Genomic DNA, 112202 nt, shown 5'->3' with positions numbered 1-112202 from the left:
CGAGCGTGGCCTACTCCGGCTAAACCTACGTAAACGTGCGAAGCCGCGCCTGGCGGCGCTTGCGCTCCGCTGGGCCTCTCGCGTAAGGCAGATCATATGCACTTCATTCGCTCTGCTTTCGCCGCCGCGTGCTGCGCGCTCGTCACCACCGCTTCCGTTTCCGCTGCGTCCTTCGAGGGCCAGATCGAGATGTCGATGAGCGATGGCGGTCAGACGCATCACGTGAGCTACCAGACCAAGGCCGGTCACATGCGCATCACCATGCCGGTGCCGGGCATGGGCGAAGCCGCCGCCATCGTCGACTTTGAGGAGGGCAAGATTCTCACCCTCATCCCGCAGATGAAGGCCTACATGGAGATCCCGTTTGAGACGACCATGGACGCCGCCGCTGCGAAGACCACCGGCGCGGGCGAGTTGAAGAACACGGGCGAGACGACCCAAATCCTCGGCTACACCTGCACCAAATACATTTACGAAGAGGCGCAGGGGCCGGTGGAAATCTGGGCGACCGACCAGCTCGGCCAATTCATGGCCATGCCCCAGGGCAACCCCATGCAGGGCGGCGGCAAAGCCAAGGCCGGCTGGGAAAGCGCCATCAGCGGCGACTTCTTCCCCATGCGTCTCGTTGCCCTGAACAAACGCGGCAAGGAGCGCATGCGTTGGGAAGTGACCGGCGTAAAGCCCATGTCCTTGCCCGACTCCGCCTTCGCCGCACCGGAAGGCTACAAGCCCTTCAACATGGGCGGCCTCATGCAGGGCCTCGGCGGGTAAGTCGCCCGCTGACACGTTTTAGGTTTAACCACAGATGACACAGAAGAGCACAGATGGCTGACGCACGGAGAATGGTCTCCCCACCAACCTTCGTTCTCTTCGTTACCTTCTGTAAAAGACCGCGCTCACCTCACCACTCCGACGTGGTTTTACACGGAGGAAACGAAGGAGTGAACGAAGGAAAACTGAGCCACTCCAACGCACTGGTTTCACCGCAGATGACGCAGATGAGCGCAGATGGTGGCCGCACTTACCTTCGTTCTCTTCGTTCCCTTCTGTGAAATAACTCCGCTCACTCCACCGGACCGTAGACGCGGAACTCGCCGCTCGCGTGGAGCAGGCCGAACATCATCAGCAATCCGTCATAGTAACGGTGGCTGCGGAGTTCGCCTTCGGCCATGGTGCCGTCGGTGTCACGGCCCACATCGGTCGGCAGCGCCATGTTCCAGAGCCGTTCGACCATCGGTTTGCCGAGCTCTGGATCGGCGGCGAGCGCGGCGGTGGCGGCCATGCCGGTAAGTCCCGGCGCGAGCCCGTTGCGGCGCTCGATGGTGCCGTCGAGCTTCATCTTGTCGGGCCAGTTGTCCGCCGGTTGCGCGGCGAAGAAACGGAGGATGCGGTTGGACTGCTCCACCATCCAGGGATCGTCACCCCACCAGGACCAGTCGACCGCCGGCCAACCCAGCGTGCGCCAGGCATCGGCATCAAAGGCACGCCCCCACCGCTCGAGCGGAGTGCCGTCAAAGTTGGAATAGTTCGGCATGATGCCGGTCTCCGGGTGCGCCGCCCAACGGAAGAGTTGGCGGCTGGTCGCCGCGACTTCGGCGAGGAAGGCGCGGTCGGCCGGATCCTCCGCCCAGCGCGCGAACAACTCCGTGTAGTGGGGCGTGTGATACGAGGGATCGGTGAACTCCGACGCCGGCCCTTCCGGCACGAAACGGATCTGTTTGTGCTCCGGATGAAACATGGACTTCACCCCGCCACGATCGGAGGCCTCGTCCTTGTGAATCATCATCTTCAAGAGGTCCTGCGCCTCGCGGTTGTAGTTGAAGATGCCCTCGCCATCGCCCCAGCGGTGCGAGGCGAAGAACAACGCCATCACCATCCAGTTTTCGCCATCGGGCGCGGGACCGGCGCCGCGGATCTGCGAGCCATCCGAACGGGTCATGTCGCCGTCGTAGTCGCGGTGCCAGGCAAAGTAGCCTCTGAGCGGACCCTCGGTGTAGAACATGTGGGTCTTCGCCCACTTCCACAGCGCGTTGAACTCCTGCTGCCGGTCCATCTGCACCGTGATCATCAGGCCGTAGGAAATGCCCTCGGAACGCACATCGCGACTGCCGACGTCCGCCAGATAGGCGGTGTCCGGACCGTCGGTGTAATAGATCCGCTCGGTGAAGGGATCGCCATAGAAGAGCTGGTCGAACGCGCCCTCCAGCTTGGCTTGGATCTCAGCATCGGTCTTGCCGAGGTAGGTCTTGAACAAGTTCGGATATTCGCCCGTGCGGGCCACGCCCCCGGGAGGCGGAGCAGCAACCGCGAATGACGCCCAAAGCAGGAGTGGCAGGATTCTCTTCATGGCCTTCTTTTTAACCACAGATGGACACGGATAAAAACTGATGAGGGACCGACTGCGCAGATCAGTCCGCTGATCGTTAGCTATCCGCGTTTATCCGAGTTCATTCGTGGTTAAGCAGCTCGCTCAGTAATCCCCCGGGTGGCCGGGGAAGAAGCGGCGGTTCACGTCGATGTAGTGCTGGAGGTCATACGCCGGCGGCTCGACGCCTTCGGGCAGCGGCCGCTGCGAGAACTGTTGGAAATAGAGCAGGCAGGCGTCGCGCCACTCGATCGCGTCCTTCTCCTGCAGGGCGAGGCGCTGGCGCACCGCGTCCCAACGTTCGTGATCGATCTTGTCCTCGAGGCCGGCCCACGTTTCGCGCATGGCCCGCACCTCGTCCACACCCTGTTGGTAGCGCAGCGCGAGTTCGTTCCAGAGCGTGCGACCGCTGCGCATTTCGTAGTCCCACGGCACGTGATGGAACCAGAGGAGAAACTTGTCCGGCACGTTCTCGAGCTTGCCCCACTGCTCCTGCAGCTCGGGCGCGTATTGCTCGATGGCGTTGCTGCCAGAGGCAACGCGATCGGCGCCGATGCCGTTTTCGTCGGCCTGGTGGTAATACGGCGAGGTCCAGTCGGCGCGGCCGCCCGTCACCCACGGACCCGGGCCATAGTGGTGGCCGCGCTCCATGATGTGATGCAGGCCGAGCGGCATGGAGTAGTTCACCACCGTTTCGCGGGAACCCATCAGCAGCTCGACGATCTTCGAGGAGGCTTCCTCGTCGGCATCGAAGGTGAGTTTGGTCCACTCCTGCGCGATGTCGCGGGAATCCAGCTCGTGATCCCAGGCCAAACGGCCATACGCGTAAAAGTTGGCCTGCGCCAGGGGGTGACCGGTCCAGTTGCGGTCGTCACCGGTGTTGGCCACGCCGGCAATGGCGGACACCGGATGGTCGAAGAGGCTGCCATCGACGACCTTGCCGACCGTCGAGCCGGGACCTTTCACATAGGTGTCCTGATCGAGCACCTCCTCCCACATCGGGGCGAGGTAAGCGAGCTGGATGGAGGCGCCGAGGTATTCCTGCGCGATCTGCAGCTCGACCATCTGGTTGGTCTGGGGCGCCGCGCCAAAAAGCGGGCTGAAGGGCTCGCGCGGCATGAAGTCGAGCGGACCGTTCTTGATCTGCACGATCACATTGTCCGCGAACTTGCCATCGAGCGGAATGAACTGATTCGACGCCTGCTTCACCCGGTCGGTCGTGTCCTCGAAGGCGTAGACGAACGCCCGCCACATCACGATGCCATCGCGCCCCGCGGCCGCGAGCGGCTTGGCCAGGAGGTTGGCCCCATCGGCATGGTCGCGACCGTATTCCCACGGACCGGGCTGGCCCTCGGAGTTGGCCTTCACGAGGAAGCCACCGAAGTCGGGAATGTAGGAGTAGATCTCCGCCACCTTGGCCTCCCACCAGGCCTGCACCGCGGGGTCGAGCGGATCGGCAGTCTTGAGTCCGCCAATCTCCATCGGCGCGCTGAAACGGGCCGTAAGGTAAAGCCGGATACCGTAGGCGCGGAACACATCGGCCAGCGCCTTGACCTTCTCGAGGTAGACCGGCGTGAGGATGAGGGCGTTGGAGTTGACGTTGTTGATGACCGTGCCGTTGAGGCCGATCGAGGCCAGGGCCCGGGCATAGTCGGTGTAACGCGGTGAAAGCACGTCGGGCAGATAGGCCCACTCCCACAGCGAGAAACCGGCGTAGCCGCGCTCCACAAAACGGTTGAGGTCGTCCCAGTGGTTGAGCAGGCGGCGGTCGATCTTCGGCACCGAAACCTCATCGAGGTCGGCGAGGGATTCGCCGATCTGCACCTTGCGCAGGAGAGCGAAGGCACCGTAGAGCGCGCCGGCGTCGGAGTTGGCGGTGATGCGCACCGCTCCCTTGCCGTCGACAGTCACGCTGCTGAGGGCGTAGCCATCGGCACCGAGGTCTTCACGTATCTCGCCCGCGGTGAGGTGCACCGTGGGGTCGCGACCGATGAGGCCTTTCAGGCCCCGCGACATCTCGGCCCGCAGCGAGGCGACCACCGCGGAGTCCGCGCCGGACGGAGTCTGCACCACAATCGCTTCGAGCGCGTCACGGTAGGCCGAACGCGCGTCGCGGCCATCGACTTGATCATAACGCAGCCAGAGACGGTAGCCGTCCTCGGCCGTGGCCGTGGCGACACCGACACCGGCCAGCAGGGCTGCCAGCAGGTAACGTTTCATAAAGCGAATCCTCGGGAGGGTTACGGAGCTTACGAGGTCGATGCGCTCTGCGCGAGACGGCGCTGCTCCAGCGCGTCGCTCATCTCCTGCGCCACCTTCTTGGTGATCGGGTAGAAGAACATGCAGATCACGCCCATGAAGAAGAAGCCGCCGGAGTAGAAACCGATCATCTTGCGGATGCCGAGCAGCACCTCGGGGTTGGTCGCGGTCTCGGCGCTGTAGCCATACATGGCCAACAGCCAACCGGTGATCGCGCCGCCGATGCCGAGGCCGCCCTTGAGGGCGAACACGATGCCGGCGAAAACGAAGCCGGTCGCGCGGCGATCGTTCTTCCACTCACCCCAGTCGGCGCAATCGGCGATCATCGCCCAAAGCAGCGGAATGGTCGGACCGTAGCAGAGGCTGGTCATGAAGGTGAGGAGGAACATCGTCGAGACCGAGGAGGCATCGAGGAAGTAGAAGCAGCCCTGGAAGAAGGCCGCGCCGGCGAGGCCGACCATGAACACCAACTTCTTGCCGAAGCGATCGGCGAGCGGCTTGGCCATGAGCACGCCGATCACGTTCACCAGACTGCCGGTCATGTTGAAGAGCGAGAAACCGACGGCGGTCGGGCTGTCGCCTTCCTTCACAATGAGACCGAAGAGGTCGAGCACCCGCCCGCCGAAGGACAGGCTTTCGGCGGTGGCGGCCGAGGCGAAGAGGCCGGCCTTGTCGACGAACGCCGTGAGGGACGCGCTGTCGACGTAGTAGTTGAAATAGTAATACTGGGAGCCACCGCGCAGCGCGAGGGTGATGAAGACGAAGAGCGTCATGGCGAACATGGCGATCCACGGCACGTTCTTGCCGATGTCCTTGAAGTCCTGCTTGAGGTCGGGCTTCTGGCCGGGAGGCGGGAGCACGCGCTCCTTGGCGCTGAAGAAGGTGATGACGAAGAAGACGATGGCGATGACCGCGAAGATGGAGATGGTGATCATCCAGCCGTGCGGGTTCTTGGTCGGATCCTCCGTGCTGCCGTCGCTAAACTTGGCCACGAACGGGAGGGTGAGACCCTGCACCACGAAGGCGGCGACCATGGCGGAGAAGAAGCGATACTGCGACAGGCTGGTGCGCTCGCTGCTGTTGGAGGTCATCACGCCGTTGAGCGCCGAATACGGCGCGTTGTTCATGGTGTAGGCCATCATGAGCACCGTGTAGGTGATGACCGAATACCAGAGGCGGCCGCTGTCGCTCATGCCTTCCGGCACGGTGTAGGCGGCGACAAAGAGCAGCGCGAAGGGGATGGCGGACCAGACCAGCCACGGGCGGAACTTGCCCCACTTGGTGTTCGTCCGGTCGGCGATCGCGCCCATGATCGGATCGGTGATGGCGTCGGAGAAACGCACCAGCAGCAGCATCCAGCCAACGGCCGCCGCGCCCAGACCCATGACGTCCGTGTAGAACGCGGTCTGGAAGACGATCATCATCTGGAAGACGAAATTGGCTCCGGCGTCGCCGAGGGAGTATCCGAATTTTTCCCGGAAGGAGAGTTTGACGTTGGTGTGGTCGGTCATGGGGCGGAATCGGGTGGGGGTAGAGCGGGGGTGGGGTTTGGCCTATTGACGCAGGCCTGCGTTCGGAAAGGCAAAAGGGGCGCCCTGTTCCGGGCGCCCCTCGAAAACTGGCCGGCGTGTTAGCCGTGCAGGTAGGAGTTCACGAGATTCTCGAGATACTCCTGACGGCCGGACTTGAGCTTCGGCTCGCCGAGCTTGAAGGCGATCTTCTCGAGATCCTTGAAGCCGACCTTCTTCTTCTCGATGTCCTTGCCAAAGCCCTTGTCGAAGCTGCTGTAGCGCTCCTTGACGAAGGCATCGAGCTTGCCGTCGGCGAGGATCTTGCGGGCCGTCTTGAAGGCCAGCGCGTAGGCGTCCATGCCGCCGATGTGGGCGTAGAAGAGGTCCTCCTTGTCGATGGACGGACGGCGGACTTTGGCGTCGAAGTTGAAACCGCCGCTGCCGAGGCCGCCGGCGCGCAGGATCGAAACCATGGCGAGGGTGAGGCCCTTGACGTCGGTGGAGAACTGGTCGGTGTCCCAGCCGAGCAGGGTGTCACCGGTGTTCGCATCGATGGAGCCGAGCATGCCGGCCGACGCGGCGACTTCGATTTCGTGCTCGAAGGTGTGGCCGGCGAGGGTGGCGTGGTTGGTCTCGATGTTGAACTTGAAGATCTTGTCCAACTTGTAGGTGCGCAGGAAGGCGATGCCGCTGGCGACGTCGAAGTCGTATTGGTGTTTGGTGGGTTCGCGGGGCTTCGGCTCGATGAGGAACTGGCCCTTGAAACCGATCTCCTTGGCGTAGTCGGCCGCCATGTGCATGAAGGCCGCCAGGTGGTCCTGCTCGCGCTTGAGGTTGGTGTTGAGCAGGGTCTCGTAACCCTCGCGACCGCCCCAGAACACGTAGTTCTCACCGCCGAGCTCGAGGGTGGCCTCGAGCGCCTTCTTCACCTGCGCGGCGGCGTAGGCGAAGACGTGGGCGTCGGGGTTGGTGGCCGCACCACACATGAAGCGCGGGTTGCTGAACAGGTTGGCCGTGCCCCAGAGGAGCTTCACACCGGTCTGCTTCTGGAGCTTCTTGGCGTGGGCGACGATCTGGTCGAGATACTTGTTGGACTGCTTCAGCGAGCTGCCTTCCGGCGCGATGTCGCGGTCATGCCAGCACCAGTAAGGGGCGCGGATCTTCTGGAAAAACTCGAAGGCCGCATCCATGCGCTTCTTGGCGACGGAGACGGGGTCCTTGCCGGACTCCCAGGGACGCACAATGGTGCCCGGGCCGAAGGGGTCGCTGCCGACGCCGCGGAAGGTGTGCCAGTAGGCGATCGAAAAGCGCATGTGCTCCTCGAGCGTTTTGCCGTCGAACACTTCTTCGGGATTGTAGTGACGGAAGGCCAACGCGTTGTCCGTGCCGGGACCTTCGTAGGAGATTTGCGGGATGCCCGCAAAGTGACGTGACTTCATGGTAGGTGGATCGAGAGGGGTTTGCTCGGGGCCGGAGCAGAAAGTTGATGAACCGGCGCGGGAGAGGGGCTCTCAACGCACCGACTATACTAACATTTGACTCCGGAACAAATCGCACTGTGGTCCAGTGAACCCCACTCGGTCAACCCCGAGCCGATCCCGCCTCGCGTTCTCGTCCCGTTTTCCATGTCCGCCCCCCGCCGCGTCACCCTTTCCGATATCGCCAAGCAGGCCGAAGTGCACGTCACCACCGTGTCCCTCGCCTTGCGCAACCACCCGCGCCTCCCGGAACGCACCCGCAAGCGCATCCAGAAGATCGCCGAGGAACTGGGTTACCAGCCCGACCCCGTCCTCCAGGCTCTCGTTGCTTACCGCGGCAAGGTCATGGCGCGCCGCAATCCCCCCACCCTCGCCTACCTCACCAACTGGAGCACCCGCCTCGGCTGGCAGCAGGTCACCGCCCACCCGGAGTTTTACGCCGGCGCCCAGGCCAAGTCCAAGGAGCTCGGCTTCAACCTCGAACACTTCTGGATGGGCGAGCCCGGCCTCACCCACACCCGCATGAGCAAGATCCTGCAGACCCGCGGGATCAACGGCCTCATCATCGCCTCCCACCGCCGCGAGGCCGACGTCGCCCTGCACTTCGATTGGTCGGCCTTCTCTGCCGTCAAAATCGACTACTTCCCCCACCAGCCCGAGCTGCACAACGTCACCAACGACCAGTGCAACATCATCCGCCTCGCCATGCGCCACGCCCGCGAGCTCGGTTACCAACGCATCGGCTGCGTCATGCACCGCGGCTGGGACCACAGCGTCGACCACCTCTGGACGGCCGGCTTCCTCGCCGAACAATCCCTCTACGCCGAGTCCGACCGCGTGCCCATGTTCATCTTCCCCGACGCCGAACCCGTCGAGGCCTGGATGTCCGAGAGCAAGGCCCATGTCGAAGCCCCCGCCAAATCCCTCCAGACCTGGATCAAAAAGCACAAACCCGACGTCATCCTCAGCAAACGCTCCTTCATCGACCCCTGCATCGAAAGCCTCGGGCTGAAGATTCCCCAGGACGTCGCCTTCGTGGACCTGTTCCTCGACCAATTCGACGGCGCCACCGCCGGCGTGCGCCAGAACCACGCCGTCGTCGGCCAACTCGCCGTGGAAATCCTCGCCGGCCAGCTCCACTACAACAAATACGGCGTGCCCGAAATCCCCACCACCACCTACGTCGAAGGCACCTGGTTCGACGGCGCCACCTGCCCGCACAAAAAGGCCGCCAAAACCCGCGCCAAAACCGCTGTCGCCACGACGTAACGCCCGCGCTCATTAAAAAAATCGACGTCGGCGAAAAAAAATTTCATACCCCCCTTGATTCGCCGCCGGGCCCGTCCGTAAACCCCGGCGACACCACTTAAACTTCCCACCCAACCCTTCCTCTTCCGCACCTTCATGACCTACGCCTCTGACATTACCAACATGTCCGCGCTGCCGACGGTCGCAATGTGCCCGATGACCAAGGGTAAAACCGTGACCGGCTTTGGTTGGACCCAGCGAGATCTCTGCGCCCGTCGCAACCGACTCGTATCTGCCTCCAAGCACGGCCGCAACAACCCGGGAAGTGGTGTAACTTAACCCAAGCGAATAACTTACTCGCCGATCACACCGCCCACTTCCCGACCGGAAGTGGGTTTATTTTTGCCCGCGAAACCCACCTCCGGACGAGACCACCCCAGCACCAAGTGGACCTCGTGAAACCCTCCGGCGGGCGTTTCGCACCATGATCACACCAAGCACCCTCTGCCCCGCGCCCCCCGAAGAACCTCCCATACGGCCTGACCCGGTCGCATTGTTGGACCTCGTCGACCGGGCGCTCTCCGGCCTCGCTCCCCGCCTCCCCGCCCACGTCGACCGCGATGACCTCGCCTCGGCCGGCCGGGAAGCCCTCGTCCGGGCCGCCGGCCGCTTCAGCGGCACCCACGAAGACGCTCGCGCCTTCTGCTTCGTCCGCGTTCGCGGCGCCATGCTCGACGAACTCCGCCGCCTCGATCCCCTCGCTCGGCGGCGGCGGGAACGCGCCCGCGCCGTCTCGCGGGTCGAACACGAGCTCACCCACGAATTGGGCCGCTCGCCTTCGACCTTCGAGATCGCCGAAGCCCTCGACTTCTCCCTCCCCGAAGTCGAGGCCGCCCTCGCCGACCTCGCCGCCGAAGAAGCCGGCGCTCCCATCCTCGATGAAAACTTCGCCGACCCGGCCTCGCCCTGCCCGGTCGTTCACGCCGAACAAGGCGACCTCATGGACCGGTTGACCGACGCCCTCGACCGCCTGCCGCCCAAGCAGGCTTACGCGGTGCGTCGCTACCACCTCGAGGACGCCACGCTCGACGTCATCGGCGGCGAACTCGGGGTCTCCCGCGAACGCGCCCGCCAGCTCCGCGAAGCCGGCGAAAAGCGCCTCCGCGCTGACCTCGAAGTCCTCGTCCTCTGGGATGCCCTCATCGCCTAAGCCAAACCAAAATTGTCACCTATTGGGTGACAATCTTACCTAACCTTCTTTTTGATATATGCTTAAGATTCAACTCTGGCGACGCTCGCTGCGCTGGCTGGATCGCCTGCTCGAGGCCTTTGTGGCTCCCGAGTTTGTGTCCCGCCACGACGCCGCACCGCCCACCACTCCCGCCTCTCACCACATCCCGCGCGTGAGCTGAGGCGAACCCGAGGTCGGACGCGAAACCCGACTCTCCTCCCCCAACCCGTGCCGTTCTCGCCCCGCGAGGCGGCACGGTTTTCTTTTTCCCGCCGGGACACGGCGGACCGCAGCCTCCGGACGTGGTGAAGCCCGCCCGCACCCAACGTCCGAATAACAACAAGGTGGACGCGGACGTCCTCGACCGCGTGTTTCACCCTGTTATGCCGGATATGGGCAAGCCCCTCAGATCGACGGCGGCGCTTTCGGGGGCGGGGCCAACGGCGCGGTTTTCCAGTTGAAAACAATCGTCGCGATGCGGAACGCAAAGGTGAGCACGATCACCACCAGGGCCGACCAGGTCGGGGTCATGCCGACCTCGACCGTCAACACCACGAAGAGCACCGATGCGCCCAAGGCCACCAAGGCGTAAAACTGCCCGGGGCGAAACACCAAGGGCTCCTCATTGGTGATCACATCGCGCAACAGCCCACCGCCCACCGCCGTGACCACGCCCACCAGGATCGCCGCAGCCACCGGCAGCCCGGCACCCAGCGCCTTTTGCACGCCAAAGGCCGCATACGCCCCCAGCGCCAGTGCGTCGACGCCCGCGATGATGCGCCGGAAGCGCTCCACCCGGTCGCCCAGCAACGCGCCCACCGCCGCGCCGAGCAGGGCGCCCTGGATATAGAGCGGATTGGTCACCACGCCCGGTGGACCTTGTTGGATGAAAATGCCGTCGCGAATGAGACCGCCACCCAGTCCGACCAGGAGGGCCAGCGCCGCCACACCGACGACGTCGTAACCGCGCTTCATCGCCACGATGCCGCCGGTGAGCGACATCAAGCTCACGGCGCCCAGTTCAAACCAGATGGGCAGGTAAAAAGGATTAAGCACGGACGCGTGAGTCATGGGGGCGACGAGTATCAGCGCAATGAACCGCGAGGCCGCCGCTGGCAATGCCGACCGCCGATCGCCATCAGGCGGCCGAGGCGCCCACGGCCGCCTCCTCGTCCTTCATCACCGGCAGGTAGAGCATGAAGCGCGCGCCCACGCCCACCTCCGACTCGAGCGCCACCCAGCCATCGTGTTGCTGCATCGTGCGCATCACGGACGACAAGCCCAGGCCCGTGCCGGCATCCGGCCCCTTGGTGGTGAAAAACGGTTCGAAGACCCGCACCGTCTGTTCCGGCGGAATCCCAGGTCCGTTGTCGGACACCGTGATCCGCACAAAATCCCCCGAGCGCGGGCGCCCGCTGAACACCGACATGTGGTCCTTCAATTCGCAACGTTCCGCCTCGATGTGCACCTGCGATCCCGAGCGCTCGGCGAGCGCATCGCGCGCGTTGACCACCAGGTTGAGCAATACCTGCTCCAGCGCCGTGGCGTGCACGCGCACCGAACCCAGGTCCTCGGCCACCGCACAGGTGAAACGTAAGTGCTTCGAGGCCGCCTGCCGCAGCAGCGGTTCGTAGCTGCGCAGCAGGATGGTCGCGTCCGCTTCGGTCGATTCCTCCGCGCTGCCCCGCACAAACAGCGAGAGCCGCCGGACCAGATCGCTGGCCCGCACGATGGCGCCTTCGATTTCTTCGAGCCGTGCGGCGCTGAGGGGCTGCCCGCTCATGTGGTCGAGCTTGGCCAACTCGGTCATTCCCCGCACCACCATGAGCATATTATTGAGATCGTGCGCCGTCGTCGCCGCGAAGCTGCCCACCACCTCCAGCTTCTCCGACACCGCCAGCATCGACTCCATCTGCTTGAAGCGGGCCTCCGCCTGCAGCAGCCGCACGACGACGAAATAAATCAACCCCGTCATCAGCAGGACAAAAAACAGCCCTTTGGCGGTTTGCGCAGCCTGGAGCCACGCGGTATCGCCGCGGGCCAACCAGGCGAAGAAACGATCGGACAACAGAATCCACAGCGCCGCCACCAAGAGGTAGAGCGCCGCGACTTGGGCCGCGGTTACTGCACGGGATTGGGCTTTCATTATCGGCGAAGGGTCGAGTCACCGGTGCCAGGACAGCAGCACGAACCCTAACTTTCGCAAATATGCGACGTTTTCAAAACCTTTTGGGCCACGCCCTGACCGCTCACGCTGCGCGCATGTCGCTCTCTTCGCCCAACATGGGATCCTGCGACATCACGAACCGCATCCCGAATCGATAGCGCCACAGCCAGCAGGCGCCGTCACGACGGTCGTGGATGAGCACGAAGTCCGGCTCGTCCGCCCCCTTGGTCATGACGTCGAACTGCCCTTGCGTGAGCATGTCGAGCGAGTCCGGCACATTGATCAGCGGCGGCACCGGATCGAGCAGCACCGTCCACGGCCCCGCCACCGCGACCGGATCGCCGTCCTTGAAATAGTAGCCAAAAAAGCGCGGCGGATCAAAAACCTGCCCCGAACCCATCCGCATCAGGTGCTCCTGCACCAGCGCCACAAACTCGGTCCGCCAGGGAAGATCGGGCGGCAACATGAGACCGGGCAGCGGCACAAGGACGTTGTCTGTAGTCGGCATGGTGGGATGGAGACCCTTCTCTCATCGGCCACCAGGGCCCCGAACTTAAACTTCAACCTTTCCCTTTCACCGGCGGACCGGTCCGCCCACGCCGCTCAACCCTTGCCCGCCGCCATCACCAGCACCCGGGCGAGGTCGTGTTTCTCAAACTCCGCCCAATAAACGTCCTCGATCTCCTTGAGCCGCGCGTCGGCGTTGATCGGCGGACCCTCTTTGCCGGCCAGCGCCGCCATGGTCTGCTCGACGCCGAGGTCCCGGTCGGCGAGCCGCGCGACCAGTTCGTGCCAGAAAATGTCGTTGTCGGACTCGCCCAGCATTTTGCGCAGGCGCTCGTCTTCATCCATCTTCGCCGCCGGCACCAGTTGCCCGTTGCCGCCCACATCGACCAGGTCGCTGCAGCCAAACACCTCGGCCAGTCCCAGGATCTTCTGCTCGATGGCCGCGTAGCGCTCGAAGTGTGGCGACTCGCCGCCCTGCCGGCCCATGACCGTGCGCATGCCGAGGTGAACCAGCTCCATCAGCCGGGCGTATTCCTTCTGGGTGAACGAGACTTTCATGGCGACAACCCGCCCCATCCGAGGCGAACGCGCACCCTCGCCCGTCCCGGCCCGCCGCGCAATCGCGGATTTGCCCGGCCCCCCCTTCAGCTGCGGTCCGACCGCGCGGCCGCCCAACGCAGGGCCTGCCCGCAACCCATCGCAAACAGCGCCAGGGCCACGATCGCCACGCGCCCGCTCCACGCATTGGGCACCAGCAGGAAGGCCAGCAACAGCCCCCCGGTCACCAACACCAGGTTGCCGGTGATGCGCGCCTGCGCGCTGTCCATTTTGCCGCCCACTTCTTGTTCAAAATCCACCGGCGTCGCCGCTCGCTCCCAGAACGCCGCCTCGCGCTGCCGATCGCGCTCCGAACGCCGCGAGCGCAGGGGCCACGCCAGCACCAGCGCCACCAGCGCGCCGAACACCACCGCCAGCCCGCGTTCCTGCACCGACCACGCCACGCCGTTGAACTTTTCGTCCAACAGCGACCAGATCGACGGAATCAAGCCGCCGGCCACCATCACAAAATAATGCCAACCCGGCAGTCGCTTGACAAAAATACCCACCACCAGCGGCAGGGTCAGCGGCACCGCGATCACCGATCCGATCACCAAAAAGATGTCGAACAGCACGATGCGCGTCTGCTTCGCCAGCAGCACCGCCAGCCCCATGATCACCACGCCCAGCACGATGGTCACCGTGCGGCAAAGGCGCAGCTGCACCGCGTCGGCCAGCTCCGTCTTCCCGCGCCACCGCCGCAAGGGCAGCCAAAAGTTGTTCACGATGATGCCGGTCGTCGTGTTCAGCCCCCAGTCCATGCTGCTCATCGTCGCCGAAAACATCGCCGCGATCATCACCCCCAGCAGCCCGTTCGGCAGCACATTGGCCGCCGCCACCGCATAGGCTGTCGTCGCCGGATCATCCAAGGGCGAGGCCAGCACCTGATCGGCGTAAAGAAAGCGCGCCACCATCGGCGGGATGAACCACACCACCGCCCCCAGTGCCATGAGGCCCATGCAAAACCAACTCGCCCGTGAGGCTTCCCGACCGTCCTTGGCCGCGAGGTATTTGTTCCCCGCACTCAGGTTGATCTGCGATACGATCTGGATCAGGAAAATCGCCACCAACCACATCGCGCTGTATTTATCCTGGGCAAAGGCCCCGCTCGGTTTGATGAAGGCGAAACTGCCCTCCGCGCGCAGGGCCTCGAAGTGCGTCAGAAAGCCGCCGATACCGCCCACCTCCATCACGCACAACACCGCCAGCAGGATGGTCATCCCGTAAAGGATCACCCCCTGCACCACATCGGTCGCCATCACCCCCCACATGCCACCCGAGGTCGAGTAGGCCAGCACGATGGCGCCGATCAGCACGATCATGAAGGTCACCGGGAGGCCGAACACCGCGCTCACAAACACCGCCAGCGCCCACAACTGCACCGCCGCCTGCAGCGGATTGAGCACCATGCCGGTCAACACGATCGACTGCTCCGCCCCGCGGCCGAATCGCGCCCGAATCAGGTCCGCCGACGTGAAACCCCGGCTCTGCCGCAACCACCGCGCCAGAAACAGGCCGCCGATGATAAAGCCGGTCACGTTGGCCGCGTAGATGATCAAGGCCGAAGGCCCGGCCGCGAACACCGCCGACCCGTTGCCGGTAAACGTGAAGGCGCTGATGCCCGCCATCAACATGCTCGTCCCCACCATCCACCATGTCCCCCGCGCCCCGCCGCGCACGAAGTCACTCAGGTTGCGATTGAACCGTGCGAACACGGAGCCAATCACGATCAACAACACAAAATAGGCGGCCAGGGTGAGGTATTCCAGGTGCATGGGCAGACGAAAAAGCAAACCCACCGCGAACGGTGGAGGCGCTCTCCTTGACCCGCGAAATGCAGTTCCTCAACACAATTATTATCAGCAGCTTCCAACATTTTATCGCCGATTTTGCGGATGAAATTTCACCCCCCGAAACCCCGCTTTGCTTACTCCCGCCCCATCACCAACTAACGCACCTCATCCCCAACCCAATCCCCTCCCGGTGAGGCAGCGGTTTCTTACCACGGATGCACACGGATGGCTTCGCCTACCGGCTACGCACTGCAGTTGGATCCGTGTTTATCTGTGTCCATCCGTGGTTGAACACCTCCTGCCCCTCCGCCCATCGGTGGTTTCTCCCGATTCATCCTGCCGGATTTAGGATTTGAGCGGCGTGTGTCCGTATCTCTATGTCCTGTCCTCTTATGTCCACGTCCGCCGAGTCCTCCGCCAACTCCATGGAAGCCATTGTGTCGCTCGCCAAGCGCAAGGGCTTCGTCTTCCAGTCGTCCGAGATCTACGGCGGCTACAATGGCTTCTTCGACTTCGGCCCGCTCGGCATCGAGCTCAAGAAGAACATCCGCGACTGCTGGTGGAACGACATGGTGCGCCGCCGCGACGACGTCGTCGGCATCGAGACCTCCATCATCATGCACCCCAAGGTCTGGCAGGCCTCGGGCCACGTCGACGGCTTCACCGACCCGCTCGTGGACTGCAAAGTCAGCAAACAACGCTACCGCGCCGACCAACTCTTCTTCGCCGCCGTCACCATCGACGGTGAGGTGAAGGGCTACGTCTCCGCCCTCGAATCCGAAGACACCACCGGCGACCTCCAGGCCGCCGCCGAAACCTTTAAGCGCAAGAAGGCCCTCCAAGGCACCCTCGCTCCCGTCACCGCCGTCGAGTTCACCGAGGCCACCCCCGAGCAGATCCCGCTCATCCCTTCGCCCGCCACCGGCGAGCCCGGCAGCCTCACCCCGCCGCGCGCCTTCAACATGATGTTTGAGACCAACGTCGGCGCGCTGCGCGACGGCTCGTCCCTCTCCTACCTGCGCCCCGAGACCGCCCAGGGCATGTTCGTCGACTTCAAGAACGTCGTCGACACCGGCCGCGTGAAACTGCCCTTCGGCATCGCCCAGATCGGCAAGTCGTTCCGCAACGAGATTACCCCGCGCAACTTCATCTTCCGCTCCCGCGAGTTCGAGCAGATGGAGATGGAATATTTTATCCACGAGGACGCCGACTGGGAAAAGGCCCACAAGGACTGGATCCAGTGGTGCTGGGACTGGCTCGTCTCCATCGGCCTGCCCGAGTCCATGCTCTCGCTCTACGACCACGAAAAGGCCAAGCTCGCCTTCTACTCCCGCGGCACGACGGACATCATGTTCAAGTATCCCTTTGGCGTGCAGGAGCTCTGGGGCATCGCCGCCCGCGGCAACTACGACCTCACCCAACACGCCAACGCCTCCGGCAAGCCGCAGGAGATCTTCGACGAGGAAACGAAAAAGAAGTTCGTCCCGCACGTCATCGAACCGGCCGTCGGCGTCGACCGCATCTTCCTCGCCGTGCTCTGCGCCGCCTACGCCGAAGAGGACGTGACCGACGAAAAGGGTAAGACCGAAAAACGCACCGTGCTGCGCCTCAGCCCGCGGATCGCCCCGGTCAAGGTGGCCGTGCTCCCGCTGCTCAAGAACAAGGAAGCCCTCACCGACCGCGCCAAGGCCCTCTACCAAAAGCTGCAACGCCGCTACGCCGTCTTCTATGACGAAGCCGGCGCCATCGGCCGCCGTTACCGCCGCCAGGACGAGATCGGCACGCCGTATTGCGTCACCATCGACTTCGACACCATCGAGAAGGAAGGCGACACCTTCACCCTCCGCGAACGCGACTCGATGGCTCAACGCCGCATCAACGAACAAGAGCTGTTCCAGCTCTTGGACGAGCACGTCTACTGAGCCGCCCCGTCCGCCGAAGTCCCACCCCTGCGGGACAAAGGCGGAAGCTCTTCGCCCTGCTCGACGAGCAGGTCTACTGAGCAAACGCTTCATTCGCCACACACTGTAGCTGGGGTCGCCGACCCCGGCTTTTTAACGCCCGCCGCCCTCACCCCCGCCGGGCCGCCTCGATCGCGGCGACGTCGATCTTGCCCATCGTCATCATCGCCGCGAAGGCGCGCTGCGCTTCCGCGCCGCCCGCAGCCATGGCCTCGGTCAGCGATCGCGGGATGATCTGCCAGGACAGGCCCCAGCGGTCCCGACACCAACCGCATTGGCTTGCTTCACCGCCGTTGCCCACGATCGCATTCCAGTAGCGGTCGGTTTCCGCCTGGTCCTCCGTCGCCACTTGAAACGAAAACGCCTCGCAGTGCTTAAAGGCCGGGCCACCGTTGAGCCCGAGGCAGGGAATGCCCAGCACGGTGAACTCGACCGTGAGCACGTCGCCGGCCTGGCCACTCGGATAGTCGCCGGGCGCCGTTCGCACCGCGGTCACTTCGCTGTCCGGAAAGGTCGCCGCATAAAAGCGGGCGGCCGCTTCGGCGTCTTGGTCATACCAGAGGCAAATCGTGTTCTTGTGATTCATGGGAGAACTCGGAGGGGAAAAGGTGATAAAAGCACGAGCCAACGAGGCTTGCTGGAAGCTCAACGTTTCAAAGGCCCGCCACCGGACAACCTTCCCCTCCGCGCCACCGTTTCAGGTCCGCCGGTCGCCGAGCACGACCTCTCCGTGCGGCTCGGTCGCCTTGGCCATCCCGACGTCTTCCGCGGTGACGAAGAAACTGAGCTGCGCCGGCTTGGCCTCCCGTGGCGCGGGGACCGCAAACGAGTAGAGCCCGCTCGTCGCCGGCGTCGCCGGCAGGACGCCCGCCCGGGTGACCCGGCCGGTCGCCGTATCGACAATCCACAGGCAATGCAGCCGCCCCGGCCCCGGACTCGGCAGATGGCGAATCGCGATGAAACCTTGGTTGCTCATGGGCTCGAAGAGCGCGTAGCCACTGGCCGCCGGCGCGGCCGCCGGCGACGCAAACGGGATCTCCGCCGGGTTGTTCCACAGGTCTTCCGCCAGCGCGGCGAGTTGGATGAAGGCTCCGTCGCCAGCGTGGGCGGACTCCGGCAAGGGCATCTCGGTGACCACGCTGCCCTGGGCATCGAGGCCAACGATCAACACCATCGGTTGCACCCCCTCGCCGGCGGAGCGCCGCAGCGACTGCACGGCGAGCGTGCCCAAGCTGAGGGCAATCACCGCCGCGATGCCCCAACGCGCCAACGCGAGCCACGGCGCCCGCGATGTCGGTGCCGGTGCCGGCGCCGTCTCACCATCGAGCCGCGATTCGATGCGCGCGAACAAATCGGCGGGCGGTGGATGTTGCGGGAGGGAACGGACCTCGTGCTCGAGCGCGGCCTCCAGTTCGCGCACAAGGTCGACAAGTTCAGGGGACTGGCGCAGCTGCGTCTCGAAGGCCGCGCGTTCGGTGTCATCGAGGCGATCGAGCACGTAGAGGCTCGCGAGTTCTTCTTGGTGCGGGTTCATGGTTGGGTGTCCGAGAGGGTGGCGCGCAGGTCCAGGAGTCCGCGGCGAATCCAGGATTTGACGGTGCCGATCGGTTGCGCGAGCCGGTCCGCGATTTCGTTGTGAGTGAGGTCGGAGAACAGAGCGAGCTCGAGCGCGCGTTGCCGGTCTCCGCCGAGTCGGCCGAGCGCCTGTTCAACGCGCTGGGCGTTTTCGTGGGCCTCGGCCGTGCCGCGGGCTGTTTCGGCCGTGGCGAGGTCGGCGGCGTTCGCGACTTCGTCGGGCAGGAGCGCGAAGGTCGGCGCGGCCCGACTGGATCGCAGATGGTCGATGCAGGTGCGCCGGAGAATCGTCACGGACCAGGTAAACGGTCGCGATTTGTCCGGATCGTAGCTGCGGGCATAGCGCCAGATTTTGACGAAGGCATCCTGCAGCAATTCCTCCGCGGTGGCGCGATCACCGACGAGCCGCAGGGCAAACGAGAACAGCGGCGCGCTGTAGCGGGCGTAGAGATCACCAAACGCCGCCCGGTCGCCCGCCCCGATACGGGCGAGCAGGAAGGCCTCGGCGGCGACACTGTCAGCGTCCGGCGTCACGCGTGGGTTTCCGTTCAGGCTCGGGGACTCGTCGGGAAGAGGATGCGCTCGATCTTTTTGGCCGCCGCTTCCGCGGCGCCGCGAAAGAGTTTGTCGAGGAAGTCATTCATGTCCTCCCGGTAGCGCAATTGCTCCCGGTGAGTGATGAGGCCAAGGTCGTGTTTGGTGCCATCGACCGTGAGCGCCATCCAGGCGCGAAACACATAGGTCTGGGACGGATCACGACGGAGCGGCTGCAGAAAGATCCGGAGTTCGCGGGCATGTGCCGAGGCGACGCCGGAGAAACGCTCCGCGTTGACCTCGATCGGCCACTGGTGGCGTCGGGCCACGTCGCGAAAGGCGAGGTCCAGTCGATCGAAGTCGGCATCGGCGGTGCCATCGCCGACCGTGTCCTGCGCCAGCGGGGTGACGACCACGAGGGAAAGCGCCCCGGGAGCGGAGGGTTCAGCGGCGGCGGCAACACCAGCGCTGGCGGCCAGGCCGAGCAAAAAAAGCAGACGGGAAAGCAGAGGGGCGTTCATGGCGTGAAGGTTGTGAATACCTCATTCTACGAGGATTCCGCCACGCTGGATGCAGCAATTGAACGATTTCTCAGGGCCCTGCGTCCCGCCACCGCCACTTCAACATTGCCGCCGGACCCCATCCCAGAGTGCCATGGCGCATGGGCATCAAGTATCACTACGAGGTGAAGGACCATAAACTCGCGCAGCGCTTTCAGAACTTGAACGCCAAAAACAACCCGGCGGACACCACCAAACCCGGCCAACGCGCGCCGAAAAAACTCACCAAAAAGGAAGCCGCCCGCCTCGCCGCCAAACAGGCCGAGGAAAAGGCCTAATCGGCCGCGCCCTGCGGATCGTTCTTGTCGAGTCGCTCCCGCAGCTCGCCGATGAGTTCGCGAATGTCGTGCGCAAGATCCATCAGCTCGACCAACAACGGGCCGGTGAGGCGCGGTTCGAGCAGCTTCTCTTCGTGACAGGATTCGACGGCCGTGAGCGCGTCGTCGAGGTATTCATGCGCCCGCTTCAAGCGCACGATGACCAGGGCGCACGCACCCAGCGGAGGCGGCCAACGCCCACTGTTGAGCGCTCCCGCGAGTTTGGGGCCGACGCACATGATCGCGGTGAGTAACTCGCGCACCGGGTGTTCCGCCTGCGCGTTTTCCGGAAACCATTCCTCGGCCTTCGCTGTCTGGCGCAGACTCCGAAACAGATCCACCGCGCGCTCGACGAGCGGGTGGTCGTCATCGAGCCCGGCGGAATCGTTGGCCTCTTCCTTGGCCAGCTCGGCCTCCGCTTCTTCGAAAAGCGCGTCCATGTCCACGTAGCCCTCTTCCCACTCCTGCGGCGGCTCGGGCTCGCCGCGCTCGACGCGCATCCGCTCGATTTCCTCTTCCAAGATCGACTCATAGTCCGCGTCCTCCCCTTCGCGCTCCAGCCGTGCTTGGATGCGGTCCAGCAACAAATCCTGCCGCGCCTGAAAGGCGTCCGCCTCCGCCTCCGTCATCGGCCGTTCATCCACCTCTTCACGTTCCTCGAAGTCCTCCTCGGTTGGCGCCACCAGCCGCTCCATGAAGGTCGTCAGCGCGCGCCCATTGGCGGCCCGTTGTTCCTCCTCCTCCGCCGCGGTCATGTCCCAGTGCACGTCATGCACCACGTGCAGATCGTAGTCGACCGTCTCGATCACCACGCGCCCATTGGCCTCGCTGAACCATTCCAAGTAGAGCGCGTTGCCCCAGTGCCAGGGCCAAGGCTTCTTCGCCGCGTAATACTCGCCAATCTGCTCCAGCGGGATGTCCGGCACCTTCACTTTGCGTGAGGCGGTGATGTCACCCACCACGCCGACCTGCTTCGTCGCCAGCTTGTCCAGGTCGAGCGGCCGCGGGGTGCGATTGACGAAATGCAACACCCGTCCCGCGAGGTCGCGCCACGCGTTGCCCTCCAGCTCAAGCTCCACCGGCTCGCTTCGCCCGACGAACCAGATGCGCCCCCGCACGCGACCGCGCTCCCGGTTGTCGAGCTCCCCGCGAACCACCGCGGCATCGATGCGCCATGCCATGCCGATCGGTTTAAGGTGCTGTGGGCACCCGACGCGAGCCGAACACGGGGTGGACGCGGTGTTTCCGCCGACCGCCTGTTCAACCCAACCGCTGCTTCACCATCTTCGCAAAGGCCACGATCGGCACGAGGGTGAGCACCGAAATCAGCGCGAGGAGCACGAGGGTGGTTTGTTCGGTGTGGAGATTCGCGAGGATCTCGTAGGCGGCCGTGTTGTTGGCGTGGGGGGCCACCGCGATCGTGCCGGCGGCCGCGTCGCCCGCGACCGCGAAACCACCGCTCTGTGCCGTGCTCACGCCGAGCGCCGACAACCAGGCAAAGGTATGCCAGCCGATCACCGCGCAACCCAGCGCCAGCCCGCCCAGCGCGAAGGTGCCGAGGGAGATCACGCCGAGGCTGATGTTGCCGATCGCCAGCACGCCCACCGCCGCCACCCCCACACTCACCGGCGCCACCGCCAGCCCGCCCCACGCAAAGATCAACCCATAAGCGCGGTCGCCGCCGGCAAACCAGCCAAACACCGGTTTGTCGCCCACTTCGGGATGCGCCAGACGCACATGCACCAGCGGCACGCCCAACAAGGTCAGACGACTGCGATAGATGCCGGCGGCGGAACCAGCCTGGTCACGCTTCGCCGCATAGAGCTCAGGATGCCGCAGCCGCTCGGCCGTGCGAAATTCACGCATCTCGCGCATCGCCCGGATCATGCCCGCAAACACCATCGCACCCGACGCCACCGCCACGCCCTGGGCGACCCAGATCCAAAAGGCCTGCTGCGCCGGCCAGCTGAGCGCCGCCAGCTTCACCCCGTAGAGCACGCCCAACAGCGCAAAGATCACGCCGATCGCACCGAGCGTCACGCGGACCACGGCCTTCTTTTCCGCTGGCGAACGCGCCCGGTCGAGGCCCGCCCGCATGCCGAGGAAGGCACTGAACAATCCCGAGAACGAGGCCAGCATCGTCGCCGCTACCGTGGTCTTGGCCAGCGCCCCACCCTTCGCCGCCGTGGCCGCGCTCGAGCTCGCCGCGGCGGCTACGGTCGCGGCCTTGGCCGGGGTGGCGAGATTCGGCAGCGCGGCCAGCACGGTGAGGGTAAAGATCTTGCTCGGCGCGCTGCGCGCCAGCGCTCCCTCGACAAAGCTCAGCATGCGCTCCTGCAGGAGCTTGCGGCCGCGCGAGAGGCGTTGTTTGACCGCGTCCTCGCTCAGCTCCAGCGCCACCGCGACATGTTCAATCGACTGATGCTCGCGGTAAAACAGCACGAGAGGTTCGCGGTAGGTTTCCGGGATGCGTTCCAACGCGCTCCACAACAATTCCTGTTCCTCGGCCCGCACCGCCTGGTCGGCCACGGCCTCGTCGGCCGACTCCACCAGCTCCTCGATTTCGTCGAGCGGCGCGGCGCCGTGCGTGGGTTGGCGGGCGTTGGAGCGATGCAGCCGGCTGACCTTGCGGCGCAGGATGGTGCACAACCAGGGCCGCAGCTTCTCCGGTTCGCGGAGTTGCGGCAGTTGGTTCCAGGCCTCGACAAAGGCGTCCTGCGCGAGCTCCTCGCTGAGGCTCAGGCGGCCGGTGGCGGAATAGGCCAGCGAGCAGAGGAGGCGTTGGTAGCGCTCTACGATCTTGGCAAAGGCTTCGGGATCACCCGCCAGCGTGGCGGCGACGAGGTGCTCGTCCGGAATGAAAGGAAAGGCGGTGGAGGTGTCGGTGGGTGGCATCGGAATAGTGGCTTCAGCCATAGGGGCCACGGACCGCCGCTTAGGTGACAGAAAATTTTTAACCACCTCAAGCGTTGCCGCCCCTCGCCGCCCGACCGAGACTCCGCTCCCCTCCCGCCACCGCGCCCGTGACCCCCTTTGCTGAAGCCACCGTCGCCGCCAAATTCGACGCCTACCCGGAGCCGCTGCGAACACGCCTGCTCGAGCTGCGCGAGCTAATCTTCGCGACCGCCGCCGCCGACGCCACCATCGGTCCGTTGACCGAAACACTCAAATGGAACCAGCCCGCCTACCGGCCCGTCCACCCCAATCGCGGCACCACGATCCGGCTCGACGCGCTACCCGATCGGCCCGACCACGTCGGCCTGTTCGTTCATTGCCAGACCCGGCTGATCGCAACCTTTCGCGCTCAGCTGACCGGCTCGCTGCACTACGAAGGCAACCGCGCCATCCACGTGGCCGTGCAGAAGCCCCTGCCCGAAACCGCCCTGCGCACCTGCATCGCCATGGCGTTCTCCTACCACCTCCGCAAACACCCCGCCGCCTCCCGCCCGATCGGCGAACGCATCAGACGCGGACGATAACCCGCCGCGCGCGAACCGTTTCGGTCATCCTCGGTCAGCACCTCCCTCCGACGCACGCCACCCGCCCGCGCCGCATGGCCTGCCGCTTGCTCCGCTTTCAACTCACTTCATGCCCGGTTCCCATCACGCCCTCCTCACCTTGGCGCTCGCGCTGTCCGTGGGGCTCATCCTCATCGTCGTCTCGCGCCGGCTCAAACTGCCCACCCTCGTTTTTCTGCTGGCGGGCGGCATCCTTTGTGGACCCGAGGGCTGGGGCATCCTGCAACCCGCGGCGCTCGGCGAGTTTCTTCCGGTCATCGTATCCCTCGCCGTCGGCATCATCCTCTTTGAGGGCGGCCTCACGCTCGACATCAAGGGCTACCTCACTGGCTCGACCGTCATCAAGCGCCTGCTCAGCATCGGCGTGATCGTCACCTGGCTCGGCGTCGCCGCCATCGTGAAGCTGTTTTTCCCGGTCGACTGGTCCACCGCCTTGCTCGCCGGCAGTCTCGTCATCGTGACGGGCCCGACCGTCATCGCGCCGCTCCTCAAACGTATCCGCATCCAGCCGCGCCTGCATCACATCCTGCAATGGGAGGGTGTGCTCATCGACGCGATCGGGGTGTTCATCGCCCTGCTCTGTTTCGAGTGGGTGACCGCGCAGAGCGGTGAGGGCGGCGAAGCCTTTGTGAACTTCGGCGTGCGGGCGGTCACCGGCCTCGTCTTTGGCGTGATCGGCGGCTGGGTCATTTATCTCGCGCTGAAATGGCGGCTGGCGCCCGACAACATGTCCAACAGCCTCGCGCTCGCCCTGGCCGTGCTCGTCTTTGGCCTCAGCGAAACCGTCCAGGCCGAGGCCGGTTTGCTTGCGGTGACCGTGGCTGGCCTCGTGGTCGGCTGGCGGCGTCCGGTCGACCTGCGCAAGATCCGCGAGTTCAAGGGCGAGCTCACCGAGCTGCTCATTGGTCTGCTCTTCATGTTGCTCTCGGCCCGCCTCGACCTCGACCGCTTCGTCGAGTTCGGCCACGGTGGCATCCTCGCGCTCTCCGTCATGCTGCTCACGGTGCGGCCGCTTTCGATCGTGTTGTGCACCTGGGGCTCCGGACTCAATTGGCGCGAAAAGGTCTTTCTCGGCTGGGTCGCGCCGCGCGGCATCGTCGCCGCCTCCATGGCTTCGCTCTTCGCGCTCGCGCTTGCCGACCGCGCTTCACCGACCTTTGACCCCAACTTTGTTGAGACCTTCACCTACAGTGTGATCGTCACCACCGTCGTGCTGCAGGGTTTCACGGCGGGGGGGCTCGCCTGGGCCCTGCGCCTCCGTCAACCCGTCCCCAAAGGTTGGATACTGCTGGGCGCGCATGGTCTCGCCCGCCCCATCGCCAGCTTCCTCAGTGAGAGGACGGGCGTGCCCACCGTGCTCATCGATCGCAACCCCCGCAGCTCGGTCGGAAGCAGCCAGCAGGATTTCGCCGTCATCCAGGGCGACGCGCTCGAGCCCGACGTCCTGACTGCCCGCCACGATCTGGTGCAGGCCGGCCAGCTGCTCGCCCTCACCGGCAACTCCGACCTCAACGAACTCGCCTGCCACCGCTGGGCGGAGTTTCTGCCGCGCGACAACCTGTTCCGCTGGAGCGTGGATGGGGCGGCCCGCCAGCAGCACGGCGCCCATGGCACCACGATTTGGACCGCCCTGCCGCGCCCCAGCCTCATCGCCACCGAACTCGAAACCGGCGAGGCCGAGCTCAGTGAGTTCACCGTCAAGGAGCCGGGCCCGCTGCCTGCCGATACCATGCCCCTGCTGCTCGCCCGCGACGGCCAGGTGCGGCCGGTCAATTCGACCAAGCCCGATTTCAGGAAAGGCGACCACCTCCTGCTCCTGCGCCGGTCCGGCAGCTTTCTCGCCTCGGCGCTCGCCGCTGGCGGCTTGGTGGACTTGCCCAACAGCGAGATGCAGCCACCCTACACCAAACTCATCGAGGCACTGCGGAAGAGCTATCCGAAGCTCGACGTCGAGAAACTCACCGCCGACCTCCAACGCCGCTCCGAGTCGTTTCCTTTCGGCATCGGCCACGGCGTCGCCGTCCCGCATGGGTATGCGCCGCAGTTGCCCGGCCGGGTTTGCCTGCTCGGTCGCGATCGCAGCTTCGGCTCCCTCAATTTCCTCGTGCTCAGCCCTCATGCCGATGCCGATGGCCATCTTGCCACCCTCGGCGAAATCGCCCGCCTCTGCTCCATCGCGGAAAAACGGCAGGCCCTCCTCGCCAGCAACGACCTCAGCTCCGTGGTCGCCATTGCCCGCGAATTCGGTCACGGTTGACCCATCGCCATGTCCACGCCCGCCACGACTCGTTTCATCAGCGAAGCCATCAAACCTGTCGCGGCGACGGTGGACACGCGTGCCATGGCGATCGGCGCACCCGGCCTGCCGCAGCAGTTCACCTGGCGCGGCGAGACGCTGGCCATCGCGAGCGTCGATGCCAACTGGCGCGAATCCGGCCCCTGCCGCCATGGCAGCGGCGAGACCTACGCCAAGAAGCATTGGTTCGAGGTGACCACCACCAGCGGTGCCATCGCCAAACTGTATTTCGAGCGGTCCCTCCGCGGCGCCAAGCGCCTGGAACGTTGGTGGCTCTACTCGCTCGCCGAGTAACCCGACAAAACGCCGCAGAAATCGCGGCCGGCTCGGACAACTCCCGGTGCCCGGAACTGACCGCGAAATCTGCGGAGACAGCACGGTCCAACTTCGGCCCCGGGCCGTGCAAACGCCGATTGACCACCGGCGGCCCCGGCCTGACCAACGGCAACCCGGCGTAACCCGCTAAACGGCCGTCGCCTCGATGACCTCGACCTGCCCGTCGCCGGTGGCGCGCCAACGCAAGTTCCAGCCCGCCAGCGTCATCCCGTAGACCCGCGCCGCGTTGTCATCATTCTTCTGATACGCCGGTTGCACATCCAGCGTGAGCACCTGCTTCGCCAACGCCGCCACTTCGGCCGGCAACATCGCGGCCACCTCTTCCGCCAGCAACACCGCAGTCGCGTCGCGCACGGTCGGCTTCGATCCGGCCCAATCGGCCCGCGCATCCGGCTTCGCCTCGCACCACGGCAGATACGGTTTGATGTCGAAGACCGGGGTGCCATCCACGCAATCGATCCCGCCGACACGCAGCGCGCCCGGTTCGATCGCGAGCAATTCCACCAGTGAGAGCCCCAGGCCATTGGGCCGCAACGGCGCGCGCGAAGCGAACACCCCCACGCGCTCATTGCCCCCCAACCGCGGCGGTCGCACCGTGGCTGCGCCGTCCCATGCCGCATTCTTATGGAAACCGGTGATCAGCCACACGTGCGAAAAGGCCTCCAGCCCTCGCACAAATTCCGGTGCCGCAAACGCCGGCAGAAACTCCACCCGCCCCTCCGCCGCCGCGATGATCCCCGACTGCCGCGGCACCCCGAACTTTTCGGCGAAGGGCGTGCGAAGGACGGCGACGGGCGACAGTAAACTCACCCCTCCACCGCACGCGCTCCCCGGCCGCGGTGCAAGCTCCCGCGCGCCGCGATTTCGTCAGGCGGCTTGCGTCGCCGCCTCGCCCCATGCCAACGTGGTCGGCCCCCAATCCCGCCATGCTCCGCCTTCTCCTTACCCTCACCCTGGCGGCCTCGGTGTCGGCTGCCGCCGACCCGAAACCGCCCAACATCGTCATCATCTACACCGACGACCTCGGCTACGGCGACCTGGGGTGTTTCGGCGCCGACGACATCAAGACGCCGGCCATCGATCGCATCGCCCGCGACGGCATCCGGTTCACCGACTTCTACAGCGCCGCCCATGTTTGCACCCCGTCGCGGGCCGCGCTGCTCACCGGCCGTCTGCCCCAACGCATGGGGATTGCCGGCGTGTTTTTCCCCGAGTCCTTCACCGGCATGCCGGTCGAGGAGGTCACCATGGCGCAAATGCTCCGCGCGCGCGGTTACGCCACCGGCATGGTCGGCAAATGGCACCTCGGCCACCACCACCGGTTCCTGCCCCTGCAGCGCGGCTTCGACGAATACTTCGGCATCCCCTACTCCAACGACATGGCGAGCGCCGTGTATTTGGAAGGCAACGACGTCGCCGACTTTGCGCCCGACCAACACTACACCACGCGCACCTATACCGAACGCGCCGTCGACTACATCGAGCGCCACCACGACACGCCCTTTTTCCTCTACCTCGCGCACAACATGCCGCACGTGCCGATCTACGCCTCACCGGAGTTTGAGGGCACGTCGGAACGCGGCCTCTATGGCGATGTGATCCAGGAAATTGATTGGAGCGTCGGCCAGGTGATCGCCGCCCTCGAAGCCCACGACCTGCTCGACAACACCCTCATCGTGTTCACCAGCGACAATGGTCCCTGGCATGTCATGCGCGATCATGGCGGCTCAGCCGGCGACCTGCGCGAGGGCAAGATGTTCACCTTCGACGGCGGCATGCGCGTGCCCACCGTCGCAATGTGGCCGGCCGGCATCCAAGCCGGCCAGGTCTACTCCGACGTCGCCGTCATGACCGACTGGATGATCACCATCGCCGCCCTCACCGGCGCCGAGTTGCCCGCCGACCGCGCTTACGACGGGCAGGACCTGCGCGCGGTCTTTGCCGGCACCGGACCCCGCCCCGGCCAGAACCATTTCCTCTACTACGACGGCCTGCGCCTCGAGGGTTTCCGCGAGGGCGATTGGAAACTCAAGCTGCCCTACGATGGCTTCCGCGGCGCCCGCTGGAAACACCGCGTCGACGCGCACCCCACGTTGCTCATCAACCTCCGCGCAGATCCCGGCGAACAGCACAACCTTGCCGAAGCCATGCCGGAAAAAGTGGAGGCCATGCGCACCGCCATGGAGGCTGCCCACGCCGCGCTCGGCCCCTTCCCGCCCCCGATTCCGATCCGCGGTCCCGCCGACGAGAGTCACTACGAACACCTGCTGGAAAAATACGGCGACCACTTCTGGGAGTTTTGAGAACCAGGAAGGGAACGCTCATCCACGCTGCTTTGCGCCCATCGAGTTAAGCGAAGATCAGCGCCTATTAGCGTTCTCCGCATCCGGGCGGATTCAGGATGAGTCTTGAACGCATACCACGCCCTCACTTGACCCACCATGCGGGGCGCATCCCCTTGGCGGCATGAACCCGCCGACCACCCCACCCCGCAAGACCGCCGCCGACTTCGACCAGGAGCTGCTCGACCTCTACGACTACTACGTCCACGGCCACCTCGACCGGCGCGAGTTCATGGACCGCGCGGCCAAGTTTGCGGTCGGCGGCCTCACCGTCGCCGGCCTCATGGGCCTGCTGAATCCGCAATACGCCCTCGCCGTGCAGGTGCCGCCCGACGACGAGCGCATCCACACCGAGCGCCTCGACTACGATTCACCGGAAGGCCACGGCAAGATGCAGGGCCTGCTCGCCCATCCGGCCAACCCGAGTGGCCCGCTGCCCACCGTGCTGGTGGTCCACGAGAACCGGGGCCTCAATCCCTATGTCGAGGACGTCGTGCGCCGCCTCGCCGTGGCCGGTTTCCTCGCCTTCGGCCCCGACGCCCTGTATCCACTCGGCGGTTACCCCGGCAACGACGACGAAGGCCGCACCATGCAGCGCCAGCTCGACCGCGCTCAGATCGTGGCGGACTTTGCCGCCGCCGCCCGCCTGCTCGACGGGCACGCGCTCGGCAACGGCAAGGTGGGCGTCGTCGGTTTCTGTTTCGGTGGCTACGTGAGCAATACTCTCGCCTGGATGCTGCCCGATGTGATCGACGCCGCCGTGCCCTACTACGGCGGCCAGCCCAGCGCCGAGGAGACCGCGCACATCAAGTGTCCGATGCTCATCCAATACGGTGAACTCGACCAACGCGTGAACGCCGGTTGGCCCGCTTACGAGGAAGCGCTCAAGGCCAACGGGGTCAGCTACACCATGCACATGTATCCGGGCGTGAACCACGGCTTCCACAACGACACCACGCCGCGCTACGACGAGACCGCCGCCGAACTCTCCTGGTCGCGCACCCTCGCCTTCTTCAACGAGCACCTGCGCGGGTAGGCGCGTTCCGAGCGAGAACAGCGCGACCGGCGCGCAGGCGCCGGGTGCGGCCGGGAATCGACCGTCCCTTTTCGGGACCTCGGTCTTTTCTGCATCCGGCCCCCCACGGTTCTACGTAGAAGGGAACATCGCACCCTGTTCCCGCTATGAAAGTCACCGTCCTTTCCCGTCTCCTGCTGCTCGTGGCATCGATCTCACCCGCGCTCCACGCTCAGTCCCCCGCGAGCGACGCGGCGAAGACACACCGGTTCTTTGTGGGCACGGACCTGAAGGTCCAGTGGGAGGACGACATCGTCGACGTCGCCCGATTCGACGGCGCGAAGGTGGCGGTGCGCGACGCCGACGGCCGGTTGGTGCTGTTGCCGCAGACCACAAACCTGCGGTGGGAACGGCGCCCGAAGATCAGTCGTGCTCCGGTGACCATCACCAATCTGGACCACCACCGAATGTATTCCGTGGGGCGGGATCCGGCCACGCATTGGCACAACATCCAGACCACTTTGAACGACCAACAGTCGGTGCGCCAGGACATCACCACGACGCAGTATAACCAACTCGTTTCCGACCCCAATGCCGGCCCCAACACCGAGACCATGAAGCGGCTCTACGGCGTGGATGGGGGACGGTGGGCCGACATGCAGGTTCCGGATCACGGCCAATATGCGCAGGACCTCAGGGGCGGGAAGTTCCAGACAGGCGACCCGCTACTGGGTAACATCGACAACATGGGCAAGGTGAAGGAGGCCGCCCTCGACGTGATGCTCGATACGAATGACCAGGCGCTGAACGTGCCGTCCGGGGACTTCTTCCAAGACCGGATCGCTGACGACAAACGGGACCAGTCCTACGATAGCTTTGAACTCCAGTTCGATGTCTCGTCCCGCGAACCCATCGCCGATGCCTACGCCGTCATCTGGGCGCGGATACTCACGCCGGACGACCCGGAGGGATCCTCGACGGTCTTCCATCAGCGCCTCGGCAAACTGGACGCAAGTCCGCGCCGGATTCGCGTGCGCAAGGCGGGCCTGCCCGCCGGTTTTAAGCTGACCGACATCACCGTGGAGGTCTGCTCACACGGAATCGAGCTGGGCACCAATCTATCCGAGCGCAGCCAATCCCTCACCGCTGGCGAGGCCCGCGGATTCCTGCTGCTCGCTCACTTGGCGGATCACAAGGGTGAAACGATTCCCGCTCAACCCGTGTGGGACCTGGCTCCGGCCGAACTGTGGGCCGCGGCGGACGGACAGGCCTTTGATTACCCGGTCTTCGTGACCCTCGACGAACACGGACAGGTCTTGGGCGTGCATCGCACCGAGAAAGAAGCCCGTGACTCCCTTGCCGCGGTGGATGTGAGCCAACTCCGCACCAAAGCGACCGCCACCACGCTCCCCGCAATGGAGAATCTGATCGCGGCAAATGCGGCGAAATCCGCGGACGAGCTGAGCCAAACGGACAGGCTGCCGAATCAGATCGTATCACTGGTTGGCCGCACCGTCTTCATGCCGGCCTTGGACAACGGAGCCCCCATTCCGAGCTACCTCACGGTGAACCTCGCGGACTTTTTCCGTTAGGATTGGCTGGCGGCCAAGCGCGTCATTCGCGGCACCAACCCAATCGCCAGCACGCCCATCACGGCCGAACCGAGCAACCACAGCACGTGCGTGCCTGCGCCAAGTTCCGGCATCAGGAACCCGATCGCCACGCTGGTGCCGTTGAGGCTGATGTGCGCCAGCACGCCGATGAGCACGCTGCCTCTGCCGCGCAGGTGCAACCACGTGAAGATGAAACTCGAGGCCGTCACCGACGCCAAATACGCGGCGATGTTGAGCAAGGTCACCGGCTGACCGCTGATGCTGGTGCCCGCCGCCGCCCACATGAGCGGCGTGTGCCAGAAGGTCCAGATCGCCCCCAGCACCAGACTGGCCCGCGCCGGACCCATACGCCGCAACAGCGCCGGCAACACCACGCCGCGCCAGCCCAGCTCCTCGCCCAGCGGGCCAAAAATCGAAACGGCCAGAAACATCACCGGCACCCACAGCAAGGCCGGCCAGTGAATGTAGCCCAACTCACCACCCGCCAGCACGAATACGCCCAGCGCCGCCGTCATCACCAGGGGGTTCCACGCCAGCGCCAACAGCACGGTCGACTTCGGCGCGCCGCGCAATCTGTAGCGAGCGAGCAGCGTCTTCAATCCGCTCCAGCCGTCTGTCAGTTGCGCCAGCAACACCGCCGCGATCGTCGGGCCCCAACCACCCAGCAACAAGCGCAGGATCACGTCCGGATCGGACTTGAAGGGGTTGCCCTGAATGCGATCCAGGATCGGCCACCAGCACAGCCAGGAAAAGCCGTAGGCGAGGACAACAAAGGCGAGCAGCGAATGGCGACGAAGGAAGGCAGACACGATGATGGAGTGCGGGATGAAGCAGAACGAAGGGGCGATGGGTTCGCCCGTGGACGCCTACAAGGGCCCCGCAGCGCCCGCCATTGTTGCAAAAAAGTCCACCGGCTTCGTGGCCTCAGGTGCCGCAGAACGTCACGTAAGGTCCGGCTTCCTTTGTCGGCGGCTCGCGAAATTCCGCCGGCACCGCTGCCCGGTCAAAGGGCTGCACGACCACCTTGAGCAAGGTTTCCAAAGGCGCCAGATCGCCGTCACCGGCCGCGTTGAGCGCGGCCTCGACGCGATGGTTGCGCGGGATCACCATCGGGTTGCTGGCCGCACGCAGCTCCGCCGATTCGGTTGCGGACTGCGGCTGGCGAGTCAGCCGCTCGCGCCAACGCTGCCACCAAGAAGCCAAGGTCTCGTCGGGCACAGGCGCATCCGGATCGAGTTCGGCAAAGGTGTGGGTGAAGTCCGCCTTGGTCTCGTGCATCCACTTCAACAGATCCTGCGCGAGCGCCTCGTCGTCTCCCTCCTCATTGAACAATCCCAACTTCTCCCGCATGCGCGCCAACCATTGCTGGTCGTAGCTCGGCCCGTAGGTGTTGAGCACCTCCGTCGCGAGGGCGACCGCAGCCTTCTCCTCCGGATGGATCACCGGCAGCAGCGTCTCGGCAAATCGCGTGAGGTTCCACAGCCCGATGCTGGGCTGGTTGCCGTAGGCGTAACGCCCGTGGCGATCGATGGAGGAGAACACCGTCGCCGGATCATAGGTGTCGAGAAAGGCGCACGGCCCGTAGTCGATGGTCTCGCCGGAAAGCGCCATGTTGTCGGTGTTCATCACCCCATGCACAAAACCCACGCTCATCCACTGCGCGATGAGCGCGGCCTGCCGCTCCACCACCACGCGCAACAGCGCCAGCGCATTGTCCGCCGGCAACGCGCCCCGCAGCTCCGGGTAGTGCCGCCGCAGGGTAAAATCGATCAGCGCCTCGGTGAGCGCCGGATCCCGCTGCGCCGCGACGAACTCAAAGGTCCCCACCCGCACATGACTCGCCGCCACCCGCGTGAGCACCGCCCCGGGTAACGCGCCCGCCTCGCGCCAAATCTCCTCACCGGTCGTCACCACCGCCAGACTGCGCGTGGTGGGAATGCCGAGGGCGTGCATCGCCTCGCTGATGACATACTCCCGCAACATCGGCTCCAGCGCCGCCCGACCGTCTCCACGCCGTGAATACGGGGTCGGTCCGGAGCCCTTGAGTTGGATGTCCACCAACTCACCGGCGGGCGTGCGGTGTTCGCCGAGCAACACCGCCCGCCCGTCGCCCAGCATGACCGGGTGGCCAAACTGATGCCCGGCGTAGGCCTGGGCCAAAGGTTCCGCGCCCGCCGGCACGGTGTTGCCGGCGAAGACCCCCAGTCCCTTGCCGTCGACCAGACCCTCGACGCGCAAACCGAGCGTCGTGGCCAACGCCTCGTTCAACACCACCATGCGCGGCGCCCTCACGGGCGTCGGTTCCACGCGGGTAAACAAGCGCTCCGGCAGCGCGGCATAGGTGCACGCCCATCGCCAGCCAATCAACGGTGGTTCAGAAGGCGGCGAAGCGTTGGGATCGGGCATGCCCACAAACTCGGCGCGGTCACCGTCCTTGTCCAGTGGGGGGCGCGATTGCCGGTGGTTCACCCCCGCCCGCGGCGCGCAGTTCCGCCACGCGCAAACGAATGTAGCTCGCCTGACACCGGACGACATCACCACCACACTCGGCCTGCGCTCGCGCCCACAAACCCGGCTGCAACTGCCCGGCCTCCATCTCGATCGCAACCTGCGCGTAGCGACCTCGGTCGCGTTCACCCAGCCGGACCGGATTGGCCGCCAGCGCCGCCGCCACCAGCGAGCCGCGACTGCGATAGTAGAGCGCGAGGCCGCCCTGATAGAGCACGGTGACCACGATCACCACACTGTAGAACCCATAGAACGTGAGCCGAACCAGCGGCAGCAACTCCGCCGGATCCATGCCCGCCTCGCGCAAGGCGGTCGCCATTTCCGGTGTCAGATTCCCCATGGCGGTGTCGGCGTCGAAACTCGCGAGCCGCGACACGGCGTAGACCAAAATCACGCCCAGCAAAAACACCTGCGAACGCACCAGCCAGCGCATGCCCTCGGCATCACGCCGACTCAAACGCCGCTGCCCGTGCACCTCCATCAGTCCGCAAACCGTGGCCAACAACCCGACTCCCTGCCCCACCAAATCACCCAGCATCATCGCCACCAGCATCGCCAGTCCGGCGACGATCGTGACGCTCCAGCCATTGAGCCGCGAAAAGCGCCGCACCTTGCGCAGGGCGTGCTCGGGTGAAGGCGGTTTGGCGCGGGACTGCGTCATCGTTGCTCTCGATGTTTCGGTTCGAATTCGGCCGCGAGCCGTCCGAGTTCGCCGCGTGCTTCGTCCGAAATCGGATAATCGAGGTCCGACAAGATTTCCCGAACCAGGTAATACTCCTCCTCGTTGCGCACCCGGCCGCGCTGGACGATCTTCTCGTGCTTGCGGCGGAGCATGGCCAGCAGCAGCTCCAGCTGGGGCAGCCCTGCCGCGGCCAGTCGACGTTGCACGGCCAAGCGTTGCGCCGCCTCAAAGTGCGACGCCATCGAGAGCGTGTCGTTCAACGCCATCTTAAAGCCGGATTTGTTGCCGCCCTTGCGGCCACTTTGCTGCGCCATCTCCACCAACCAGACCTGCCGGTGCTGGGCCTCCTCTTCCTCAATCTTCCGGCGATCGATCCGATCCACGACCTGCTGGTTGAACTGCCGCACGTGTGGATTCATCGCCGCGATCTCGGCCGCGGTCTTTTCCGTCTCAGCCCGCACGACCGCGAGGTGGGCCTCTTGCTCCTCCACTGAGAGCTCCCACCATGGCCGGGGCGTCGTTCCCTCCCACGCCGCGCAGGACAGGCCCCGTTGGATGGCAAAGCAGGCCAGCCGCATCTGCTCGACGGAAAGATTCATCAGAATCGCAGCATGGCCGGCGCGGATCACCCGGCGAAGTCAAACTTCACCTCGCCGCCCACAATCTTGAGCTTCGCGTCGAAGCTCTTGCCGGCCTTCGACGTGAATCCGGTCAGCGTCTCCGTCTCGCCGCTCGCAAGCAACTGCTGCGCGATCTCCGGGGTGATCTCCTTTTGCGCGATGGTTTTCCAAACCACGAAGCGGCAGCCGTTCTTCCAGTTGCTGCAGCCCCACGCTTTCTTGCCTTCCACGATGTCACCCGCGCACACGGGGCATTGGCCAAAGGCCGTCGTCGCCGCGTCGCTCTTGGTGACTTCGGCGAGGTCGTAGGCGGGCTCGCCCTTCTTGTTGAAACGCAGGGTGGCAAACTTTGCCTTGCCGTTCACCACGAGGCGATGCGGCGTCAGGCTCTTGCCGTGGATGAGGATCTCGCGCGCCAACACCGGCGGGATCTCCAGCTCCCACAAGGTGCCCGGCAACACGAACTCACAGCCTTCGCGCCAGCGCGTGCAGCCGTAGCCCGTGCGCCCGCGCATGACCGGCGCCGCACAACGCGGACACGGGCCGAGGTTCTTCAAGTCGATCGTCGCCTCGGCCTTGTTGGCCAGGATCTCGCGCGTGTAGTCGCACACCTCGCGCATGAAGGTCGCCGCATCGTAAGCGCCGCGCTCGATCTGCTTGAGGCGGTATTCCCACTCGCCGGTGAGCTCGGGTGACTTGAGCCGGTCGTCCTGCACCAACGAAATGAGCGCGCGGCCCGACTGCGTGCTGATGAGCGCCTTGCGTTTGCGCTCCACGTAACCGCGCGAGATGAGCACTTCGATAATCGATGCGCGCGTCGCCGGCGTGCCGACGCCTTTTTCCTTCAAGGCTTCCTTCAGGGTTTCGTCGGTCACGATCTTGCCCGCGGTCTCCATCAGCGCGAGCAGGCTGGCTTCGTTGAACCGTTTCGGCGCCGAGGTCTTGCCCGTGCTGAGCGCCGGTTCATGTGGATTCGATTCACCTTCGGCAAAATCGGGCAGCACCTGTTTGCTGTCCTCCTCATCGTCACCGTCACCGGTCCCGGACTTCTTCTTGCCCTTACCCTTCTTCGGCTCGTCGTCATCTCCGTCGCCCAGGTCCGGCGCGTTGGCGTAGAGCACCTCCCAGCCCGGATCGACGATGACCGTGCCGCGCGCGCGAAACGCTTCCTCGGCCGCCACCGCGTCGACCGTGGTGACAGCGCGCACGGCCGACGGATAAAACACCGCGATGAGCCGCGTGACCACCGCGTCGTAGAGCAGGGCCTCGTCCCCACTCAGCCGGTCGCCCAGCACCGTCGTCGGAATGATGGCGTGGTGATCGGCCACCTTGCTGTCGTCGACGATGCGCTTGGTGAAGTTGAGCGCTGCCGTATCCAGTTTCTGGATCTCGTCCGGCTTCAGTGCCCGCAAACGCTCCAGCAGTGGCGCGATCGTCGGCTGCAGATCCGCCGTGAGGTAACAACTGTCGGTGCGCGGATAAGTCAGGTGCTTCGACTCATAAAGGCTCTGCGCGAGCTTGAGGGTGTGATCGGCCGTGAAGCCGTGACGCTTGTTCATCTCCCGCTGCAGGCTGGTGAGATCAAAGAGCAGCGGCGGATGCGCCAGCGCGTTCTTCTTGGCCACGCCGGTGATCACGAGCTCCTGCCCCGTGATCTTTTCGATGATCGCCTGCGCCTTGGCCTCGGCGTCGAACTTGCCGCCGGTGTGCTTGAAGGTCGCCCCGCGACTGACGGTCTTCACTTCCCAAAACGTTTCCGGCATGAAGCGTTCGACCTCGAGGTCGCGCCCCACGATGAGCGCCAGAATCGGCGTCTGCACCCGACCGAGGCTCAGCAACAGGTTGCGCTTGCCGTATTCGATGGTGAAGAAGCGGGTGGCGTTCATGCCGACGATCCAGTCGGCCTCGCTGCGGCAGCGCGCCGCCGCGTAGAGCGGGTCGTAGGCGGTGGCCGGCTTGAGTTCGGCGAAGCCTTTGGAGATCGCTTCGTCGGTAAGAGAACTGATCCACAGGCGCTGCGCCGGTTTCTCCGTGCAGCCCGTCCAGGTGAGAATGTAGCGAAAGATCAACTCGCCCTCCCGCCCGGCGTCGGTCGCGCAGATGATCTCCTCCGCCTCTTCAAAGAAGCGCTTGATGGTCGCCAGCTGCTCCGCCGCCGAGCCATCGGAGCGCGGCCGCAGCTTGAACTCCTCCGGGATGATCGGCAGCGCGGAGAGCCGCCATGGTTTCCAATCGAGGGTGTAGTCCTCCGGTTCGCAGAGCTCGATGAGATGTCCGAAGGCCCAGGTCACCACCCAGCCGTTGCCTTCCAAAAAACCATGGCCGCGCGTGGTCGCACCGAGGTGCTTGGCGAGGTCGCGCGCGACGGAGGGTTTTTCGGCAATGACGACTTTCATCTACGGGGCAAAAGACGGAGCCGCACCCCCGCCATCGGGTCAACCGTCCATCCACCCCCACACCGCAATCCCGCCAAACGCCTCGCTCGCAATGTTCGTAATACGAACATTGCGTTCCAAGCGATTCATGGAAGCCGATTTAGGTGCTCATCGCGTTCGCCAGGTCCACACCTGCGTGACGTGGCCGTCGTCGTTGGGGCGGGTGTGATCCAAGCGGAAGCCGGCCTTGGCGAGGACGCGTTGTGAGGCGGAATGCTCCGCGTCGACGGTGCTGATCACATGCGCCAGATTCAGTTCGTCACGGGCGTAGTTCATCATGCCGCGGGCCAGCTCGGTGGCGTAACCCCGGCCCCAATACGCGCGGAGCAGGGTGTATTTCAACTCCGGCTCCGGTTGACCACCCGGATGCACCAACCCGATGAACCCCGTCACCTCGTCGGTGGCGACAAGCTCGGCCACGCTCATGCCGTAGCCGTGGGTGCGGTAGCGTTCCAAGATCACCCCGACCCAGCGCTCACAGTCGGCGCGGGAAATCGGCAGCCCGTCGTCCACAAAGCGCATCGCCTCCGGGTCGCGGTAGGCCGCAAACATGACCTCGAAGTCGGCCGGGGTCAGCCGCCGCACCCGCAGGCGCGGGGTGGTGAAAATCAAATCAACGGGTCCCTTCGTCATTTTCGGAGAGAGCAGTCACCGGACAACAAGCGCGACGAATTTCATTTCAATGTGGCGCGTTCTGGGTCGATTTCCCGCAAGACGTTTGATGCACCCGCCCTTGCCAGCCAGCCGCTCCTCGCTGTCGCCCGAGGTCGCGACGGAGAGACCGCCGCCGCTTCCACCGGCACGCGGGCGCGACTTGTGGAAGCATCGCGTCCACAACAGCTGGCATTGTCTCCTGGCCCGGATCAGCACACGGCCTCGCGCCCACGTTCTTTTGCTGGGCTGGACCGGAATCGAAACCGCCATTCTGCGCAGCGCCCGTCATTGCTCCTATCGCTTCACCCACCAAGCCGAACCGACAACTGCCGGTCTGGAGGAAAGTGACGTGGTCGTGCCGCTCTCATTGGAGGCCATGGAGAGTCTCCGCCGATATCCCGCGGCATGCGCCCGCAACCCGCTCCCCCTGCCCGCCGCCACCGCGGTGGCACTCTGCGACGACAAGGGCCGCTTCGACGAACGGATGCGGGAGGCGGGCCTGTCTCAGTTCGTTCCCGAAGAACCGCGCCTCGGCGCTTACCCCTACATCCTCAAACGACGCCACGACAGCGATGCCCGCCATGCTTTTCGCATCGCCTCGTATGCCGATGAAATGCGTTTCGCCACCCAACTTCGTTCGCCCGACTACCATCGACAGGCATGGATCGAGGGTTCGCGGGAATATGCCGCCCATGTGCTCTACTACGGCGGCCGTATCCGCCACATGGTGACGGTCGCCTATGACATGCAGCGGGACGCGGCGATCCGGGGCCAACACGCGATCACGAGCCGCGCGCTGACCGCGAACCGTTTCGGAACCGTGTTCGGCCGCATGCTGGACGCGGCGGGCTACGAGGGGCTGTGCTGCGTGAACTACAAGGTCCGCGACGGGATTCCGATCGTGATGGAGATCAATCCGCGGATGGGAGTCAGTGCGACGGCCTACCTGTTTTCCTTTGTCCGGCACTTCGACTGGCGCCGCCACCCTGCGCGTTGACCCGAAGATCGCCCCCGGAGCGATCTCACAACTCGCTCAGCGACTCGAAGGCGTGTTGATCGGCCTGCGCTTGGGCGCGCCAGAGTTTGGCGTAGGCGCCGTCCTGCGCGATGAGCTCGTCGTGGGTGCCTTTTTCCAGGATGCGGCCGTGGGCCAGCACCACGATCTGGTCGGCGCGGCGCACGGTGCTCAGGCGGTGAGCGATCACGAGGGTCGTGCGCTCCTGCACCAGCGTGGCGAGCGCCTGCTGGATCGCGGCTTCGGTCACAGTGTCGACACTCGCCGTCGCCTCATCCAGCACGACCAAAGGCGGGTTGCGCAGGATAACACGGGCAATGGTGAGGCGTTGCTTTTCGCCCTGCGAGAGCCGCACGCCGCGCTCACCGATTTCGGTCTCAATGCCGTCGGGCAGCTTGCTCACAAACTCCCAAGCAGCAGCAGCCTTGAGGGCGGCCTCCACCTCTGGGTCGGCCGCCTCAGGCCGGGCCAGGCGCAGGTTGTCGGCGACCGTGCCGTTGAAAAGAAAAGGTTCCTGCGCCACCAGACCGACGTGCTGGCGCAGCCCGCCGAGGTCGAGCTGACGCACGTCGACGCCGCCGAGCGAAACCGCCCCCGCCGTCACGTCGTAATAGCGCAACAACAGGTTCGCGATGGTGGTCTTGCCCGCGCCGGTGTGACCGACCAGGGCCGTCACTTTGCCTGCCGGCAAGGTGAGCGAAAAGTCCTTCAGGATCGGCGGCCGCTCCGGGTAACCGTAGCTCACGTTTTCATAGCGCACCTCCGGCACCCCGTGGGGAAATGCGGTCGGCTCGGGCGGCGACTCGATTTCCAGCGGATGATCCAGGATCTCGAACACGCGGTCGCTCGAGGCACGGGCGGCGGCGAGCATCTGGTTGAGCTGATTCAGCCGACTCACCGGTTCGTAAACCAGGCTGCAGTAAGCGAAGAAGCTAATGAAATCACCGAGGCTGAAGTCGCCGCCGGTCGCGTTGCTGCGCATGAGCAGCGCGCCGCCCACCCCCATCACCGCCACGGCGCCGAGGCTGCTCAGGAAGTTCGTGCCCGGCCCATGCAGCGACCAGCGAAACATGGCCTTGAGCGTGGTGTCGCGCAGGGTGTGCGAAGCATCGCGAAACCGGCCACGCTCACGCTCGCCCAGCGCGAAGGAACTGATGAGGCGGTGTCCCGAGATGTTCTCCATCAACAGACCGTTGAGCGCACCTGCCGCTTCCCGCGTGTCCTTCCACAGCACGCGGCCCGCCTTGAAGTGCATGCGCCCCAACCACACCACCAGCGGCAGCGGGGCGAGCACCAGCGCGGCCAGCAGGGGCTGTTGCAGGAACAGGATACCCGCGATCCCCAGCAGGGTCATCATCGCCACGATGCCCTGCTCCGTGCCGTCGAGCAGCGCCCGTTCGACGTTCTGCACATCCTCGATCACGCGGGACGCGATCTCGCCGGTCTGGCGCTTGTCGTAATACCCCACCGGCAGATCGAGCAGCCGCGAGTGCAGGTCGCCGCGCAGATCAACCAGCACCTTTTGCTCCAGCGTATTGTTGACGCGAATACGCAGCGAGTTGAAGGCGTCGCGCAGGAAGTAGCAGCCGGTGAGCGCACCCACGCCCCACAGCAGCAGGTCGCGGCGATTGGTCGCGATCACGTCGTCGACGATCCATTTGATGACCTGCGGGATCGACACGAGGAAGAGCGTGCTGCCCACCGCCAGCGCGATCGTGAGCACAAAGAGGCTCCGGTAGCGCAAGAGGTATCCGGCAACCCGGCGAAAAGGATTAGGCGTCCGTTTCAAGCCCACCACCGTGCTCCCGGTCCAACCCCCAAGCAACTCTCCACGTTTCGCATGCGGTAAATACCCTATTATCAGCCATTTGCTTGAACAATGCCTCCTTGGGGGTGATCTGAGCTTTTGTTGTCGATGTCCCCCTTCGCCGTTTCGTGAAGCTCTCCGCCGCAAAGTCCTACGGTTTGTTTGGCGCCCTCTTCGGGCTCGGCTTTCCGGTCGTCGGCTCCCTGCTGCAGTGCCACCTGCAATTTCAGCGGATTGATCTGGCCGGCATCCTCGTGGTGCAGACGGGCAATCCGCTGATCTGGATCATCGATACAGCGCCGCTTTTCCTGGGGCTTTTCGCGTATTTCGCCGGCCGCCGCCAGGACCAGATCACCGCCATCAACCTTCGTTTGGAGGAAGATATCCGCACGCAAACCGAAGACCTGCTCACCGCCAACGCCGCCCTGCGCCACGAGGTCGAGGTGCGGGCCGCCCGCGAAGGGGAACTCGTCGAAGCCTACGAACAAGCCTCCGCGGGCACGCGGGCCAAAGACAAATTCGTTTCCAGCATCAGCCACGAACTGCGCACCCCCCTCAATGGCATCATCGGCATGACCGACGAGTTGTTGCACAGCAACCTCACGCCCGCCCAGCGCGAGCTGCTGTCCATTCTGCGCTACTCGGCGAACAACCTGCTCGTCATCATCAACGACGTGCTCGACCTGGCCAAGGCCGCCGCAAACAAACTCGAGCTGCAGCTCCAGGACTTCTCCCCGCAGGAGCTCCTGCAATCGGTGCAGGCCGCCGTTCGCACCAAGGTCGCCGCGAAAAACATCAGCTTCAAAACGATTCTGGTCGATCCACTGCCGGAGGTTTTGCGCGGCGATCCCGTGCGGCTCTACCAGATCCTGCTCAACCTGATCGGCAACGCCGTGAAGTTCACCGACGAGGGCGGCGTCATCCTCGAAATTCGCACCCCGGAACGCACGGCCCAAACCTGCACCCTCGCCGTGTCGATCAACGACACCGGCATCGGCATCTCCCCCGAGCACCAACAACGGATTTTCGAAGACTTCACGCAGGCCCACGCCGACATCGCCGGCAAATATGGCGGCACCGGTCTCGGCCTCGCCATCACCCGCAAACTCGTCGAGTTGCACGGCGGCACCCTCGATTTCAGCAGCAGCACCGGGCACGGCACCAGTTTCCGCTTCGCCATCACCCTGCCGGTCGGCACCGCCCTCCCGACCACCGATTCCGCCGATCCGCACGGTTTGAACTCCCCTCCGCCGGTCAGCACCGGTTCCGCTTCGTCCGGCACCGGCGACAAGGATCAGATGCAAGTCGACATGCGGGTGCTGCTGGTCGAGGACCACCCCGTCAATCAGGTCGTCGCCACCGCCTTCCTCAAACGCTACGGCCTGCCCTTCGACTTGGCGGAAAACGGCCGCCAAGCGGTCGAGATGGCCGAGGCCCGACCCTACGATTTTATCCTCATGGACATCCATCTGCCGGAGATGGACGGCCTGGAAGCGACGCGGCGCATTCGGTCTTCGCGCGTCGAACACACCCGCCGAACCCGCATCATCGCCCTCACCGCCTCGGCCCTGGAGGAGGAAGCACAAGCCTGCCTCGACGCCGGGATGGACGCCTTCATCGCGAAACCCTTCAAACCGAAGGACCTTTACCGCACCATCGTGGAGGTCATGCGCAAACCGCCCGCCGCCACCGCCGCGGGTGAATGACGCACCACGGGGAGCCGCCCCGCCAACCGTGAAACCCAAGTCCTGCTGACATAGGGCTGACACGGCAGTCTGGCAGAGTGCGCCCTGCCCAATGACGGGCATCAATATCAACCCATCATTCCCTCCCTCCCCATGAGTCAGATCAACGCTATCAACTGGTTCGACATCTACGTCGCCGACTTCGACCGCGCCCGCGCCTTCTACACCGCCATCCTCGGCCAGGAACTCGAACTCAGTTCGATGGAAGGCTCCCAGATGGCCATCCTGCCCTGCGACCCGCAATCGGGGGTCGGCGGCGCCCTCACCAAGATGGAAGGCTGCGCTCCCGGTCCCGGCGGCACCCTCGTCTACCTCAACGTCGACGGCCAGCTCGACGCGGTCATCGAGCGCATCCCTGCCGCCGGCGGACAGATCGTGCGCCCCAAGTTCCCCATCCCCCCGCACGGCTACATTGCCATCTTCAGCGACACCGAGGGCAACCTCGTGGGCCTGCACAGCATGAGCTGAGCGGCGGACGACCACTCCACTGCCGCGGCGGCGCACGTTTAGACGTTACGTGCGCCGCTTTTTTGTGCCCACTGCCCGGCTGCCATGAGTGATGACACCGCCTCCACGCCTCCCGCCTGTCCCGTTTGCACCGTCGACGACGTGCTTCCGCACGCCGACCATTGGGAATGTGTCACCTGCGGCCACGAATGGCCGCGGGAGGCCCCCGCCCCCGCCGCCCGCGTGTGGCGCGACGCCAACGGCACCGAGCTGCACGACGGCGACGACGTCATCCTCATCAAAGACCTCAAACTCCGCGGCTCCAGTCAGGTCCTCAAAGGCGGCGCCAAAGGCAAAAACATCCGCCTCGTCGACGCCGACCACGACATTGATTGCAAGGTCGACGGCATCGCCATGGCCCTGAAGTCCTGCTTCGTCAAAAAGGCCTGAGGCCGCCGCACTGTCGCGGCCCTCGGTCTGCGCCACTGTGCTGCTCGCGCGCCCGCCGCGTCTTGGCGGCCGGCACAATTTGGCCGTTCATTCCTTACAGCGGTATGAACCACCTCGGCCTTTTTCTCACGTCGGTCTTCATCTGGGGCTCCACGTGGCTGGCCATCACGTTTCAACTCGGCCACGTGCCGCCCGCGGTTTCGGTGGCCTACCGCTTCGGTCTCGCCGCCCTGCTGCTCTTCGGCTGGTGCCTGCACCGGCGCCTGCCGCTGCGCTACGACGCGGCCGCGCACTTCGGCTTCGCCGCGCAGGGCGCACTGCTTTTCGGCCTCAACTACGTGCTCGTATATCTGGCTGAGCAGGAGATCAGCTCGGGCCTGGTGGCCCTGATCTTCTCCACCATGGTGTTCCTCAACATCGGTGCGACCCGGGTGTTTTTCGCCACGCCGATTCGGCGCGCGACGATCGTGGGAGCGGTGTTCGGGTTCGGCGGTGTCGTGCTCGTGTTGCTGCCCGAACTGCGTTCCACCGCCAACCGCGGTGACGTCTTGCTCGGCGCATCGCTCGCGGGCGTTTCCACCCTATCGGCATCGCTCGGCAACATCGTCGCGGCCCGCAATCAACAGCGCGGCCGACCCATCATACAGGCCAACGCCTTCGGCATGCTCTACGGCGCGGCGCTGGTGGCGCTCTACGCGCTGGCGCGCGGGCAACCCTTCACCTTCGAGTTCACCACGCCCTACGTCGCCTCGCTGCTCTACCTTGCCCTCTTCGGCTCCATCGTGGCCTTCGGCGCCTACCTGACCTTGGTCGGCCGCATCGGTGCCGACCGCGCCGGCTACACCGCGGCGGCCGTGCCCATCGTCGCCATCCTGCTCTCCACCTTTTTCGAAGGTCTGCAGTGGCACCCCAGCACCCTCGCCGGCGTCACCCTCACCATCGCCGGCACCCTCCTCGTCCTCCGCCGCCCCACCCCCACCGCACCCGCAAAAAGTGTCACCTAATAAGTGACAAATTCACCCCCCCAGGCACGGACCAATTTCTCGCAAACTATTTTATATGATATATTTAAATGCTATTATTACTGACTGACCTCCCCATTCCACTTGTAACCTAATAGGTTACAAGTGGACCGGGTTGCGATGGCTCGGTGAGGTGCAGCGGGGGCTGGACGAGGCGGCCGGCTTGCGTGTTACTCGACGGACCGCGCGCTTGGCGGTTGCTTTGAGATGACACCCCACCCCACCCCCTTACGCATCCTGTTTGTTTGCATGGGCAACATCTGTCGCTCGCCGGCTGGCGAGGGTGTGCTCACAAAACTGGTCGCCGAAGCCGGCCTCACCGACCGCATCACCATCGACTCCGCCGGCACCATCGGCATGCACACCGGCAATCGCGCCGACGCTCGCATGCGCCGCGCCGCGAGCGCGCGCGGCTACGATCTCACCAGTCGCGCCCGCCAGGTGAAGTCGGCCGACCTCGACGCCTTCGACCTCGTGCTCGCCATGGATGAGGACAACCGCCGCGACCTGCTCGCCCTCGCCCGCAACCCGGAGCAACGCGCCCATATCCGCGCCTTTTGTTCGTTCTGCACCCAAAACGCCGACACTGAGGTCCCCGATCCCTACTACGGCGGTCCGCAGGGCTTCGAACACGTGCTCGATCTACTCGAGGACGGCTGCACCGGCGTGCTCGAGTGGGCGCAGGAACGCCTCGGCTGAGCCAGAGGGTTTAAACCGCAGAAAACGGGGCGGGCGCCGATGCCCATCCAACGCCAGCGGGCGCTCCGTTGTCTCTCAGCCATCTGCGCTCTGTGCGAGATCTGCGGATTCCCCGGTTCTCACCACCGTCCGCCGCGAGCCCGCGCTTTCGCTTTTTGATTCCAAACCCAAGGCCGCGCCCTCATCGCGAGACCATGTCGTTTTCCGCCCTCGGGGTCTCTCCGCCACTGCTGCGCGCCCTCGCCGAGCGTCGCTACGCTGCGCCCACTTCGGTGCAGTCCGCCGCGATTCCGGCGGTCCTGCGCGGGCGTGATGTCTGGGCCCAGGCCCAGACCGGGTCCGGCAAAACCGCCGCCTTCGCGCTGCCCTTGTTGCAGGACATCGCCGAACGACCCCGCGGTTCCCGGCGCGGGGTCGCCCACCTGGTGCTCGTGCCCACCCGCGAACTCGCCGCGCAGGTCGCCCAGTCCTTTCACGCCTACGCCCAACACCTGCACCCGCGGCCCAAGGTTGTCGTCGCGGTCGGCGGCGTGTCGATCAACCCGCAGATGCTCGCTCTCCGCGGCGGCGCTGATGTTGTCGTCGCCACGCCCGGTCGTGCGCTCGATTTGGTCGACCGCAACGCCCTGCGCCTCGATCGCGTCAGCACGCTCGTGCTCGACGAGGCCGATCGTCTCTTTGCCCTCGGGTTCGCCGACGAACTCGGCCGCCTGCTCGCCCTGCTCCCGGCCCAGCGCCAGAACCTGCTCTTCTCCGCCACCTTCCCGGCCGAGGTCACCGCCCTCGCCGAGCGGTTGCTCAGCGATCCGGAGAAAATCGTGGTCGAGGCGACGCCGCTCACCCGCCCCGCCATCACCGAGTCTGCCATCGAAGTCGACGCGCCGCGCCGCACCCAGTTGTTGCATCATCTCATCACCACCCACGGTTGGAGCCGCGTGCTGGTCTTTGTCGCGACCAAATACAGCACCGGCCACGTCGCCGAAAAACTGCGCCGCCTCGACCTCACCGCCGGCTCACTGCACGGCGAACTCTCGCAAGGCGCCCGCACCCGCATCCTCAACGAATTCAACACCGGCCAACTCCAGGTGCTCGTCGCCACCGACCTCGCCGCCCGCGGCCTCGACTTCACCGAGCTGCCCGTCGTCATCAACTACGACCTGCCGCGCTCGACCATCATCTACACCCACCGCATCGGTCGCACCGCCCGCGCCGGCGCCACCGGAGAGGCGGTGAGCTTTGTGAGCGCCGCCACCGCCGCGCATTTTAACCTGATCGAAAAGCGACACACCGGCCCGATCCCGCGCCACCAGGTGCCGGGTTTCGAACCGCGCATGACCGCGCCGCCACCACCCACCCCCGCGCCCGACGACGCGCCGCGCACCGGCGGCATCAAAGGCAAACGCAAGAGCAAGAAGGACAAGCTGCGCGAAGCCGCCGGCCTCGCCCCCGGCGAACCGTTGTCGAAGGCCGCGGCCACTTCGGCCCAAGCCAATCTCGCCGCCCGACCCCAGCCGGAGAAACCCCAGGCCAAACCGCCGAAGCCGCAACCCGCTCCCCGGCCCCCGCGTCCGCCCCGAGAACGCACCTCGCAAGCCGATCGCCCGGACCGCCGTGACGGTCAGGAGCCGTTGGAGGAAAGCCGCAACCACCTGCGCCTGCCGCGCACGAACCGGCCTGGCCGCTGGCGACTCTAGATCCGCCCTGGTTCCGCATCGGCCCCCAAAACCAGCCGACTCAAAACACAGCAACCTGCCTCACCCAATGTTCGTAATACGAACATTGTGACCTGAACGCGGCGGACCGGGGGAAAGGTTCAGCAAAGCGGAGGCCTTGGAGGAGTCGCGCGGCTGGCGGGCGGAGACCTTGGCGTTCGCTCCTACCGTCGCCGCAACGCCGCGTGGAGCGGACAACGCGTCACGTCGATCGGCGCACCTTCACGGTAGCGGGCGAGCAGCTGTTTGGAACGATGCGCCAACTCGCGGCGCACCGCGCGACGTTCGCCTTTGATGCGGGCGATCGACATCGAATCGTAGCCGGTCGTCTGGTGTCGCATCCACGCGATGGTCGCGGCTTCGGCGCGCTGGTCGATCGGGATGCGTTGCGTGCGCGCCACCGTGCCGCTGCCCACCGGAGTCGCATGCGCCGCGATGCGCTCGGCCAATTCGCGAGCCACGAGCTGGTAGCGCGGATGAAAGTCCAGGTAAGCCAACACCGCGCCACGAAAGTCCTCCTGGTAATTCGCTTCCGCCACGGCTCGGCGCGCGCGACCGGCCTCAAGTTTGCGCGCATAGGCGGGATCGGCCCGCTCCGCTGCGAGGGCCGAGCGCAGTGACTCGATCCGGTCGGCCGGCGCCCAAATGCCGTGCGAAAAACGTTTGCGGCCTTTCAATTCGATCACGGTCCACGACGGGCCGTCGGCTTTGATCCGCCGACTCAGCGCCGCGTCACCCGGCAACAGCAGCGCCCAACCGTCCGGCACATCCAGCACCGCCCCGGCGGCGGACAGCACCTTGCGCGGTTGCTTAAGTGGACGGACTTCGAGGGTTTCAGCGGCGACGGACGACATGTAGGACCGCGAGGCAAATCCACGTGACCGCCGTCGCCAAGCCGAGAGCGAACGCCATCTGCGATTGCCTGCGCAGGGCACGTCTTCAGCATGCCGCGGCATGGCGTCGTCCCAGTTGGTTTTGCAGTCGGTCGAGTTTGCCCATGCGGGCATGACGGCGCCGCTGTTCACCGATCTCACGGTGCAGTTTCCGGCTCGCTGGACCGGCATCGTCGGACCCAACGGCGCCGGCAAAACGACCCTGCTCAAAGTCGCCACCGGCGCGCTCGAAGCCCAGACCGGCTCGGTGCAACGGCGTGGTCTCGCGCTCTACGTCGCGCAACGCACCGACGACCCGCCGGAGATGCTCGAAGACTTCGTGTGGGCACCCGACGCCACCGCGCTCAAGGCCCGCCTGCGCGTGAGCGAGGATTGGCCCGAGCGCTGGTCGACGCTCAGTCACGGCGAACGCAAACGCGCCCAGATCGCCGTCGCCCTGTGGCGCGAACCGGCCGTGCTCGCGCTCGATGAGCCGACCAACCACATCGACGCCGATGCCCGTCGCCTGCTGGTGCGCGTGCTGACCGAGTTCACCGGCATCGGCCTGCTGGTGAGCCACGATCGACGCCTGCTCGATGAACTTTGCGCGCAATGCCTGCTCATCGACCCACCGTCCGCCGTGCTCCGCCCTGGCGGGGTGACCGCCGCGCTGGCCGAGCAGGACAAGGAGGAGATCGCCGCGCAATCCGCCAACGACGCCCTGCGCCAGACCGAGCGCCGACTCAAGGCCGAGGCCCAGCGCCGCCGCGTGGTCGCTGACCAAAAGGCCGCCGCCATGCGGGGCTCCCAACAGAAGCACAAGATCAACCCCATGCACGATCACGACGGCCGCGCCGCGCGCGGGCTCGCGCGCGTGACCGGCAAGGACGCCTACGCCGGCCGCATGGTGGCGCAAATGAATCAGCGTGTATCCAAAGTATCCGCACAGCGCGCCGACCTCACCGTCAGGAAACGCTACGAGACCGGCATCTGGGTCGACGGCGCCTCGTTCATGCCGCGCGATTTCCTGCTCCGCCTACCCGCCGGCGAACTGCCGCTGGGCGACGACGGTCGCGTCCTGCGCTTCCCCGAGCTGGCGATCAGCGGCACCAGCCGCATCGCGCTCACCGGCCCCAACGGTTTCGGCAAGAGCACCCTCATTCGCCACGCGCTCGCCCATGTGCAGGTGCCGCCCGACAAACTCGTGAGCGTGCCGCAGGAAGTTTCGGCGGAGGCCTCGCAGGCATTGTTGGAAGAGGTCAAACGCCTGCCCAATGCCGAACAGGGGCGCGTCATGACCACGATCAGCCGGCTCGGCTCGCGCCCCGGTCGCCTCTTGGAAAGCGCCCTGCCCAGCCCCGGCGAAGTCCGCAAACTCCTGCTCGCGCTCGGCATCGTGCGCGGTCCGCATCTCATCGTCATGGACGAGCCCACCAATCACATGGACCTGCCCAGCATCCTTTGTCTGGAGGAGGCCCTGGCCGACTGCCCCTGCGCGCTGCTGCTGGTGAGTCACGACGAGGCGTTTCTGGACCAAATCACCACGACGCGCTGGCATCTCGCGTCCGACGAGCACGGTCAGGCCGGCGACACCCGGCTGGAGAGTAGCGGCTGATTCGCCACGCGGGGAATTGCAGGGTTGCCCCACCGCGAAGGCTGACCGAGTCTCACCGCCACGCGAAAACCGCGTATTCGCCTTACCTTTCAGCCCTTCAACATATTCTCCCGGTCCGATTTCTTGCCTGCTGAACAGGGCGCATGCCCAACCGTCAGCAACCTACGACGAGGCGGTGTTCAACACTGACCCCGAGGATTCCGGGAACCCAGGCGAACAAGCAAAACCGGCGGACCTCCGTCTCCCTGCACCGGGCCCCCGCGCGGAGCCGGCGCTTCGGATCGGATTGTATCCGGTTCCTACATACAAATGAGAACTTTCCGTCATCTCACGCTGTTTTCCTGCCTGCTGCTCACCGTCCTGGGGTCGCCGCTGCCGGCCCAGAACGCACCGGCGGCCGAGCTCACCGCGCTCGAGGCCGAGGTCGCCCGCCTGCAGGAGGAATTGCGCGCCGCCCAGGCCGAGCTCGCCGCCCGCCGCGCTGCGGAAGACCAGATTGCGCCGGCTCCCGCGGCGACAACCGCGCCGGCGGAACCGGATACCACTCCGCTCTTTCCCCTGCTCGATGGACTGAGCATCGGCGGCGCCGTGCGGGTGAACTATTATTTCGGCGACTACGCCGACAACAGCCCGGCCACCGTGGCCGACGCCGCCGGCAACGGCACGGTTGCCCTCGACATCTTTCGCCTCAACGCCGACTTCGCCCGCGGTCCCTGGCGCGCCAAGGCCGAATACCGCTTCCTCGAGGGCTACTACGGCAACGACAGCTACCACTTCCTGCACACCGGCTGGGTCGGCTACGCGTTCGAGGGCGGCGACACGCTGCAGGTCGGGGTCAACCGCGTGCCCTTCGGTCCCGGGCCCTACGGCCTGTCGCAGAGTTGGTTCTTCGACCAGCACTACTACGTGGGCCTGGCCGATGACATGGACTTGGGCGTCAAATACAGCGGCTCGCGCGGCGAGTGGGACTTCGACCTCGCCTACTACCTGTCCGACGAAGGCTCCTGGTCGGGCTCCACCCGCGACAGCGCGCGCTACTCCTACGACGTGGTCAACGAATCCGGTCAGGGATACGCCGAGCGCAACCAGATCAACGCCCGCGCCATCCGGCATTTCACCGTCGGCGAGGTGAGCTTCGACGTCGGTGTCTCCGCCCAGTTTGGCCAACTGCACAGCTATGGCCCGCAGAGCGACGGCCACCACACCGCCTTCTCGGTCCACCCCACCGCGCATTGGGACAACTGGACGCTGGCCACCCAGTTGACCACCTATCGCTACGACGTCGACGCCGCCCAGCCGCTGGGCACCGACGAGCTGGTGCAGTTCGGCGCCTACGATTTCCCCTCCACCATGGCCGCCGAAGCCTGGCTCGGCGCGGTCTCGCTCAGCTACCACCTCGATACGCCCGCGATCGCCTGGCTCGATTACGTCGTCCCCTATTTCGAATACAGCTCGATCCGGAAGCGCGCGGCCGGCTTCCACGACAGCGATCTCCTCACCCTCGGCGCCGCCTGGGCCCGCGGCGGCTGGTATATCTACACCGAGATGGCCCGCTCCAACGGCAACGACTTCGTGGGCAACCTCGGCGGCTTCAACAGCCGCTTCGGCGCCAACCCCAATGCCCGCTGGCTCGTCCGCTACAACTTCAACCTCGGCTACTACTTCTGAAGTCGCCCGGTCCCGGCCCGGCCGTCGCCCCCCACCGTATCCAAAAAACCAGCACACTTTATGAAATCACCGCCCAAGACTGAGAAAACCAAGCGCACCCTGGCCGAAAAACTCCGCCACGCGGAGAAGGTGGCCCGGGAAAAGGCCATCCAGGAACGGGAGCAATTCCGCGGTCTGCAGATCCGTCCCACCGCCACCCTGCTCGACGGCAAGCCCGCCCGCGAACCCGGCGCCGGCAACTGGAACCGCTTCGGCTTCGACATCCATCCCGAGGTAACCGTGACCTCCGTCTTTCTGTTGGCCGTCTTCATCACCCTGTCGCTGATGTTCCACGAACGGGCCGCCGAGCTCGCCAGCGGCTTCCTGGCCTGGATCTCCGCCACCTTCGGCTGGTTCTTCATTCTCGCCGCGAACGTCTTCATCGCCGCCTGCGCCTTTTTCGCCTTCAGCAAACTCGGGCGCATCCGCATCGGCGGCAAGGAGGCCCGTCCCGAGTTCAGCACCCAGGCCTGGTATGCCATGCTGCTGAGTGCCGGCATGGGCATCGGCCTGATGTTCTGGAGCGTGGGTGAACCCATGTTTCACTTCGCCGCTCCATCACCAATGTTCGGCGGCATCGAGGGCGGCACCCCCGAAGCCGCCCAGGCCGCGATGGGCACGACCTTTTTCCACTGGGGCCTGCACCCCTGGGCGATCTACGCCATCGTCGCGCTCGGGCTCGCGTTCTTTTCCTACAATCGCGGCCTGCCCCTCACCATCCGCTCGATCTTCCACCCGCTCCTCGGCGACCGCATCTACGGGTTCTGGGGCAACGTGATCGATATCCTTTCCGTGCTCGCCACCCTCATGGGCCTGGCCACCTCGCTCGGCCTTGGTGTCGCCCAGGTCAACGCCGGCCTCAACCACCTCTTCGGCATCACCATCAGCCCCGGGGTGCAGATCGGACTCATCGCCGGCATCACCGCCCTGGCCACGATGTCCGTGGTCACCGGCCTCGACAAGGGCGTGAAGTTCCTCTCCGAGCTCAACATGGGCCTGGCCGCCCTGCTCATGCTCTTCGTGCTCATCGTCGGCCCGACCATCTTCATCCTCAGTGGCTTCACCCAGAGCCTCGGTTTCTACCTCGAAAACTTCGCCCAGATGAGCCTCTGGACCGAAACCTTCCGCGACACCAACTGGCAGGGCAGCTGGACCGTCTTCTACTGGGCCTGGTGGATTTCTTGGTCGCCCTTCGTCGGCATGTTCATCGCCCGCATTTCCAAAGGCCGCACCGTGCGGGAGTTCATCCTCGGCGTGATGATCGTGCCCAGCCTGCTGTCCTTCATCTGGATGTCGGTCTTCGGCGGATCGGCCATCTCGCTGCAAATGTCCGGCGCCGCCGACATCCTCAGCTCCGTCAACGAGAACGTCGCCACCGCGCTCTTCGCCATGTTTGAGCACTTCCCGATCAGTTGGGTGCTGAGCCTGGCCGGCATCATCCTGGTGACGGTGTTCTTCGTCACGTCCTCCGACTCCGGTTCGCTGGTCGTCGACCACCTCACCTCCGGCGGCAAGCTGGACTCCCCGGTCCCGCAGCGCGTCTTCTGGGCCGTGATGGAGGGCGTCGTCGCCGCGGTGCTCCTCATGGGCGGCGGCCTCACCATCCTGCAAACGGCCGCGGTGACCACCGGACTGCCCTTTGCCTTCGTCCTCCTCCTGATCGTGCTGTCGCTCTACATCGGCCTCTCGCACGAGTCCTATGTCGAGGAGGCCGTGAGTGCCCGGCTCCGTGACGTGCGCCACGACCACAAGATTGGCGAAGCCGTGGAGTCCGTGACCGCCGAACTGAAGCAAACCGCCAACGACGAATCCCCACCCAAAGCTTAGCCGGAGAAACCCGCCCGTTCATCCGGCGCGATCCGCGGCCAAACCCACCCCTGCCACGGGCTCCGTAGCCCGGCGGCGGCTCCCTCCGCGGTTTGCCGATCGTTCCCGCTTGCCCGCATCGGACGTTCAGCGGCGGGAGTCTCGTCGTCGCCCCCATTGACCGCTTGGCTGGCCTCCTCATGAGCTTCCTGTCCCCGACTCGCCTTCGCTGCCCCTCCCTGGCGCTGGTCCCTGCCATCCTCGCCTTCAGCCTGGCCCTAGTGTCGGCCGCTCCCGCCGCCCAGCCCGACTACGACATCATCACCGACGCGGCGCGCGACCGTCTCGACACCACGCTCGCCCGTTACGTTGCCGAAGGCAAAGTCGCCGGCATCTCGGCGCTCGTCTTCGAGGACGGCGAAGAGGTCTATTACCAACAATACGGCTACCGCGACCGCGAGGCCGGCGTGCGCTTCAGCCGCGACAGCATCGTGCGCATCTTCTCCATGACCAAACCGGTCGTGGGCGTCGCCCTCATGACCCTCTGGGAACAAGGCGCCTTTGAGCTCGATGATCCGGTCGAGAAATACGCGCCGGAGTTCGCCGACATGCAGGTCTACGTCGGCTACGACGAAGCGACGGGCCAGGTGCAAACCGAGCCGCAGCGGCGCAAGTTCACCATCCGCGACCTCACGCGCTACACCGCCGGGTTTGAGGGCAACATGGAAGGCGTGCCGCCGCTGCGCGGCGAGAACGCGCCGGGCCGCCGGACCAACACCCTGCAGCAGATGGCCGCCGAGCTGGGTCAGCGGCCACTCGCCTTTCAACCCGGCACCCGCTGGGCCTACGGCATCTCGTGCGACATTCAGGCGTTTTTGATCGAGCGCATTTCCGGCCAGCCCTTTGCCGACTACCTGCAGGAGCACGTGCTCGGTCCGCTCGGCATGCACGACACCGGCTACTACGTGCCCGAGGAAAAGCGCGACCGTTTCGCCGTCGCCTACCGCTACGATCGCGACAGCGGTGAGCTCACGCGCACCGACGACGAGCGGGCTCAGTCGATGAACTTCAACCACTGGCCCATGACCCCGGGCTCATTCGGCCTGACCTCCACCATCGACGACTACCAACGCTTTGCCCGCATGCTGGGCAACGGCGGCGAACTCGACGGCGTGCGTATCCTAAAACCGGAGACAGTGAAGCTCATGGGCACCAACCAGCTCGACGGCCACATCACCGAACGCATGTGGCTGCCTTCACGCGGCCAGATGGGCTTCGGCGTCAACATGGGCGTGCGCACCGGCACCCCCGTGGACGAAAACGAAAACAACGGCGTGGTCGGCGAGTTCTTTTGGGACGGCGCCTTCAGCACCCTCTTCTGGATCGACCCGGTCAACGACCTCACCGCCGTCATGTTCGTGCAGCTCACGCCCTACGATCAGATCAAGCTCCACAACAGCTTCCGCGACGCGGTTTATGGCAACTACGTGCCCGAGGACCCCGCGACCCACGTGCGCGGCAACTGAGCGGACCGCGCAGATTCCTCCCAATAGAACGTGGGGGGTCCCGGTGTAGGGTTTATTCCTTTGAGAAGAAAATGGCCGCCGCTCGCGGTGTGCCCTTGGCTGCGTATCTGCTCATGTTGCAGCGCCTTGCCCACCTCACCCGCTGGATCGACCTCATCTATCAGGAGCAGAGTGCGTTTGCCCGACTGCGGGCGAAGCTGCTCTTCGCCGCCGATCTGGGGGTGTTGCTCTTCATCCCCCTCAACATCGCCAAGATCTTGTGGCTGCAACTGCCGCAGACCCCCGGGCGAATCCTGTTCAACCTAACCCTCGGCATCGGCGCGGTCGCCTCCCTGCAGGCCTTGCGTCGCGGGAAACTCGTGCTGGCCGGCGACCTGGTCGCGCTGCTCGGGGTGTTCATGCTGCACCTCTTCACCTTCGCCGCTCCGGTCACCACCGAACCGGTCGGGCTCGTTTTCCAAGTCTTCATCGTCGACCTGGTCTTCCTGCTGATGACCTTGGTTTTCGCCTCGCGCCGCACCGCCTACCTTGTGCTCGCGGTGATTATCGTGGGGCACCTGAGTCTGCACTACGTTGTCCTCGGCAAAGGCCTTGACCCGGGCATGCATGAAGTCGCCGACACCATCCTGCGCGACGGTTTGGCTGCGATCATCGTCATTTTCCTGCTCGGTCTGGCGGTCACCTCACTCATCGCCGCCGCCAATCGCCGCAGTGAAGAGGCGCTCGCCGAAACCCGCTCTCTGAACGCCCAGCTCGAGGAACTCGTCGCCCAACGCACCCGCGATCTCGCCGCGGCGACCGACCAGGCCCACGCCGCGTCCCGCGCGAAAAGTGAGTTTCTGGCCAACATGAGTCACGAGATCCGCACGCCGCTGAATGGCGTGATCGCCACCGCCGAGCTCCTGCAACGCGACGAATCGCTGTCGCCCGAAGCCGCCGAACGCGTGCGCCTCGTCGCCCATTCCGGCGACCTCCTGCTGCGCCTGCTCGGTGACATCCTCGATCTTTCCAAAATCGAAGCCGGCCAACTCACCCTGGAAGACCATCCCTTCGACCTGCGCCAACTGGTCACCGACAACCTCGCCCTTTTCGCGTCCCGCGCGGCGGAGAACAACATTCGCTTCGACATCGAGCTGGCCGACGACCTGCCGACCTACGTCGAGGCCGACTCGCACCGCCTCCGCCAGGTGCTCAGCAACCTCGCCTCCAACGCGCTCAAGTTCACCTCCGCCGGCGGTCAGATTCGCGTCCGCGTCGTGCCGGAAACGCCCGGCACCGCCGACGCCCCGACCCGCGTGCGCTTCGAGATCCACGACACCGGCATCGGCATGGATGAGCTCACCCTGGCCAAGGTCTTTGAACGCTTCACCCAGGCCGATTCGTCCACCACCCGCCGTTACGGCGGCACCGGGCTGGGTCTGGCCATCTGCATCCGCTTGGTCGAACTCCTCGGCGGCAAACTGGAAGCGGAGAGCGAACCGGAGCGCGGTTCGGTTTTTCGCTTCACCCTGCCGCTGCGCCCGGCGGCGACCCCGACGGCGCGGGAAACGGGTCCCACCGAGAAACTCGCGCCGCTCGGGTTGCACATCCTGCTCGTGGAGGACAACCGCGTGAACCGCACCATCCTCGCCGCCCAGCTCCGCGAACTCGGCTGCACCTGCACCCTCGCGATCGACGGCGAACAGGCCCTCGAGGCGCTGCGCCACGCGACTCCGTTGCCCGATCTGGTGCTGATGGATTGCCACATGCCGATCCTCGACGGTTGGGAGGCCACCCGCCAACTGCGGGCCTGGGGCGCGTCCGTTTCTGCTACCGAACCTCACCACGCCGCCGCGAGTCTCCCGGTGATCGCCCTCACCGCCGCCGCCTTGCCCGAGGAACGGGAACGTTGCCGTCTCGCCGGCATGGACGGGTTCATCGCCAAGCCGGTCAAACTCGCCGAGCTCCGCCAGACCCTGGCCCAGCACGCGCAACGCGCCTGAGATCATGCACCGGGAAACCGTTTCATTCACCTCGCCGCTCATCCTTCGTCGCTCCGCTTGGTAACGTTTGCGGACCGCCCGAGTTATTCCGCCTGACGCGGTGGATCGGTTGCGCTTTGCTGCCCTCCGACGCACCACCCCGCACCACCCCGATTCATGAACGCCACCTCTGCCCGCGAGTCCTGGTTCGGCGCCGCCGCCAGCGGCCTGCGCTCCGACCTCCGCCATGCCTTTCGCCTGCTCGGCAAAACCAAGGGCATGTCCGCCATCACCCTGCTCACGCTCGCGCTGTGCATCGGCGCCACCACCGCGATCTTCTCGACGGTGTATGCGCTCATGCTCAAGCCGCTGCCGTTCCCCGAGCCGGACCGCATCGTCGAGCTCTACACCTCCGCCGCCAAGGCCGGTCTGCACCACATGCCGGCGAACGTGCCGTTCTACCTCGACTACTCGGAGAACGCCACGTCCTACGAGACGCTCGCCCTTTGGCAGTTCGGCCACCGCCTGTTCGGCGACGAGGGCGCGATCGTGCGCCAGCCTGGCGCCGTCGCCACCGCCGAGATTTTTTCCCTGCTGCGCGTGCAACCGCTCATCGGCGCGTTCTTCACCAAGGAAAACAACGTCGAGGGCGCCGATCGGGTGGTCGTCATCACGCAGTCGTTTTGGGAATCCGCGTTCGCCGAAGACCCCGCCGTGCTGGGTCGCGAGCTGCGGATCGACGGCGAGACCTACACCATCATCGGCGTGGCGCCGCGGGGGTTCGAGGCCTTCGACGCGCGCGTGAAATTTGTCGTCCCGCTGTCCTGGAACGACGACCAAGCCAACCCCGGCCGCCGCTACGGCGTGGGGATCTCGCTTTACGGCCGACTCCGACCCGGCGTCTCGATCGGTCAGGCCGACGCCGAGGCCAAACTGCTGGAGCAACGCTACGTCGCCGGCCAGCCGCCCGGCGTGCAGCAGTTTGTCGAGCGTTCCGGCATGGTCATGAATGTCGGCGGCGTGCAGGAACAGCGCGTCAATCCGGTGCGCCCGACGCTGCTCATCGTGCAGGGCATCGTGGCCTTCGTGCTGTTCATCGGCTGCCTCAACGTCGCCAACCTGCTGTTGGTGCGCTCCAACGCCCGCCAGTCCGAACTCGCCATCCGCTCCGCCCTCGGCGCCGGGCGCGGGTCCATCGCCCGCCAGCTCATCGTCGAAAGCCTGCTGCTCACCACGCTTGGCGCGGCGCTCGGCATCGGCCTTGCGTGGGCCGCACTGAAGGCCACCAACTTCTACCTCGCCCGCATGTTGCCCCAATCGATGCCGGCCACGCTGGACGTCCGCGTGCTGGGCTTCGCCATCGGGCTCTCGGTCCTGATCGGTGTATTGATCGGTCTGATACCGGTGTGGCACGTGCTGCGCACCAACCTCGCCACCATCATCGCCAGCGGTTCGCGCGGCTCGTCGTCCGGTCGCGGCGTGCGCCTCCTCAGCAGCACGTTGGTCGTCGCCCAGGTGGCGGTCGCGCTCGTGTTGCTGACCGGCGCCGGTCTGCTCATTCACAGCTTCGCCAAGGCACTCCAGGTCGACCCCGGCCTGCAGGCGGACGGCGTGGTCACCGGTCGCGTCGCCCTGCCCGGCAACTACCGCGCCAGCGACGAGGCCGCCCAAGGCATTCGCGACCGGCTGCTGCAGGCCATGCGCGAAATACCCGGCGTCGACTCCGCCGCGCTGGGTCTGGCCACCCCCTTTCAAGGCGGGCTGCCCATCGGCGCCTTCAGTCTGTTCGAGGACAACCTGCCCCCGGGCGCGCCCCAGCCCGGTGCCTTCCGCGTCGCCGGCACGCCCGACTACGCGAAAACGCTGGGACTGAAACTGGTGGAAGGGCGCTTTTTGGAGGAAGCCGACACCGCTCCGGACCGCCGCGCGGTCGTGGTCGACCAAAGTTTTGCCGAAACCTACTTTCCGGGGCGTTCCGCCCTCGGAGGACGCTTCTCCTTCGAAGGCCGGCCCGAAAACGAGGCCGATTGGCTCAGCATCGTCGGCGTGGTGCGCAACGTGCCGCACAACGGGGTCGAGGAAGACAGTGGCAATCCCTTCATCTATCAGGTGCTGCAAGGGTGGCGCCCCAGCGGCCTCACGCTCTTCCTGCGCACCTCGCGTCCGACCGCCGACATCGTAACCGCCCTGCGCGCCAAGTTGCGGACAATCGATCCCTCCATTCCGCTTTTCGACACTGGCTCACTGGCCGACGCCGTCGGTTCGTCATTCGACAACCGCCGCGCGGTCATGCTGCTGACGGCGGCCTTTGCCGGCCTGGCCCTGTTCCTCTCCGCCCTCGGCATCTACGGCGTGCTCGCTTACGACGTCTCGCAGCGCACCCGGGAGATTGGCATCCGCAGTGCCGTCGGCGCCTCGCGCGAACAGGTGCTCGGACTGATCCTCAAACAAGGCCTGATCAAATCGAGCCTCGGCGTCGCCATCGGTCTGGTCGGCGCGTTTCTACTCAGCCGCACCATGACCAGTCTGCTCTTCGGCGTGGAGCCCTCCGACCCGCTCGTCTACGGCGCGGTCAGCCTGGTCCTCATCGCGGTCGCGTTGCTCGCCAGTTACCTCCCCGCCCGCCGCGCCGCCCGCATCGACCCACTGGTGGCGTTGCGGAACGAATGAAGCTCAAGCCGGGTTCAGGAATTGCCCCCTGACCGTGGAGGCATTCGTAGAGGTAACCTGAATCGATTCCGACTCGTGTCCTATTTGGGAGCGTTGCTCAGCAGCTGGTAATACTCCTCTCGAAGCTTCGCCTTCTCCTCCTCCGTCTTTCCCCAAGCGTCAGCCTGCTCGATGGCGTCCGCCACGTCGTTCATCCCGCGGGCAAACTGCTCGCGTGCCTCGGCTTCCGCAGCGCGGCGTTTCTTTGAGCCGAAAATATTGAAGCGGTTCAGCACGAGCCGATCGAAGGCCGTCAGGTGCTTCTCCACCAATTTCTCCGCCTTGCCCTCATCCGACAGAAACTCGTCGATCACCACGTCGTTCTTCGGCGCGGCCACGGGCACGCGCGGCAGTGGGGTCGAGGGCAATCGCGTCGTTTCCACCGTCACCTCCGGCAACCGCACCACGTCGTCCGCCTCGTCCGCCGCAGCGGTTTCCTCCACATTCGAATCCGGCCGCGAACGCGGCGGCGGAATCGAACGTAATCGTGGCCGCTGAGCCTGGCCGGGGATGCTCACGGGACTCGTTTCCGCGGTTGGACGCTCCGCGTGGTTCGGGTCGAAGCGAGGCAACTGGTCCCGCATACGGTCGCGAACCGAACCCCCTTCCTGGGCCGCCAGGTTAAGCAACAGAACCACCGAGATGACTGCCAAACCAACCCCGCGTCGCAACGGTCGACAACCGGCCGGCACCGTTGAAGCGAAGGTGCCCAAACGCCCGTTCGGTCTTTGCGGCGGGATTGGGTTCACATGGGGAAAGACGCCAGCTTGGTCCCCGCGTTCAAAGATCACTCGGTCCGTCGCGTGGAGACCGACCCGTTCAGACAAAGCCCGGCAGAGCGAAGGTCCCTTGGTCCGGAAGCTGGAGACACCGCGGTTGTTGGAGGCGAAGACGTCGATGCGATCGTCACAACGCAAGCCGCCGCAGGTATTCAATCGCTGGCGACGTCGGTCAGGACTCGCTGGGCGGGGTTTTCTTTTCCCACTTGGCGTAGCCCTCGGCTTCGAGCACGACGCGGTCCTCGACCGCGAGATCGTTGATCGTCCACGACTCGCCGGCGGCGAGTTCGTGCGGCCCGAGCTTGAGGGTCTGGGCGCGGTTATGGGACTGCACGCTCCAGATGATGAGTCCTTCCAGCATCAGTGTATGATCCGAGGTATTGACCACGGTCAGAGCATACGGCCCACCATTTTCGCCGGGCGTGCCTTTGCCAAAGGAGGCCGAAAGCGGGAGCGCGGGCAGTTCGGTGGCAGGCGCCGCATCATCGGCGGCGAGGGTTGGGGTGTGGGCCATAAGGCCAACCAGCACGGCGGCCACGAGAGCCACGGCGCGACGCGGGAGGGTAAGCGAAACATTCATCATCGGGATTGGGTTGCCATTGCGGTCAAAGACCGGCCGGCAGCCTAGTCCGCGAACCGCTCCGGCGCTCAGTGCTTTCTGGCCAACAGACGGCATTTGTTGCCATTCCCCAGCATAGTGGTGTGCCTTCTGCGCCATGGCTTCCAACGACCCGCTCCACGGCATCACGCTGCAGCATATCGTCACCACGCTCGTGGATGAGCTGGGTTGGGAGGAACTGGGCACGCGGATTCCGATCCGCTGCTTCACCCACAATCCGAGTGTGAAATCCAGCCTCACCTTCCTGCGCAAAACGCCCTGGGCGCGCGAGCGAGTCGAAGGCCTCTACCTCCACACGCGGCCCGATGGTTCCCGCTGATTCTCTGGTAACGCAGTTTGCCACAGAGCAGTGGTGTTACCCGACAAGGGCAAATTGGGGGTCTGCGAGGAGTTTGTTTAGGACGACGAGCATCTTGCGCATGACAGCAACCAGAGCAGTCATCTAGATTTTCCGTTGGCGAGCAGACGTTGATAAAAGGAGGCGAGGATCGGGTTGAAGCGCACCGCAGCCACGGCCGCCATGTAGAGGACCGCGCGCACGGTGCTACGACCTCCACGCACATGGCGGCATCGCCTGGTGTTGCCGCTGTCTCGGGCGAAGGGTGCCACGCCGACTAGAGCGGCGAGTTTGCGCGAGTCGAGTTGCCCCAACTCCGGCAGGTGGGCGAGCAGGACCGCGGCGAGGATAGGACCGACGCCCTTGAGTTGCTGGAGGCGTGCGGCCTTTGTGCGCAGTGCCTTTTCGCGAGCCATGTGCTCACTGATGAGTCGATTGGCTTCGGCCAGTTCCTGCCGCAGGAACTCAAGCTGACGCTTGAGGAGCTCGCGCAGGGTGTGGCCGGCCAGCTCAAGGCGACTCTGCACCGCGACGCGTTGCGCAGTGATCTGGCTGCGGTAGTCGAGCAGCTCGCGCAGAGCCAGGGCGGCTTCGTCCATGGGCGCATGCAGGCGTGGTTGCATCTTTTCGCCGAAGCGCTTGAGCAGCAGGGCGTCGAGTTTATCGGTTTTGGCCAGCAGTCCTTCGGCGTTGGCGAAGGCGCGCACGCGGCCCGGGTTGACGACACAGACCTCGATGTCCTCGCGCAGTAGGGCGGTGACCAAGGCGCGTTCGTATCCACCGGTCGCTTCGCAGATCACGCGAGGGTGAGGCACTCGGCGCAGCCTGCCAACGAGGCTGCGCAAGCCGTCGGCATGGTTGGGCACATGGCTGACGCGTCGGCCATCGAGGGTGTAATCGAGGCGATCTTTGGCGACGTCGAGACCGACGTAGGTGGTGGCTTGAGTAACAGGGGTGGTTGTCTCCATCTTGTATACGAGCTCGAGGCTCCATCAGTGGTTCGAGTTCAACCAGGACGGCGACCGGGACCCGTGGCTCTGTGTCGAGGTCGAAAGCCTCTGGTCACAAAACGGTCTCACGGTCGCCGAGCCGTGCGGGCGGCCGGCCCGCACGGCAACCTGGGAGGCACCATCCAAACGGTGAACGTCGACGGTGCAATCGCGCCGAACCCGGCTTCGCCTCTTAACGGTTCACACTGCCTCATGGTCACGGGGCGGAACATACAAGATCACGGAGGTGGTCACAGAGGGCACGGAGCAAAACCCGATCCTTTCCCTCTGTGGCCTCGGTGTTTCCTCCTCGGTGAACTCTGTGTAAAAACGGACTCGCGGTGACCGCTCCGTCGTTCACTCGCCGCGGTTCCAGAAGATGAAGGTGCCGCGGTTGTTGGAGGTGATGAGGTCGATGCGGCCGTCGCCGTTGAGGTCACGGGCTTCGATCTGCGAGCCGACGCCGGAGCGGTTGTGGATCAACTCGGGCACGAGGCGGGCACCGCCCGGCGCGCTCGCGTCGCGCACGGTGCGATACCAATACAGCACGGGCGGACCATAGGCGTCGGGATCGTAGAGGTTGGGGCAGCCGCCATCGGCTACCTAATCAAACACCTCGCCCATCATACCTTCCAACGCGCGTTTCATGAACAATTCGTGCGATCCGAGGCGTGGAATGAGCCTAAGACATCACATTTGGGATTCTGTCGTCAGTGCCTTCCAAGCTCCGGGGAGTGGAAGACACTGGATCACTTTGCTAGCTGCAAGGGCGCAACGGTCGCGGGATAGACGTTCTTATGAAGATCGATTACCACCACTCCGGCATCAACCAGTCTCCGTAAAGCCGCCGAATCATTCTGCACCAAGAGACTTTGCCACATTTCCGGCGCGAGACGTTGTAGGCGCCACGTATCTTGCACTTTTTCATACATCCGAATAGTCACCGCTGGATCATCCGACCACTGGTGCTGGGTTCCCTCGGATAGGGCCGCCACTTGAATAACCGCAAACACGTAGTCACGGTCCCCGTCCTTAATATAAACTTCGGAGATCAGGCGTTGATTTCCCATGACCTGGTGGCTTCGCTCGGCACCTTGCAACATGCGATCAAACTTCTCCGGGCTGAAGCTCAAGTGTTCAACATATTCTGGAGTGAAGAACTCTTTGACTTCTTCGTAAGCATAATCCGCGTAGTTATACACCTTGGCAAAAATCGATCCCCAGTCGACCGGCGGATTTTCAACAACATTTCCTTGCACCACCAAGTCCACTGGGGCCGAATGAATTTTTAGATCAACATCAACTTTATGTTCAATATACACATGAACTTCATCGGCGGAGGCCACCAGAGCCGATAAGACAATCAAGAGATAAATATTCCTCATGACTCAAAGGTGTAAACTGTGTATGTTTCGTCAAGTTCGTAGGACCCACCAAACGTATGCTGCCCTTGGAACAACGTGCACTCGATACCAACATCGATGTAGGCTCGCACGGTAGCGGTGAATTGACCCGCGTCACCTTCCATGCGGATTTTAATGTTCTCATTAGGCGTGCTGCCGGGTCCAGACACTTTCAGTTTCAAGGTGGAGCCGCCAAGGATCTCAATGCTACACACTGCGCCGGCCGTGATAACGACTCCGCCACTTATGCCCTGCTCGGCTTCTCCGAAGAATGAATAGGCACCTGTTGAAGCCTTTGAGTGATCCAGCGTGCCATTTGCGCCGTAGGACAACTTTGCCGCATTGAAAGACGCCTTGGGTTTGACGGTCACACCTGCCCAGACGGGGAACGGTGGTCCCTCGGCGCTGAAGGCGGCGAGCTGCCATTCAGCGGTTCCGGTAGCATTTACGTAAACGCCGGATTGACTGACAGAATTGTATTTATCCACCCGTTTGTAGACTAGATCGAACTCGCCGCTATACGTAACCGATGTGGTCGTCCCTGTAACAGTTCCAAGAATGACATTAATCTTATTCTTAATTTCATTAACGTAGTTGGAGGAGGCACCTAGATTAATGTGTAGGGGCACATTGCTGCCTACCCCTTGAGATTTTGTCCAAACCTTGAGAACTTTGAAGTCCCCGGGACCAATCTCGACCTTTTGATTGCTGGGTTCCGTCAGGGTCCAACTGCCATTATAGGTTGCATACAACGATCCATCCGCCCCACTGATGCCGTGACCGGACCACTTCGGGTAGCCTGTCTCAAACTCATCACACCCCAACAAACGAAGGGTGCCCACCCGGGAGGAACCTTGATTGGCCACCAACACCATTCGGGAGGCAGTGCCTTTCCGTGTTCCGGCGGATCCGCTGGTGTCCTCGTATTCGACACTGACCTCAGAAGACGTGCAAGTGCAGGTGGAGTCGGTCGTCATCGCCGAGTGAATATTGTAGGCAATACCACTGCCGGTTTGGTCGATCGATCCCGGATAATAGACGGGGTGGCCCACCGAGGCCGTGGCCATGATGTGTTGCTCGTCCGTCACTTGCCCGTATTGCCAAGTGATTTGGCAGATGGGAACGGTGATGACCGTGCATGGGTCGTTGTTGGTGACATAGACGGTCTGGGCCGCGATCGGCGCTCCGAAGGCCAGGAGGACGGTAAGATAAAGACTCTTTTGGATCATGATCTTTGGGGGTCAGAGGCTCGTCGCGTCGGGAGCGATGGAGTTGAGTTCCACCAGAATCGGATTCTGGGTTCGGTAGGTATACCAAGCCTCCGTTAATGCCTCGGCATAGTCGGAGCCGGTCGGCTCGGCCGACTCCGGCATTCCGCGGTAGCTCTGCTCAAAATCGTCGGGTATGTCGTCGCCGTTCTCATCCTCGAACACGGGATGCATGTCTGACAGAACGGCATCTAGGAGCCAGGTGCCGCCGACTCCGCCACTCACCTTGAGCTGCCGCGAACCGACCGCCGAGCCGGGGAGCGCTTGATTGGAGACCAGCGCGGATCCATCGACGGCCAGCAACGACCACGTTCGATCGCGACGGTCGATCTTCAGCGTATGGGACAGCAGAGCTGCCATCGGCACCCCTTGGTAGGTCATGATCGGGAGAGTCAGAATCTCTTCGGCCGGTTCGGAACCCACCTCCGCCAGCATCGTCATGCCCGTGCCTGCGGAATTCGCCGTGAAGGAGAGGGAGATCGGCCCGAACTGCACCTCGGTGTCCTTCGTGCCATGAATCGAGAAGGTCAGATACATGCTCCTCCGCCCGGGCGGAAAGGAGTCACTTCGCCAACTCTGTCCGCGAGCGATCTCCAAAAAGGTAACCGAGCCGAGTCGACGAACCGCAGGATCAGCGGCAGACACCCGTCGATACGAACCCAAACGAAGTGCATTCTCATGGAGCTTTCGACCATCAGGCACCGGTCGCTGCTTCGCTGCGGACAACCCTTCAGGTTTGCGCAAGTCAAACAACTGCAGGGCACTGTTGCCGTTCTTTACGATCCGACTGTCACCAATACTATATTCCAAATGAGTGTCTGCTACACACGGGCAAACCAACAACACAGAAATGATCAGGGGTATTTTTGTCATCTTCATATCAGAAAACTTTCATTATAAAATAGTGGCTATGCCCGTCGGCACCGTGGATGCGAATAACCTCCGTTAGGCCAGCTTCCGCAGTTCCCGTCGGCCGGACCTCCACGCGTTCCCCCTGCCCCGTTTCTCCGACAAGTAGGACCACGTCAAAGATCGCATCAGCTGCCGAGGAGGCCCTTATATGCTCCGCTTTATTGCATCGGGCAATAAATGCGGTCCTCGCCTCGCGATCATGATAGGCCTCGGCCGACCACACCAGAGTTTCCGCTCGCAGCTGGACATGCGCCTCGTCGCGTAGCACGGCGCTCAGTTCATTTTCTGCTGAATGCCAAGTCAGCGTGGAGGATAGAGTCGGTGGAATTGGTCGATCGGCAAACTTGGGGTATAGTCGAAGTCGAAGAGACTGACCGGGCTCAATCGTCACTGGCTCGAACGTGCTGCCCACACAGTGGCATGACGGTTCCAGAGAGAGGAGGCGCGCTGCGACGTTGGTGCGATTTGCAACCTCAAATTCCCATTCAATTTCAGCGAATCCCCCGTTTTGGCCCAACACCAAATACGGCCCCGTCACGTCAAGATTGGCGGAGACACGACTGACTACTGCCAGGAAAATACAAAACACGAATCCGATCAATCTAAACCCGTCCCACCGCACCGGCCCCTCAAACCTAGCTTTATTATCAATCCTATTTGTCTCGTAGGAAGAGCCAGCCACGATTCCGGCCGACAGTGAGAATGGTTGTAAAGGTGGAACTACAGTCATAGCAACGAGCAGATGCTCAGGTGTTATGCGCTGAAGGCCAGATCAGCACGGGGCGGGTGGGGCTGCCGCAATATTTATTGTGCATATCCATCGTGCCGCCGCAACGGATTACGGGTCAATAGATTTTTCTTAAAACAAAATTAAATGAGGTGATGCCCCCATGGTAAAATAAATATAAGGTATTATATCTTACCTATTTTAAGGTAGTTTCTATGTATACAAGAACCGGACGATATCCACTCAATACAAGTTTAAGGTCTCCCCGAAGACCGGACGACAGCAACAGCCCCTCGGTCGGGTTTAGCTTGAAATGCGCCACCCACTCGGGGCGCGCCAGCAGCCTCCACCTCCGGCGCTTACTCGCCGCGGTTCCAGAAGATGAAGGTGCCGCGGTTCCAGAAGATGAAGGTGCCGCGGTTGTTGGAGGTGAAGAGGTCGATGCGGCCGTCGCCGTTGAGGTCGCGGGCTTCGATCTGCGAGCCGACGCCCGAACGGTTGTGGATCAACTCCGGCACGAGGCGCGCGCCGCCGGGGGCATCCGGGTCGCGCACGGTGCGATACCAATACAAGACCGGCGGACCGTAGGCGTCGGGATCGTAGAGGTTGTCGAGGTGGGTGAAGGCGCGCTTGCCGATGATGGTGTCAGTCACGCCATCGCCATCAATGTCCGCAAAGGTCGCGGCGTGCGCCTGGGAGAAGGTCACGCCATCGGCGGACGGACGGGAATAGTCGTCGTTGATCATGTGGCGCACGAAGCTGATCGCGCCGTCGGCGTCACGTTTTTGTTCATACCAGGCGAAGCCGAAGCCGTGCGCATTGAGGCTGGTGACGACGTCGGCGAGGCCATCGCCGTTGGCGTCGAACACGCCCATGTTGGCGCCGCCGATCGCCGGGGCACGCTGACCGTAACGGCCGAAGGCGACCGGGTGATAGGGCCACGTCCGCGCCGGATCGAGGGTCGCCGGCTGCTCCCACCAACCGGTCGCGCCCACCACGTCGAGGCGACCGTCGCCGTTGAGGTCACCGAGACCGATGCCGTGCGACATGGCGTAGCCGACTTCGGAGATATTGACCTCTGTCCAGGCCTCCGAGGCATCGGGTTTGGCGTAGCGGAACTGACCGCCGGACGCATAGATGAGCTCGGGTTCGCCGTCACCGTCGAGGTCTTCGAAAAGCGTGGTCTCGCTCTGCGTGCGCGGGATCGGGTGGTAGGTCTCCCAGCGGCGCGACTGACCCTGGGGGTTGAGGAAGACCGCCGGGTTGGTCCAACCGCTGATGACATCCGGCCAACCGTCGCCGTTCACGTCGTGGGTAAACTGATGATTGAAGGCGGTGAACTCCTGCGATGGCCCCTTCGCCACCGCGACGGTGATCTCACGAAAGTGAGTGAAATCGGGGCCGTAGTAAATGTAGGGCCCCGCCACGAGATCGACGTGACCGTCGCGGTTGAAATCATCCGCGGCCGCGCCCCACGAGTAGTAGAACTCACTCACGCGTTGCACCTCAAAACGCGCCGACGTCTGCTCTGTAGGGGTGTGACGGATACCGACGTCCTTGAGCGCGAGATCCCGATAACGCACCTCGCCGGGCCCGCTCACGTAGAGCGCGATCGGACCGTAGCCGGTGAGCGCATGGTCGCCGTCGATGGCGCCGCCGATCTCACGGCCATTGTTGAGAAAACTGCGGATGACGTTGGTCTCGAGAAAGGTTTCAATCTGGTTCCAGGCGCCAGGGCGAAAACTCGTGTCGGGCGCGACCACGGGCAGGTCGGCGGGCGGCTCCGGGCGTTTGAAGTTAAAGCGGCGCTGCTGGGTATCGGGCGGCGGCGCCATGCGATACATGATGCCGCCGGCAGGCCGCAGCTCCGCGCGTTGGGTGACGCGGCCATCGGCATCGAAGGTCGCCTCGTAGGCCTGGGCGCCGTTGGCGCCATCGCCCAGCATCAGCAGCACGCCCCGAAAACCACCGTCCGGCTGCGCCTCCATCCGCAACACCAACCCGGCCTGCGCCTGACCCAGCACCTTGAACTCCGCCCGCAGGCCGATGTCCTGCAGACTCTCGTGCCAGATGAGACAGCCCTCCTCGCCGGAATCGACCCGCGCCATGAGCGCACCGTCGGACGCCTGCCAGGTGGCTTCGCCGAGCGCGTGCCAGCCGTCGAGGCTCGTGGCCTCCAGCGTGGTGTCGGGCTGGAAGGTGAGACCGAAATCAGACCATGGCGTCGCGGACTGCGCCAGCGACGAGGGTGAACTCAACAAGGTGCCGGCCGAAAACAGGAAAGCGGAAACAAAGGACTTCATGACGCAGGGAGGGAGCGAAAGGCTGGGAGAAAACAAACAGCTCCCCTGCTAGCGCGCGACGCCCGCGCGGTCAACCGGCCCTCCACCGCACGGAGGCGCACTCTCACGTTGCCGTTGACTGGAACCTTATTGCGAGGGGCCGCCTTCCCATCGCTCAGCGCGTCAGGATTTGTAAACCAACGAAAAGGAGGTGGCACCCGCCGCCCGGCAACGGTCCATCACGTCCTTCTTCACTTTCTTGCTGGTGCCGATTGGCAGATACATGCGGATGCGAATGCGATCCGGGCCCTTCACTCGTTCCTTGATGGTTTCGGTAAGCTTTTCCATCGGGACCTCGACGCGCTCCACGCGCACCCGATCAAACGTCAGCACATCCACCCGGATCAGCTGGTAGAGTTCAGCTCGCGCCAAGCCCGCGGTCAGACCGAGCAGCAACACAAAGAGAGTTCGTTTGAGGGCGGTGGACACACCTGTTTCCAACGCGGTTTTGCCACGCGGTCCAATCCCTAATTTGCCCGCACTGGTTTCGCCTGACGAAGATCATGTGTGTTTACTGGCACCTATTCTTGGCTAGAACGCACCCCATTGGACAACGCCTGCCTCTTTTCCCCCGATCGCGTTCACCGCTATTCGCTCATCCACCGCTTCGATCCGCTCTTCGGCGGCGAACGTTTCCTGCTGTGGATCGGACTCAATCCCAGCACGGCCGACGAACGCCAACTCGACCCCACCCTCACCCGCATCGCCGGCTTTTGTCGACGCGAGGGCATGGACGGATTTCACATGGGCAACCTCTTCGGCCTGCGCACGCCCTACCCCAAGGAGATGATGGCTGCGCCCGATCCGGTCGGCCCGGGCAACGACGCCGCTCTGCTCGCCGCCGCCGCCAAATGTGAAAAGGTCGTCGCCGCCTGGGGCACGATCGGCGCCTTTCAAGACCGCGCCGCCACGGTGGTGAAGTTGCTTTCCGGATACGATCTGTGGTGCGTTGGCACCACCAAGGACGGCCACCCGCGCCACCCGCTCTACGTGAAGGCCGATGCCCCGCTCGTGCGGTGGACGCCGAACGTCGGCTAGGGTGTGTCTGGAAAAGACAAGGGGTCGCGACGCTCGCCTCGCAGCACCTTTCCTTCAAACTCCCGGTCGTTGATGTCCGTTGATGAACCCAGCTCCGACCTGCCCAGCGCAGAGGCTCCGGATCCGCGCGTCGTTGTCGGGCGTTATGCCCATCACCAGGCGGCCCGCGAACGAAGTCTGGTGCCGCTGGCCATGGGCGTCACCTGTTGGCTGGAGCCGGATCCGGCCGAGGACGCCCGCCCCGGCAGTGAGGTGCTGCTGGTCGAACCCGCGACCGCGCCGGCCGTGCGCGAACAACTCGCGCGCTTCGAACGGGAGTCGACCTATTGGCCGCCGCGGGCGCCGATCGAACCGGCCCCGAGCGATCCACATCGAGGGCTGTTTCCGCCGCTGCTGTGGGCGCTCTTGCTCGTGGCCGTGTTTCGCGGCCAGCAGGTGTCGCCCGCGCTCACCGAAGGCGGCTTGCTCGACGCGCGCGCGATCGTGAGCGGCGGCGAGATCTGGCGGGCCTTCACCGCGCTGTGGCTGCACGCCGATGTCGGCCATCTGCTGTCCAACCTCGTCTCCGGCTGGTTCGTGCTGCGCACCTGGTTCTGTCTCGTGCCGCTCGGCCGCGGCTGGGCGCAACTGCTCGGCGCCGCCACCCTCGCCAACCTCTTGCTCGCCATCGCGGCGCAGGCCGGGGGTCATCGCTCGCTCGGGGCCTCGACCCTGGTGTTTGCCGGCATCGGTCTGCTCACCGGCCGGGCGCTGCGTCGCCGCGGCCAACCCGGACGCTGGCGGCCCCTGCTCATCCCCGCCGCCGCCGGTTTTGCCGTGCTCGGCCTCTACGGCGCCGGCGACGCCAACACCGACGTGCTGGCCCATGTGGCAGGCTTCCTCTGCGGCGTGGCAACCGCCGTGTGTTCACCAATACCTTTTCAATCCAAACGAGCGTAACTGGTCCCGGTCTTACAGAAGGGAACGGAGGGAAACAGAGGCTGAGGGTCGGTGAAGACCTGTGATATGAACGATCAACGTCCTGATGGCTCTGTTCTCTCGGTTATTTCCTTCGTTCTCTTCGTGTAAAACCGCCCTGCCTCACGGCACCGATCGCCCGCATCACCTACAGCGATACGAGATTCGCCAGCAGCCGATAAGCACCGGGCACGCCGGCGGGCAGTTCGCGGAAGAAGGACAGGCCGGTGTAGACGAACCAACCTTCGCCGTGCGGCGCCACCAGGAGGCTGCCTTGCGTGGGCTCCTCACCCGGATCGCCCATGCTCAGCAGCGGCGTGTAGGCGGCGTCCCATTGGTTCGGAAAATACAATCCGCGCTCCTGCACCCAGCCCTCAAAGTCGGCGGCGGTAATCTGGTTGGTTCCGACCAGAGCCGGATGCTCCGGGGCGAGCAGCGTCACCACGGCGTTTTCATCGGTCACGCGGTCACGGCTCAGCGAGAGCGGATACGGTCCCACCGCCGCCCCATCGAGGCCGCCGTTGGTGTTGTATTGCACGATGACGTTGCCGCCCGCGGCGACGAAGTCCCACAACGCGCCGGAGCGGTCCTTCAACTCCGGCATCGTATTAAAAGCGCGGATACCCACCACCACCGCGTCGAGGCCGCTCAGGCCGGCCGGCGTCAGATCCGCCGGCGTAAGCGTGCGCACGTCGTAGCCCATGAGGGTCAGTGCTTCGGCCGTGGAGTCGCCGGCACCCGGCAGGTAACCCACCCGCTCGCCGCGGGTTTGCAGGTCGAAGCTCATCGCCGTCAGCGTGGCCGGGGGCTGCAGCACCTGCACCGGGATGTGATCGTAGGCCACAACCTGCGGCGTGCGATTGAAGGAGCGGTCTTCCACCGTCGCCGCGATCTGCAGTTTCACCGCTTCGGTCCGTGGCGGGGCGGTGACACGAAAGGTGGCCGCGGCGCTGTCGCCACTCTCCGCCAAGGTAAATGCCCGCGCGGCCGGCGTAACGCTCCATCCCGCCGGCACCGTCACGGCCAGCGAACCCGCGAGGTTCCCGCGCGCGGCCGTGACCTCGACCACGACGTCGCGCGTCTCACCCGGCGCAAAGTGTTCGAGGGCCGTGGCAAACTGCACCGAGACCGGCGCGATCACCTGCAGGTGGTCGCGCAGTTCACCGCGCACGCGGTCCTGCGTCACCTGTTCCGGCGCGACGGGCACGAGCAGCGTCTCGCCATCAACGGAAAACTCAAAAACGAGCTCATAGGCCGGCGCATTCTCGGGCAGGCCGATGAGATCATGATCCGCCACCTGCGCCATGCCGGCCGTGCTGGGCAACTCCAGCCAATACGGGTGCGTCAGCGCGGTGTCGGCCGGCAGCGTGCGCGTCGTCTCGACGGTTTCGTTGCGGTTGGGACTGAGCACCCGATCGATCGCGACGGTTTCGCCATCGGCGGTGTAGTGAATGCGCTTCCAGGTCACGGACACCGGTGCGTCGCTGCGGCGGACCACGGTTTGCTTGAGCGCCAGTTCCTCCCCCGGCACCACCCGCGCGCTGGCCACGGTCGCCTCGGCGTAAAGCCCCAGCGCGGCGGCGAGGATGCCATCGAGCTGCGCGCGCTTTTCGCGCACGATCGCATCGCTGTCAGGCAGGCCCGCCAGCGCACGCTTCACCGCGAGCAGCTCGGGCACGATCGCGCCCGGCGCCCGCGGATCAAAATCCTGCAGGATCACATCGAGTTGCGCCGCGATGGCCGCGCCGCCGTCAACCTGTGCCCACTTGTCGGATACACCATCCAGCAGGTCGGTGGTCATCGGCTCACCCACAAGCAGGACAAACTGCTCCTCGGCCTCACCGCGCGAACCCACCGCGCCGAAACCCTGACTCTTATGCTGGGAGCGGGACCGGGCGGCGATCTCGCCGTAGGATTCGCCGCGGATGGGATCATAACCGCCCACGTCGAGTTTGAGCGCGCCTTCCCACTGCCGGCCGCCCCAGCTCCACGCGTTCCAGACGACGCGCTTCGGCTGCCATGGCGGCAGGTGGCCCAGCTCTTCGGCGAAGGCCTCGGGGTCTGCCGCCAGAGCGAAGGCCTCCCGGGCCATCACGGCCGAGGCGGTGTGGTGGCCGTGGGTGCCGCCCATGTCGGGGGAGAAGCGCGTCACGATCACATCGGGTCGGAATTGCCGAATCACCCGCACGGTGTCGGCGAGCACCTCGTCGCGGTCCCAGACGGTCAGCGCCTCGTCGGCGCTCTTGGAATAGCCAAAGTCGTTGGCGCGCGAAAAGAACTGCCGCCCGCCATCCACCCGGCGCGCGGCGAGCAGTTCCTGGGTGCGGATGACGCCCAACGCATCACGCAACTCGGGACCGATGAGGTTCTGACCGCCATCGCCGCGCGTAAGCGACAGGTAGGCGGTGGCGACGTGGCGCTCATTGGCGAGGTAGGCGATGAGCCGTGTGTTCTCGTCATCGGGATGGGCCGCGACGTAGAGCACGCGGCCGGTCTCGCGCAGCCGCTGCAGCTCCCGCAGAATCGACCCGGCACTCGGCGGCGCCAACTCGGCGTGAAGGAACAAGGAGGAGGCGAGGCCGAACACGGCGGCGGCGATAGGAAGACGTTTCACAGGCGGGCAATCAAGGGGGCGGAGAGGCAGGGTGGTTCTACACAGAGGCAACGAAGGGAAGAAACGAAGGTAACAGAGGGATCAATGCAGTGACGGAGCTCCGTTGACCTCCGTTTCCGCCGGCAAGGACAACTGCTGAAGGCCTTCTTTTCCTTCGTTGCCTTCTGTAAAAACAAACACGTCGGACGGAACCGTTGCTTACATCGCAGCCTTCAGGCGGGCGATGAGGGCTTCGTTGAGACGGGTGTATTCCTCTTTGATTTCGCCCTGCTGGGTCTGGGCGACGGCGAGAGACTTCTCGGCGGCGGCGAGGGCACCGGCTTTGTCGCCCGCCGCCTCCAGCACGAGACCCTGACGGTAGGACAGCCAAAACGCGTTGGGCTGAGCCTCGGCCGCTTTGGTGATCCACTCGGCCGCCTGCTGGAGTTTCACGCCCTTGGAGTAGAGATACATCGCGGCTTGGAAGTAGGGCTTTTGCTCGGCGTCGCTGGCCATCGCGGCTTCGATCTGCGGAATGAGCACGGCTTGGGTATCGGCAACGATGGACACCGGCACGCGGACGTTTTCCCAGGCGAGGTTGAGCGTGGCGGCGTCGTCGACGACATCGTCAATCGAAAGGGTGAAGGACTCGACGGGGGTGTTGAGTTTAACCGGCTTCGCGGTCACGCGGGCGGCTTCCTGATCGGCCACATACCCGTAGGACCCCCAGAGTTCGGTGTTGCGCGAGAGGATGACCTCCCACTGCTCCTGGCCCGGCACCGAGTAGAGCGCGTAAGTGCCGGCGGGAACCTCGGTGCCGCCAAACACGACCGGACCGCCAAAGGTGATCTTGGTCGAGGAGTTGGCGCCGGTGCGCCAGACCTCGCCCCAGGGCGCCAGATTGCCAAAGGCCTGCCGGCCGCGCAGGGCGGGCCGGGAGTAAACGATGTCGATGTCGGTGAGGCCGACGGTCTGCGAGACCTTCGCCGTCGGGCTGGGCGCCGGGAAGTTGAGCGGAGCCTGGGCAACGGCCATGGTCGCCCAGAGCGACAGGCCGACGGATGCGAGGGTAAGGGAACGGAGCAGGGCAGTGGGTTTCATGAGTGGAGGGGGTGATCTTTCGCGTAGTTTCCGCGCGGACACAAATCGCCCGCGATGAAAGGCGTCAAAACCATGATAGGCGTTAAGCCTGCCAAATATTCCCCCCAGTTTACACTCACGGAGTAAGCGCCGTCGCGTTTCTCAAGGCCACTCTCGCCCGCGATTTGAACATGACGGGCCTTCGTGGGTCCAACGCCGCGAACCGACCGGCCTCATGCGATTGTTCCCCACCCCCACCCCGTGCCCGGCTGTCGCCGCGGCGGTCCTGCTGAGCCTGGGCCTGACCGAACGGGTGGTTGCGGAAAACATGAAGGAGAAAATCAGCGGAGCCTTGGCCGAGGACTTTCAGTTCGATCCCGAAGCGCCCCGAGGTGAGGTGTTGGACGAGGATGGTGTCGTGCTCATGGCGCCGGTGCTCGTCCAGGAAGATGCCCTGCCGAGTGGATTGGCAGCGGGCGTAGCCGAGGAGCGCCTCAAGCTCACGCCCCAGTTCAGCCTCAAGGATGGCGGTGAACTCATCAAAGACGCGTTTGGCCGCATGACCATCGAGGCCAAGCCGCACCAGGATCTCATCAAGACCGACATCGGCTCCGCCAACCCCGTGCCGCGCTGGAGCATCCTCCGCATCAAGTGGTGACGTGCCCACGCCGGGATCGGGGCTGGACCCCGTCCGCGGAGCGACCGTTGTTGATGCGGGCAACCTCTTGCTCCCATCACCCATGGACCCTTCGCCAACCAACCTCAGCTACCGCACCGACTGCATCTTTCATCGCCAGGATGGTTTCGTGGAAACACGGGAAGACTACTGGGTGATCCGGACTCCCTCCAATCCGACCTACTGGTTCGGCAACCTGCTGATCTTTCGCGACGCGCCCCGCGCCGGCGATGAGGAACGTTGGCTCGCACGCCATGCCGCGGAGTTTGGCGATACGCTGAACCATACCACGATCGCGTGGGATGAACCTTCGCCTGGCGACCACCGGGGCTTTCTCGACCGCGGTTTCCGGCTGGATTCCGGCGCCGCCCTGAGCCTGGAGCGCTACGACACGCCCCCGCCCACCAATCCGGCCCTCATCGTGCGCCCGGTGGTCGACGATCACGGCTGGCGCGAGGTCGTGCGGGTGCAGACTCGCTGCGACGACGAGGATCCGCATTTCACTCCGGACGGGGGTGTCTTCCGCACCGCTCAGGCGTTGGCCGCGCGACGCTTCGCCGAGGCCGGGCGCGGCCAATGGTGGGGCGCCTACGACGGCGACACCCTGCTCGGCAGCCTCGGCCTGTTCTTCGATGAGACGGGCGAACTCGGCCGCTTTCAATACGTGACCACCGATCCGGCGCACCGTCGCCGCAAGGCCTGCAGCACCCTGCTCGACCATGCTATTCGCCATGCCTTCGACACCGTCGGCGCGAAGCGCTTGGTGATCTGCACCGAAGGGATCGAAACCAACCCTGCCATGACCGTCTACCAGCGCTGCGGCTTCCGCCCCGCCGACACCAGCTACGCGGTCACGCGACTCAACGCGCCGGTCACGGCTTGACCCGCCGCAGTGTGTAAGTCTCCTCATGCCCGCCGCCGCTCAGCGTGATGGCGAGCCCGTCGTCTCCATGAACCTGATACACGAAGGTCTGGGGGAAATCGTTGTCCGCGTTGTGAAACTCCACCCGCCGCGCCGCGGCATCGAAGGCAACCAGCGGAAAAGCATGCGGGCTGCGCTGGCCGTTGGGGTGTGGCAGGAGCACCACCCCCTGGTCCCGATCGACAAAGACCACCAAGTCGAAGAACACACAGCGTCCCTCCGCAAACTCCCGCGCCGTCGCCAGCAGCACCCCGCCGCGCGGCTCGGAGATCAGTTCCTCCGCTTCGAGCCCGGTCGACGCCTCCCCGCGCCACGTGCCAGCGAGGAACGCGAGGTCGGCCACGGTGTGCGAAGGCGATTCAGGTTCGGCGCCCGCGAGCCGCACCACTCCAGCCACCAGCACAAACCACACGATCACGCGAGATAGGTTGGAGTTCATTTTCGAGAACTCCTCGCCCGGAGCGCCACAAAGAGCAATACCGCAAGGCCGGCAGTCGTCGATGCCGCGAAGATCGCAAAATTCCTGATCCGTTCAGTTCTTTCCCAAAACTGACGTTCGTAGTCGTTTGACGGACGTTGATCAAGCGGGAGCGGAGGCGGTGGTGGATTGTAAACAGGCCCCGCCAGATCCCCGGCCTCGCCCAACTCGACAGCCTCAATCCATTGCCGTAACACCTCCAGATTCGGGTTTTCCGCCCAATCCAGATTTCCAACAGCGAAATCCCTCCAATCCTCCCGCGCCGGGTCGGCATGAATCACGACCACCCCCCGTCCCTCTTCGGCGGTCTCCAGAAAAGAAATCTGCAGCACGACCCAACGGTCCGGCAATTCCCACCCCAACACTCCGTTGGTTGGGCTCATGCCCATACCCACAAATCGTGGAGATCCAAACCGTTTCAGCCCCTCGCGGAGCCAATCGCTGCCCCGGCCATCCTTGATACGGGCAACGGCCACCAGCCGATCGGGAGCGAATATAAAACTTGCCTGCACCGCCTCAGTTTCCTGCCGCAGGCAGACGGTCAGAGCCCCGTTTGAAATAACACGGTCCGGTTCGAGCGTCGGCCGTTCCGCATCACTCGGAAATTTTTCCAACGTGGTGCCAAACCTGACGGTCGGTGCCTCGAACAGATCCAACGCAGTGACCTCGCACAACCCGAGTGAAACAGCTGCGAAACATATGCTGGCGAAGCGATCCACGGGGAGGATTGAACACGGCCGACGGGGGCGGTGGAAACAAAGAACCTTCAGGTTCTTTCATTCAAGGCGCTCCAAATAATCGAGCCCCTCGCCGCCGCCGACTGGTCACAAAGCTCAGCTCTTCGCTTGGAAGAGGTGCACGTCGCGCTGCGGGAACGGAATCGTGACGCCCTCCTCGTCGAAGCGGGTTTTGATGCGCTCCTGCAGCTCGAAGAACAGGTCCCAATAGTCCTCGACCTTGACCCACGGCCGGAAGGCGAAGTTGAGGCTGCTGTCGGCCATTTCCATCAGACCGATGGTGGGTTTCGGTTCGGCGAGAATGCGCGGCTCGTTGGCCAGGATGTCGTGCAGGATCTGCTTCACCTTCACGATATCGTCGCCGTAGCTCACGCCCGCGACCAGATCGAGACGCCGCGTGCCCTCTTTGGAGAAGTTTTCAATCATGCCGCCGGTGGCCGCCGAGTTCGGGATAATCTGAGTGCGGTTGTCGAGCGTGAGCACCGTGGTGGTGAAGATTCCGATGTCCTTTACCACGCCCTCGCCACCGCCCGCCTTCACGTAGTCGCCGATCTTGTAGGGTTTGAAGATGAGGATGAGCACGCCCGCCGCGAAGTTGGACAACGAGCCCTGCAGGGCCAAGCCGATGGCCAAACCGGCGGCACCGACCACGGCGACAAACGAGGTCGTCTGCACACCGAGCTGACCGAGCGCGGCGATGATCACGAAGGTGAGCAGCAGCGTGTAGGCGAGGTTGGCCGTGAAGCCGACCAGCGACTGCTCGACCTTGCTGCGCTCCATGGCCCGACGCAGACCGTTGGAAATCAAACGGGCCACCAGGCGACCGATCAAAAAGATGACCAAGGCCGCGAGCACCTTGAGTCCGTAAACGCTGACCAGTTCCGTCACACGCGTGACGATCTCATCGATATTAATGTTCATGGGATGGAAGGTTGGAGGGGATAACAGGAACCGGCGAAGCCACCGGCCCACCGAGAATGCAAAGAGTTTGAGGAATTAATTATAGGGTGAAAACCCTATATTTATCAGCAATTCCACGGATCCGCGCCACGGATCGTTCCCGAGGTGTCGGGGTGGAACCTGTGACCCAGTCGAAATCCTCAAGCCGTTCAGCGCCAGCGTCTTTTGACCGCGAGGAAGCCCGGATCCGAAGGTTGGTGACGACGCCACTCCGACGCTCTGGCCCCTTGACCACAGGGCTCAGATCATAAATATGCTTTTATGCGCACGACGCTCGACCTACCCGATCCGCTTTTTCGCGAGCTCAAGGCGCAATCGGCCCTGCGCGGAGTGAAACTCAAAGACTTTGTCGCCGAACTGCTCCAAGCGGGGCTGTCGCAACACGTGCCGCGACGAGACGCGCGGCAGCGCAGCCCCTTGCCGGTGATCCGGCCGGCAACCGGTCGCGTCCATCGGGCGTATTCCAACCGCGAAATCGAAGCGGAGTTTGCGGCCGAGGATGCCCATGCCCGCGATTGACCTGCCCGACCTCAACCTGTGGTTGGCCCTGATCGATCCCGATCACGTCCACCACTCCCGGGCCCGCCGCTACTGGGAACAGGAGGCGCGCGATGACATCGCGTTCTGTCGTGTGACCATGCTCGGCCTGCTGCGCCTGCTGACGAATGCGAATGTCATGCATGGCGCGCCCTTTACGCCTCGCGAAGCGTGGAGCGCCTATCACACCTTTGCCGCCCTGCCGGAGGTTTGTTTCATCGAAGACTCCGTCGCGGCCGAACAGCAATTCGAGCATTGGAGTCGCCGACCGGAGTTCCCGGCCCACGGCTGGACGGACGCCTGGATCGCCGCCGTCGCTCAGTCTGCCAAGGCACGCGTCGTTTCCTTTGATGCGGACTTTGCAGGCTTCGCGGGGCTCGAATTTCTCCATCTTCAATCCGACGCGCTGTAGCCGGGGTCGTCCCTGCCCGCCGAAGCCTTCGCGCAGGAGGGTGACCCCGGATCGCTGCCTCGCCCCACCGCCCTTCGGCACGCGGGGTCACCGACCCCGGCTACAGTTTGGCAAGTTTCGTGTCCTTTCGTATCTTTCGTGGGCCCACAAACCTACTTCGTTCACGCCGGCTTCACGCGGACCAACAGGTCCTTGGCTTCGACGGTTTCGCCGACCTTCACGTTGACCTCGGCGATGGTGCCGTCGCAGGGGGCGTAAACCGTGGTCTGCATCTTCATCGCTTCCATCAGGAGAAGTTTCTCGCCCTTCTTGACCTTGGCGCCGACCGAGGCCGAGAGCGCGGCCACGAGGCCCGGAATCGGCGCGGCGACCTGGTTGGGGTCGCTGAGATCAGCCTTGGGTTTCGCCTGCGTTTTCGGAGCAATGCTCTTGTCCACGATGACCGCGTCGCGGGCCATGCCGTTGAGTTCGTAGTTCACGATGCGGCGGCCGTCGGCGTCGGGTTCGCCGATGCTCACGAGGCGAATGATGAGAACCTTGCCTTCCTCGATCTCGACCGAGATTTCCTCGCCCACCTGCAGGCCGTAGAAGAAGGCCGGGGTCGGCAGCACACTCACGTCACCGTATTGCTTGCGGTGCTTCACGAAGGTGTCGTGAACCTGCGGATACATGAGGTAGGAGAACAACTCGTCGTCGCTCGGCTCGTGCTTAAGGTGCGTGGCCACGCCGGCGCGGGTTTCGGCGAGGCCGTCCGCCAGCTTCTTTTCGCGGGCCTTCTTGGAGAGTTTGGGCGCCTTCAGGCCCTGCTTGGCCGCGGCCCGGTAGCGGGCCTGGGCGGCCTTGTGCTTCTGCGGGCCGAGCACGGCCTTGGACACATCGGCCGGGAAACCGCCGTCGGGCCAGCCGAGGCCGCCGCTGAGCATGTCGATCACACTCTCCGGGAAGGGCGTGGCGCCGGGCTCGAGGTTGATCACATCGGCTGGTTTGATGCCACGCGAGAAAAGGAAGAGCGCCATGTCGCCGACGACCTTCGAGGACGGCGTGACCTTCACGATGTCGCCGAAGAGTTGGTTCACTTCGGCATAAGTGCGGGCGATTTCCGGCCAGCGATGCGACACGCCCATCGATTCGGCCTGCGCCTTGAGGTTGGTGTATTGGCCACCCGGCATTTCGTGCAGGTAAACCTCGGCCGAGCCGCTCTTCGGCGCGGTGTCGAAGGGCGCGTAATACGGCCGCACGTTTTCCCAGTAGTCGGAGAAGCGATCCAGCGTCGCGCGGTCGAGCTGGGTGTCGCGCGACGTGCCCTCGAGGGCAGCGACGACCGAGTTGAGGTTCGGCTGCGAGGTGCTGCCACTCATCGAGGAGAGCGCGAGATCGACCACATCGACGCCCGCATCGGCGGCACGCATCACCGAGCTGGCGTTGATGCCGCTGGTGTCGTGGGTGTGGAAGTGGATCGGCACGCCGACCTCGCCGCGCAGGACTTTGACGAGCTTTTGCGCCGCGTAGGGACGGCAGAGTCCGGCCATGTCCTTGATCGCGATCATGTGCGCGCCCATGCGCTCCAGTTCCTTGGCGAGGCGCACGTAGTATTTGAGGTCAAACTTGTCGCGCTTGGGGTCGAGGATGTCGCCGGTGTAGCAAAGCGTGCCTTCGCAGATGGCGTGCGTGTCCTGCACGGCCTCCATGGCGACGCGCAGGTTGGGCAGGTAGTTGAGCGAGTCGAAGATGCGGAAGATGTCCATGCCACTCGCGGCGGCGTGGCGCACGAAGCCGGCGACGACATGGTCCGGGTAGTTGGTGTAGCCCACCGCATTGGCGCCGCGGAAAAGCATCTGGAAACAGATGTTGGGCACCTTGGCGCGCAGCTGGCGGAGGCGCTCCCACGGGTCCTCGTTGAGGAAGCGCATGGCGGTGTCGAAGGTCGCCCCACCCCACATCTCAAGCGAGAAGAGCTGCGGCGCCTCGCGGGACAGCGCGCTGGCACAGGCCAACATGTCGAAGCTGCGCACGCGTGTCGCCATGAGCGACTGGTGGGCATCGCGGAAGGTTGTATCCGTGATCAGGAGACGTTTCTGCTTGCGGGTCCATTCGGCGAATTTGTCCGGGCCGAGTTCGAGCAGCTTCTGCCGCGTGCCGGCGGGCGGCTCGACGCTGTGGTCGTAGGCCGGAGGCTCGACGGCGGCGAGCGGGGTGGCCGGCTTGTAACCCTTGGCGTGCGGGTTGCCGTTCACGACCACGTCGCCGATGAAGTTGAGCAACTTGGTCGCGCGGTCGCGGCGCGGCTTGAAACGGAAGAGCTCCGGCGTGGTGTCGATGAGCGTCGTGGTCGCCTGGCCGGTGCGGAAGGTCGGGTGAGCGACGACGTTTTCCAGGAAGGGGATGTTGGTCTTCACCCCGCGGATGCGAAACTCGCTCAGGCAGCGGTGCATGCGGTGCATGGCCAGCTCGTAGCTGCGACCGCTGGCGATGAGCTTCACCAGCATGGAGTCGTAGAAGGGCGTGATGACTGCGCCGGCGAAACCCATGCCGCCGTCGAGACGCACGCCGAGACCGCCCGGCGAGCGGTAGGCCTGGATGCGGCCGTAGTCGGGCACAAACTTGTTCTCCGGATCCTCGGTGGTGATGCGGCACTGCAGCGCGTAACCATTGCGCGGAACGTCGGCCTGCACCGGCATGCCAACCTCGGGCGAGTGCAGCGCATGTCCTTGGGCGATGAGGATCTGCGCCCGCACGAGATCGAGGCCGGTGATGATCTCTGTCACCGTATGCTCAACCTGGATACGCGGGTTCATCTCGATGAAGAACCAGTCGTGGCGATCGAGGTCGTAGAGAAACTCCACCGTGCCGGCGTTGTCGTAGCCGATCGCCTGGGCCATGCGCGCGGCGGACTCGCAGAGCTCGGCCACCACCGCCTCCGGCAGGCCGTAGGACGGGGCGACCTCAATGACCTTCTGGTGACGGCGCTGCACCGAGCAGTCGCGCTCGTGCAGGTGGATGACGTTGCCGTGTTTGTCGCCGAGGATCTGCACCTCAATGTGCTTCGCGTTGGCGATGTATTTTTCGAGAAATACGGCCGGGTTGCCGAAGGCGCGCTCGGCCTCGCCCTGGGCCTCGTCGAGCAAGGACTCGAGATCCTCGGCCTTCTTCACGATGCGCATGCCGCGCCCGCCACCACCGAAGGCGGCTTTGATGATGAGCGGGAAGCCGATCGACTTGGCGACTTTCATCGCCTCCTTGCGATTCGTCACCGGTTCCTCCGTGCCCGGGAGCACCGGCACGTCAATGCGCTTGGCGAGGGCGCGCGCGGCGGTCTTGTCGCCCATCATTTCGAGCAGGTCGGGTTTGGGTCCGACCCACACGATGCCGGCCTTTTCACAGGCGCGGGCGAAGTCGGCGTTCTCGGAAAGGAATCCATAGCCCGGGTGGATGGCGTCGACACCCTTCTCTTTCGCGATGCCGATGATGCTGTCGATGTCGAGGTAGGCCGCGACGGGACCTTTGCCCGCGCCGACCTGGTAGGACTCGTCGGCCTTGTAGCGATGGATGGAGAAGCGGTCCTCCTCGGCGAAGACGGCGACGGTGCGCAGGTCGAGTTCGGTGCCGGCGCGGAAAATGCGCACGGCGATTTCGGAACGGTTGGCTGCCATCAGTTTGGCAACGGGACGGATGGCGGGAGCGGCGGAGGCGGAGCGTGACATGGGCAAGGAGGACCGCGCGGGCGCGCCGGTCGATCGGGGTTGAGGGGGACCGAAAGCGGTAACCACGAGCAGAACCCGAGCAAGGAGATCCGCCCGATATGCAGGCCCGAAGCGTCAGATTCTTCGCTCCGCCCCGGCAACGCCCCGGGTTTTACCCTCGACCATCAAGAGATAAGGCCATTGTTTCTCTCAACCATCGAGAGAATCATGGGAAAGAAGAAGAACAGCCTCCTGCAAGGCACGGTCGACCTGCTTATCCTCAGCTCCCTGCGCACCGAGGACCGTCACGCCTGGGGCATCCAGCAACGCGTCGAGCGGCTCGAAAGCCACGTGCTCAGCCTCAAACAAGGTTCACTCTACCCCGCCCTCACGCGTCTGGGCGACGAGGGATTGATTCGCCCGGAGTGGCGCATGACCGAAAACGGGCGCCGCGCGAAATACTACGGTCTCACGTCCGCCGGCCGCGAACGTCTCGCCGCAGAGATCGCCCAATGGCGCGCCTTCTCGTCCGACCTCAATCTGCTCATCGAAAGCGCCTGAGTCTGCCCTGCGGGAGTTGGCCAACCGAAGCCGGTCGCACCGCGGAGGTTACCTGTATCAGCAAGTTGGCGACAGATCGCGCAGCCTTGGTTCAGCATCACCACGGCAGCCGCGGCCTGCCCGGCGAGCGGGGGAACAAAGTGGCAACGGATTCACGCGGGACTCGCCCCGGAGCCCACCGGCCGACAAGGTCGTGCCCATGACGTCCCGACTATTGCGGTTATTCGGTTTGCTCACCCTGATCTGCCTCCCGGTCGGAGCCACGGCGTGGAAACCCACCACCTGGCAGGGCGAACGGGCGGTGAGCGCCAGATCCGCCAGCGGTCAATGGGTCGCCATCGTATCGCTCGAACGCGGTCGTTTGGTGCACCTGGGGGCCACTGCCGCGCCGGCGGACAACCTCATTTTTGCCACCAGCAGCAAAGACGACCGCCTCGGCTGGAGCGGCCATCGCGCCTGGCTGGGACCCCAGACCCAATGGCCCGCCTTTTGGCCGCCACCCGCCGCTTGGGAGAAATCGGCCGCCAAACCGAAGTTGATGAACCAAGGCAACGCGCTCGTGCTCACGCCACCTCCGACCGCCGCCGGCGACTGGCCCGACCTCAGTCGTGGTTACCAGTGGCGGGATGACACCTTGCTCTGTTTTGTTGCCGCCACCGGAACGTCCCGGCGCGACGTGCAGATCGTGCAGATCGTGCAGATCCCGCCCGACGCGACCATCGAAGTGGAAGTCGAGCCGACTGCCGAGGCTCCACGGGGCTACGTGCAGTTGCCGAGTTACTTCCGACCCGAGCTCCGCACCGAGTTTGAACCGCCGGCGCACGTCGGTCCCGCCCGCGATTTTGCGGCACGCGCGTTCACCTTCGTTGCGGATGAACCGGAGAAGTTCGGTTTCACCGACCGGCCCATCGTGGTCCGCCGCAACGGGGTCAGCCTCACCATGCGCCGCGGCGAGATCGCCGGTGCTCGGGTGGTCGGCCAGCCCGACCAAGGCTACAACACCCAACTCTTCTTCGGGGGTCACGAGGGGTTCATCGAGATCGAACAACTCAGTCCCCTGCTACGCCGCACCGGGCGTTCATTCCGCAGTTTCAGCATCGAACTTACGCCACGCCCCGAGCGCTAAGTCGAGGAATCGCGAGAAACCGCAGCAAGAGTAGACTCGCAGACCAGGCTCTGGCATCCACGCGCACGGCAGGCCGCGGGCTCGCTGACACTCACATCTGTGTCCCCCGGCCCGACAGTGCGTAGCCGGTAGGCGAAGCCATCCGTGTTCATCCGTGGTTGAAAAAACTCCCTGCCCTTCCGCCACGTAGCCACTGCACCTCAAATCACACATCGACCCTTGCTCTGATCAGGTCCGCGGGCGCAAGGTGGCAGACGTGTTCCACCCTCGTTTGCTCACTCCCACCCCCGCCGCATGAATCGGGCGTATTGGGAAGACCTCGCGGGCAGCTACGACGAGCAGATTTTCAGCGTGTTGCGCCACGATCGGGACGGCTTGTTGGCCCAGCTGATCGCCCGACACGGTTCGGCCCACAAGACCGCCGCCGACCTCGGTTGCGGACCCGGTCAGATCACGCCGCTGCTCGCGCAGAAGTTCGGCGAGGTGCACGCCTGTGACTTGTCCGAATCCTTGCTCGAGCATGCGAAGGTCAACTGCGGCGAGCAGAGCCACGTGCACTTTCATCGCTTCGATCTCACGAGCACGGGCGCCGCGCCCTTTGCGCCGGCCGACTTCGTGTTGTGTGTGAATGTCATTCTCTCGGCCGACCTCGAAAAGCGCGAAGGACTGTGGGAAAACATCACTCGTTTAGTGGCCGCCGGCGGCACCCTGGTGCTCGTGTTGCCGTCCCACGAGTCAGCCCTCTACACCAACTTTCGCCGACTCGACTGGCACGTGCGCGCCGGGCTGGAGGCCGATGACGCCATTCGCCATAGCCTCGCCCGCGACGGCAACGTGCCCCAACTCGAGCACGGCGTGCGCGGCATCGAAGGCGTTAAAACCAAACACTACCTGCGCGAGGAAATCATCGTGCAATTGCAGGACCGCAGCCTGCAGGTCGAGTCGGTCGAGAAGTTGCTCTACGGCTGGGAAGTCGAGTTCGCCGATCCGCCCGAGTGGCTCGGCTCACCGCATCCGTGGAACTGGCTGGTGGTGGCACGGCGAACCTGACGCGCGCGATCGGGGCTCAATCGTTGAGCGCCGCGTCGACCCAATACTTGGTGCCCTGCAAGGTCGCCTGCAGCGCGAGGCCATTCTTGGTGAATTGATAAACCTCGACGCCCTCGGCGATGTTGCCGGCCATCGCGGCCTGACCGCCCTTGTCGTCGGACTTGGCGGCCGCGTCGGCTTGAGCAGAGAAGTCCCAGCCTTTCTCGATGAAATCGCGCAGCGGCTTCTTTTTGTAGAAAATGAAGACCGCGCGGAAGTCCTTCACGCCAAGACCCAGACCGAGGCCGGCCGATCCCATTTTCATGAACGTCTCACGACCGTCGTCATCGACGACGATGCCTTTGCCGCCGGCGAAGGAGGCGAAGATGACGTTGAGGCCGACATTGGAAAACACCGCATAGCCCTCGGCCTTGCGGATGCGGGCCTTGGTTTCCGGCTTCGCCTTGTAGAGTTCGGCGAGCACTTCGTCGCGCATCTCGCGCACCTCATCGCGCTGTTCCTCGATCGTCGGCTTGGCCGCGGCGAAATTGGCGAAAAAACACGCCGCGAGCGCGGCCACGGCGGAGAGTCGGAGGAACGGTTTCATACGCGCAAGCAAATGGCAAAGCGCGCCGAGCTCAAATCCTCGCGGGTAAAATTCGCCTCAAATTGCGGCCCCGCAACGCTCCGCCAAGGCCCGTTTGCGCACCCACTCCGCCTCGCAATTTGGCGACCCGCGATCGAGGTCGCGGCAAGTTTGCGGGCGCTGTGCGTAGATCGCGCAAACGAAGCGCGCGACGGTGCCGGTGCGGGTGTCGGCCGGCTCGATCACCAACGCGGCACAGTGACCATCCACCATGCGCATGAAGGCGCGGTGGTCGCGAAACTCGGCCCAATGCTCGACCTCAACGCCCAACCGCGACCAGTCCGCGCCCGTCACCCGCACGTAGGCCTCACCGCCAAAACAACAGGCACCGCACTCAAGACAGGCTGGCGGCGAAAAGGACGCGGCTTTGTCATTCATGGGTTTCGGCACCGCCGGAGGCTCGGGACTTAGCCCGCTGCGCCCCACGCCGCGCGAGTTCGCCGGCCGCCGTCTCCTGCTGGATCAGCCACGTGAGCACCCGCAGCATGCGCTCGCCGTCGGGAATGCGCGTGCGGGCGACGAAGTAGTCGTGAATCCGCTGCCGCGGCACATCGAGCTCCCGCGCCAGCACGGCCTTGGTGCCCCACTTCGTCAAATGCGGCTGGATACGGTCCACGAAGGTATTCCACAACGGCGTATCCGGTCCCGGGTGCAGCACCCGACCGATGCCGGTGCGCCGATCGCGCATAGCTTGGCGCGTGCGCGCAGCCTCCGCTGCCTTCTCCACCGACATCCACACCAAGTCAGCCACGGCATCCAGCATCCAAGCGCTGGAGTGCAACGAACCACCAGAAGACAAGTGAGCACTCATACCCCAAAGCCTGCCACCCTCGGTAAATTTGTCACCCAATAGGTGACACTTTCTCGGCCTCTTTTCGCCCCGGTAGCTCTGGGTGTCGGCAAATTTGTCACCTATTAGGTGACAAATTATTTCCGCGCGAGTGGCGCAGCATGAGCGGGGCACAAGCACGGCACGAGCGGAGGGAGCGGGCGCGGGGTTTTGGGCAAGGGATGCGGGGTGGCGGGACGCACGGGGGTGATATGCTGCGCGGATGGTTGATCCGGTAGCCATATTTCAAACGTGGTTGGAGGAGGCGCGGGTGGCGCAGGTGCGGGAGCCGACGGCAATGGCCTTGGCCACGGTCGACGAGCACGGCGCCCCCGCGGTGCGGATGGTGCTGCTCAAACACGCCGATGAACGCGGCTTCGTGTTCTACACCAATCTCGAGAGCGACAAGGGCCGGCAACTGGCCGCCGACGGCCGCGCCGAACTGTGCTTTCACTGGGCGGCGCTGGAGAAGCAGGTGCGCGTCCACGGTCAGGTTGAGCCGGTGAGCGCGGAGGAGGCCGATGCCTACTTCGCGAGCCGGGCGCACAAGAGCAAACTGGGGGCCTGGGCCTCGCAGCAGTCGCGACCGCTCGACAGTCAGGCCACCTTGCTGAAAGCCGTGGCGGCGGTGGCGTTGAAACACCCGCTCAAGGTGCCGCGGCCGCCGCATTGGAGCGGGTTTCGGGTGGTGCCCGACTGGGTCGAACTGTGGTCGGCGGGCGAGTTCCGCCTGCACGACCGCGTGCGCTATCGACGCGAGTTGGCCGGCGGCGGCGGTTGGCGGGCGGAGCGACTGTATCCGTGAAATGGTGACACGGTCCCCGTCGCCCAAACACCGCGTCCGGAGACCGCGGTGCACCGGGCTGCGGGTCCCTATTTGTTGATGTCGAGGCGGAGGGCCTGGAGGGAGAGGTTGAGGTCGCGCAGGAAGGCGATGACGGCACCGATGAGGGCGAGCTGGCCGGCGCAAAAGATGATGATCACGAGCAGACCGGCCTCAAACTGCAGCAGCTCGGCGAGAAAGAGGAGCAGGATGAGCAGGGCGGCAGACAGCACGGTGATGCCGAGCATGAAGCAGGAGGCGCGCAGGATGCCGGCCCGGCGGTTGAGGATGGAGATCTGCAGGTGCAGCTTGCTGGAGAGCGCGTTGTTGGTGGTCGCGACCTGTTCGCGAGCGAGGTGCCGGGCACGGTCGACCGCGCGGCCCAGGCGATTGGTGATGGTGAGCATCAGCAGGCCGACGCCTGAGATGAGGATCACGGGGCCGATGGCCATTTGCAGAACAGGCAGGAGGTCTTTGAACGGGAGGGACGGCATGAAGACGGAGGGTGCGTTGGGCGGGCAGTGAAACAAGCGCAGCAGGATTCGTCCCGACTGAAATGGCGGCCGCGGCGAATTCTGCCCCGGGCTTGCGACGCGGGCGGCGAAGCGCACCCTTGGCCTTGTCATGACACCGTCCTCCGCTGGCTTTCGTTCGCTCCGGCTCCTGCCGTGGGCCGGGCTCACCCTGATGCTCTTTTCGGGCTGTGCTTCCGTGTATTACGGGGCGCTGGAAAAGGTTGGGGTCGCCAAACGCGAGCTACTGGCCGACCGAGTGGAGGAAACGCAGGAGGCGCAGGAAGAGGCCAAGGAACAATTTGCGACCGCGCTGGAGCAGTTGATGGAGTTGACCGGCGACACCGGCGGTTCGCTCAAAGAACACTACGATCGTCTGGCCGACGCGCTGGAGGAGAGCGAGGATCGCGCCGATCGCGTGCATAGCCGCATCAAGAGTGTGCGCAGCGTCGCCGAAGCTCTGTTCGACGAGTGGCAGGAGGAACTCAACCAATACACGAGCCAGTCGCTGCGGCAGCGCAGCGAGCGCCAGTTGCGCGAGACTCAGCGCCGCTACGACCGCTTGGTGCTGTTGATGCAACGGGCGGCGGACCGGATGGACCCGGTGCTCGCGACGCTGCGCGATCAGGTGTTGTTCCTGAAGCACAACCTGAATGCCCAGGCCGTCGCCGGATTGGACACGACGGCGCGCGAACTGCAGGACGACGTGGAGGCCTTGATCGCCGACATGGAGACGTCGATCGCGGAGGCGGAGGCGTTTCTGGCGAGCTGGGAGACCTGAGCGGACCGCTCGCTCACGCTCGCGGGCACCTCAGTCCGGCCCGACGCCGGGCTTACACCGGCCGGACGAGCAGGAGGGTCGTGTCGTCGTGGCGGGGGGCGTGCACGCAGAAGTTGCGGGTGTAGCGGTCGACGGTGCGCACGATTTCGGCCAACGGGTGGTCGATGTTGCGTTCCAGGGTCTGAGCGAGGCGGTCGCGGCCGAACTCGTCTCCCTCCGGGCTGCAAACCTCGGTGATGCCGTCGGTGTAGAGCGCGAGCACGTCGCCGGCACCGAGCTGCACTTGGTGTTCTTCCAACATTTCGTCGAAGAGCGGACCGTCATCGAGACCGATGGCGAGACCTTCGCCGGGCAACAGCTTCATCTCGCCGGAGGCGCGCACGAGAATCGGCGGCTCATGACCGGCGCGGCAGAAGCGCAGGACCTTTGTATCCAAATCCAGAATACCGTAGAACAGGGCGACGAACATGCCGGGGCGCATGTCGGGCTGGAGGTGGCGGTTGACGCGCTTGAGGGCGGCGGCGGGGCTCGGTTCGCCCTCGGCGCAGAGGCGCATGGTGGCGCGGCACTCGGTCATGACGAGGGCGGCGGCGGCGCCCTTGCCGGAGACGTCGGCAATGACGAAACCCCAGCGACGGTCGTCGACCTTCACGACATCGTAGTAGTCGCCCCCGATGTGGAGTGACGGGTGCGAGAGGGCTTCGATCTCGACGTCGGAGATGTCGGGAAACTCACGCGGGCGCAGGTGGGTCTGGATGGCCGCGGCGGTGCGCAGGTCGCGTTCGCGCAACTCACGTTCACGCTCCTCGGCTTCCTTGCGTTCGGTGATGTCGGTGATGAGGCCTTCGTGGTGCGTGACGGTGCCGTCGGCATCACGGCGCACGACGGTGTGGTCGGCCACCCAGCGCACGCCGCCATCGGCGCACACGATGCGGTATTCCTGATTGTATTCGTCGTGACCGGATTTGGCGTGGGCCTCCACTTCGGCGGTCACGCGCTCCGAGTCATCCGGGTGGGTGATGGCGATGAAACCCTGGTTGGCCTGGGTGAAATATTCCGGAGTGTAGCCGTATTGGGAGACGCTTTGGGAGACGAACTCGACCGGCCAGTTTTCGGCGGCGCGCCAGAGCACGACGACGGACGGGGAGCGGTTGACGATGCGTTCCATTTCCTCGCGGCGAGCGAGGGCTTCGCGCAGCTGGTTCTGCGCCTCGAGCCGCAGGGTGATGTCGCGGCCCACGCCCAGAAAGGCGGTGCGGCCATGGCGGTCGGAGTAAACCGCCGAACTCATGGCGTGCCAGATCCAGCGACCATCGGCGTGGCGGATGCGGTATTCGATCGAGGCGCTGCTGGCGCCGTTGCGCAGCGTGTTCTCGAAAAACTCCGTCCAAGCCTCCACGTGATCGGGGTGGAGGTAGTCGACGAAGCGTTTGCCTTCGCCGTCCTTTTTGGTGTGGCCGAGCTTGGTGGTCCAGGCGGACGAGACGAACTTGATGAAACCCTCCGGCGTGATGGCGTAGAGGATCTCACTCGCGGTCTCCAGGTAGGTGCGCCAACGCGATTCGCGGCTCTGCAGGATCTGCGTGGCGGTGCGCTGTTTGGTGATGTCGGCCAACATGCCGAAGTGGTGCGTCACGCGACCGCTCGCATCGCGCAGCACGACGAGGGTGAGCTGACACCATACGGTCTTGGTGCGGGTCTGGAGGTCGCCGACGATCTCGCGCGGCAGGGCCTCGTTGCCGTGGGCGTCAAAGTCGCTTGATCCGTCCGGATTATCCGCCGAGAGGGCGGCAAGTTCCTCCGGTGAGAGCGGCACGAAGTAGCGCTTTTCGAGGGTGAACTGGTCGATCTCGCCGTCGTAGAGCTGCTGGGTGAGAGCGTGTTGTTTGGCGAGGTCGTCCGGGTGGGTGATGGCGTAGACGTTGTTGACGTCCGCTGCCTGCTCGGGCGTGAGCCGGATGATTTTACAGAAGGTCGCGTTGACGTGGTTGATGGCCGGCTGGCCATCGGCGTTGAACTCGCGCCACGAGATGCCGATGGGGGCGTGATCGTAGAAGGCGGTGAGCTGGCTCTGGGTGGCGCGGAGGAGCTCGACCTGATCGATGAGTTCGGCCTGTTGGGAGCGCAGTTTGGCTTCGGTCTCTTTCAGGCGCGTGACATCGGTGCGCAGGGCGAGGTGGAAGCGGGGTTTCCCATCGTCGCCCAGCAGCGGCATGATGGTGCTCGAGACCCAGTAGTGGTTGCCGTCTTTGGCCCGGTTGCAGATGGTGCCGCGCCACGGTTTGCCGGCGTTGATGGTCTGCCAGAGATTCGCGAAAAAATCCGGCGGGTGGTAACCGGATTTGATGATGCGATGGGGCTGGCCGATGAGCTCCTCGCGGGTGTAGCCGGACACCCGGCAGAACTGCTCGTTGACGTGCAGGATGATCCCGTCGGCGTCGGTCACCGCCATGATGGAATGGGTGTCAGCCGCGGAAAGGATCCACGCGAACAGTTCGCTCTCCGTCAGGGGCAAGTCACCAAACGATTCGGCCAGAGAAGTCATCGGGAAGAGCGATGTTGCACCCCGGCGCGAGCGGGGCGAGTCGGAACGATCCACGAAGACATAGAACCGTTAGAACTTTCCTGCGCCGGGACTCGTGTTCGGGGGCAAAGCGATCACAGTGCAAGGTATGACAACCGTGGCAGCATGTGCAGAAATCGCGGAGGCGCAGATGATTCGGTCGGTATTGGAGGGACACGGCATCGAGGCGGTGATCCCCAACGAGCAAACCGCCGAGATCGCCCCGCCCTACCTGTGGGCCTCCGGCGGGGTAAAGGTGCAGGTCGCCGACGAGGACGCCGCGACCGCGCGGGAAGTGCTGGCCACCTTGAGCCGCGGTGAGCCGCCGCCGCTCGATCCGGAAGCCTGATGTCGACCGCACCGGACTCCGCCGCCGCACCGGCGTCGCGCTCGCCGTGGGCCTGGGTGCCCACGCTCTATTTCGCGCAGGGTCTGCCCTACGTCGCGGTCAACCTGCTCTCGATCACGCTCTACAAAAACCTCGGGGTCTCGAATGCCGACATCGCGTTCTACACGAGTTGGCTCAACCTGCCCTGGGTGATCAAACCGCTTTGGTCACCGGTTGTGGACCTGTGGCGCACCAAGCGCTGGTGGACCACCATCCTGCAATGGGTGATGGCGGTGAGTTTCGGCCTCGTCGCGCTCAGCGTGCCGGCACCGTTCTATTTTCAGGCCACGCTGCTGGTATTTTGGCTGATGGCTTTTGCGTCGGCGACGCATGACATCGCGGCCGACGGCTTCTACATGCTGGCCTTGGACAAACCGCGACAAGCCGCCTTCGTCGGCGTGCGCAGCACCGCGTATCGTCTGGCGATGATCAGCGGCCAAGGCGGTTTGGTTTACCTCGCCGGCCACTGGTATGGCACGACCGGCGATTATGCGCGGGCTTGGATGATGGTGTTTGGCGTGCTCGGCGTCGTGTTTTTGATGGCCGCGCTTTATCACCAACGTCGCCTGCCGCGACCGGTCGGTGACGGCGCCCCTGTCGCGACGGAGAGCGCGGAGTCCAAGCGGGATGTGCTGACGGAATGGTGGCGCGTCATGGCGACCTTTTTCACCAAGCCAGGCATCACGCCGATCCTGAGTTTTCTGCTGCTCTATCGCTTCGCCGAGGCGCAGCTGTTGAAGCTGGTGACACCCTTCCTGCTCGATGAACGAGCGGTGGGCGGACTCGGGCTGAGCAACGAGCAGATCGGCGTCTACTACGGCACGTGGGGCGTGATCGCACTCACGGTGGGCGGGCTCATCGGCGGCTGGCTGGTGTCGCGCTATGGGCTGCGCCGCATGCTGTGGCCATTGGTCGCGGCGCTGCACGTGCCCAACGCGGTGTTTTGGGTCATGGCGGTGCATCAGCCGGAAAGCGCCTGGCTGATCGCGGGCGGGCTCGTGCTCGAACAGCTCGGTTACGGCCTCGGATTCACCGCCTACCTGGTCTTCATGATGATGGTGGCGGACGGTCCGCACAAAACCGCGCACTACGCGCTTTGCACGGGATTCATGGCGCTGGGCGTGATGTTGCCCGGGATGTTTGCCGGCAAGATTCAGGAGGCCTTGGACTACCCGCAGTTTTTCCTGTGGGTGCTGATTTGCGCGGTGCCGTCGCTGGCAGCCGTGGCCTGGGCCAAGGGCCAAATCAAGGACGGCTTCGGGCGGAAGTGAAAAGGTAGGGTCGGACCGCCGGGCCGACCGCGCAGTCACGGCGGGCCCAGCGGTCCCGCCCTACCCCTGTTCACATTGCGACCGGAAAACCGGCCTTGTTCAAGGCGCGCCGGAGCGCGCGCAAATGGGCGGCGTCGCGCGTCTCCACCGTGCACACCGCCTGCACCGCGCTCACATCGGCGCCGCTGAAAGCGCGATCATGGGCAATGTCGCGCACACTCGCGCCGGCTTCGGCGATCACCCGCGTGAGGGCGGCGAGGCCGCCCGGACGATCGCTGATGGTGACCGTGAGCCGACCGAGGCGGCCATCGGTCACCAGACCGCGTTCGATGACCCGCGAAAGCGTGGTTGGATCGATGTTGCCCCCGCACACCGCGAGCACGACCCGCTTGCCGCGCAACTCGGGCAGCTGACCGGCGAGCATGGCGCCGAGTGGCGCGGCAGCGGCGCCTTCCACGACGATTTTTTCGCGCTCCAAGTAACGCAGGATGGCGAGCGCGATCCATTCTTCGGATACGGCGACCACGCGATCGAGCAGTGGTCGGGCGAGCTCGAAGGCGTTGGCGCCGACCCGCAGCACGGCCAAGCCATCGGCCAGCGTGGAGCGGCGCGGGATCGTCACGGGACCGCCTTTCTTAAGCGCGGCGGAAAAGCTCGCAGTGGCCTTGGACTCCACACCGATCACCTGAACGTCCGGCTTGAGCGCCTTGGCGGCGACAGCGAGTCCAGCGATGAGTCCGGCTCCGCCGACAGGCGCCACGATGGCGTCGACGTCGGGCACCTGGCGCAGGATTTCAAGGGCCATGGTGCCCTGCCCCGCGATGATGTCGGGATCGTCGAAGCCGTGGACATAGGCCAAGCCCTCGCGTGCCACGTAGTCATCCGCCACGGCGCGGGCCGCGGCAAAATCCGTCCCCTGCACGACCACGCGGGCGCCGAGGTTTTCGCAGGTCGCGACTTTGATGAGCGGCGCATAGTCGGGCATCACGACGGTGACCGGGATGCCGAGCAGTTGGCCATGGTAGGCGAGCCCGAGCGCATGGTTGCCCGCCGAGGCCGCCACGACGCCGCGTTGACGCTGCGCCGGGGAAAGCCGCAACAAGGCGTTGCGGGCGCCGCGCTCTTTGAACGAGCCGGTGCGTTGCAGGTTGTCGAGTTTGCAGAAGACACGCGCGCCAGTGAGTTCAGACAGCGGAATCGATTCCGGACAGGGTGTGACCTGAATTCCGCCGGCGATGCGGCGCGCAGCGCTTCGAATGGCAGCGAGCGTGACAGACATGGTGGCAGCATGGGCGAAGCACCGACGCGGGAAACTGAATTTCCGCCACTTGGCGGACCAAAATGCAGGGTTGACACCCGTCTTTAATTTCAAAAATTACTGAAAATATGGAAATCACACCGGTCATGCGCACCTTCATCCTCCACTGGGGCGAAATGGGCACGAAGTGGGGCATCAGTCGCTCGGTCGCCCAGGTGCATGCCCTGCTCTACCTCGCGGGCGAGCCCCTGCCGGCGGACGAGATCGTGACCCACCTGGAGATTGCCCGGTCGAATGTGAGCATGAGCCTGAAGGAGCTGCAGGCTTGGGGACTCATTCGCACGGTGCACCGCACCGGTGACCGCCGCGATTTCTACGAGACCCACTATGACGTCTGGGAATTGTTCAAAATCATCATGATAGAGCGCCAGCGGCGCGAAATCGACCCGACGGTGAAACTACTCGATGCCTGCGTCGAAGAGAGCGCGGCCAATGAAGCCGCAGCGAACCCCGAGCGTCATCAACGTTTGGTCGCAATGCAGGAGTTTTTGACCCTCTCCGCTTCCTGGGGCCGACGCACTTCCCAGCTCTCCGCCCAGAAGATGAAGAAGTTGGCTCAGCTGGGAGACACGATTTTCCGACTCATTGAATGAGTTGTTTTTAATTCTAAATTTCAAAACTTTCTGAATTACCGAAATAATATGAATACAACCATCCTCGGCTACCTGCTCTATCTGATTCTGGCGATCGGCCTCACGGTCTGGGTCGCACGCACGCTGCACGCCAATGGCCGCGTGTTTTTGATCGAGGCCTTCCACGGTCGCACCGACATGGCCGACGCAGTCAACCACCTGCTCGTGGTGGGCTTTTATCTGGTGAACCTCGGCTTCGTCACCCTCGCCCTCCGCAGCGGCACGCCCCCCGCCACGATGCCGGACGTGATCCTCTACGTAAGCACCAAGGTCGGTCTCGCGATGCTGGTGCTGGGCGCGATGCACTTCTTCAACCTCTTCAACTTCGACAAAATGCGTCGCAAGGCGAAGCGCAGCGAGGCCGCCAAAGCTTGAGGATCGACCGATGAAACACCTGTGGTGGCGCACGTTGTTAGCGATGGTCGGCGGCATCGCGCTTTTCGCACTCGGTTTCGCAATCGTCTTGGGAACCACGGAACGTGGCGCGGCTTGGTTCGACCTTATCAGTCTCGCGGCTTACGTCGCTCTTGTCACGGCGTGCTTTGCGCTGCCGGCATGGTTCATCTCGGTGTTGCCACTGACCCTGTCAGGCTTCGGTCGGCGCGCCCTCACCCATCGGGTTTGGATGGAGTGCAGCTGGGCAATCATCGGCCCGCTGTCCTTTGCCGTCATTATGGCGATAGGCCAAGCGTTTCCCCCACCCGCCATGTTTGTGATGCCGACGCTGGTCGGCGCTTTGGCAGGACTCTCGATGCGGGCGGTCCTGGCCCGCAGGCCCTTGCCGCGAAAGGAAACCGTATGAAAACCGTGATCGCGAGCGGCAGTCCGCTCAACCACACCGTATTGGAAAAATCGCTACGCAAGGCCTACTCGGCCGAGAAGGCCGCTTCGCTCGCCTACATCGGCCACGCCCGTTCGCTGCGGGACGCGACCGAGGTGGCCCGGATCAAGCGGATCGAAGCCGACGAGTGGGCGCACCGGCGTGAGGTGGGGAAGATCATGGCCCGCCACGGGATCAAGCCATCGTGGCGGCTCGAGATCAGCTATACGGTCATCGGCACGCTGATTGGTTGGAGTTGCTCCGTGATCGGTCGCTTCATGCCCTACTTCTTCGCGGGCAAACTCGAGAGCGGCAACGTGTGTGAATACTTTGTGATGATTCGGCATTTTCACGCGCTCGGCATCAACGACTACGACGAGGTGCTCCACGAAATGGGGATGAAGGAGAAGGGGCACGAAGTGTATTTCCTCGAACTCATCGCAAACGAGCCGTGGCTGCCGTGGTTCGAACGCCTCTTCGCCTGGGGAAAGTCGAAGTCGGCCAACGACGTCGACCTGTCGGCGCCGCCGGCGGCGGGGAACGCTCACAGCATTTGCCAGCGAACGGAGTAGGAAGAGTCGAGCGTTCCGGGACTGGGGCAGGTAAACACGCGGGCGGTCTCCGACCGCGTCGACCATGGGTCGACAAAAAAGCCGCGAACGGGAGACGTTCGCGGCCGGTGATTTGGACAATGAAACTAGGCGGCGCCTTAGGGCTGCTGGTTTTGTTTCCAACGCGGGCGTTCGCCGTCGGGGCCGCGGCCCTGGCCCGGACCGGCAGCGTGGCGGGCGATGAGGCGTTGGCGGGCGGCGGACCACTCGGCGTCGCTCACCTGGCCGTCTCCGTCGGTGTCGACGCGGGCCATCAGACGCGGGCGGTTGGGTAATTCGGCGCGCAGGCGGGCTTCGGCGGCGGCGCGCTCCGCGGCGCTGATCTGGCCATCACCGTCCGTATCGAGGCGTTCGCGCATGCGCTGACCGCGTTCACCATCGGGACCGCGGCCGAAGCGTTCCCCGTTTTGGCGGCGTTCCATCATGGCGGTGTGCGCAGCGGCGCGTTCATCGGCGTTGAGTTGACCGTCACCGTCGAGGTCGAAGCGTTCGAGCACCCGAGGCGGCGGTTGGCCACCCGGACCACGGCCGGGAGGCGGAGTCGGGGCGGCGGTATCGTCGGATTGAGCGAGCAGCAGGGAGCCGCTGAAGGTGGTGGCGGCAACGAGGAGGGAAGCGATGAGTTTGCGATTCATGATTTTTAAGGGATTGAGCTTCGCTGGTTGCTGGGACAAGACGACCGCCAGTGCGCCGGGTTACATTTCCGGATTCGGTGCCCAACCTTTTCGCGCGCCGATGTTTCAAGTCACCTTTGCCGAGCAGGCCATGCAGGAGCTGAACAAGCTCGATAAACTCACGCAGCTCACCGCGATCGAGCCGCTGAGTTCGCTGCGTGCCATTGACCTCGAGCGACCGCGCGAGCCGCTCGGCAAATTCGCGCGCGGTGGCCGTGACCTGTATCGTTTGCGCAGTGGTGAACTGCGGTTTTACTTCGAGGTCCGCGAAGAAGAGACCCTCCACGTGCTTTACATCCTGCACGAACACTCGCTGGAGGATTTCCTGCTGCGCAACAAGTTACCCGTGTCGGAACAGCAGCTCGTCGAGCAACACTCGAAGTTCTGGAAATACCTCGAATCGATCACCAAGCGCTGAGGCCCCCCGCCCCGGTTTGCCCGTTCCCGCCCCCCCTTTTTCATGACGCCCGAAACGCCACCGTCGCCGGAGCGCGAGGATCCGTTCTCCCCGGAGAATGCGAGCCGCATCTATTTCCTGCCGAACCTGATGACGGCGGGCAACCTGTTCTGTGGTTTTGTCGCGTGCATCAAGTGCATCCAGGCGCACTACCTGATGCGGGGGTCGGCCGTGATCACGCCCGACGCAAGTGACCTGTTTGCCGAGGCGGTGTGGCTGATCTTCGGCGCGATGGCGTTTGATGTGCTTGATGGGCGCCTGGCGCGCATGGGCGGCAAGGAGTCCTTGTTTGGCGGCGAGTTCGATTCATTGGCCGACGTGATCTCCTTTGGTCTCACACCGGCGTTGATGATGTTCTTCCTCATCCTGTCGCCGACGCAGGGTTATCCAATTTTTCAGAAGATCGGGTGGTTCTTCGGGTTCGTTTATTTGCTGTGCGCGGCGATCCGCCTCGCCCGCTTCAACGTGATCACCCATCCGCTGATCATCAAAACCAGGAAATCGGGCACGAAGGACTTCATCGGGCTGCCCGTGCCCGCAGCCGCTGGCACGGTGGCGGCCTTGGTGTTGTTTCTCCTGAACCTGGCGAAGCACGACCGCGAACTGCAGTATTGGGCGCTCGCCCTGCCACCGCTGCTGTTGCTGATCGCCGTCCTGATGGTGAGCACCATCCGTTACCCGAGCGGCAAGCAGATCGATATGCAGACCAAGACGCCCCTGGTTTCCCTCGTGCTCGTGGTGTGCGCGGCCGGCGCGATCATGGCATTCAAGGAGGTCGGCATGCTGCTGGTGATGCTCGGCTACATCTTCTTCGGCCTCTTCCGGGCTTGGCGCGAACGCGGCACCACCAAGCCCGCTGAACCGACTGGGGAAAGCGCGTGAATAAGTTGGGGGTCGCCGACCAACAACTTTCGCCTTGGGAAAAACCGGCCGTTTGTTCGCAGTTTCTCGAGACTTGTTCACAGCTCGCGCCGGCCCCGGTTTTCAGAGGAGAACGGGCGGCTCCGGACCGGGTTATTGCCGTTTTTCCGGCCCATAATAAGACGACTCCAATTACTTATTGAATCAGGTATCTTTTGGGCTTTGTTAACTTTCGCGTTTCACGCCCCGTGAAACCCCGCCCCTCGTCATGAAACTCAAGATCAACCGCGACCACTTCAGCAACGGACTCGCCCAGGTTCTCAACGTCGTCGGCTCCAAGGCCACGATGCCCATCCTCAGCAACGTGCTGATCGAGGCCGAGGGGAACCACATCACGCTCACCACGACCAACCTCGATCTGGGCATCCGTTGTAAGATCAAGGCCGATGTGAAGGAAGGCGGCGCGGTCACCCTCCCGGTTAAGCGTCTCGCCACCATCGTCCGCGAGCTGCCCAACCAGGATGTGAGTTTCGACGCCACCGCCAATCACCAGGTGAAGCTCACCTCGGGCGGGTCCACCTTCCGCATCATGGGCATCGGCAAGGACGAGTTCCCCCCGCTGCCGGAGTTCGGCGACGACCGGACCTTCACCCTCGAGCAGAGCGAGCTCACCTCGATGCTCAAGAGCGTGGCCTACGCCCAGTCGAGCGACGAGACGCGCTACATCCTCAACGGCGTGTATTTCAATTTCCGCGACGGCAAACTCTCGCTCGTCGCCACCGATGGCCGCCGCCTCGCCCTCACCTCCAAGGAGATGGAAGTGCCCGAGGACGCGTCCGGCGCGATCATCCTGCCGGCCAAGACCGTCTCCGAGCTCCAGCGCATGCTCGACAAGGGCGCCAAGCTGAAGGTCTCGTTCAACGAGCGCCGCGCCGCGTTCCAGATCCAGACCGACAAGGACAGCTCCGGCCTCATCGACTCCATCTACCTCTATTCCAAGGTCGTGGAGGGCAATTATCCCAATTACCAACAGGTTATTCCCAAGGAGACGCACCAGCGCATCAAGCTTGAGCGCGAGCTGCTCCAGCAATGCATCCACCGCGCCGCCCTCGTCTGCTCGGAGAAGAGCAACTCGGTGAAGCTCAAGATGTCCTCCAACCTGCTCGAAATCACCGCGCAGAGCCCCGACTTCGGTGAGGCCCACGAGTCGATGGCGATCGATTACAGTGGTCCGGACCTGCAGGTCGCCTTCAACCCGCAGTTCCTGCTCGATCCGCTCAAGGCCCTGCAAAAGGACGAAGTGTTCTTTGAAGTGAAGGACGAGGTGAGCCCCGGCGTGTTCAAGACGCTCGAGAGCTTCATCTGCGTCATCATGCCAGTGCGTCTGAGCTAAGTCTCAGCCACACGCCAACTTCCACTTTTACGGGCCGGGCGTTCCAGCGTCCGGCCCTTCTTGTCTCCAACCCTGCTTCATGGATCCCACTTATCCCGTCGTCACCGCCATGGTGGTGTCGCTGGTCCTGTTTCAGATCAACCAGCGCCGCTTCTCACCCTTGCTGGCAATCTTCAATCGCTGGCTGCGGTGGCTGATCTTTGGCTTCGGTCTGGCCAAGATCTTCGTCGACCTCGGCCTCAGCCAACGACCCTATTGGGTCCTGGCGGTGACCTGCCTGCTGGTTTACTTCCTCATCGAGACGATTTATCGCTGGCTGGAGATCAAGGCGCTGAGCCTCAGCCCGATTCCACTTTTCCCGCGCTTTCGCGTGAATTCCAGCGGCGAGGAGTGGCCTACCCAACCCCGCCTGCTGAAAGTCCGCGATTGGCTGCGCAAAGAGGGTTTTCACGCCGTCCAGTCGCTCAAGGCCGAGCTCGCGCCGGGTTTTGCGCTGCGAATGTCGGTTTATCAGGACTCATCGGACAAGTTGCGGGTGCAGGTGCTCTTCCTGCCCCAGCCGGGCGGCAACATCGTGATGTGCGCCAGCCTCATTTCGATCACCAGCAGCGGCTACCGCTACGTGACCGACAACCTCTTCCTGCCCTTTGCCGGGTTTTATCCGGAGAACTGGCTGGTCGACCGCAGCCCGTGGCGGCGCTCGATCGCTTCGCTGGTGAAGCGCCACCGCGTCCGCCTGATGACGGAGAAGGATCCGTTGGTGGAGTGGGAAACCGAACCCCTGGCCGACCTCAACGCCCAGCAGCACGCCATGGAGCAGGTGAACACCGAGCTCGGCTTCCTGTTTCCGCATCACGAGCGCGAGGAGCACGGCAAGATGACGGTCGAGGCCCGTTACCGCGTGTGGAAGGAAGCGTGGTTTCTCAACTACTTCGGCCGCAGCTCGCGGTATGAGTGAGCGAACCCCCGGGGGTCGAGCCGCAGCGTGATTTGACGGGTTGTTTGGCGGCGCCGGGGTTGGTGCTGCATGCCCCGCTTTGGTTCGCGTTGTCTGCCGCTGGTTCTGACGCTGTTCGGCGTCTTGTCGGCACAGGGGGCGGAGAACCTGCCGCTGCCGGAGACGCAGCAACACGAATTTGTCTCCCGCTACACCGGCCGACGCTATCAGTTGCGGGTCGGTTTGCCCCGGTATTACGACCCGACGCGGCAGGATTACACCGTCGTGTATCAGCTCGACGCGCAATGGGACTTTTTCCGGGTTTGGGCGATCACCCGGGCGCTCGAATACGACGGCCGGCTCGCGCCGATGATCGTGTGCGGCATCACCTACGGTGGCGCCGACCCCAACTACGGCCAACTGCGCCAGCGCGACTACACGCCGACGCCCGCCTTGGGACAGGGCGAAAGCGGTGAGGCCAATCTGTTTCTGCAAACGGTGGCCAACGAGATCGTTCCGCTGATGGAGACGCGTTACGCCTGTCGGCGGGGTGAACGCATCCTCATGGGCTCCTCTTACGGCGGATTATTCACAGGTTATGCCCTGCTCAATGATGGGGGGCTTTTCACGGGTTACGTGCTCTCGAGTCCCTCGATGTGGTTCGACAACGAGGTGATGGTGCAGCGTGCGCAGCAATGGAGCGGGGCGAGTGCGCAACGCGGGATCAAAGTCCGCATCATCACCGGAGCATCGGAGAATTACACCCAACGCATCGGTGCTCAGGACTTTTACAACGCGCTGCAGGGCCTCAATCTGCCCGGGTTGGATCTGGGGTTGGACTTTGAGCCCAGCGAACGCCACGGGGCGGTGGCAGAGATGGCTTACCTGGAAGGTTTGCCGCAGGTGGTGCAAGCGCAGCTGGTGCCGCTGAAACGTGGTGACCCGGCGCCTCGCAACTGGACGCCCTCCGAGCCAAAGGTGGACTGGTGGGTGGACCAGGTTTGGCGCAGCACCGATGCACGCACGGGTGCCCGGCGGCGCTTGGTGCTCAACGACCCGGTGGCGCCGGCGCGTTCCACCTATGCGGCCGGGGTGATTTACGTGATGGATGGACAGTGGGGCGACTTTCGCGCGGTCGACGGGCACTTCGGGTCCTTGCTCTACGACTACGAGACCTCGAGCTCGATTCTGCGGGCGGGCTTGGACTGGGAAGCGCCCAGCAATCGTGTGCTGATGCAGTGGCGGGAGCAGGCCTTCGACCTCGAAACCGGGGGCGGCGCCGCCGATACGCGGGCTTGGGTGCGCGACGAGGTGATTCCCCAGGTCGAGGGCCCGCTGAACAGCCCGGCCGGTTACCGCATGATTGTGGCCAGCGAAAAGGCGGCGGCGTGGGCTCTCGCCGACCTGTTGAGCGAGGAACCGAGCTTTGACCGGTATCTCTTGGTCTCACCGGATGTCGGCGCTGCGGACAGGCCCTTGTGGCAACTCGAAGCGACCCGGGCGGCCCGCGGCGGCGATCTGAGCGCCCGCGTGATGATCTACAGCGGCGGCGACGAGTCGTTGAGCGAAATACGGCAGCCCTTGGCCGACTTCGTGGCGCGGTTGCGGTCACGCAACTACGCCAACCTCACCTTGCAGACCACGACCTTGGACGGACGGGGCTATGCGCAGGCCAAAATCGAGGGTTATCACAAGGGCCTGCGGCAGATGATCCGCTGAAGCCCCGTGTCGGCTCAGCGGAAGTAGTCGGCCAGGTTGACGGCGACGGTGGACTCGATGGCCTGGCCGTCTTCGAGCGCGGGCAGGTAAACCAGATTTTTGATGATGTCCCGCTGAGCGGCGGAGACGATTTGGTCGTCTGAGGCGAAGCCGACGAACTGTCCCTGCGCGTCGATCTTTACCAGAATCGGTTGGTCGAGTGGCGCGGAGCTCGGGGCGGCTTTGAGCTCGGGTGGAGCGAGCTCCCAAACGGCGCAGGCCGGCAGGGTTTCACCGCGGTGGTTGGCGGTGTGGTCGAGCAAGAGGTATTGGCGGGCTTCTTCTTCCGTGAGTTCGAAGCGCTTTTCGGAGAGGTTGGTGGCGAGCTCCTTGCCGGAGTTGAAGAGATGAAGCTTCACCTCGAGGATCTCGGAGTCTGGCGGAATCCCGGTCTGCAACATGGTGATCTTGCGCGGGCGCGGGCCGATTTCGCCGATGGGTTTGTAGAAGTTCACATCGTCGATCGTGCCGTTGGGCAGGCGGACTCGGGCGAGGGCGACGCAGTAGGCGTGCGACATGGTGCTCGGCGCGGAGACGCTGAAGCGTAGCTCCACGGCGTCGTGCCCCTGCGATTCCCCGCGGTTGTGGATTTCCTTGGAGGCGGTATCCGGGCTGGTCATGTCGGTGAGCATGGCCTGCTCGCTGAGGCCGGATTGCAGGGCGTTCATCAACTCCGGTCGCACGTCCTGATCGTTGGCGACCACCATGCCGTCGCCGTCCGGGCTGGGAGCCATCACCACCGAGGAAGCGCCGACCGCCCGCAGCTCGGTCATCATGGCCTGATCCTGCTGGTAGTTCATGATGTTGGTCTGGCGGCCCACCCACTGTTTGTAGGGATCGCTGGCCGGGGAGTAGGTGGTCTCGTATTCGAGATCGGCAATCGCCGCGTCCTGGTTGCTGACCTTGGGGACGAGTTTCCAGCGGAAGCCCGATGTGCGCTCGATCTCCTCAAGTTGGCCGGCTTCGGAGGCGACGAGGGCGGTGCGACCCTCGATGTTGCGGACCTGCATCATTTCCAAGCCGTTGGGCACGAACAGGTCGACGCCCACGAACAACTGATGGGTGCGTTCCGGGGCGGCCTTGGAGGTGACGACCCGCGGTTTGGGTTGCGCCGCCAAGGGGGCAGCGACGAGGCAAATGAGCCAAATGGCGGTCGCGACGGTGATACCTTGTCGTCGCAAACGGTGAATCACGGTTTGGGACATGAAGCAGATGGTGTGGTTGAGTCGATGGGGTAAGCAGACGGCAGGACGCGCAGTCGAGCCAGTCTCGTTGCCATTGGATGGCAACGGAAGGAGAGTGTTCCCACTCTGTCGTGGGGTGCAAATCGCATCCTGAGTTTCCGTGAAGCAGGGTGGGCGACGGGAATGGGAGCAAAAGCTGACGGAAATTGAATCCGTTTCGTTGGCGAGGGCGAAAGCCATGGCAACGGAACTTGCGGCACGTCGCCGCCAAGCCGGGAACCAAAACCAAACCGATCCTCCCATGAAGATGAAATCAATGCTCCTCGCCGGGGCCCTGATCAGCTCCGTTTCCGTTGTTTCCGCCGACCACCACGCCAAACCGATGGCCAAGGCCGACCTCGTCGACACGGCGGTCGCCGCCGGCCAGTTCAAAACCCTGGCCGCCGCGCTCGGCGCCGCCGATCTGGTTAACGCCCTCAAGGGCGACGGCCCGTTCACGGTCTTTGCGCCGACCGACGCCGCCTTTGCCAAGCTGCCGGCCGGCACGGTCGAGTCCCTCCTCAAGCCCGAGAACAAGGACCAGCTCGTCGAGGTGCTCACCTATCACGTGGTCGCCGCCAAGGTGCCCGCCAAGGTTGCCGTGACCCTCGACGAAGCCAACACGCTCAGTGGCGGCACGCTCGCCGTCACCCGCCGTGGCGGTGATTTGTTTCTCAATGACTCCAAGGTCATCCAAACCGACATCATGGCCACCAACGGCATCATCCACGTGATCGACACGGTGCTCCTGCCACCGTCGCTCTCCGCCAGCCATGCCGCTCCGTCGGCCCCCGTGCAACAGCTCGCCCGTGCGGCGATCGATCGTGGGGTCCCGCTCTACAACCACGGCAACCACCGCGCCTGCGAAGCCGTCTACGCGATGGCGATCGAGGCGATGCTGACCCTGCCGAACAGTGAGCTCTCCAGCGGTCAGCGGCAGGCGCTGCGCGACGCCATGCACACCGTGGGCCGCCACCGCAGCGCCACGACCAACGCCTGGACCCTGCGCCACGCGCTCGATGCGGTGATGGCGCCGGCGATGACGCAAAACCTGATGGCGAAGCGCTGACGGCGGTTGTCACGCGGCCCAAGTCTGTCTCAGTGCTCACATGGCCCCTCCGGGAGCAGACGACACCGATGCTGACATTTTGCCGCGCGTGGCCCGGCGCGATGGCCGGGCGATGCATGAGTGCATCGCCCGGTTCAGCCCTCTCGTCTGGTCCATCATCCGGCGCTACGTGCAACCCGATACCGAAGCCGAGGACGTCGTGCAGGAAGCCTTCACCGAACTCTGGCAAAAAGCCGGCCGCTTCGACCCGGCGCGCGCCTCCGCCGTCACCTTCATCGGCCTCGTTGCCCGTCGCCGCGCCATCGACTGGCTGCGTCGCAAGGGGCGGCGACCGACCGCCGAGCCCTTGCCGCCCGACCTCGACCGCCTGATGGTCGACTCGCCCCCTCGCATCCAAAAGATGGATACCGAACACCTTCACTCCGCCCTGGCGACGCTGCCCGCGGTCACCCGGGAGCTGTTGCAGCTGCATTTCGCGGACGGCTTGAGCCATCCCGAAATCGCCGAGCGCACCGGCCAGCCCCTCGGCACCGTCAAAACCCGCCTGCGCCGGGGCCTCCTCGAATTGCGCCAACGCCTGGGCGCGCAAGCCTCCAACCCCGCCACCTCATGAACCCCCGCGAACGAGCAGACCGATTTGCCGAGCTGGACGCCGCCCGCGCCCTGGGCGACCTTTCGCCGGAAGAACTCATGGAGTGGCAGCAACTGGTGGACGAGCACGGCTTCGAACCCGATGGCACCCTCGATCTCTTGGTGGCCGGACTTGAAAGCACCCTCGCACCGGCCGTCGAAGCCCCCCCGGCTGGACTGCGGCAGCGTTTGGAGGCCGACACCGCGGCGTTTGCGGCCGAGGCGCCGGCTGAGGTCATCCCGTTCTGGCGCAATGCGGCGTTGGGCTGGGCGGTGGCGGCTGGTTTTGCGATTTTGTTGATGGTGCAAGGCACGCAACCCGAGCCAGCGCTCCCCTCGCCGGCGGAAGCCCGCAGCGCGCTGCTCGAAGCGAGCGACGCCGTGCGTTTGGATTTCGCCGGCCTGGCCGACTACGGCGGATTGAGTGGCGACGTGGTGTGGTCCGACGACAGCCAGCAGGGCTACATGCGTTTCGCGGGTTTGCCGGCCAACGATCCGACGCAGGCGCAGTATCAATTGTGGATCGTCGACCCCGAGCGCGACGAGCGCCCGGTGGACGGCGGTGTCTTCGACATCCCGGCAAACGCCGGAGAGGTTGTCGTGCCGATCCGCGCCGCACTGCCCGTCGATCGCCCGGTGGCCTTTGTGATCACGGTCGAAAAGCCAGGCGGCGTGGTCGTCTCCGCCCAGGAAACCGTCGCCGCGATCGCACAGCGCGGGTAGGCTAGGCCCCTTCCACCAAGGTCGCTCGAATCAGTTGTCGACCAAGTAGACTTCGATGATGGCGTTGCCGGTGGCGTCGGACTTGGTGCGGACCTGGCTGGAGTAAACACCGGCCGGCAGGCCGACGATGGCGGCGGCGTCGCGGCTTTCGGTGGGCAGGGCAAAGGCGCCGATGTCGTTGGCGTCGGCGGTGATTGCGGGGTCGCCTGCCCAGTCGTCGTTGGTGGCGAGGGTGGTCGAGCCGCGCAGGACGGCGAGTTGCGGATCGGCTAGCACGCCGGGCACGCCGTAGTCGCCCAAGGTCGGGCCGACGGCCCGCACAAGGAGACGGGCGTCGCGCTCGCCCTCAACGACGAAGCCGGCAGTAAGCGTGTCGTCGCCGTTGCCGGCATGGGTGCGCACGGAGAGGTTGACGAGGCGCGAGCGCCAAGAGCGCGGGTGGCGGTTGTAGACCTCGAGCAAGACCACCCCGCCGGGAGTGTCGCCGCGATCGATCACGGCGGAGTAGCCGCCGGGCGGCAGGGTGACGAGCATGGCGGAATCGGCGCTGCCGGCCGGCAGCGCGAAAGCGCCCAACTCGGCGGCGACGGACGCGATTTGGGCGCCATTGGAGTCACCCCAGTCCTCGTTGGTGGCGATCAGGTCACCGTTGGCGTTGAAGAGCTGCAGCGACGGATCGGGCATGGCGCCCTCGACATCGACCGTGGCCAAGGTGGGCCCGACGGCACGAATGAGCGCGGTGAGCGGCTCGTTGCCGCTGATGACAAAGCCGGCGGAGAGACGGCCGCCCCCTGTATCCGGAATCCGGACACGCGTGGACAGGTTGGTGAGGTAGGACTCGGGGACCTGGGTGTAGAGGGTGCGCGTTTGGCTGGCCGCGACGGTCAGCACCTGACTGGCCAGGTGTCGGGGGGCATCAACGAAATCGGCGAGAGGAAGCGAGAGTTCGCCGAAGGCCGCCCGGCCCCGGCCCCAGAGTTCGCCATTTTGGTCGATCCAGACAACGTGGTAGGTTCCGGCGGCGAATTTTCTGACACCGGTGGCAATCAGACGCGGAACATCGTTGCGGAACTCGCTGCCTCCAACCCCGAGCTGCTGCTGGGTATTGATGCCCAACCCCCACAGTCTGCCGTCCTTGGTGAGGAAGTAGGAATTCGATTGGCCGGTGGCGGCGGCTGCTACGTTGTGCGCAATGAATACGGGTGTCGGTGCTTCAGTGCCGGTGCCGGTGCCGAGTTCGCCCGTGACGCTGCGTCCCATCCCCCAAAGACTGCCGTCCGTTTTGATGAACAGAGTATGGATTTCCCCTGCGGCAACTTGGGCAACATCGGTCGCGATTTGGGTGAAGCGTTGGACCTGATTGGTGTGTCCCTGGCCGAGCTGATAGTGGGCGTTCTCTCCGGAGCCCCATAGGATGCCATCAGAGTCGACGTAGTAGGAATTGCCGGCGCGCGCTGCGACATCAATGGCGCCGGTGGCGATTTGCTCCGGCTCCAATTGGTAGGGCGTGAAAGGAATGCCCCAACGTCCATTGTCGCGACTGCCGAGAAACCACAGCGTGCCGTCGGACTTGATGAACATTGCGTGATTGTTGCTGTTGGAAACTTTGACCACCGAGGTGGCCACCAAGTTGGCGTGGTCGGAATACGGGGTGGTTCCCGGCAGGCCGCGCAGATTGCGGTCGTTGGATCCAACGGCCCACAGGGTGAGATCGTCGCGGATAAAAAATGTTGTATAGGCTTCGGACGAGATGGAACGCACCCGCGAGATTGATCGCTGCGGCTCGTAGGAGAAGACAGTGGTCGATGGACCGAGTTGGCCGGTGCTGCCCAATCCCATGCCCCACGCCGTGCCGTCCTTTTTGAGGATCAGTCCATTGTAGGTGCTCAGACTCACGGCTTCGACGTCGTCCATAATCGGAGTCGGCACCGCGCGGTCGATCGTGTCGCCGAGCCCCAGTTGACCTGAATTGTTCTGGCCATATCCCCAAGCCGTTCCGTTGCGATCGACGAAGAGGGTTCCGTAGATGCCGGTCGAGACACTGGCTACGTTTGAGGCGATAACTACCGGAGTGAGTTGAGGGTGACTGGCGTTGGGACCCAGTTCGCCGTTTTCACAAAACCCCATTCCCCACAGCGTGCCGGTTTGGTCGATGAACATGGTGTGACCCCCGGCTGACGATGCGCTCAACACGTTGTCGGCGACTTTGACCGGCGCATCCTGATTCTCCCGATGACCTAGGCCGAGCTGTCCCCAGTAGTTAATGCCGGCCCCCCAAAGTGAGCCGTCGGACTTGATGAACAATGCCGTGTTGCCGCCGTTGATCGCCTGGGTGACTCCACTCGCGAACTGCACCGGCCCGCTGATCTCCGGTCGGTCCGGTAGTGCGAATGGGTTGCCGAAATTTCCTCCCATGCCCCAGAGCGAGCCATCTGTCTTGACCCACAGGGTGTTCACGTCCCCGGCAGCGACGCTGGCCACCTCGGTGCTGATCTCAACCCGCGTGGTGACCGGGTCAGGCAAATTCGGACCGACTTGGCCGACCGTATTTCGCCCCCAGCCGGTCGCACGACCCAGTCCATCCACCATGACCACGATGTTGTAGACGGCGGAGAAATCGGACACCTCGGTGGCGATCGGAGTGAAGGCTTCGTAGGCCGAAGTATCGCCGTTCCAATTGCCAGCCGGGCTATAGCCGGAAGCCAACAAGGTGTTGTCATTGGTCAACAGGAACGAAGCCCAGGCGGTGGTATGGACGCGTTTTATGCCGGACGCGAGGAGGCGTGGCGTGGTGACCAGCGTTGGGATGGGGGCGTTTAGTTCTCCACGCTGGTTTTCGCCATGCCCGACCAAAACCCCTGATTGTGCCCTGACCGGACCAAAGGAGGAAAGCAGGCCGGCCACCATGCCGATGACGGAAACCAACTGGCGACAAAACAACGAGCGGCGGACACTTTGTCCGGGAAACAAGGTCATAAACAATTGGATTAGCGGCCAGCTGCGGCGGATCCTCGCCAGTCCGCGCGCGGGTGCCAGCTCGAATTCCGCCGCCCGCTACTCCTTCACCAAGGTCACCACGCACTCGAGGTGGCGGGTTTGGGGAAAGAGGTCGAAGGGCTGCACGGCGGTAAGGCGGTAGCCGGCCTCCTTGAAGTGGACCAGGTCGCGCATCTGGGTCGCCGGGTCGCAGCTCACGTAGACCACGGCGCGGGGGCCGTATTCGAAAAGCTGTGACAGGAAGCTCTCGTCGCAACCTTTGCGCGGCGGGTCGATCAGCACCACGGTGTCGGCGGGTGGCAGGTCGGTGTCGAGCCCGGCAAAGATCGCGGCGGCGTCGCCGGCCTGAAAGGTGGCGTTGCTGATGCCGTTGGCGGCCGCGTTCTCGGTGGCGAACCGGGCGCTGGTCTCGCTGATCTCCACCCCGCGAACCTGCTCGAAGGCGGACGCGCAGCTCAGCGCGAAGAGCCCGCTGCCGCAGTAGGCGTCGACCATGAAGCGGGCACCGGTGGCGGCGGCTTGTTCGCGGGCGTAGCCGGTGAAGGCGGGCAGGATGAAGGGGTTGTTCTGAAAGAAGTCGCGGGCGAGGAAGTGCAACTTCAGGTCGCCGACCTGCTCGTGGATGACCGCATCGTAGTCGGTGATGACACCCTCGGTCGCATGGCGCAGGAGGAGGGTGGCGCCTTTCTTGAAGTCAGCGGCGGCAAGACGGGCGTGCACGTCGGCGCGGACCTCGGTGAGCTTGGCGTTGATCGCGTCGGTGGCGATGAGGCACTCGGGCACATCGATGATGGCGTTGCGGGTGCCCTGGCGAAGGAAGCCAATGGGTTGCGCGGTCGGGTCGTCGCCGTCGCGGGGTAGGTTGAAGTGCGGGGTGATTTTTGAGCGGTAGCCGAACTGCTGGGGGGAGCCGATCACGTCGTTTACCGGGTGTTTGAGTCCAGCCATGTGCTCGAGCAACTCCTCGACCTGCTGGCGCTTCCAGACCAGCTGAGCCTCGTAGTTAAGATGCTGATACTGGCAGCCTCCGCATTGTCCAAAGAGCGGGCAGCGCGGTTCGACGCGATCGGAGGATGGCGTGAGGACCTCGATGAGGTCGGCTTCGGAGAAGTTCTTCTGGTTGCGAAACACGCGAGCACGCACGCGCTCACCGGGCAGGCTGAAAGGCACCATGACGACCCAGCTGGTGGAGTCGGCATCGGGTTCGCCGGGGGGCAGCTGGATGCGACCCAGGCCAACGCCCCGATTGGTAAGCGTCGTGATCTCGAGCTCGATCTCGGTGTGATAGGGAAACGGGAAATCCCGGAGTTTCTGATGCTTTCTTTTGCCCACGAAACACACGAAAAGACACGAAACCTCGGAAATGCAGTGTTTTCTTTCGTGTGCTTTCGTGTGTTTCGTGGGCACCTCAACCCATGGAGCCCGAGGTCATCACCAGTTTGCAGAATCCGCGCGTGAAAAAGCTTGTGAAGCTGCGCGACCGGCGTCCGCGGGATCAGGCGGGGCAGTTCCTGGTCGAGGGTTACCGGCAGATTCGGCGAGCTTTGGACAAGGGATTCGCGCCGGCCGAGCTGTATATTTCTCCGGAATGGTATCCGGGCGAACAGGGCAACGAGGCGTCGCTCATTGCCGATGCCCAGGCGGCGGGTGCCCGGGTGTTTCAGCTGAACAAGGCGGCCTTTGCGAAGGTGGCCTATCGGGAGCGGCCGGATGGTTTGCTCGCGGTGTTACCACAATGGAAGCACGGGTTGGACGACCTGCCGCTTTCCCCCACCCCGTTTTTGTTGGTGGTTGAGGCGATCGAAAAGCCGGGCAACCTCGGCACGATCCTGCGCAGCGCCGATGCGGCGGGCGTGGACGGGCTGATCGTGTGCGATCCGGTCACGGATTTGTTCAACCCCAACGTGGTGCGGGCGTCGACCGGCGTGCTGTTTTCGGTGCCGGTGGCGATTGCCGAGAGCGACGCGGTCCGGACGTGGCTGCGCGCAAAGGGTATCCGCAGTGTGGCGACAACGCCGTCGGCGACCCAGTTGCACACCGACGCGGATCTGACGGGACCGATGGCGATCGTAATGGGCAGCGAGCAATACGGTCTGAGCGACGATTGGCTGCGCGAGGCGGATGACCGCGTGCGTATCCCGATGGCGGGTCAGGCGGATTCGCTGAATGTCGCGATGGCGACGATCATCACGCTCTTCGAAGCGGTGCGGCAGCGCGGGTGAGGCTGGGTTGGTTTTCCAACCGCGAAGGGCGCGAAGAGACGCGAAGGCCGATGCAGGGGGCTGAGAGGCACGCGCGGTTCGTCACCGAGGCCACAGAGATGGCACCGCGGACTCGGAGGAGGCCCGACCGGTTTTTGAGGTTTCCCGGGTTGTAGCCGGCCTCGCTGCGGCCGGACCGGGGTCAGCGACCCCGGCTACAGTGGATTGCGCTTAAGGTGCGCGATGAGGTCGGTCGTGCCCTCGGCCATGGTAACGGTGGGTTGGTAACCGAGATCGCGTTTGGCGGCGCTGAGGTCGAACCAGTGGTCCTTGGCTAATTCCGCCGCGATGAAGCGGGTCATGGGTGGTTCGCCTTTGAGCGACAGGATGCGCCAAAGCCCCTCGCAGACCGCGCCGATGCGCGAGGCGGCGGCCAGGGAGATGCGCTTGGTCAGCGGCGGTTCGCCGAGGCCGGTGAGCAGCTCGTTGATCCAGTTCCACAGGTTCACTGGTTCATCGTTGGTGATGAAATAGGCACGACCGGCGGATGGTGGAACATCGGCATGAAGATTCTCAAAATCCTCATGGTCAGTGGCTTTGGAAATTTTGTCACTTAGCAAGTGACAAGTGGTGGCCAAGGCGGTTTCGGCGGCGAGGTGGGCGGCGGTGGCGTTGGTGATGTGGACCATGTCGACGCGGTTTTGGCCG

Annotated in this window: 103 protein-coding genes (2 of these 103 cut by a window edge); 53 read left to right on the top strand and 50 right to left on the bottom strand. The window is 64.4% G+C overall.

The features are described 5' to 3' along the window. On the top strand, positions 1-23 hold the 3' end of the coding sequence (locus tag AC0MRV_RS00745; protein WP_472762498.1) for a cache domain-containing protein. It extends 1516 nt beyond the left edge of the window; the window shows 23 of its 1539 coding nt (coding positions 1517-1539); its start codon lies off the left edge, out of view; the stop codon is at positions 21-23. A gap of 73 nt (positions 24-96) precedes the next feature. Further along, a complete protein-coding gene (locus tag AC0MRV_RS00740; RefSeq protein WP_472762497.1) occupies positions 97-771 on the top strand; it encodes a DUF4412 domain-containing protein in 675 nt (224 codons plus the stop codon). 292 nt (positions 772-1063) lie between these two features. Here the strand turns inward: AC0MRV_RS00740 and AC0MRV_RS00735 are convergent, their stop codons facing one another. From AC0MRV_RS00735 to xylA, 4 genes are all read right to left on the bottom strand, one after another. Next, on the bottom strand, positions 1064-2347 hold the full coding sequence (locus AC0MRV_RS00735; protein WP_472762496.1) for a glycosyl hydrolase family 8: 1284 nt from the start codon (positions 2345-2347) through the stop codon (positions 1064-1066). Between the two features lie 123 nt (positions 2348-2470). Then, the gene (locus tag AC0MRV_RS00730) at positions 2471-4585 is read right to left on the bottom strand and encodes an alpha-glucuronidase family glycosyl hydrolase (RefSeq protein WP_472762495.1); all 2115 of its coding nucleotides are present in this window, start codon (positions 4583-4585) and stop codon (positions 2471-2473) included. 29 nt (positions 4586-4614) lie between these two features. Next, entirely contained in the window at positions 4615-6135 is a 1521-nt protein-coding gene (locus tag AC0MRV_RS00725; RefSeq protein ID WP_472762494.1) for an MFS transporter, read from the bottom strand. Between the two features lie 119 nt (positions 6136-6254). Then, positions 6255-7574, bottom strand: coding sequence for a xylose isomerase (gene xylA, locus AC0MRV_RS00720; protein WP_472762493.1), 1320 nt, complete (start codon positions 7572-7574; stop codon positions 6255-6257). A gap of 186 nt (positions 7575-7760) precedes the next feature. On the opposite strand from xylA, the gene AC0MRV_RS00715 reads away from it, so the two are divergent. The 3 genes from AC0MRV_RS00715 to AC0MRV_RS00705 all read left to right on the top strand — a co-directional run bounded on the left by AC0MRV_RS00715 (position 7761) and on the right by AC0MRV_RS00705 (position 10273). Next, complete coding sequence (locus AC0MRV_RS00715; protein WP_472762492.1) at positions 7761-8882, top strand: LacI family DNA-binding transcriptional regulator; 1122 nt, start codon at positions 7761-7763, stop codon at positions 8880-8882. Positions 8883-9345: 463 nt separating this feature from the next. Next, the gene (locus tag AC0MRV_RS00710) at positions 9346-10071 is read left to right on the top strand and encodes a sigma-70 family RNA polymerase sigma factor (RefSeq protein WP_472762491.1); all 726 of its coding nucleotides are present in this window, start codon (positions 9346-9348) and stop codon (positions 10069-10071) included. 58 nt (positions 10072-10129) lie between these two features. After that, positions 10130-10273, top strand: coding sequence for a hypothetical protein (locus AC0MRV_RS00705; RefSeq protein ID WP_472762490.1), 144 nt, complete (start codon positions 10130-10132; stop codon positions 10271-10273). A gap of 224 nt (positions 10274-10497) precedes the next feature. On the opposite strand, the gene AC0MRV_RS00700 is transcribed toward AC0MRV_RS00705, so the two are convergent. The 5 genes from AC0MRV_RS00700 to AC0MRV_RS00680 form a co-directional block, all read right to left on the bottom strand. Then, positions 10498-11163, bottom strand: a complete 666-nt coding sequence (locus AC0MRV_RS00700; RefSeq protein ID WP_472762489.1) for a trimeric intracellular cation channel family protein — start codon at positions 11161-11163, stop codon at positions 10498-10500. Positions 11164-11230: 67 nt separating this feature from the next. Next, positions 11231-12238, bottom strand: a complete 1008-nt coding sequence (locus AC0MRV_RS00695; RefSeq protein ID WP_472762488.1) for a sensor histidine kinase — start codon at positions 12236-12238, stop codon at positions 11231-11233. A gap of 103 nt (positions 12239-12341) precedes the next feature. Beyond that, positions 12342-12767, bottom strand: a complete 426-nt coding sequence (locus AC0MRV_RS00690) for a hypothetical protein (protein ID WP_472762487.1) — start codon at positions 12765-12767, stop codon at positions 12342-12344. Positions 12768-12862: 95 nt separating this feature from the next. Next, the gene (locus AC0MRV_RS00685; RefSeq protein WP_472762486.1) at positions 12863-13324 is read right to left on the bottom strand and encodes a hypothetical protein; all 462 of its coding nucleotides are present in this window, start codon (positions 13322-13324) and stop codon (positions 12863-12865) included. 86 nt (positions 13325-13410) lie between these two features. Further along, positions 13411-15138 (bottom strand): sodium:solute symporter family transporter, encoded by a 1728-nt coding sequence (locus tag AC0MRV_RS00680; protein ID WP_472762485.1) that lies wholly within the window; start codon positions 15136-15138, stop codon positions 13411-13413. A gap of 410 nt (positions 15139-15548) precedes the next feature. Between AC0MRV_RS00680 and AC0MRV_RS00675 the strand changes: the two genes are divergently transcribed. Beyond that, entirely contained in the window at positions 15549-17078 is a 1530-nt protein-coding gene (locus AC0MRV_RS00675) for a glycine--tRNA ligase (protein WP_472762484.1), read from the top strand. Between the two features lie 148 nt (positions 17079-17226). Here the strand turns inward: AC0MRV_RS00675 and AC0MRV_RS00670 are convergent, their stop codons facing one another. From AC0MRV_RS00670 to AC0MRV_RS00655, 4 genes are all read right to left on the bottom strand, one after another. After that, entirely contained in the window at positions 17227-17703 is a 477-nt protein-coding gene (locus tag AC0MRV_RS00670) for a VOC family protein (protein ID WP_472762483.1), read from the bottom strand. 111 nt (positions 17704-17814) lie between these two features. Next, the gene (locus AC0MRV_RS00665; RefSeq protein ID WP_472762482.1) at positions 17815-18651 is read right to left on the bottom strand and encodes an anti-sigma factor; all 837 of its coding nucleotides are present in this window, start codon (positions 18649-18651) and stop codon (positions 17815-17817) included. Then, positions 18648-19226, bottom strand: coding sequence for an RNA polymerase sigma factor (locus AC0MRV_RS00660; protein ID WP_472762481.1), 579 nt, complete (start codon positions 19224-19226; stop codon positions 18648-18650). The genes AC0MRV_RS00665 and AC0MRV_RS00660 overlap by 4 nt, the downstream gene beginning before the upstream one ends. Before the next feature lie 14 nt (positions 19227-19240). Further along, the gene (locus AC0MRV_RS00655) at positions 19241-19747 is read right to left on the bottom strand and encodes a hypothetical protein (protein ID WP_472762480.1); all 507 of its coding nucleotides are present in this window, start codon (positions 19745-19747) and stop codon (positions 19241-19243) included. 140 nt (positions 19748-19887) lie between these two features. Between AC0MRV_RS00655 and AC0MRV_RS00650 the strand changes: the two genes are divergently transcribed. Further along, positions 19888-20064, top strand: coding sequence for a hypothetical protein (locus AC0MRV_RS00650; RefSeq protein WP_472762479.1), 177 nt, complete (start codon positions 19888-19890; stop codon positions 20062-20064). Here AC0MRV_RS00650 and AC0MRV_RS00645 read toward each other — a convergent pair. Further along, a complete protein-coding gene (locus tag AC0MRV_RS00645) occupies positions 20061-21284 on the bottom strand; it encodes a hypothetical protein (protein WP_472762478.1) in 1224 nt (407 codons plus the stop codon). The genes AC0MRV_RS00650 and AC0MRV_RS00645 overlap by 4 nt on opposite strands. 79 nt (positions 21285-21363) lie before the next feature. Next, a complete protein-coding gene (locus AC0MRV_RS00640) occupies positions 21364-23019 on the bottom strand; it encodes an RNA polymerase sigma factor (RefSeq protein ID WP_472762477.1) in 1656 nt (551 codons plus the stop codon). A gap of 107 nt (positions 23020-23126) precedes the next feature. Between AC0MRV_RS00640 and AC0MRV_RS00635 the strand changes: the two genes are divergently transcribed. The 3 genes from AC0MRV_RS00635 (at position 23127) to AC0MRV_RS00625 (ending at position 26211) form a co-directional block, all read left to right on the top strand. After that, positions 23127-23582: a DUF1801 domain-containing protein gene (locus AC0MRV_RS00635; protein WP_472762476.1), complete on the top strand. Its 456-nt coding sequence runs from the start codon at positions 23127-23129 to the stop codon at positions 23580-23582. Between the two features lie 109 nt (positions 23583-23691). Further along, on the top strand, positions 23692-25878 hold the full coding sequence (locus tag AC0MRV_RS00630) for a cation:proton antiporter domain-containing protein (RefSeq protein ID WP_472762475.1): 2187 nt from the start codon (positions 23692-23694) through the stop codon (positions 25876-25878). A 9-nt stretch (positions 25879-25887) separates the two neighbouring features. Further along, positions 25888-26211 carry a DUF6504 family protein gene (locus AC0MRV_RS00625; protein ID WP_472762474.1) on the top strand — a complete coding sequence of 108 codons (324 nt, stop codon included), beginning with the start codon at positions 25888-25890 and terminating at the stop codon, positions 26209-26211. Between the two features lie 168 nt (positions 26212-26379). On the opposite strand, the gene tsaA is transcribed toward AC0MRV_RS00625, so the two are convergent. Beyond that, positions 26380-27063 carry a tRNA (N6-threonylcarbamoyladenosine(37)-N6)-methyltransferase TrmO gene (tsaA, locus tag AC0MRV_RS00620; RefSeq protein ID WP_472762473.1) on the bottom strand — a complete coding sequence of 228 codons (684 nt, stop codon included), beginning with the start codon at positions 27061-27063 and terminating at the stop codon, positions 26380-26382. 116 nt (positions 27064-27179) lie between these two features. Between tsaA and AC0MRV_RS00615 the strand changes: the two genes are divergently transcribed. From AC0MRV_RS00615 to AC0MRV_RS00605, 3 genes are all read left to right on the top strand, one after another. Further along, positions 27180-28556 (top strand): sulfatase family protein, encoded by a 1377-nt coding sequence (locus AC0MRV_RS00615; RefSeq protein WP_472762472.1) that lies wholly within the window; start codon positions 27180-27182, stop codon positions 28554-28556. A 163-nt stretch (positions 28557-28719) separates the two neighbouring features. Continuing rightward, positions 28720-29631: a dienelactone hydrolase family protein gene (locus AC0MRV_RS00610; RefSeq protein ID WP_472762471.1), complete on the top strand. Its 912-nt coding sequence runs from the start codon at positions 28720-28722 to the stop codon at positions 29629-29631. Positions 29632-29777: 146 nt separating this feature from the next. Next, positions 29778-31202 (top strand): hypothetical protein, encoded by a 1425-nt coding sequence (locus AC0MRV_RS00605; protein WP_472762470.1) that lies wholly within the window; start codon positions 29778-29780, stop codon positions 31200-31202. Here AC0MRV_RS00605 and AC0MRV_RS00600 read toward each other — a convergent pair. From AC0MRV_RS00600 to AC0MRV_RS00575, 6 genes are all read right to left on the bottom strand, one after another. Then, entirely contained in the window at positions 31199-32032 is an 834-nt protein-coding gene (locus AC0MRV_RS00600) for a lysostaphin resistance A-like protein (RefSeq protein WP_472762469.1), read from the bottom strand. The two genes, AC0MRV_RS00605 and AC0MRV_RS00600, sit on opposite strands and share 4 nt — an antisense overlap. A gap of 115 nt (positions 32033-32147) precedes the next feature. Further along, positions 32148-33629, bottom strand: coding sequence for a protein adenylyltransferase SelO (locus AC0MRV_RS00595; protein WP_472762468.1), 1482 nt, complete (start codon positions 33627-33629; stop codon positions 32148-32150). 19 nt (positions 33630-33648) lie between these two features. Then, positions 33649-34392 carry a hypothetical protein gene (locus AC0MRV_RS00590; RefSeq protein WP_472762467.1) on the bottom strand — a complete coding sequence of 248 codons (744 nt, stop codon included), beginning with the start codon at positions 34390-34392 and terminating at the stop codon, positions 33649-33651. Continuing rightward, the gene (locus tag AC0MRV_RS00585; protein ID WP_472762466.1) at positions 34389-35012 is read right to left on the bottom strand and encodes a hypothetical protein; all 624 of its coding nucleotides are present in this window, start codon (positions 35010-35012) and stop codon (positions 34389-34391) included. The genes AC0MRV_RS00590 and AC0MRV_RS00585 overlap by 4 nt, the downstream gene beginning before the upstream one ends. A gap of 26 nt (positions 35013-35038) precedes the next feature. Beyond that, positions 35039-37429 carry a type IA DNA topoisomerase gene (locus AC0MRV_RS00580; RefSeq protein WP_472762465.1) on the bottom strand — a complete coding sequence of 797 codons (2391 nt, stop codon included), beginning with the start codon at positions 37427-37429 and terminating at the stop codon, positions 35039-35041. A 147-nt stretch (positions 37430-37576) separates the two neighbouring features. Then, complete coding sequence (locus AC0MRV_RS00575; RefSeq protein WP_472762464.1) at positions 37577-38101, bottom strand: GNAT family N-acetyltransferase; 525 nt, start codon at positions 38099-38101, stop codon at positions 37577-37579. A 259-nt stretch (positions 38102-38360) separates the two neighbouring features. Here AC0MRV_RS00575 and AC0MRV_RS00570 point away from each other — a divergent pair, with 259 nt between their 5' ends. Next, positions 38361-39119, top strand: a complete 759-nt coding sequence (locus AC0MRV_RS00570; RefSeq protein ID WP_472762463.1) for an ATP-grasp domain-containing protein — start codon at positions 38361-38363, stop codon at positions 39117-39119. A gap of 25 nt (positions 39120-39144) precedes the next feature. Here the strand turns inward: AC0MRV_RS00570 and AC0MRV_RS00565 are convergent, their stop codons facing one another. Then, the gene (locus tag AC0MRV_RS00565; RefSeq protein ID WP_472762462.1) at positions 39145-40881 is read right to left on the bottom strand and encodes an ABC transporter ATP-binding protein; all 1737 of its coding nucleotides are present in this window, start codon (positions 40879-40881) and stop codon (positions 39145-39147) included. A 191-nt stretch (positions 40882-41072) separates the two neighbouring features. On the opposite strand from AC0MRV_RS00565, the gene AC0MRV_RS00560 reads away from it, so the two are divergent. From AC0MRV_RS00560 to AC0MRV_RS00535, 6 genes are all read left to right on the top strand, one after another. Beyond that, entirely contained in the window at positions 41073-42650 is a 1578-nt protein-coding gene (locus AC0MRV_RS00560; RefSeq protein WP_472762461.1) for an ATP-binding protein, read from the top strand. 132 nt (positions 42651-42782) lie between these two features. Further along, positions 42783-43157 (top strand): VOC family protein, encoded by a 375-nt coding sequence (locus AC0MRV_RS00555; protein ID WP_472762460.1) that lies wholly within the window; start codon positions 42783-42785, stop codon positions 43155-43157. Positions 43158-43241: 84 nt separating this feature from the next. Continuing rightward, the gene (locus AC0MRV_RS00550) at positions 43242-43586 is read left to right on the top strand and encodes a zinc ribbon domain-containing protein YjdM (protein ID WP_472762459.1); all 345 of its coding nucleotides are present in this window, start codon (positions 43242-43244) and stop codon (positions 43584-43586) included. A 104-nt stretch (positions 43587-43690) separates the two neighbouring features. Then, positions 43691-44590 carry a DMT family transporter gene (locus AC0MRV_RS00545; protein ID WP_472762458.1) on the top strand — a complete coding sequence of 300 codons (900 nt, stop codon included), beginning with the start codon at positions 43691-43693 and terminating at the stop codon, positions 44588-44590. A 225-nt stretch (positions 44591-44815) separates the two neighbouring features. Beyond that, entirely contained in the window at positions 44816-45307 is a 492-nt protein-coding gene (locus AC0MRV_RS00540) for a low molecular weight protein-tyrosine-phosphatase (RefSeq protein WP_472762457.1), read from the top strand. Positions 45308-45501: 194 nt separating this feature from the next. Further along, positions 45502-47001 carry a DEAD/DEAH box helicase gene (locus AC0MRV_RS00535; RefSeq protein ID WP_472762456.1) on the top strand — a complete coding sequence of 500 codons (1500 nt, stop codon included), beginning with the start codon at positions 45502-45504 and terminating at the stop codon, positions 46999-47001. 182 nt (positions 47002-47183) lie between these two features. On the opposite strand, the gene AC0MRV_RS00530 is transcribed toward AC0MRV_RS00535, so the two are convergent. Then, positions 47184-47873: a DUF2293 domain-containing protein gene (locus tag AC0MRV_RS00530; RefSeq protein ID WP_472762455.1), complete on the bottom strand. Its 690-nt coding sequence runs from the start codon at positions 47871-47873 to the stop codon at positions 47184-47186. Between the two features lie 100 nt (positions 47874-47973). Between AC0MRV_RS00530 and AC0MRV_RS00525 the strand changes: the two genes are divergently transcribed. From AC0MRV_RS00525 to AC0MRV_RS00500, 6 genes are all read left to right on the top strand, one after another. Further along, positions 47974-49506 carry an ATP-binding cassette domain-containing protein gene (locus tag AC0MRV_RS00525; protein WP_472762454.1) on the top strand — a complete coding sequence of 511 codons (1533 nt, stop codon included), beginning with the start codon at positions 47974-47976 and terminating at the stop codon, positions 49504-49506. A gap of 309 nt (positions 49507-49815) precedes the next feature. Then, a complete protein-coding gene (locus AC0MRV_RS00520) occupies positions 49816-51174 on the top strand; it encodes a hypothetical protein (RefSeq protein ID WP_472762453.1) in 1359 nt (452 codons plus the stop codon). A 60-nt stretch (positions 51175-51234) separates the two neighbouring features. Continuing rightward, the gene (locus AC0MRV_RS00515; RefSeq protein ID WP_472762452.1) at positions 51235-53040 is read left to right on the top strand and encodes a BCCT family transporter; all 1806 of its coding nucleotides are present in this window, start codon (positions 51235-51237) and stop codon (positions 53038-53040) included. Between the two features lie 179 nt (positions 53041-53219). Continuing rightward, positions 53220-54545, top strand: a complete 1326-nt coding sequence (locus AC0MRV_RS00510) for a serine hydrolase domain-containing protein (protein ID WP_472762451.1) — start codon at positions 53220-53222, stop codon at positions 54543-54545. A 71-nt stretch (positions 54546-54616) separates the two neighbouring features. Next, on the top strand, positions 54617-56527 hold the full coding sequence (locus tag AC0MRV_RS00505) for an ATP-binding protein (RefSeq protein WP_472762450.1): 1911 nt from the start codon (positions 54617-54619) through the stop codon (positions 56525-56527). Positions 56528-56683: 156 nt separating this feature from the next. After that, the gene (locus AC0MRV_RS00500) at positions 56684-59176 is read left to right on the top strand and encodes an ABC transporter permease (RefSeq protein ID WP_472762448.1); all 2493 of its coding nucleotides are present in this window, start codon (positions 56684-56686) and stop codon (positions 59174-59176) included. Between the two features lie 80 nt (positions 59177-59256). Here the strand turns inward: AC0MRV_RS00500 and AC0MRV_RS00495 are convergent, their stop codons facing one another. Beyond that, positions 59257-59868 carry a hypothetical protein gene (locus AC0MRV_RS00495; protein WP_472762447.1) on the bottom strand — a complete coding sequence of 204 codons (612 nt, stop codon included), beginning with the start codon at positions 59866-59868 and terminating at the stop codon, positions 59257-59259. 298 nt (positions 59869-60166) lie between these two features. Further along, positions 60167-60541 (bottom strand): hypothetical protein, encoded by a 375-nt coding sequence (locus tag AC0MRV_RS00490; protein WP_472762446.1) that lies wholly within the window; start codon positions 60539-60541, stop codon positions 60167-60169. Positions 60542-60710: 169 nt separating this feature from the next. Between AC0MRV_RS00490 and AC0MRV_RS00485 the strand changes: the two genes are divergently transcribed. After that, positions 60711-60932: a VF530 family protein gene (locus tag AC0MRV_RS00485; RefSeq protein WP_472762445.1), complete on the top strand. Its 222-nt coding sequence runs from the start codon at positions 60711-60713 to the stop codon at positions 60930-60932. Between the two features lie 119 nt (positions 60933-61051). On the opposite strand, the gene AC0MRV_RS00480 is transcribed toward AC0MRV_RS00485, so the two are convergent. The 7 genes from AC0MRV_RS00480 to AC0MRV_RS00450 form a co-directional block, all read right to left on the bottom strand. Further along, the gene (locus AC0MRV_RS00480) at positions 61052-61918 is read right to left on the bottom strand and encodes an IS110 family RNA-guided transposase (protein ID WP_472762444.1); all 867 of its coding nucleotides are present in this window, start codon (positions 61916-61918) and stop codon (positions 61052-61054) included. A 378-nt stretch (positions 61919-62296) separates the two neighbouring features. Then, the gene (locus AC0MRV_RS00475) at positions 62297-62488 is read right to left on the bottom strand and encodes an FG-GAP repeat domain-containing protein (protein ID WP_472762443.1); all 192 of its coding nucleotides are present in this window, start codon (positions 62486-62488) and stop codon (positions 62297-62299) included. Positions 62489-62688: 200 nt separating this feature from the next. Next, positions 62689-63324 (bottom strand): hypothetical protein, encoded by a 636-nt coding sequence (locus AC0MRV_RS00470; protein ID WP_472762442.1) that lies wholly within the window; start codon positions 63322-63324, stop codon positions 62689-62691. Continuing rightward, the gene (locus AC0MRV_RS00465) at positions 63321-64571 is read right to left on the bottom strand and encodes a hypothetical protein (RefSeq protein WP_472762441.1); all 1251 of its coding nucleotides are present in this window, start codon (positions 64569-64571) and stop codon (positions 63321-63323) included. The genes AC0MRV_RS00470 and AC0MRV_RS00465 overlap by 4 nt, the downstream gene beginning before the upstream one ends. Before the next feature lie 12 nt (positions 64572-64583). Continuing rightward, positions 64584-65147: a hypothetical protein gene (locus AC0MRV_RS00460; protein ID WP_472762440.1), complete on the bottom strand. Its 564-nt coding sequence runs from the start codon at positions 65145-65147 to the stop codon at positions 64584-64586. A 1461-nt stretch (positions 65148-66608) separates the two neighbouring features. Continuing rightward, a complete protein-coding gene (locus tag AC0MRV_RS00455; protein ID WP_472762439.1) occupies positions 66609-68552 on the bottom strand; it encodes an FG-GAP-like repeat-containing protein in 1944 nt (647 codons plus the stop codon). Between the two features lie 162 nt (positions 68553-68714). Next, positions 68715-69020 (bottom strand): hypothetical protein, encoded by a 306-nt coding sequence (locus tag AC0MRV_RS00450; RefSeq protein WP_472762438.1) that lies wholly within the window; start codon positions 69018-69020, stop codon positions 68715-68717. A gap of 78 nt (positions 69021-69098) precedes the next feature. Here AC0MRV_RS00450 and AC0MRV_RS00445 point away from each other — a divergent pair, with 78 nt between their 5' ends. Continuing rightward, on the top strand, positions 69099-69629 hold the full coding sequence (locus AC0MRV_RS00445; protein ID WP_472762437.1) for a DUF1643 domain-containing protein: 531 nt from the start codon (positions 69099-69101) through the stop codon (positions 69627-69629). 72 nt (positions 69630-69701) lie between these two features. After that, positions 69702-70568, top strand: a complete 867-nt coding sequence (locus tag AC0MRV_RS00440; protein ID WP_472762436.1) for a rhomboid family intramembrane serine protease — start codon at positions 69702-69704, stop codon at positions 70566-70568. A gap of 166 nt (positions 70569-70734) precedes the next feature. Here AC0MRV_RS00440 and AC0MRV_RS00435 read toward each other — a convergent pair whose 3' ends face one another. Both AC0MRV_RS00435 and AC0MRV_RS00430 read right to left on the bottom strand, forming a co-directional pair. After that, positions 70735-73200, bottom strand: a complete 2466-nt coding sequence (locus AC0MRV_RS00435; protein WP_472762435.1) for a PIG-L family deacetylase — start codon at positions 73198-73200, stop codon at positions 70735-70737. A gap of 198 nt (positions 73201-73398) precedes the next feature. Then, entirely contained in the window at positions 73399-74280 is an 882-nt protein-coding gene (locus AC0MRV_RS00430) for a DUF2911 domain-containing protein (protein WP_472762434.1), read from the bottom strand. Between the two features lie 214 nt (positions 74281-74494). Here AC0MRV_RS00430 and AC0MRV_RS00425 point away from each other — a divergent pair, with 214 nt between their 5' ends. Both AC0MRV_RS00425 and AC0MRV_RS00420 read left to right on the top strand, forming a co-directional pair. Next, a complete protein-coding gene (locus AC0MRV_RS00425) occupies positions 74495-74917 on the top strand; it encodes a hypothetical protein (protein WP_472762433.1) in 423 nt (140 codons plus the stop codon). Positions 74918-74999: 82 nt separating this feature from the next. Next, positions 75000-75818 carry a GNAT family N-acetyltransferase gene (locus AC0MRV_RS00420; RefSeq protein WP_472762432.1) on the top strand — a complete coding sequence of 273 codons (819 nt, stop codon included), beginning with the start codon at positions 75000-75002 and terminating at the stop codon, positions 75816-75818. On the opposite strand, the gene AC0MRV_RS00415 is transcribed toward AC0MRV_RS00420, so the two are convergent. The 3 genes from AC0MRV_RS00415 to AC0MRV_RS00405 all read right to left on the bottom strand — a co-directional run bounded on the left by AC0MRV_RS00415 (position 75808) and on the right by AC0MRV_RS00405 (position 77993). Continuing rightward, positions 75808-76296, bottom strand: coding sequence for a DUF6265 family protein (locus AC0MRV_RS00415; RefSeq protein WP_472762431.1), 489 nt, complete (start codon positions 76294-76296; stop codon positions 75808-75810). The genes AC0MRV_RS00420 and AC0MRV_RS00415 overlap by 11 nt on opposite strands. Then, positions 76293-77054, bottom strand: a complete 762-nt coding sequence (locus AC0MRV_RS00410; RefSeq protein WP_472762430.1) for a hypothetical protein — start codon at positions 77052-77054, stop codon at positions 76293-76295. Before AC0MRV_RS00410 ends, AC0MRV_RS00415 begins: the two co-directional genes overlap by 4 nt. Positions 77055-77168: 114 nt before the next feature. Then, positions 77169-77993 carry a mechanosensitive ion channel family protein gene (locus tag AC0MRV_RS00405; protein WP_472762429.1) on the bottom strand — a complete coding sequence of 275 codons (825 nt, stop codon included), beginning with the start codon at positions 77991-77993 and terminating at the stop codon, positions 77169-77171. Positions 77994-78293: 300 nt separating this feature from the next. On the opposite strand from AC0MRV_RS00405, the gene AC0MRV_RS00400 reads away from it, so the two are divergent. Further along, a complete protein-coding gene (locus AC0MRV_RS00400; RefSeq protein WP_472762428.1) occupies positions 78294-78551 on the top strand; it encodes a hypothetical protein in 258 nt (85 codons plus the stop codon). Beyond that, positions 78538-78981, top strand: a complete 444-nt coding sequence (locus AC0MRV_RS00395) for a TA system VapC family ribonuclease toxin (RefSeq protein ID WP_472762427.1) — start codon at positions 78538-78540, stop codon at positions 78979-78981. The genes AC0MRV_RS00400 and AC0MRV_RS00395 overlap by 14 nt, the downstream gene beginning before the upstream one ends. Positions 78982-79142: 161 nt before the next feature. On the opposite strand, the gene AC0MRV_RS00390 is transcribed toward AC0MRV_RS00395, so the two are convergent. Next, entirely contained in the window at positions 79143-82682 is a 3540-nt protein-coding gene (locus AC0MRV_RS00390) for a pyruvate carboxylase (RefSeq protein ID WP_472762426.1), read from the bottom strand. A gap of 207 nt (positions 82683-82889) precedes the next feature. On the opposite strand from AC0MRV_RS00390, the gene AC0MRV_RS00385 reads away from it, so the two are divergent. From AC0MRV_RS00385 to AC0MRV_RS00375, 3 genes are all read left to right on the top strand, one after another. Further along, positions 82890-83222 carry a PadR family transcriptional regulator gene (locus tag AC0MRV_RS00385; RefSeq protein ID WP_472762425.1) on the top strand — a complete coding sequence of 111 codons (333 nt, stop codon included), beginning with the start codon at positions 82890-82892 and terminating at the stop codon, positions 83220-83222. A gap of 199 nt (positions 83223-83421) precedes the next feature. Further along, positions 83422-84348 carry a hypothetical protein gene (locus AC0MRV_RS00380; protein ID WP_472762424.1) on the top strand — a complete coding sequence of 309 codons (927 nt, stop codon included), beginning with the start codon at positions 83422-83424 and terminating at the stop codon, positions 84346-84348. A 294-nt stretch (positions 84349-84642) separates the two neighbouring features. Beyond that, positions 84643-85398: a class I SAM-dependent methyltransferase gene (locus tag AC0MRV_RS00375; protein WP_472762423.1), complete on the top strand. Its 756-nt coding sequence runs from the start codon at positions 84643-84645 to the stop codon at positions 85396-85398. 16 nt (positions 85399-85414) lie between these two features. On the opposite strand, the gene AC0MRV_RS00370 is transcribed toward AC0MRV_RS00375, so the two are convergent. The 3 genes from AC0MRV_RS00370 to AC0MRV_RS00360 are packed head-to-tail and all read right to left on the bottom strand — an operon-like array spanning position 85415 to position 86834. Then, entirely contained in the window at positions 85415-85984 is a 570-nt protein-coding gene (locus AC0MRV_RS00370; protein WP_472762422.1) for a lipid-binding SYLF domain-containing protein, read from the bottom strand. Positions 85985-86041: 57 nt separating this feature from the next. Continuing rightward, a complete protein-coding gene (locus tag AC0MRV_RS00365; RefSeq protein ID WP_472762421.1) occupies positions 86042-86401 on the bottom strand; it encodes a YkgJ family cysteine cluster protein in 360 nt (119 codons plus the stop codon). Continuing rightward, positions 86394-86834: a hypothetical protein gene (locus AC0MRV_RS00360; protein WP_472762420.1), complete on the bottom strand. Its 441-nt coding sequence runs from the start codon at positions 86832-86834 to the stop codon at positions 86394-86396. Before AC0MRV_RS00360 ends, AC0MRV_RS00365 begins: the two co-directional genes overlap by 8 nt. 241 nt (positions 86835-87075) lie before the next feature. Here AC0MRV_RS00360 and pdxH point away from each other — a divergent pair, with 241 nt between their 5' ends. Continuing rightward, positions 87076-87657 (top strand): pyridoxamine 5'-phosphate oxidase, encoded by a 582-nt coding sequence (gene pdxH / locus AC0MRV_RS00355; protein ID WP_472762419.1) that lies wholly within the window; start codon positions 87076-87078, stop codon positions 87655-87657. Between the two features lie 68 nt (positions 87658-87725). On the opposite strand, the gene AC0MRV_RS00350 is transcribed toward pdxH, so the two are convergent. After that, the gene (locus AC0MRV_RS00350; RefSeq protein ID WP_472762418.1) at positions 87726-88169 is read right to left on the bottom strand and encodes a DUF2721 domain-containing protein; all 444 of its coding nucleotides are present in this window, start codon (positions 88167-88169) and stop codon (positions 87726-87728) included. 130 nt (positions 88170-88299) lie between these two features. On the opposite strand from AC0MRV_RS00350, the gene AC0MRV_RS00345 reads away from it, so the two are divergent. Further along, the gene (locus tag AC0MRV_RS00345; protein WP_472762417.1) at positions 88300-88968 is read left to right on the top strand and encodes a DUF2959 family protein; all 669 of its coding nucleotides are present in this window, start codon (positions 88300-88302) and stop codon (positions 88966-88968) included. Between the two features lie 52 nt (positions 88969-89020). Here AC0MRV_RS00345 and AC0MRV_RS00340 read toward each other — a convergent pair whose 3' ends face one another. Further along, on the bottom strand, positions 89021-91513 hold the full coding sequence (locus AC0MRV_RS00340; protein ID WP_472762416.1) for a SpoIIE family protein phosphatase: 2493 nt from the start codon (positions 91511-91513) through the stop codon (positions 89021-89023). Between the two features lie 136 nt (positions 91514-91649). Between AC0MRV_RS00340 and AC0MRV_RS00335 the strand changes: the two genes are divergently transcribed. Together AC0MRV_RS00335 and AC0MRV_RS00330 are read left to right on the top strand one after the other, a co-directional pair. After that, positions 91650-91880 carry a putative signal transducing protein gene (locus AC0MRV_RS00335; protein WP_472762415.1) on the top strand — a complete coding sequence of 77 codons (231 nt, stop codon included), beginning with the start codon at positions 91650-91652 and terminating at the stop codon, positions 91878-91880. Continuing rightward, the gene (locus AC0MRV_RS00330) at positions 91880-93190 is read left to right on the top strand and encodes an MFS transporter (protein WP_472762414.1); all 1311 of its coding nucleotides are present in this window, start codon (positions 91880-91882) and stop codon (positions 93188-93190) included. The genes AC0MRV_RS00335 and AC0MRV_RS00330 overlap by 1 nt, the downstream gene beginning before the upstream one ends. A gap of 70 nt (positions 93191-93260) precedes the next feature. Here AC0MRV_RS00330 and ilvA read toward each other — a convergent pair whose 3' ends face one another. Beyond that, a complete protein-coding gene (gene ilvA / locus AC0MRV_RS00325) occupies positions 93261-94469 on the bottom strand; it encodes a threonine ammonia-lyase (RefSeq protein WP_472762413.1) in 1209 nt (402 codons plus the stop codon). Positions 94470-94594: 125 nt separating this feature from the next. Here ilvA and AC0MRV_RS00320 point away from each other — a divergent pair, with 125 nt between their 5' ends. From AC0MRV_RS00320 to AC0MRV_RS00305, 4 genes are read left to right on the top strand one after another with little or no spacing between them, the layout of a single operon-like run. Then, on the top strand, positions 94595-95101 hold the full coding sequence (locus AC0MRV_RS00320) for a GbsR/MarR family transcriptional regulator (RefSeq protein ID WP_472762412.1): 507 nt from the start codon (positions 94595-94597) through the stop codon (positions 95099-95101). 48 nt (positions 95102-95149) lie between these two features. Then, complete coding sequence (locus AC0MRV_RS00315; RefSeq protein WP_472762411.1) at positions 95150-95515, top strand: hypothetical protein; 366 nt, start codon at positions 95150-95152, stop codon at positions 95513-95515. A gap of 10 nt (positions 95516-95525) precedes the next feature. Beyond that, positions 95526-95942, top strand: a complete 417-nt coding sequence (locus AC0MRV_RS00310) for a hypothetical protein (protein ID WP_472762410.1) — start codon at positions 95526-95528, stop codon at positions 95940-95942. After that, complete coding sequence (locus tag AC0MRV_RS00305) at positions 95939-96532, top strand: demethoxyubiquinone hydroxylase family protein (protein ID WP_472762409.1); 594 nt, start codon at positions 95939-95941, stop codon at positions 96530-96532. The genes AC0MRV_RS00310 and AC0MRV_RS00305 overlap by 4 nt, the downstream gene beginning before the upstream one ends. A gap of 137 nt (positions 96533-96669) precedes the next feature. Here AC0MRV_RS00305 and AC0MRV_RS00300 read toward each other — a convergent pair whose 3' ends face one another. Then, entirely contained in the window at positions 96670-97206 is a 537-nt protein-coding gene (locus tag AC0MRV_RS00300) for an EF-hand domain-containing protein (protein ID WP_472762408.1), read from the bottom strand. On the opposite strand from AC0MRV_RS00300, the gene AC0MRV_RS00295 reads away from it, so the two are divergent. The 5 genes from AC0MRV_RS00295 (at position 97190) to AC0MRV_RS00275 (ending at position 102612) form a co-directional block, all read left to right on the top strand. Then, positions 97190-97663 (top strand): type II toxin-antitoxin system RelE family toxin, encoded by a 474-nt coding sequence (locus AC0MRV_RS00295; protein ID WP_472762407.1) that lies wholly within the window; start codon positions 97190-97192, stop codon positions 97661-97663. The two genes, AC0MRV_RS00300 and AC0MRV_RS00295, sit on opposite strands and share 17 nt — an antisense overlap. Positions 97664-97705: 42 nt before the next feature. Continuing rightward, positions 97706-98584, top strand: coding sequence for a CDP-diacylglycerol--serine O-phosphatidyltransferase (pssA, locus tag AC0MRV_RS00290; protein ID WP_472762406.1), 879 nt, complete (start codon positions 97706-97708; stop codon positions 98582-98584). Positions 98585-98831: 247 nt separating this feature from the next. Continuing rightward, complete coding sequence (dnaN, locus tag AC0MRV_RS00285) at positions 98832-99956, top strand: DNA polymerase III subunit beta (protein ID WP_472762405.1); 1125 nt, start codon at positions 98832-98834, stop codon at positions 99954-99956. A gap of 79 nt (positions 99957-100035) precedes the next feature. Beyond that, positions 100036-100914 (top strand): hypothetical protein, encoded by an 879-nt coding sequence (locus AC0MRV_RS00280; protein ID WP_472762404.1) that lies wholly within the window; start codon positions 100036-100038, stop codon positions 100912-100914. 69 nt (positions 100915-100983) lie between these two features. Next, positions 100984-102612 carry an alpha/beta hydrolase-fold protein gene (locus tag AC0MRV_RS00275; protein WP_472762403.1) on the top strand — a complete coding sequence of 543 codons (1629 nt, stop codon included), beginning with the start codon at positions 100984-100986 and terminating at the stop codon, positions 102610-102612. A gap of 14 nt (positions 102613-102626) precedes the next feature. Here AC0MRV_RS00275 and AC0MRV_RS00270 read toward each other — a convergent pair whose 3' ends face one another. After that, positions 102627-103856: a hypothetical protein gene (locus tag AC0MRV_RS00270; RefSeq protein ID WP_472762402.1), complete on the bottom strand. Its 1230-nt coding sequence runs from the start codon at positions 103854-103856 to the stop codon at positions 102627-102629. A 280-nt stretch (positions 103857-104136) separates the two neighbouring features. Between AC0MRV_RS00270 and AC0MRV_RS00265 the strand changes: the two genes are divergently transcribed. From AC0MRV_RS00265 to AC0MRV_RS00255, 3 genes are read left to right on the top strand one after another with little or no spacing between them, the layout of a single operon-like run. Continuing rightward, complete coding sequence (locus tag AC0MRV_RS00265) at positions 104137-104943, top strand: fasciclin domain-containing protein (RefSeq protein WP_472762401.1); 807 nt, start codon at positions 104137-104139, stop codon at positions 104941-104943. Positions 104944-104983: 40 nt separating this feature from the next. Further along, positions 104984-105556 carry an RNA polymerase sigma factor gene (locus AC0MRV_RS00260; protein ID WP_472762400.1) on the top strand — a complete coding sequence of 191 codons (573 nt, stop codon included), beginning with the start codon at positions 104984-104986 and terminating at the stop codon, positions 105554-105556. Beyond that, entirely contained in the window at positions 105553-106296 is a 744-nt protein-coding gene (locus AC0MRV_RS00255; RefSeq protein ID WP_472762399.1) for an anti-sigma factor domain-containing protein, read from the top strand. The genes AC0MRV_RS00260 and AC0MRV_RS00255 overlap by 4 nt, the downstream gene beginning before the upstream one ends. A gap of 30 nt (positions 106297-106326) precedes the next feature. Here the strand turns inward: AC0MRV_RS00255 and AC0MRV_RS00250 are convergent, their stop codons facing one another. Beyond that, complete coding sequence (locus AC0MRV_RS00250; protein WP_472762398.1) at positions 106327-109272, bottom strand: RCC1-like domain-containing protein; 2946 nt, start codon at positions 109270-109272, stop codon at positions 106327-106329. Between the two features lie 78 nt (positions 109273-109350). Next, positions 109351-110625 (bottom strand): class I SAM-dependent RNA methyltransferase, encoded by a 1275-nt coding sequence (locus AC0MRV_RS00245; RefSeq protein WP_472762397.1) that lies wholly within the window; start codon positions 110623-110625, stop codon positions 109351-109353. A gap of 83 nt (positions 110626-110708) precedes the next feature. Between AC0MRV_RS00245 and AC0MRV_RS00240 the strand changes: the two genes are divergently transcribed. Continuing rightward, positions 110709-111515, top strand: coding sequence for a TrmH family RNA methyltransferase (locus tag AC0MRV_RS00240; protein WP_472762396.1), 807 nt, complete (start codon positions 110709-110711; stop codon positions 111513-111515). Between the two features lie 194 nt (positions 111516-111709). Here the strand turns inward: AC0MRV_RS00240 and AC0MRV_RS00235 are convergent, their stop codons facing one another. Further along, positions 111710-112202, bottom strand: the 3' end of a protein-coding gene (locus AC0MRV_RS00235; protein ID WP_472762395.1) for an NAD-dependent epimerase/dehydratase family protein. Its footprint extends 599 nt past the window's final position; only the last 493 of its 1092 coding nucleotides appear in the window; its start codon lies beyond the right edge, outside the window; it ends in the stop codon at positions 111710-111712.

Source organism: Actomonas spartinae (assembly GCF_051209155.1).
Taxonomy (GTDB): Bacteria; Verrucomicrobiota; Verrucomicrobiia; order Opitutales; family Opitutaceae; genus Actomonas.
The sequence above is the reverse complement of the archived record's forward strand: the minus strand, read 5'-3'. Positions and strand labels throughout refer to the sequence as shown.

What these genes read in the sequence shown, in the direction of transcription:
- AC0MRV_RS00265 (WP_472762401.1), top strand. Translation starts at nt 104,137, where the DNA reads ATGAAGATGAAATCAATGCTCCTCGCCGGGGCCCTGATCAGCTCCGTT.
- AC0MRV_RS00550 (WP_472762459.1), top strand. Translation starts at nt 43,242, where the DNA reads ATGAGTGATGACACCGCCTCCACGCCTCCCGCCTGTCCCGTTTGCACC.
- AC0MRV_RS00505 (WP_472762450.1), top strand. Translation starts at nt 54,617, where the DNA reads ATGGCCGCCGCTCGCGGTGTGCCCTTGGCTGCGTATCTGCTCATGTTG.
- AC0MRV_RS00515 (WP_472762452.1), top strand. Translation starts at nt 51,235, where the DNA reads ATGAAATCACCGCCCAAGACTGAGAAAACCAAGCGCACCCTGGCCGAA.
- AC0MRV_RS00295 (WP_472762407.1), top strand. Translation starts at nt 97,190, where the DNA reads ATGAGTTTGCGATTCATGATTTTTAAGGGATTGAGCTTCGCTGGTTGC.
- AC0MRV_RS00615 (WP_472762472.1), top strand. Translation starts at nt 27,180, where the DNA reads ATGCTCCGCCTTCTCCTTACCCTCACCCTGGCGGCCTCGGTGTCGGCT.
- AC0MRV_RS00665 (WP_472762482.1), bottom strand. Translation starts at nt 18,651, where the DNA reads ATGAACCCGCACCAAGAAGAACTCGCGAGCCTCTACGTGCTCGATCGC.
- AC0MRV_RS00685 (WP_472762486.1), bottom strand. Translation starts at nt 13,324, where the DNA reads ATGAAAGTCTCGTTCACCCAGAAGGAATACGCCCGGCTGATGGAGCTG.
- AC0MRV_RS00730 (WP_472762495.1), bottom strand. Translation starts at nt 4,585, where the DNA reads ATGAAACGTTACCTGCTGGCAGCCCTGCTGGCCGGTGTCGGTGTCGCC.
- AC0MRV_RS00485 (WP_472762445.1), top strand. Translation starts at nt 60,711, where the DNA reads ATGGCTTCCAACGACCCGCTCCACGGCATCACGCTGCAGCATATCGTC.
- AC0MRV_RS00250 (WP_472762398.1), bottom strand. Translation starts at nt 109,272, where the DNA reads ATGACCTTGTTTCCCGGACAAAGTGTCCGCCGCTCGTTGTTTTGTCGC.
- AC0MRV_RS00710 (WP_472762491.1), top strand. Translation starts at nt 9,346, where the DNA reads ATGATCACACCAAGCACCCTCTGCCCCGCGCCCCCCGAAGAACCTCCC.
- AC0MRV_RS00300 (WP_472762408.1), bottom strand. Translation starts at nt 97,206, where the DNA reads ATGAATCGCAAACTCATCGCTTCCCTCCTCGTTGCCGCCACCACCTTC.
- AC0MRV_RS00465 (WP_472762441.1), bottom strand. Translation starts at nt 64,571, where the DNA reads ATGATCCAAAAGAGTCTTTATCTTACCGTCCTCCTGGCCTTCGGAGCG.
- AC0MRV_RS00255 (WP_472762399.1), top strand. Translation starts at nt 105,553, where the DNA reads ATGAACCCCCGCGAACGAGCAGACCGATTTGCCGAGCTGGACGCCGCC.
- AC0MRV_RS00430 (WP_472762434.1), bottom strand. Translation starts at nt 74,280, where the DNA reads ATGAAACCCACTGCCCTGCTCCGTTCCCTTACCCTCGCATCCGTCGGC.
- AC0MRV_RS00625 (WP_472762474.1), top strand. Translation starts at nt 25,888, where the DNA reads ATGTCCACGCCCGCCACGACTCGTTTCATCAGCGAAGCCATCAAACCT.
- AC0MRV_RS00320 (WP_472762412.1), top strand. Translation starts at nt 94,595, where the DNA reads ATGCGCACCTTCATCCTCCACTGGGGCGAAATGGGCACGAAGTGGGGC.
- AC0MRV_RS00595 (WP_472762468.1), bottom strand. Translation starts at nt 33,629, where the DNA reads ATGCCCGATCCCAACGCTTCGCCGCCTTCTGAACCACCGTTGATTGGC.
- ilvA (WP_472762413.1), bottom strand. Translation starts at nt 94,469, where the DNA reads ATGTCTGTCACGCTCGCTGCCATTCGAAGCGCTGCGCGCCGCATCGCC.
- AC0MRV_RS00340 (WP_472762416.1), bottom strand. Translation starts at nt 91,513, where the DNA reads ATGACTTCTCTGGCCGAATCGTTTGGTGACTTGCCCCTGACGGAGAGC.
- AC0MRV_RS00590 (WP_472762467.1), bottom strand. Translation starts at nt 34,392, where the DNA reads ATGACGCAGTCCCGCGCCAAACCGCCTTCACCCGAGCACGCCCTGCGC.
- AC0MRV_RS00330 (WP_472762414.1), top strand. Translation starts at nt 91,880, where the DNA reads ATGTCGACCGCACCGGACTCCGCCGCCGCACCGGCGTCGCGCTCGCCG.
- AC0MRV_RS00470 (WP_472762442.1), bottom strand. Translation starts at nt 63,324, where the DNA reads ATGAGGAATATTTATCTCTTGATTGTCTTATCGGCTCTGGTGGCCTCC.
- AC0MRV_RS00305 (WP_472762409.1), top strand. Translation starts at nt 95,939, where the DNA reads ATGAAAACCGTGATCGCGAGCGGCAGTCCGCTCAACCACACCGTATTG.
- AC0MRV_RS00240 (WP_472762396.1), top strand. Translation starts at nt 110,709, where the DNA reads ATGGAGCCCGAGGTCATCACCAGTTTGCAGAATCCGCGCGTGAAAAAG.
- AC0MRV_RS00380 (WP_472762424.1), top strand. Translation starts at nt 83,422, where the DNA reads ATGACGTCCCGACTATTGCGGTTATTCGGTTTGCTCACCCTGATCTGC.
- AC0MRV_RS00310 (WP_472762410.1), top strand. Translation starts at nt 95,526, where the DNA reads ATGAAACACCTGTGGTGGCGCACGTTGTTAGCGATGGTCGGCGGCATC.
- AC0MRV_RS00510 (WP_472762451.1), top strand. Translation starts at nt 53,220, where the DNA reads ATGAGCTTCCTGTCCCCGACTCGCCTTCGCTGCCCCTCCCTGGCGCTG.
- AC0MRV_RS00605 (WP_472762470.1), top strand. Translation starts at nt 29,778, where the DNA reads ATGAAAGTCACCGTCCTTTCCCGTCTCCTGCTGCTCGTGGCATCGATC.
- pdxH (WP_472762419.1), top strand. Translation starts at nt 87,076, where the DNA reads ATGGTTGATCCGGTAGCCATATTTCAAACGTGGTTGGAGGAGGCGCGG.
- AC0MRV_RS00700 (WP_472762489.1), bottom strand. Translation starts at nt 11,163, where the DNA reads ATGACTCACGCGTCCGTGCTTAATCCTTTTTACCTGCCCATCTGGTTT.
- AC0MRV_RS00705 (WP_472762490.1), top strand. Translation starts at nt 10,130, where the DNA reads ATGCTTAAGATTCAACTCTGGCGACGCTCGCTGCGCTGGCTGGATCGC.
- pssA (WP_472762406.1), top strand. Translation starts at nt 97,706, where the DNA reads ATGACGCCCGAAACGCCACCGTCGCCGGAGCGCGAGGATCCGTTCTCC.
- AC0MRV_RS00540 (WP_472762457.1), top strand. Translation starts at nt 44,816, where the DNA reads ATGACACCCCACCCCACCCCCTTACGCATCCTGTTTGTTTGCATGGGC.
- AC0MRV_RS00400 (WP_472762428.1), top strand. Translation starts at nt 78,294, where the DNA reads ATGCGCACGACGCTCGACCTACCCGATCCGCTTTTTCGCGAGCTCAAG.
- AC0MRV_RS00630 (WP_472762475.1), top strand. Translation starts at nt 23,692, where the DNA reads ATGCCCGGTTCCCATCACGCCCTCCTCACCTTGGCGCTCGCGCTGTCC.
- AC0MRV_RS00405 (WP_472762429.1), bottom strand. Translation starts at nt 77,993, where the DNA reads ATGAACATTAATATCGATGAGATCGTCACGCGTGTGACGGAACTGGTC.
- AC0MRV_RS00280 (WP_472762404.1), top strand. Translation starts at nt 100,036, where the DNA reads ATGGATCCCACTTATCCCGTCGTCACCGCCATGGTGGTGTCGCTGGTC.
- AC0MRV_RS00385 (WP_472762425.1), top strand. Translation starts at nt 82,890, where the DNA reads ATGGGAAAGAAGAAGAACAGCCTCCTGCAAGGCACGGTCGACCTGCTT.
- AC0MRV_RS00670 (WP_472762483.1), bottom strand. Translation starts at nt 17,703, where the DNA reads ATGAATCACAAGAACACGATTTGCCTCTGGTATGACCAAGACGCCGAA.
- AC0MRV_RS00270 (WP_472762402.1), bottom strand. Translation starts at nt 103,856, where the DNA reads ATGTCCCAAACCGTGATTCACCGTTTGCGACGACAAGGTATCACCGTC.
- AC0MRV_RS00585 (WP_472762466.1), bottom strand. Translation starts at nt 35,012, where the DNA reads ATGAATCTTTCCGTCGAGCAGATGCGGCTGGCCTGCTTTGCCATCCAA.
- AC0MRV_RS00395 (WP_472762427.1), top strand. Translation starts at nt 78,538, where the DNA reads ATGCCCGCGATTGACCTGCCCGACCTCAACCTGTGGTTGGCCCTGATC.
- AC0MRV_RS00260 (WP_472762400.1), top strand. Translation starts at nt 104,984, where the DNA reads ATGGCCCCTCCGGGAGCAGACGACACCGATGCTGACATTTTGCCGCGC.
- AC0MRV_RS00425 (WP_472762433.1), top strand. Translation starts at nt 74,495, where the DNA reads ATGCGATTGTTCCCCACCCCCACCCCGTGCCCGGCTGTCGCCGCGGCG.
- AC0MRV_RS00695 (WP_472762488.1), bottom strand. Translation starts at nt 12,238, where the DNA reads ATGAAAGCCCAATCCCGTGCAGTAACCGCGGCCCAAGTCGCGGCGCTC.
- AC0MRV_RS00420 (WP_472762432.1), top strand. Translation starts at nt 75,000, where the DNA reads ATGGACCCTTCGCCAACCAACCTCAGCTACCGCACCGACTGCATCTTT.
- AC0MRV_RS00715 (WP_472762492.1), top strand. Translation starts at nt 7,761, where the DNA reads ATGTCCGCCCCCCGCCGCGTCACCCTTTCCGATATCGCCAAGCAGGCC.
- AC0MRV_RS00360 (WP_472762420.1), bottom strand. Translation starts at nt 86,834, where the DNA reads ATGAGTGCTCACTTGTCTTCTGGTGGTTCGTTGCACTCCAGCGCTTGG.
- AC0MRV_RS00525 (WP_472762454.1), top strand. Translation starts at nt 47,974, where the DNA reads ATGGCGTCGTCCCAGTTGGTTTTGCAGTCGGTCGAGTTTGCCCATGCG.
- AC0MRV_RS00345 (WP_472762417.1), top strand. Translation starts at nt 88,300, where the DNA reads ATGACACCGTCCTCCGCTGGCTTTCGTTCGCTCCGGCTCCTGCCGTGG.
- AC0MRV_RS00725 (WP_472762494.1), bottom strand. Translation starts at nt 6,135, where the DNA reads ATGACCGACCACACCAACGTCAAACTCTCCTTCCGGGAAAAATTCGGA.
- AC0MRV_RS00555 (WP_472762460.1), top strand. Translation starts at nt 42,783, where the DNA reads ATGAGTCAGATCAACGCTATCAACTGGTTCGACATCTACGTCGCCGAC.
- AC0MRV_RS00640 (WP_472762477.1), bottom strand. Translation starts at nt 23,019, where the DNA reads ATGGCTGAAGCCACTATTCCGATGCCACCCACCGACACCTCCACCGCC.
- AC0MRV_RS00655 (WP_472762480.1), bottom strand. Translation starts at nt 19,747, where the DNA reads ATGAACGCCCCTCTGCTTTCCCGTCTGCTTTTTTTGCTCGGCCTGGCC.
- xylA (WP_472762493.1), bottom strand. Translation starts at nt 7,574, where the DNA reads ATGAAGTCACGTCACTTTGCGGGCATCCCGCAAATCTCCTACGAAGGT.
- AC0MRV_RS00365 (WP_472762421.1), bottom strand. Translation starts at nt 86,401, where the DNA reads ATGAATGACAAAGCCGCGTCCTTTTCGCCGCCAGCCTGTCTTGAGTGC.
- AC0MRV_RS00440 (WP_472762436.1), top strand. Translation starts at nt 69,702, where the DNA reads ATGTCCGTTGATGAACCCAGCTCCGACCTGCCCAGCGCAGAGGCTCCG.
- AC0MRV_RS00460 (WP_472762440.1), bottom strand. Translation starts at nt 65,147, where the DNA reads ATGTATCTGACCTTCTCGATTCATGGCACGAAGGACACCGAGGTGCAG.
- AC0MRV_RS00315 (WP_472762411.1), top strand. Translation starts at nt 95,150, where the DNA reads ATGAATACAACCATCCTCGGCTACCTGCTCTATCTGATTCTGGCGATC.
- AC0MRV_RS00580 (WP_472762465.1), bottom strand. Translation starts at nt 37,429, where the DNA reads ATGAAAGTCGTCATTGCCGAAAAACCCTCCGTCGCGCGCGACCTCGCC.
- AC0MRV_RS00520 (WP_472762453.1), top strand. Translation starts at nt 49,816, where the DNA reads ATGAGAACTTTCCGTCATCTCACGCTGTTTTCCTGCCTGCTGCTCACC.
- AC0MRV_RS00390 (WP_472762426.1), bottom strand. Translation starts at nt 82,682, where the DNA reads ATGTCACGCTCCGCCTCCGCCGCTCCCGCCATCCGTCCCGTTGCCAAA.
- AC0MRV_RS00675 (WP_472762484.1), top strand. Translation starts at nt 15,549, where the DNA reads ATGTCCACGTCCGCCGAGTCCTCCGCCAACTCCATGGAAGCCATTGTG.
- AC0MRV_RS00545 (WP_472762458.1), top strand. Translation starts at nt 43,691, where the DNA reads ATGAACCACCTCGGCCTTTTTCTCACGTCGGTCTTCATCTGGGGCTCC.
- AC0MRV_RS00735 (WP_472762496.1), bottom strand. Translation starts at nt 2,347, where the DNA reads ATGAAGAGAATCCTGCCACTCCTGCTTTGGGCGTCATTCGCGGTTGCT.
- AC0MRV_RS00480 (WP_472762444.1), bottom strand. Translation starts at nt 61,918, where the DNA reads ATGGAGACAACCACCCCTGTTACTCAAGCCACCACCTACGTCGGTCTC.
- AC0MRV_RS00530 (WP_472762455.1), bottom strand. Translation starts at nt 47,873, where the DNA reads ATGTCGTCCGTCGCCGCTGAAACCCTCGAAGTCCGTCCACTTAAGCAA.
- AC0MRV_RS00740 (WP_472762497.1), top strand. Translation starts at nt 97, where the DNA reads ATGCACTTCATTCGCTCTGCTTTCGCCGCCGCGTGCTGCGCGCTCGTC.
- AC0MRV_RS00535 (WP_472762456.1), top strand. Translation starts at nt 45,502, where the DNA reads ATGTCGTTTTCCGCCCTCGGGGTCTCTCCGCCACTGCTGCGCGCCCTC.
- AC0MRV_RS00575 (WP_472762464.1), bottom strand. Translation starts at nt 38,101, where the DNA reads ATGACGAAGGGACCCGTTGATTTGATTTTCACCACCCCGCGCCTGCGG.
- AC0MRV_RS00500 (WP_472762448.1), top strand. Translation starts at nt 56,684, where the DNA reads ATGAACGCCACCTCTGCCCGCGAGTCCTGGTTCGGCGCCGCCGCCAGC.
- dnaN (WP_472762405.1), top strand. Translation starts at nt 98,832, where the DNA reads ATGAAACTCAAGATCAACCGCGACCACTTCAGCAACGGACTCGCCCAG.
- AC0MRV_RS00415 (WP_472762431.1), bottom strand. Translation starts at nt 76,296, where the DNA reads ATGAACTCCAACCTATCTCGCGTGATCGTGTGGTTTGTGCTGGTGGCT.
- AC0MRV_RS00650 (WP_472762479.1), top strand. Translation starts at nt 19,888, where the DNA reads ATGGGCATCAAGTATCACTACGAGGTGAAGGACCATAAACTCGCGCAG.
- AC0MRV_RS00350 (WP_472762418.1), bottom strand. Translation starts at nt 88,169, where the DNA reads ATGCCGTCCCTCCCGTTCAAAGACCTCCTGCCTGTTCTGCAAATGGCC.
- AC0MRV_RS00690 (WP_472762487.1), bottom strand. Translation starts at nt 12,767, where the DNA reads ATGCCGACTACAGACAACGTCCTTGTGCCGCTGCCCGGTCTCATGTTG.
- AC0MRV_RS00370 (WP_472762422.1), bottom strand. Translation starts at nt 85,984, where the DNA reads ATGAAACCGTTCCTCCGACTCTCCGCCGTGGCCGCGCTCGCGGCGTGT.
- AC0MRV_RS00455 (WP_472762439.1), bottom strand. Translation starts at nt 68,552, where the DNA reads ATGAAGTCCTTTGTTTCCGCTTTCCTGTTTTCGGCCGGCACCTTGTTG.
- AC0MRV_RS00645 (WP_472762478.1), bottom strand. Translation starts at nt 21,284, where the DNA reads ATGGCATGGCGCATCGATGCCGCGGTGGTTCGCGGGGAGCTCGACAAC.
- AC0MRV_RS00610 (WP_472762471.1), top strand. Translation starts at nt 28,720, where the DNA reads ATGAACCCGCCGACCACCCCACCCCGCAAGACCGCCGCCGACTTCGAC.
- AC0MRV_RS00680 (WP_472762485.1), bottom strand. Translation starts at nt 15,138, where the DNA reads ATGCACCTGGAATACCTCACCCTGGCCGCCTATTTTGTGTTGTTGATC.
- AC0MRV_RS00375 (WP_472762423.1), top strand. Translation starts at nt 84,643, where the DNA reads ATGAATCGGGCGTATTGGGAAGACCTCGCGGGCAGCTACGACGAGCAG.
- AC0MRV_RS00275 (WP_472762403.1), top strand. Translation starts at nt 100,984, where the DNA reads ATGCCCCGCTTTGGTTCGCGTTGTCTGCCGCTGGTTCTGACGCTGTTC.